Here is a 110,983-nt window from a genome sequence, read left to right as displayed (position 1 = left end):
TTCAATTACAACGGCTTGCGCGGGGCGGTCAAAAGCGGCGCCATTGCGCCGAAGCAACGCGCAACCGGCGCGCCGCCACGGCAGGCCAAGCCCGGGTAATATGCGGCCCCATGCGGAATCAGTATTCATTGGAAAGCCGGAACCGCGCCCTCGTGGCGCGCGTTTCGGAAGCGGCAAAGCTGGCGGCATTTGACCCCGGCAAGCTTTCCCCCGAGGCGAGGGAGAGCTGGGAGCGCATGGGCCATGGCTTCAAGGCCTGGCACGACTTCGACCAGCGTCACCCGATCCTGCGCCGCCTTGCAAAGCTGCCCATCATCGGCATGCTGTACCGCAACGCGCGCCGCCGCCATGTGCAGCGCGCAAACGGCAAACTGGTGTTCTGAACGCGCCCGCCGCTATTTGCGGCGGCGCGCGTAAACCTGATAGGCCAGCCACACCAGCACGCCGAGCGCTACTGCCACGGCCAGCTTGGTTTCCACGCCGTGCAGGCGTCCCAGCAGCGCTTCGATGGTCCGGCCGAACACGAATCCCAGCAGGCTGAAGCAGAGCGCCCAGATCATGGCGGCGATGGCGTTCAGCACCAGGTAGCGCAGGGCCGGCACCGTGGACACGCCCACGGCAACCGGCCCCACCGTACGCAACCCATACAGAAAGCGCAGCGCCAGTATGAATCCGTTGGGATATCGGTCGATGGCCGCCAACGCCTTGCCGAACGCCGGCTTGGCGCGGATGCGCTGCACGTAGCGATGGTCGCGGTAGCGGCGGCCCAGCAGGAACAGCAGTTGATCCGCCATGAACGAGCCGGCAAACGCGCAGAGCATGACGTAGGGCAGATGGAACAATCCCTGGTGCGCCAGGAATCCCGCAAACACCACCACGCTTTCGCCTTCCAGGAAGGTCCCGCCCAGCACGGCCCACAGGCCATAGTCCGCGATGAATTGATGCAGTTCCGCGTTCATGCTGTCCTTTCTTCCACGATGCGCGCGAGCGTCACCAGTGCGTGCGAGATCTCCGGCGTGATGCGTTGTCCGCAACTGATGCGCAGGAAGTGGTTGTAGCGGGCGCCATTGGAGAACATCGCGCCGGGCGCCACGCGTATCCCTTGCCACAGCCCGGCCTCGAAGACGTCCATGCCCGACACGCCCTCGGGCATTTCCACCCAGAGCAGCATCCCGCCTTGCGGCACGCTCAGCCGCGTGCCCCGCGGAAAATGCGCGGCGATGGCCTCGGCGGTCAGGTCGCGCTGCGTCTTCAGTTCTCGACGCAGCCGGGCCAGATGGCGATCGTAGGCGCGCGAGCCCATGTACTCCGCCACGGCGATCTGCGCCAGTGGTTCGTTGGGCCGGCTTTGCGCGAACTTCAGCATGGCGATCCGGGCTTTCCACCGGCCGCCCAGCAGCCAGCCCAGCCGCATGCCGGGGGCCAGCGTCTTGTGCATCGACGAACAATAGATGACGTTGCCCGTGGCGTCCCAGGATTTCGCCGCGGCCAGCGGGGTGTCGTCGTCGGTCAGTGCGCCGTATGTGTCGTCTTCAATGAGCGGCACCTGCTGGCGCTCGCACAGCGCCACCAGCCGCGCCTTGTGCGCGTCGGGCATGACGCAACCGAGCGGATTCTGGAAGTTCGGCACAACGACGACGGCGCGGATATTGCCGTGCGTCTGGAAGGCCAGGTCCAGCGCTTCGATCGACAGCCCGTGCTGGGGGCTGGTGGGAATCTCGAGCGCGCGCATGCCGAGGCTTTCCAGGATCTGCAGCAGACCGAAGTAGGCGGGCGATTCCACGGCGATGGTGTCGCCCGGCCGGGCTACGGCACGCAGCGCCAGATTCAGGGCCTCGATACAGCCATGCGTGACGATGACGTCGTCCGGCGTGGCGTTGATGCCGTTGGCCAGCGCGCGACGGGCCAGCACGCCGCGCAGGTCAGGATGCCCCTGGGGCGGTACCGGGCTGACCAGCACCTCGGGCGACTGCCGCAGCGCGCGCGTCATCGCCTGCTTGAGCGCCTCCATGGGATAAGCCTGGGGCACCGCCGCGGCCAGCGCAAAGTTGGCGCTGACCCGGTGCGCTTCACATTTGGCGATGAAGTCCGAAACCCGGTCGTGGATGCCGACATACTGCGCCGCGCCCAGGGTCTGGCGGATGTCCGGCTCGGCCACGGGCGGAATGCTGTTGCGGCGAGGTTTCAGCACGAAGTAGCCGGAGCGGGGACGGGCCTCGATCAGGCCATCGTCCTCGAGCTGGCGGCAGGCCTGCAGCGCCGTGGATAGGCTGACATGATGGGTGCGCACCAGCGTGCGGACCGAGGGCATGCGCTGGGCGGGGGCCAGCACGCCCGTCTGGATGGCGCGCCGGTAGTGATTGGCCAGGCGTAGGTACAGCGGTTGAGGTTCCATGCGCCGATCTTGCTCCCCGGGGTTGGACGGTGGGTAGGCACAGATGCAGGCAAAGTACACCATAACAGCCACAAAATCGACCCTCTGCATCGGTACAGAAAGCCGATTTTTGTGGCTGTTGCGCAAAGCAGGGCGCGCGTAGCCTGTGATGGTCCTTTTGGAGATCATCATGACCCCGCATTCCGACCCCGCCTCGCCAGGCCTTCGCCTGGAACTACCCGCCGGCGCCAGCCGGAGTTTCGTCCTGCGCGCAGGCGCTGCCGTTGTCTGCGTCGAAGGCAGCGTGCGCGTTGAGGAAGCGGCAAGCGGCCTGGAAGCCGCAGGCGGCCTGCATCGCGTCGTACCGGCCCGGCTCAACGCGGGCGAGGTTCACGGGGTGTCCTACGGCGGCGCGGTGCGCCTCACCGCGCTGGATAGTGCGCAGGTGATCTGCCTGAATTGCACCGGGCGACTTGACACTGTCCTGCGCCACGTCGCCAATGTTTTTCGCGGTTTTCTGTCGAAAAACGGAAACATTCACGTGGGTGCGCTGCACAAGATTTCAAAATGATGTATGATTCACACATCAGACGCGGGGTGGAGCAGTCTGGCAGCTCGTCGGGCTCATAACCCGAAGGTCGTAGGTTCAAATCCTGCCCCCGCAACCAGTTTCAAGCAGTACCCGGTCTCCCGGCGGCGCGTTTCAAGTGCACCCGGCAAGACCGCAGTGAAAAAGGCCGCGACAGTGTCGCGGCTTTTTTTTTCGCCTGGCGATTGCGCTGGGTCACGCGCGGGTCGGGTCCGGAGTTTCCCGGGTGTCCGCGGCCGCACACGGCCGCAACCCTGCGCTACCATGGGCCACGCGCGCTACATTGCCGCACAGAAGGAGTGTCCATGGGAACCGCAAAATACGATCATCCCGGCTACGTTGCTGATACGGGCGCTGAGGGCAAGTACCACGTGGGCATCTGGTGCCCGCACGGGTATCCCGCCCACATCCATATCGGCCGTCCGGCCGACCGCGGCGATCCCTCTGCCTTGCTGAGGCTGCGCATCCCCGACGGCGTGTTCCAGTCGCTGCCGGACGATCCCGAAACCCTATGCCGCCGCGCGCTGGGTCAGGCGCTAGATGCCGGCCTGCTGCGCAGCGTCGCGGTCGACGGCGAGTACCAGGAACTGCGTTTCCAGCTCGATGCCGAGCCCTGGTCCGGCCCCATGCACGCAGCCGAGCGCGCCTGACGCCATCCCCAGAACGCGGCAGTTACCCACAGGGATTGTGGAAAACCCTTGGGATAGCTGCTGCGTATATTGGATTTTTCCAGCAAAAACATAGGCTTGGCGTCTGCGGTCAAGAAATGGCCGCTGCGAGCGATTCGGGACAATGGAACGCGCAGATGCGACGCGCGCTCGTAAGAAGCCCACTGACGCCGTGAGACAATCTGCGTCCCATGGCTGCGCCGTGCTTTCGTCCCTTTTCCTTCCGACTTCTCCCGCATGCTTTCCGCCTTTTCCCGCTCGCGTCCTGTCATGAAGGCGACGGCGCCATGAGCCTGTCCGCCAAACGCGTTGCCGTCATCGGGGGCGGCCCCGCCGGTCTCATGGCAGCGGAAAGGCTGAGCGAAGCCGGGGCGCAGGTGGACGTCTTCGACGCCATGCCCTCGGTGGGACGCAAATTCCTGATGGCGGGACGGGGCGGCCTGAACTTGACGCACAGCGAGCCCGCCGAGCCTTTCCTTGCCCGCTTTGGCGACGGCGCCCCGTTCGTGCAGCCATGGCTGCAGACGATGGACGGCGCCGGTCTGCGCGATTGGGCGCATGCGTTGGGCATCCAGACATTCGTGGGCTCGTCGGGGCGGGTGTTTCCGCAGGAGATGAAGGCGGCGCCGCTGTTGCGGGCCTGGCTTGCCCGGCTGCGCGGACAGGGCGTGCGCTTTCATATGCGACATCGCTGGCTTGGCTGGCGTGGCGACAATCCCGGTATGGACTTGCTGCGCTTTGCGACGCCCGACGGTGAAGCGCGCCATGCACCGGATGCGGTCGTGCTGGCGCTGGGCGGCGGCAGTTGGGCCAAGCTGGGATCCGATGGCGCCTGGGTGCCGGATCTGCAGGCGCACGGCGTGCCGGTTGTGCCATTGCGGCCCGCCAACTGCGGGTTCGACGTGGACTGGTCCGATCATTTTCGCAGCCGCTTTGCCGGCCAGCCGGTCAAGTCTGTGGCCATGTCCTGCGGCGGGCCTGGCCGTCAGGGCGAATTCGTCGTGTCCGAGACAGGCATAGAAGGCAGTCTCGTCTATGCATTGTCCGCAACCCTGCGCGACAGGATCGAGGCCGATGGCAGCGCCGTGGCCATGCTGGATCTTGCACCGGACTGGCCGCACGCAAAGGTGATGGCGGCGGTGACGCATCCGCGCGGCGCCCGCTCGATGTCAAGCCATCTGCAAAGCCGGCTGGGACTGACGGGGGTGAAGGCGGGCTTGCTGCGGGAATGCGCCAGCGCCGAAGACTTCAAGGACCCCCAGCGCCTCGGCCAGCGGGTCAAGGCGTTGCCGTTGACGCTGCGGCGAGCTCGCCCGATCGACGAAGCGATCAGCACGGCGGGCGGGGTGGCGTTCCAGGGACTGACGGCCGGGCTGATGCTCAAAGCCGTGCCCGGCGTTTTCTGTGTGGGGGAAATGCTGGATTGGGAGGCGCCGACGGGCGGCTACCTGCTGACCGCCTGCATGGCCAGCGGCGCATGCGGCGCGGCCGGCGTGATTGATTTTTTGAAGGGACAGGCTTGAAAGGTCTGTCCTGAACCCGCATCCCTGAGTGGGCTGCGAGCCCGGGAAGATCAGGAACCCGTCGGGTGCGGCGCCATGCTCATCGGGGCGCGGGGCGCCAGATCGCTGACGACGTGACCCACCACGGGCGGCTCGCCTTCGGGCTGCGAAATGATGCCGATCACACGGGTGATGGCGCTGGCGGGAATGGTGGTGCCGTGGGCGGGATCCTGCACCAGTTGCCAGATCGTGGCGTTCGCCATGCCCGTGTCGCCCTCGGTCAGGTCGAGGTTGTCCAGGCAGTTGCGTGCAAAGGAAGACCAATCCGAAGCGTTGCACGGCAGACCGTGTGAGGTTGCCAAGCGGGCCAGGGCCAGTGGCGCGTCTGCCTGGCTTGCGGCGTGCTGGGCAGCGGTGCCCAGCGTGACGTCCAGGGACAGCAGGCGGAGAAACTCAACAACGTTGTCCGTGCTCATCTTGTAGTCTCCTTCCTTTGGGGGCTGTACTCTGCGATCGCCAGCCGGGCCGCTTGCCGGGTTGTCATCCCGGACCTTGTCCCAGCATCGACACCAGCGACTGTTTCAGGCGCGGCGAAAAAATCGGCACCGTATGCGCTACGCCGCTGCGGTCGATGCCTTCTTTGAGTTCGACTGACTGCCCCAGAAAAATTTCCGGTGCGGCAGAAATTTCGTTGTACCGCGCCAGCAATTCATTGACCTGGGCCTGCGCGTCCGCCAGCGTGCTGCTATCCGCCAGCTTGCCGGCGGCATGGGTCTGCAAGATGCGATGCAGGTCGTCGATGAACAGCGCCAGGGCGGCCTGTCCGCGGCACTGGGGCTGTTCCCAGCCCCAGCCTTGCGGGCTGGCGCCAGCGGATTGTGATGCTTGTTTCTTCGTCATGTGCGCATCCTAATCCATTGGCGGCAAATACGCGACAGGCGAGAATGCGTCGCAAGTGTCACCGGCGCGTAAGGGTGGTGACGGTTTTTTGTCGGTGTTGTTACACGTGACCGGCTTGTGTCACCGAGGCGGCCTTTGAGGTATGCTGGGTTCGGTTTTTTCCATGCCCAGACAGGAGATGTTTATGAAGAACAAAGTCTTTCTCGTCATGATGCTTTCTATTGCTGCGCTGACGGCGGGGTGCAACACCGTCGCCGGGGCCGGTAAAGATATTCAGCGGGGCGGGGAAAAGATCGAAGGGGCCGCGGAAAAGCGGTAGGGCATCAGGCCCTTTGCCGTCATGACGGCGCAAGGCCACGCAGGAAGTGCCGCACTTGGGCACTTTCGGCGTGGCCTTTTTGCAGCCGCTGGCATAATCGCGAAAGTCCGAATAGCAATGGCGGGAAGAATCATGCGCAAGTCTGTATGGGTGGCTGTCACGTTGGCGGCCACGTTGGCCGGATGCGCCAGCACCGGGGTCTACGAGTCGGAAACCGCAAAGAAGGAAACCTTCAGCGTCGACACCAATTATCAGGCGGCATTCCGCCGAGCCGGCGAATACGTGCGCGCGTGCCATACGCAGGTCAGCCATCCTTATGGCGTCTCTTATGCCTGGCGCCATAGCCTGGGCGAGAAGGGCGCGCCGGACGAAATCCAGCTTTACAAGGTCGGCCAGCCGGCAACCGTGCTCGAACTGATTTCGGCGGAGGCCGATGGTCCCGCCACCTCCAAGGTGACCGTGACGGTGCTGGGCGAAGGGCGCTGGGACGAGGCCGAGATCGCGGCGGCGCGCAAGTCGATACAGAGCGCGACGCCGACGTGCCGTAGCGCCACCGGCGGCTAATACCATGGACGCCCGCGCCCAGCAGCTCCGCGCAAACGGCACGTCGTTCGCGCTGCTGGCCGGCGCGTTTCGTTTTCTGGGGTGGTTGAATGGCGGTGCCGCCCTGATCCTGGTCGGATTCACATTGGGCATCGTGGGGCCGGACATCGCCGCGCCCGATCTGCAGATTCCCCTGTTGTTTTTCCTGGCCGGTCTTGTGCTGGCCGGTCTGGGGGTGGCGTTTGCGTACTTGGCGCAGGTCAGCCTGTTGCGGCAAGGCTACAGCGGCCATCTGACGCGTGGTCATTGGCCCGCGCAATTGCTGGCGCTGATTTGCTTCGTGGCAAGCATGCTGGCCTTCTGCGCGGCGTGCTGGTTCGCGGCCGGACAGGCCGTGACGGCGACACCACAGGCGGCGGCCTACGCTCAGCGGTAAAAGCGCGGGTAAATCCGTATGCGCAAAAATATTGGACTTGTGTAGATGGTCGGAATAATATGCGCACTGCGTATATAAATCCTCTTTTTGGGGCCCGTCATGAGCATCTCCCAGCAAGCCTTCCTGCGCGACGCCATGCGCCGCCTCAACCTCACCCGCGACGTGTTTGCCACGCGCATTGGCGTCAAGCGCCGGGCGCTTGATACCTGGCTTCTGCCTGAAGGTTCGCAGGAATTCCGGGCCATGCCGGAAGTCGTGCAGCGCTTCGTCAGCGAAATCGTGCAAAACGGTGTGCTGCTGGAAAAATATACGCAAAGCGTACAAGATGGGCCTCTGCGCGATCGCATCGCCGTTGAAGGCAAGAACCAGCTTCTGTCGGTAGATCAGTTCACCCGCGACTCCGTCGAAGACCTGTTCCGCGTGGCCGACATGATGCAGCCCATCGCGCGCCGTCAGAAGGTCTCGCGCGTGCTGGAAGGCGCCGTGCTGGGCAACCTGTTCTTCGAGGCCAGCACCCGCACCCGCGTCAGCTTTGGTTCCGCCTTCTGCCGCCTGGGCGGCTCGGTGTGCGACACCACGGGCTTCACGTTCTCGTCGATGGCCAAGGGCGAGTCCATCTACGACACCAGCCGCGTCATGAGCGGCTATGTGGACGCGATGGTCATCCGCCACCCCGATCAAGGCTCGGTGGCGGAATTTGCGCGCGCCACGAACATTCCCGTGGTCAACGGCGGCGACGGCCCGGGCGAACACCCCAGCCAGGCGCTGCTGGACCTGTACACCATCCTGACCGAGTTCTCGCGCCTGGGTAAGTTGCTGGACGGCGCGCACATTGCGATGGTCGGCGACCTGAAATACGGCCGCACCGTGCATTCGCTCATCAAGCTGATGGCGCTGTACAAGAACGTGAAGTTCTCGCTGATCTCGCCCAAGGGCCTGGAGATGCCGACCTACATCGTCGAGCAGGCCAGCCGCAACGGCAACATCATCGAACAGAAGTCTTCGCTGGCCGAAGGCCTGGCCGGCGCCGACGTCATCTACGCGACGCGCGTTCAGAAGGAGCGCTTCGCCAACGAAGAGAACGAAGGCTACACGCCGGACTTCCAGGTCAACCGCGCCATCATCGACGCCTATTGCAGCCCCGAGACCATCGTGATGCACCCGCTGCCGCGCGACAGCCGCCCGGGCGCCAACGACCTCAGCGTGGACCTCAACCACGATCCGCGTCTGGCCATCTTCCGCCAGACCGATAACGGCATTCCCATCCGCATGGCGATCTTCGCCGTGCTGCTGGGGGTGGAAGGGCTGGTGCAGCATTCGCTGCGTGATGTGACGTGGCAGCATCCGTCGCATGTCGGTCCCGACGATTCGGTCTTCCACGGTCTGGATTGACGTCAACGGTTCTTGGCGGCGCCGCAAGCGCGGCCCCGCCGCGGTGAATTCAAGCATAATCCGCGCTGGTTTTTCGGGCGCGCGTCGCTGCCAGGCGCGCACGCCGTTCTTGGGCGGATGAGCTTATGTCTTCGAGCAGTACCGGTGTTCCTCCTGCAGCCACCGCAGAGGCGGCCTCCGCAAAGGCGGTCCCCGCAGAGGCGGCCCCCGCAAACGCGGCCGGCGGCCAGGATTGCTACCTGAGCGCATCCAACGCGCAGGCCTGGGAAGCGGTCTATCAATCGGTCGACGCCGATACGCGCGGCCAGGTTGCGGCGGTGGTGTCGGACCACGCCACGCAGCTCGTCGACGCCTTCTATTCCACCTTGCTCGCCGATGCCGAGGCCGGCCCGCGGCTCTCGCATGAAATCGTGTCGACCCGCCTGCATCGCGGCATGACGCATTGGTTGAAGGGCCTGCTGTGTGTGCGCGACCAGGGCGACATCGTCGTGCTGTTGGCCACGCAGAAAAAGGTCGGCGAGGTCCATGCGCGCGTCCACATTCCGATCCATCTGGTGATGGCAGGCGCCCGCATCCTGAAGAACGAGATTGCGCAGCGTCTGCGCGCAAGCGGTCTGGATGGCATGGCGACATCGGTGGCCACGCAATACGTCTGCAACCTGTTCGATCTGGCGATCGAGCAGATGAGCCGCGCGTTCATGCGCGACATCAACCGCGGCGCGCGCAACGACGAGGCCTATCGCCTCTTCGCGCTGGGGCAGAACATCTCGACCGAACGCGAGCGCCAACGGGCCGCGTTGCTGGAGTGGAGTCAGGCGGTGCTGATCGGCCTGCATTACCGGACGCCAGAGCAGGCGCTGCCGCGTCTGGCAGCCTCGGAGTTCGGTCTGTGGCTGCAGCACAAGGGCGCGGTGCTCTTTGAAAGCGCGCCGGCGCTACGCCAGATCACGGAGGCCGTGGCGCGCCTGGATGACACGGTGCTGCCGCGGATGATGCAAGGCAGCGGCCACGAACAGGAATCGCTGCCCGACCAGGTTCGTGAACTGCAAGAGCTGGTGGCGCGGATCAAGCATCTGCTCAACGGCCTGTTCGACATGGTGGCCGAGATCGAAAGCGGCAGCGATCCGCTCACCAACGTGCTGAACCGGCGCTTCCTGCCGTCCGTCATCGGCCGTGAGATTTCGCTGGCCCAGCGTCAGCGGTCGAGCTTTTCGGTGCTGCTGCTGGACATCGATCACTTCAAGGCCATCAACGATGCGCACGGTCACGCAGGCGGTGACCAGATCCTGCGCCAGTTCGCCGAGGTCGTCCATCAGACCTGTCGTTCCAGCGACTTCGTGTTCCGCTATGGCGGCGAGGAGTTTCTGGTCGTCCTGGTGGACACGGGGCCCGGCGCCGCGCTGGCCGCTGCCGAAAAGCTCAACGCCGAGATCCGCCGGCACCGCTTCATGCTTGCCGAGGCGGGCGCGCTGCAGGTGACGGCCAGCATCGGCGTGGCGACCTTCGATGGCCATCCCGATTACGCGTATCTGATCGATCGCGCCGACAAGGCGTTGTACAAGGCCAAGCAGGCCGGCCGCGACCGCAGCGTCGAGGCATGAAAAAGGGCTGCTCCGTCAGGGGCAGCCCTTGTTGCCGATGCGGGTAAGAAGGCTTAGATCTTCTTTTCGCCGCCCAGCGCCTCGACCAGCTCGGCCATCATCTTGGCCAGTTCGCCGGTCATCAGCATCATGTCGGAATCGAACTTTTCGTCGTCATTCGCGGCGACGCCTTCGTTGCCTTCCTTCAGTACGTCCAGCGGCGCCACGCGCTTGACGTCCAGGCCTTCGGTCAGCACGAACGACACGCGGTCGGCCCAGGTCATGGCCAGGCGCGTGCACTGCTTGCCGGACTGGATGTGGCGGCGCACGTCGTCGGCGTCAATGGAGTGCTTGACGTAGCGAATGGCCGCGCCGCTTTCGCCGGACGAGCGCAGCTCGGTGTCCTGGTCGATGGTGAAGTTGCTGGGCGCTTCGTCCTCGGCCAGCCAGCCGGTCATGGCCGACGCTGGCGATTGGGCGACGTACAGGTTTTCCAAAGGGAAGGGATCGACGCACTTGGCCAGCAGGCCGATGACTTCGTCGGCCTTGGCCGACGCAGCCGCGTCAATGACGAGCCAGTTGTTCTTCGGGTCGATCCACACGCGCGTGTCGCGATAGACGCTGAAGGCGCGCGGCAGAAGCTCGTCGGTGACGCGCTCCTTGATTTCCTTCATCTGCTTGCGGCCAGGCTTGTAGCCTTGCTGCTCTTCGATTTCCTGGGCGCGCGCCTTGGCGACCTGGTTGATCACGGTGCCCGGCAGAAGCTTCTTTTCGGCGCGCAGGCTGAGCAGGATCTGGCCATTGACTTCGTGGGCCAGACCGCCGTTCTCGCGCGGGGGCACCCAGCCCAGGCTTTGCATTTCGAGGTTGTTGCCGGACTGGTACGCATGCTTTGCCAGCGTGTCTTCAAGCTGATCGCCGGTCAGGGTCCAGGGCGAGGAGAGGCGGTAAATCTTGAGATTCTTGAACCACATGAGCGTCGGCCAAAAGGGTTGATTCTATACGACACGGCGGCTTTGCCGAAGGGGCTGAGTACGCCCGCAACAGGCGACACGTTCTGTCACTGACAGCGATCGGCCTATCCGGTAATGTCCCGCGCACCAACGTGAGATTGGAGTAAATACATGAAAATCATTGGCGCGATCCTGATTGTCCTGGGCGTGGTTGCCTTGGCCTACAAGGGCTTCAGCTACAAGTCCGAGGAAACGGTCCTGCAGATCGGATCCGTGAAGGCCACCGCGGAAACCGAGAAGTCGGTTCCCATCCCGACGTGGGCAGGCATTGCCGCGATCGTGGCGGGTGTGGTCGCGATCGGCGTGGGCATGCGTCGTTGATCCGCGCCGGCCGCGAGGCCGGCCGTGTGCCATCGAAAGGCATGAAGAGGGCGGTCGCATTGCGGCCGCCCTTTGTCTTGGCACGAGCGGTCGCACGATCCGCGGCCACAAAAAAAAGCGGCCCGGCTCAATAAAGAGTCGGGCCGGTACGGGAGCACACAATGCCGCGTCATAAAAGGCTCGCGGGGAACGCGGCATCGGTGTCAGAAGAGCAACCCTGCAATCGTCTGACAGGGGGATCAATCGTCAGGCAATCTTGCGCAAGGCCGTAATCTGAGCGCTCAGTCTACTGGCGCCGGTCTGACATGGTCCTGAAAGTGCGAATAAAAAAAAAGCTCCCATAAGGAGCTTTTGAAAGGCCGGGCAGGCGCAGCAGTCCCGCCCGGCGGGGGATGGTCTATCAGGCGTTGATGTCGTTGTCCTTGGATTCGCGCACGAACAGCGTACCGATGACCAGGGTCATGACCGCGATGATGATCGGATACCAGAGGCCGTCGTAGATATTGCCGGTGGCAGCCACCACTGCGAACGCGACGGGAGGCAGGAAGCCGCCGAACCAGCCGTTGCCGATGTGGTAGGGCAGGCTCATCGACGTGTAGCGGATGCGCGTCGGGAACATTTCCACCAGCATGGCGGCGATCGGGCCGTACACCATGGTCACGTACAGCACCAGGATCGTCAGCAGCACCACGACCATCACGTTGTTGGTCTGGGCCGGATCGGCCTTGGCCGGGTAGCCGTGGCTGCGGATGGAGGCGGTCAGCGTCTTGTCGAGTTCAGCAACCTTGGCCTTGAACTCGGCGGGCGCCAGCGAGCGGCCGTCGAACGAGGTGAACTCTTCGTTGCCGATCTTGACGCGGGCCACCGAACCGGCCGGAGCCGCTTCGTTGCGGTAGTTCACCGAGTTGCGGGCCATGAACGACTTGATCACGTCGCAAGAGCTGGTGAATGACGCGGTGCCCACGGGGTTGAACTGGAACGAGCAAGTGCTGGGGTCCGCGATCACGGTGACCGGGGCTGTGGCTTGCGCCTTTTCGAGCGCCGGGTTGGCGAAGTGCGTGAGACCCTGGAAGATCGGGAAGTAGGTCGCCGCAGCGATCAGGCAGCCCGCCATGATGATGGGCTTGCGGCCGATCTTGTCGGACAGCGCGCCGAAGATCACGAAGAACGGCGTGCCCAGCAGCAGCGCGATGGCGATCAGGATGTTCGCGGTGTTGGCGTCGACCTTCAGCGTCTGCGTCAGGAAGAACAGGGCGTAGAACTGACCCGTGTACCAGACCACGGCCTGGCCGGCGGTCAGGCCCAGCAGCGCCAGGAGCACGACCTTCAGGTTCTTCCATTGGCCGAACGATTCGGCGATCGGCGCCTTCGATCCCTTGCCTTCTTCCTTCATGCGCTTGAAGGTGGGGGATTCGTTCAGCTGCAGCCGGATCCAGACCGAGATGCCCAGCAGCACGACCGAGATCAGGAACGGAATGCGCCAGCCCCAGGCCTTGAAGTCGTCTTCGCCCATGAACGTGCGGATGCCCAGGATGACCAGCAGCGACAGGAACAGACCCAGCGTTGCGGTGGTTTGAATCCAGGACGTATAGAAGCCGCGGCGGCCGTGCGGGGCGTGTTCGGCAACATAGGTTGCCGCGCCGCCGTACTCGCCGCCGAGCGCCAGGCCTTGCAAGAGGCGCAGGACGATCAGGATGGCGGGAGCGGCCAGGCCGATGCTCGCGTAGCTGGGCAGGATGCCGACGAGGAACGTGGACAGGCCCATGATCACGATCGTGACCAGGAAGGTGTATTTACGTCCGACCAGGTCGCCCAGCCGGCCGAACACCAGCGCGCCGAACGGCCGCACCGCGAAACCGGCCGCGAAGGCCAGCAGCGCGAAGATGAAGCCTGCGGTCGGGTTCACGCCGGAGAAGAAGTGTTGGGCAATGATGGCTGCGAGAGAGCCGTACAGATAGAAGTCGTACCACTCGAACACCGTGCCGAGTGAAGACGCGAAGATGACCTTGCGCTCCTCCTTGGTCATCGGACGCGGATCCGCGGATGGACCGCGGCCTGCCATGGTAGTTGTGCTCATGATGTCTCCTCGTTTTTTAGGCCGGCGGTTTTCCGCCGTGCTTGACCCTCCGCCGGCGAGACCGACATCGAGCTATCGCCACATTGGGGGCCGAGGCTGACGAGGTTCTGACGTGACCCTTACTCGAATCTTAAAATTGAAACAAACGGTAAACGTCCCGGGGAAGGCTAGGGATAGTCCTTAGCTGTCGGACGTCTCGGGCAGCGCGGTGTAGAGGGGAAAAACGACACGGATTCGCGTGCCGGGCAAGTCGGAGTGTTCGGTGGGATGGTCGCTGATTTCGACGCTCGCCTGATGCTTCTGCGTGATTTCGCGCACGATGGCCAGGCCCAGGCCGCTGCCGTCGGATGACGTGCCCAGCACGCGGTAGAAGCGGTCGAACACGCGCTCGCGTTCGTCGGGCGCAATGCCCGGTCCGGAGTCCTCGACTTCCAGGATGCCTTGGCCGTCCGCTTGCAGCACGCGCACGGTGATATGGCCGCCGCGCGGGGTGTAGCGCAGCGCGTTGTCGACCAGGTTGTTCAGCAGCTCGGCCAGCAGCAGCGGATTGCCATTGATCTCGACAGGCGTGTCCGAGCCTTCGAACCCCAGATCCGTGCTGAGCGACAGCGCCAGCGGCACCCAGTGCATGGTCTGCTCGTAAGCGATGGCGTTGATGTCCGTGCGTGTCAGGCCGATCGCGCTGGGATTTTCAGCCCGGGCCAGCAGCAGCAACTGATTGACGAGCCGGGTCGCGCGCTCAGAACCGGTCACGAGCTGGCGCAGGCTGGATTGCATTTCCTCGGGACTGGCGTCCCGCAGCGCCAATTCAGCCTGTGTGCGCAATCCCGCCAGGGGCGTCTTCAACTGGTGCGCCGCGTCGGCCACGAAACGGCGCTGCGCCTGCACGTTGGCGGACAGGCGGTCCAGCAGGTCGTTCATGGCCGCGACCAGCGGGGCAATCTCGGAAGGCGCGGCGCGTTCGTCGATGGGCGAGAGGTCGTCGGGCCGGCGTGCGCGCAGCCGCTGCTGCAGCGCATTCAACGGCGCCACGCCGCGCGACAGGCCGAACCAGACGAGCAGCACGGCGATGGGCAGCACCACGAACTGCGGAATGATCACGCCCTTGATGATGTCGTTGGCGAGCTGCGTGCGCTTCTCCACGGTTTCGGCCACGATGAACAACGCGGGCTGCGTGCCGGGCAGGTGCAGGTCCACCCAAGTGAAGGCCAGCCGGATGCCAAAGCCGCGCAGCGTGTCGTCTTCGTACTGGACTTCGCCGGGGCGGGGCTGGCCCACGGTGGTCGGCAGCGGCAGCGCGCGGTCGCCGCCCAGGTATTCGCCGCGGCTGCCCAGCGCCAGCCAGAACACGCTGTCGGTCTCGTCGGCGCGCAGCACGTCGCGGGCGGCATCGGTCATCTTCAGCACCGCGCGGCCATCCTGCGCGTGAACCTGGCGCGTCAGCACGTGCAGGTTGTTGGCCAGAGCCCGGTCGTACGGCACGTTGGCGATGTTCTGCGCCACCACGTAGGTGATGGCGACACTCATGGGCCACAAAAGGAACAGCGGCGCCAGCATCCAGTCCAGGATCTCGCCCAGCAGCGACCGTTGCGGCGGCGCGAAACTCGGGCCCTTGGACCCGGCTTGCATGATGTCCAGGGCTTCCTGGTTGAGCGGCTCTGGGGCGGGCTCAGCTTGCGAGGTACGCCGCACCCTGGTCCCGCTCAAGACAGTAGCCCAGGCCGCGCACGGTGACGATCTTCACGCCGCTGGGCTCGAGCTTTTTGCGCAGGCGATGCACATAGACCTCGATGGCGTTGGTGCTGACTTCCTCGCCCCATTCGCACAGGTGGTCCACGAGCTGGGTCTTGCTGACCATGCGGCCGCTACGCGTCAGCAGGATCTCGAGCAGGCTGACCTCACGCGCCGACAGATCCAGCGTCTGGTCGTCGACGATGGCGACGCGGCCGGTCTGGTCAAAGAGCAGCTTGCCATGCTTGAGCATGGTGCCGCCGCCGCCCGCGCCGCGTCGCGTCAACGCCCGCACGCGGGCTTCGAGCTCGGACAGCGCGAATGGCTTGGCCATATAGTCGTCGGCGCCCAGGTCCAGGCCCTTGACGCGCTGTTCGATGCTGTCGGCGGCAGTCAGGATGAGGACGGGCAGGGCGGAATTGCGGGCGCGCAGGCGGCGCAGCACTTCAAGTCCGGCCAGTTGCGGCAGGCCGAGGTCCAGGATGAGCAGGTCGAAAGCCTGGGCGGCCAGCGCGGAATCGGCGGAAAGACCATCGCGCACGGCATCCACGGCATAGCCGTTGTGGCGCAACGAGCGGGACAGGCCGTCGGCCAGGATGCTGTCGTCTTCGGCGATCAGGATACGCATGGGCTGCTGCTAGGAAGAAACACCGCGGCCCGGGGGCGGAAAAAGGGCAAAATACCGGGATCGCTCCGGATTCTGTCACACGCCGCCGGGCTTGCCACTCAGGGTATACGTGCAAAGAACTGGCACACTGGTTATTTATCCAGTACAATCCGATGCCATAATCTGAACCTCATTGCCAGACCCGCAGTTTTCCGACTTCCAGATACGTTACAGACAGGACTCCTCATGGACGACAAAACCACCAAGGCCGCCGCTTCGGAAAAAGCCAAGGCGCTTGCCGCCGCACTTTCGCAGATCGAAAAGCAGTTCGGCAAGGGCTCGATCATGCGCTACGGCGACAACGAGGTCTCGCACGACATCCAGGTGGTTTCCACGGGCTCGCTCGGTCTGGATATCGCGCTGGGCGTCGGCGGCTTGCCGCGCGGCCGCGTCGTTGAAATCTACGGTCCGGAATCGTCGGGCAAGACCACGCTCACGCTGCAGGTCGTCGCCGAAATGCAAAAGCTGGGCGGCACCTGCGCCTTCGTCGACGCCGAACACGCCCTGGATGTCCAGTACGCCTCCAAGCTGGGCGTCAATCTGTCCGACCTGCTGATCTCGCAACCGGACACGGGCGAACAGGCACTGGAAATCACCGACGCGCTGGTGCGCTCGGGCTCGGTCGACCTGATCGTCGTCGACTCGGTGGCCGCGCTGGTTCCGAAGGCTGAAATCGAAGGCGAAATGGGCGATTCGCTGCCCGGCCTGCAGGCCCGCCTGATGAGCCAGGCCCTGCGCAAGCTGACCGCCACCATCAAGAAGACCAACTGCATGGTCATCTTCATCAACCAGATCCGCATGAAGATCGGCGTCATGTTCGGCAACCCCGAAACCACCACCGGCGGCAATGCGCTCAAGTTCTACGCGTCCGTGCGTCTGGACATCCGCCGCATTGGCTCCATCAAGAAGGGCGACGAGGTCGTCGGCAACGAAACCCGCGTCAAGGTCGTCAAGAACAAGGTGGCGCCGCCGTTCAAACAGGCTGAGTTCGACATCATGTACGGCGCCGGCATCTCGCGCGAAGGCGAAATCATCGACCTCGGCGTGGCCGCCAACGTCGTCGACAAGTCGGGCGCCTGGTACAGCTACAACGGCAACCGCATCGGCCAGGGCAAGGACAACGTCCGCGAATACCTGAAAGAACACAAGGACATGGCCATCGAGATCGAAAACCGCGTCCGCGAAAACCAGGGCATTGTCAGTCGCGCCGCTGAATTCGTGCCCACGGCGGAAGACACCGCCGAGTAATCCCGGGCATTCGACAGGGCTCGCCGCGGTTCGGGCTATCCCCTTCGCCGGCCCGTCTGGGCTGGGAAATTGCGGTAGGCGCCACTTGGGCCTGCCGTTTTTTTCTTGGGCCTGCCGTTTTTTTCTTGGGCCTGCCGTTTTGTTTAGCAAGCAGGAAAGCGCATGAGCTGGAAATCGACACCCGCATCCGCCGAGCGCCAACGCGCCAGGTTGGACGACGAATTCGAAACGGTCGCCAAGCCGCAAGGCTTGCGGCGCACGTCCGATGCGCGGGTGGCCCGCGAGGCCGCGGCGCCTGACGATTCGGCCGATGGCGTCGAACCCGCCGGCCTGTGGCAGCGCAGTTCCGAGCAACGTACTTCGGCTCAACGCGGCGCCGCGCGCGGCCGGCGCGCCGACCCTGCCGACAGCCCTGGCGAGGCAACCACGTCTGATGGCAAGCAGGCCCGCAAGGGGCCGTCGCTGAAGATGCGGGCAGTAGGGTATCTATCGCGGCGCGAACACGCGCGCGAAGAACTGGCGCGCAAGCTGGCCGCTTACGCCGAAGACGCAGCCGAAGTCGAATCCGTGCTGGACGCGCTTGAGAAAGAGGGCTGGCTGTCCACCGAGCGCTTCGCCCAAAGCCTGGTCCACCGGCGCGCCTCACGGCAGGGTGCGGCGCGCATCGTGCAGGAACTGCGCCAGCACGGCGTGGACGACAATCAGGTCGCGGAATTGCGCGACCAGCTTCGCGCCACCGAATACGACCGGGCGCTTGAGGTCTGGAAAAAGCGCTTCAGCGCCAAGCCCGAAGATCGCACCGTCTATGCAAAGCAGGCGCGCTTTCTGGCCAGCCGCGGCTTCGCGCACGACGTCATCCGGCGCATCCTGGGCGAGGGCGACGAAGACTGACGCGGGGGGCGGCGGGCGTTGTTCCCGCGGGCGTCGGCCCAGCCGGCGCCGCTGCAGTCGCCGCTGTCCCTTACGTGATCACTTCGCCGACTTGATGCCCGACAGCGTCTTGAAGCAGACGTCGCGGGTAATGGTCAGAAATTCATCGATATAAGAGGCGTCCGTGTCCTCGCTACGCACCGTCGCATACAGCGTGCGCCAGACGCCTTGCGGGCCCAGGCGGCAAAGCCGCAGCCATCCCTGATTCATGTATTCCGTCAGCGCCCAATTGGGCAGGGCTGCCACGCCGCGATTGCTCGCCACCAGTTGCGCAATGATCGGCGTCAGCTCGGCCTTGCGAATGGCGGCCGGCTCCACGTCCGCCGGGTCCAGGAAGGCGGTAAAGACGTCCAGGCGCTGCTTGTCCACCGGATAGGTGATCAGCGTCTGGTCCGCCAGCTGCTCCGGCATGACGAATTTGTTACCGGCGAGCGGGTTGGATTCGGACACGGCCAGCACCAGTTCATATTTGAATAGCGGCAAGTAGTCCACTGCGTCGAGCGGCTGCGGGTCCGACGTGATGACCAGGTCCAGGTCGCCGCGCACCAGGGCGGGCAGGGGGGCGAAGGAGAACGCCGCGGACAGGTCCAGCGCCACATCCGGCCATTGCACGCGGAAGGCGTCCAGCGCCGGCATCAGCCACTGAAAGCAGGAATGGCAGTCGATCGCCAGGTGCAGCCGGCCGGTGCGTCCGGCGGCCAGGCGCTGCAGATCGCGCTCCGTGGCGCGGATGCGCGGCAAGACCTCGTCGGCCAGCGCCAGTACCCGCAAGCCCGCCGTCGTCAGCCGGGCCGGCCGCGTGCGGCGATTCAACAGGGGCGTACCCAGCCGGGTTTCCAGGTCCCGCAATTGGTGCGACAGCGCCGATTGAGTCAGGTGCAGGCGCTCTGCAGCTTCCTGCAGGCTGCCGCCGTCACGGATGGCGGTCAGGGTTTCAAGGTGGCGAATTTCCAGCATCGGGGCGGCTTCATACAAGACGAATCTACGAGGGCATCCCGGCGATGAATCTACCTTTCCGGGACCTAGCCGGCATTCTATGAGATTTCTTCATCTTATGAATGTAGACATTGATTTTGATTCATTTTGATTTGGCGTCAGAATGCTCGTCACTTGAACAAATTTTGTGGGATGGCGAGTTCACATGACTACGATTCATAATTTGGGATTCCCCCGCATTGGCGCTCAACGCGAGCTCAAGCGCGCCGTTGAAGCCTATTGGGCCGGCAAGCAAACCGCCGAAGCATTGGAGGAAACGGGCCGCGAACTGCGCGCCCGCCATTGGCGCCTTCAGGCGGCAGCGGGCGTCAAGCTTGTGCCCGTGGGCGATTTCGCCTGGTACGACCAGATCCTCGAGTGGACGACGCTGCTCGGCGCGGTGCCCGCGCGCTTCGGCCAGAAGGACAATGAGCCGGTCTCGCTGGACACGCTCTTTCGCATGGGCCGCGGACGCGCGCCGTCGGGCAAGCCCGCCGCCGCCTGCGAAATGACGAAGTGGTTCGATACCAACTACCACTACATCGTCCCCGAGCTGGTGCCCGGCCAGACCTTCCGCGTTGCCCGCGACACCCTGTTTGAACAGGTCAAGGAAGCGCAGGCGCAGGGTCTGCAGGTCAAGCCGGTCATTCCCGGCCCGCTGACCTGGCTGTTCCTGGGCAAGGGCGACGCATTCGCCGACGGTCCCGCCGATGCCGGCAAGCTGCAGCTTCTGACGGCGCTGCTGCCGGTCTATCAGGACGTGTTGACGCGCTTTGCCAAGCTGGGCGTCGAGTGGGTGCAGATAGACGAGCCCATCCTGGCGCTCGATCTGCCGCAAGCCTGGCGCGACGCGTTCAAACAGGTTTACGAAACGCTGTCCGCCAACCCGGTCAAGCTGCTCGTCGCGACCTACTTCGCCGGTCTGAAGGACAACCTGCCGACGGCGCAGGCCTTGCCGGTGGCCGGTCTGCACGTGGATCTGGTGCGCGCGCCGGAGCAGCTGGTCGCGGTGGTCGCCGGCCTGAATGACGGGCAGGTGCTGTCCGCGGGCATCATCAATGGCCGCAACATCTGGCGCACCGACCTGGACGCTGCCATCGCCACGCTGGCTCCGGTCGCGCGCCAATTGGGCGACCGCCTGTGGCTGGCGCCGTCGTGCTCGTTGCTGCACGTGCCGGTGGACCTGGAAAACGAAACGGATCTGGACGCCGAACTCAAGAGCTGGCTGTCCTTTGCCGCCCAGAAGCTGGATGAGCTGAGCCTGCTGGGCCGCGCGCTCGACAGCGCCACGGACCCGACCGTGCAGGATGGGCTGGGCACGCAACGCGCTGCACTGGCCGCGAGACGCGCTTCGGTGCGCATTCACAATCCGGTCGTGGCCCAGCGCATGGCTGCCGCCCCGGGCGTGTCGCGCGACCGCGCGCCGTTCGCCGGCCGCATCGCGCGCCAACAGCAGCAGCTGGGGCTGCCCGCCTATCCCACCACGACCATCGGCTCGTTCCCGCAAACCGCCGAAATCCGTGCGCTGCGCCGCGACTGGAAGGCCGGCGCCCTGACGGATTCCGCGTACGAAGCCGCCATCCGCAAGGAGATCGAGGAAGTCATCCGCTTCCAGGAAAAAGTGGGTCTGGACGTACTGGTGCACGGCGAGCCCGAGCGCAACGACATGGTGGAGTATTTCGGCGAGCTGCTGGCCGGCTTCGCCTTCACGAAGAACGGCTGGGTGCAAAGCTATGGATCGCGCTGCGTGAAACCGCCGATCATCTTCGGCGACGTGGCGCGCCCCGCGCCCATGACGGTCGGCTGGTCGTCCTACGCGCAGTCGCTGACCGATAAGCCGGTCAAGGGCATGCTGACGGGCCCGGTCACCATCCTGCAATGGTCGTTCGTGCGCGATGACCAGCCGCGCGAACAGACCTGCCGCCAGCTTGCGCTGGCCCTGCGCGACGAGGTCGTGGACCTGGAAGCGGCCGGCATCAACGTCATCCAGATCGACGAGCCCGCCATCCGCGAGGGCCTGCCGCTGCGCCGCGCCGACTGGCAGGCGTACCTGGACTGGGCCGTGGACTGCTTCCGCCTGTCGACCGCCGGCGTGCGCGACGAGACGCAGATCCACACCCATATGTGCTATTCGGAGTTCAACGACATCATCGAATCCATCGCGGCCATGGACGCCGACGTGATCACGATCGAAACGTCGCGGTCCAACATGGAACTGCTCAAGGCGTTCGAGGATTTCCGTTACCCGAACGACATCGGCCCCGGCGTGTACGACATCCACTCGCCCAACGTGCCCGAGGTGGACTGGATGGTGGACCTGATGAACAAGGCTGCCGCCCGCCTGCCCAAGGAGCGCCTGTGGGTGAACCCCGATTGCGGCCTGAAGACGCGTGCCTGGCCGGAAACCGAGGCGGCACTGATCGGCATGGTCCAGGCGGCCCGCGCGCTGCGCGACGCGGCCTGAAGCCATGGTCCGTCCCCGGCGCGCGGGCGCCGGGGCGCCGCATCCGCCAACCCGGCCGTGCCCCTCCCGCGCGCCGGGTTTTTTGCCGTCCGCCGACAGCGAATCCAGGGCCGATCTGGCGCCAGCCCCGCGGGTGCCGGCCCTGCCGCGCATGCCAGCGGGTGGGATAGCGGGCCATCCCCCGGCCAATTAATACGATTGCGACAGGCCGCCTGCGCTATACTTTGAAGGTTTTGTTGCCGCGCACCATTACGCGCTGGCCGTCTCTGCCCCGCAGGCCCCACGCATGCCCTTGCCACCGCCGGATTGTCCTCGTCAGCCGCTGCATACGCGTTCCATACGTGTGCAGTCGTACGCGCGCGACGACGGCAACTGGGACCTGGAAGCCGAGCTTATCGACGTCAAGGCGTACGATTTTCCCAAGCGCGACGGCGAGATGTTCAAGGCCGGGCAACCCATCCACCATATGCACCTGCGCATCACCATCGACGAGCAATTCTCGATCGTGGCGGCTCAGGCCGTCTATGACGCGGCGCCTTACGGCGAGCATTGCAAGGCCATCGAGCCGGCGTACACTGACTTGATCGGCATGAACCTGCTCAAGGGGTTCCGTCGCCAGGTCAAAGAGCGGTTCGGGCATGTGGAAGGCTGTACGCACATGACCGAACTGTCGCAGGTGCTTCCCACCGCGGCGGTCCAGACCATGGCCAACCGCCGGCGGCAGGAACCCAACCCGAACCGGCGTCCATTCCAACTGGACGGCTGCCATGCGCTCAGCACTGGCGGCCCTGTGGTGGCTGAGCATTATCCCGAGTGGTACACCGGGGGTAGCGCTGAGGCATCGGCCGAGTCGTCCTCCGATTCACCTTCTTTTTCTCATACGTCCTGACAGGTAACACATGAAAATCCACGAGTATCAAGGCAAGGAACTGCTGAAGCAATTTGGCGTCCCCGTGCCGCGCGGGATCCCCGCTCTTTCCGTCGACGAGGCCGTGGCTGCCGCTGAAAAGCTGGGTGGACCGGTTTGGGTCGTCAAGGCACAAATCCACGCGGGTGGCCGCGGCAAGGGCGGCGGCGTCAAGCTGGCCCGCTCGCTGGACGACGTCCGCAAGCTGGCCTCCGAAATCCTGGGCATGCAACTCATCACGCACCAGACCGGCCCCGAAGGCCAGAAGGTCCGCCGCCTGTACATCGAAGACGGCGCCGACATCCAGAAGGAATACTACGTGTCGCTGGTCACCGACCGCGCCACGCAGAATGTCGCTTTCATCGCTTCCAGCGAAGGCGGCATGGACATCGAGGAAGTGGCTCACTCCACGCCCGAAAAGATCATCACCGAATACATCGACCCGCTGACCGGCCTGTCCGCCGAGCAAGCCACCAAGATCGCCAACGCGATCGGCCTGCCCGCCGACTCGACCGCCCAGGCCGTTGACGTGTTCCAGAAGCTCTACAAGTGCTACATGGACACCGACGCCTCCCTGGTCGAAATCAACCCCCTGAACCGCGACAGCAAGGGCAACATCATCGCCCTGGACGCCAAGTTCAACTTCGACTCCAACGCCCTGTTCCGTCACCCGGAAATCGTCGCCTACCGCGACCTGGACGAAGAAGATCCCGCTGAAATCGAAGCCAGCAAGTTCGACCTGGCCTACATCCAGCTCGACGGCAACATCGGCTGCCTGGTGAACGGCGCCGGCCTGGCCATGGCCACGATGGACACCATCAAGCTGTTCGGTGGCGAGCCGGCCAACTTCCTGGACGTCGGCGGCGGCGCCACGGCCGAGAAGGTCACTGAAGCCTTCAAGATCATGCTGGCCAACAAGAGCGTCAAGGCCATCCTGGTCAACATCTTCGGCGGCATCATGCGCTGCGACGTCATCGCCGAAGGCGTGATTGCTGCTTGCAAGGCCGTCAACCTGAACGTGCCGCTGGTCGTCCGCATGAAGGGCACCAACGAAGAGCTCGGCAAGAAGATGCTGGCTGAATCGGGTCTGCCCATCATCAGCGCCGACACGATGGCCGAAGCTGCCACCCGCGTCGTAGCCGCCGTCAAGTAAAGAGAAAATCAAGGATTCACAATGTCGATTCTGATCAACAAGGACACCAAGGTCATCACCCAGGGCATCACGGGCAAGACGGGCCAGTTCCACACCCGCATGTGCCGTGAGTACGCCAATGGCAAGGCCGCCTTTGTGGCCGGCGTGAACCCCAAGAAGGCGGGTGAAGACTTCGAAGGCGTGCCGATCTTCGCATCGGTCAAGGACGCCAAGGCTGACACCGGCGCCACCGTGTCGGTCATCTACGTGCCGCCCGCCGGCGCCGCTGCCGCCATCTGGGAAGCCGTCGAAGCCGAGCTGGAACTGGTCATCTGCATCACCGAAGGCATCCCGGTCCGCGACATGCTCGAAGTCAAGAACCGCATGAAGGCCAAGGGCAGCAAGACGCTGCTGCTGGGCCCGAACTGCCCCGGCCTGATCACCCCGGACGAAATCAAGATCGGCATCATGCCCGGTCACATCCACCGCAAGGGCCGCATCGGCATCGTCAGCCGTTCGGGCACCCTGACGTACGAAGCCGTGGCGCAAGTCACCGAACTGGGCCTGGGCCAATCCAGCGCTGTCGGTATCGGTGGTGACCCCATCAACGGCCTGAAGCACGTCGACGTGCTCAAGCTGTTCAATGACGATCCCGACACCGACGCCGTCATCATGATCGGCGAAATCGGCGGTCCGGACGAAGTCAACGCCGCGCAGTGGGCCAAGGACAATATGAAGAAGCCGGTCGTCGGCTTCATCGCTGGCGTCACCGCCCCTCCCGGAAAGCGCATGGGCCACGCCGGCGCGCTGATCTCCGGCGGCGCCGACACGGCCGACGCCAAGCTGGAAGTCATGGAAGCCTGCGGCATCCGCACCACGCGCAACCCCTCCGAAATGGGCAAGCTGCTCAAGTCGGTGCTGTAAGTCTCAGCATTGCGCAATAAAAAGCCCGCTTCGGCGGGCTTTTTTTCGTCCATCTTTTTGGTGATTTCTTAGGGTAATCCCGCGTCCAGGAAGCGGTCGGGGCAATCATACGGAAAGCTGAACGAAACTATAATGAAAGAAATTTTGCGCGTACCAGCAAGAATGCCGTCGGGCTCGCACCAAGACGGTCAGTACGTTTCTCCGTTCAAATTCATCCATTAATTTGGTTTTCTCCTAGGGGGATCACACCTAGGAAAGAGAGGCATGGAACTCAGTTCAGCGGCATTCTGGATCGCGTTGCTCCAGATCATTTGGGTCAACATTCTGCTATCAGGCGACAACGCCGTGGTTATTGCGCTGGCGGCGCGTTCACTGCCTCCGGCACAACAGAAAAAAGCGATCGTGGTCGGTTCCGCGGCTGCGATCATCATGCGTATCGTGCTGACGCTCGTGGCGGCCAAGTTGCTGCTGCTGCCGTGGCTCAAGCTGATCGGCGCACTGCTTCTGGTCTACATCGGCGTGACGCTGCTGCTGCCGGAAGGCGAAGAAGACGGCGCCGGCAAGACGCAGGGCAATCTTTTCACCGCCATCCGCACCATCATGATCGCCGACCTGGTCATGAGCCTGGACAACGTGGTGGCCGTCGCCGCCGCGGCAATGGGCGATACGACGTTGCTGGTGCTCGGCCTGGCCATCAGTATTCCCCTGGTCATCTTTGGCAGCACGCTGCTCCTGAAGGTCATCGAACGCTTCCCGCTCATCGTCTGGGTCGGTGCGGCGCTGTTGGGCTTCATCGCGGGCGAACTGCTGGTGGGCGATCCGGCTTTGCAAGAGCCCGTTGCGCGTATTGACGCCGCGCTGGGTGTGACGCAGCATAGCTTCGCGCTGATGTCGGGCGCACTCGGTGCAGTGCTGGTGCTGCTGATTGGTAAAGTTTTACTGATGCGCCAGAAAGCTGACTGAAAGCTGAACTACAATAATATGTTTTTCTAAATAAACCTGCCGCGCGAAGGCGCGCGGCAGGGCGGCCGGGCCGGGACCGGCCATTCTTTTCATAAATGCCTTCGGGGGTTCAAAGTGCTTGAGTTTTTTCAGACGCTGAGTTGGGCAGCGGTATTTCAGATCATCCTTATCGACATCCTGCTCGGCGGCGACAACGCTGTCGTGATCGCGCTGGCGTGTCGCAACCTGGCGCCCAAGCAGCGCATGCAAGGCATCTTGTGGGGCACCGCGGGCGCAATCATCCTGCGTGTCGTCCTGATCGCCTTCGCGATGCAGCTCCTGAACATCCCGTTCCTGAAGGTCGTCGGCGGCGTGCTGCTGGTCTGGATCGGCGTCAAGCTCTTGGTTCCCGAAGACGATGCGCATGGCGACATCAAGGGTGGAACATCCATCGTCGCGGCCATCAAGACCATCATCATCGCTGACTTCGTGATGAGCCTGGACAACGTGATCGCCATCGCCGGCGCCGCGCAGAACGCGCACGCCGACCATCAACTGGGTCTGGTCATCTTCGGCCTGGTCGTCAGTGTGCCGATCATCATCTGGGGCAGCACGCTGGTGCTCAAGCTCATCGACCGCTATCCGCTGGTCGTCACCTTCGGCGCGGGCCTGCTGGGCTGGATCGCCGGCGGCATGCTGGTCACCGACGTGTTTATCGTTAATCAATTTGGTGCTCAGCCGACTACGGTTAAAATCGCCGCTGAAATCATTGGCGCCTTGCTCGTTGTTGTCCTTGGACGGTGGCTTGCAAGCCGCAAGAACGCTTCCAAGGAATCAGCACATGAGTCTGCGTAGATCCACCGATCCCCAGCAATCCGAATCGGGCCTGAGCCTTCTTCAGGGTCTGTTCGTGCTGGCCATCCTAGGCGTAGTCGCGACGATCATCGTCTCCAACTTCGTTTGATGGCATCACGTGTCTCTGCCGCAACGCCTGGTCATTGCGACCCGCGCCAGCCGGCTTGCCCTGTGGCAAGCCGAGCATGTGCGCGATCGGCTGCGCACGCTGTACCCAGCGTGCGCAGTTGAACTTCTTACCCTGACAACCCGAGGCGACCAGATCCTCGACCGCACGCTGTCCAAGGTGGGCGGCAAGGGTCTGTTCGTCAAGGAACTCGAAAACGCGCTGCTCGACGGGCGCGCCGATCTCGCCGTCCACTCCCTCAAGGACGTGCCGGTGGATCTGCAAGCCCCGTTCGAGCTTTGCGCCGTCCTCGATCGTGCGGATCCGCGCGATGCCTTCGTGTCCAACCGATATGCCTCGCTGGCGGACCTGCCCGCGGGCGCCGTGGTCGGCACGTCCAGTCTGCGCCGCGAATCCCAGATCCGTGCCCGGTTTCCCGCCCTGGTGGTCAAGCCCCTGCGCGGCAACCTGGATACGCGCCTCGGCAAGCTCGACAAAGGCGACTACGACGCCATCGTGCTGGCGGCGGCGGGTCTGGAACGTCTTGGCATGGGCGAGCGCATTCGCAGCCTGCTCGACCCGGCCGACAGCCTGCCGGCCGCAGGGCAGGGCGCTCTCGGCATTGAAATCCGCGACGATCGCGACGACATGCGTGCGTGGCTCGCGCCGCTGGTCAGCACAGACACCACCGCCTGCGTGCTCGCGGAGCGCGCTGTGTCTCGCAAGCTGGGCGGCTCCTGCCAGGTGCCCCTGGCCGCGTTTGCCCAGATCGCCGGCGACACACTGTCGCTGCGCGCGCTGGTCGCGTCGCCCGACGGCACCCGCATCGTTCACGCCACGCACACCGGTCCGGTGGATCAGGCCGAAGCCATCGGCGAAGCCGCCGCCTCCGAATTGCTGGACGCGGGCGCCGCGGCGATCCTGCGCGAACTCCTGCACAACGAGCCGCACTGATGGATCCGGCGTTTGCAGCCGCCGAAGGGCCGCGCATCGCCATCCTGACGCGGCCCGCGGGGCGCAACGAAGCGCTGGCTGGCCGCCTGCAGGGCGCCGGTTGGCAGCCTTGCATACTGCCCGCGCTTGAAATCCATCCCATCTCCGTCGCATCCGAAGACCTGCCCCGGCCTTCGGCGTTCGACCTCGTCGTGTTCGTCAGCGGCAATGCGGCCCGCCAGTACCTGAACCAGCTTTCCCAGGCTGAAGGCGCCGCCGTTTGGCCCGCGGGCGTGGCCGCGGCCACGGTCGGGCCCGCCAGCGCACAGGCGCTGCGCGAGACGGGCTTCTTTGGCGCGAATACAACAGTTCTGCATCCGGACGAGTCCGCACCCACCCACGATTCCGAGGCGCTGTGGCGAGTGCTCGAGGCTCAGCCTACGCTGCCCGCGCGCGTGCTGGTGGTGCGTGGCACCCAGGGACGCGACTGGCTCGGCGACAAACTCGAGGCCCATGGCGTCCACGTAGTGCGTCACGCCGCCTACCAGCGGCGCGCGGCTGACTGGACCTCTGACCAGCTTGGCGCACTGCGGCGCTGGGCCGAAGCGGGCGTCTCTGCCACCTGGTTGCTCACCAGCGGGGAGGGCGCAGACGCCGTCCAGAATCAGCTTCACGCAGCAGGTCTGACTGACTGGTGGCTGCGCTGCCGCTTTGTGATCACGCACCCCTCGCTGGTGCGCCGCCTGCCACCGTCCTGCCATGGCGCGGCTGGATCGGCGATGGTAAAAATCTGCGTGCCGAACGACGAGTCGATATTCCAGGCTTTTGTTGCTGCTTGATTCGTTGGTTCGGACTGACACCGAATACAATCGCGTCATGACAGATAAGACTCCCGCTACCGATTCGGCCGTTCATCCGGCCGCCCCGGACGCAAGCGCGTCCGCATCGGCCCCGGCCGCCTCCGTCAAGGCCCGTCCGGCCAAGCGCGGCAGTGGCCCCTTGGTCACCGCCCTGATAATCGTCATCCTGCTGGCCGTTGGCCTGGGTTATGCGCTGTGGAAGCAACGCACCCAGTTCGTCTCCGCCGGCCGCGAAGTCGCAACGCGGCTGGACACGCTCGGCGCCGACGTCGCGCAAGCCCGCAAGGACACCCGCGAAGCCCTCGCTCTGGCGCAGGCGCAGTCGGGCCGCGTTGCCGAACTCGAAGACACGCTGCGCGAGACGCAAAGCCAGTACAACGCCCTGCAGCAGGCCTGGCAGAACTTCAACGACAGCGCCAGCGACGAGCTGCTGGCCAACGACGTCGAGCGCCTGCTGACGATCGCCAACCAGCAATTGCGTCTGGCGGGCAATGTCTCCAACGCGATCGTTGCGCTGGAAACCGCCCAATCGCGCCTGGCGCGCGCCGACCGTCCGCGTTTCTCCAGCCTGCAGCAATCCATCAACGGCGACCTGGACCGCCTGCGCGCCGTGTCCACCGTCGACATCCCCGCCCAGTCGGGCCGCATCGAGCGCCTGGTCGCGCTGATCGGCAAGGCGCCGCTGCTGGTGCCCGACACCGTGTCGCCCGGCGTGGCGCCGGTAGGCCAGGCCCAGCCGCCCGCGCCGGCCCCCGTCGTTGATCCGCAGGCAGGGCTCCCCGCCGACGCGCCCTGGTGGCAGCGCTGGCGCGCCGAAGTCGCCTCGTGGCCCGGCCGCGCAGGCTCCGCGCTGGCCCATGAACTTGGCGGACTCATCACCATCCAGCGCGTTGATGAACCTGCCGCGCTGTTGTTGTCGCCCGAGCAAGCCGATCAGGTGCGCGGCACGCTGCGCCAGCGGCTGCTGACGGCGCAATTGGCAATGCTGATGCGCCAGCCGTCCGTCTGGAAGAGCGAGCTCGATAACGTCGGTTCGACGCTTTCCAAATACTTCGATGGCCGTTCGCCCGACACCGTCGCCGCGCAAACCCTCGCGCGCGAATTGGCCCAGACCGACATCGCCGTGCGCATGCCGGACGTGGCGGACAGCCTGAATGCCGTCGCGGCCTTGCGCGCCGCGGGCTTCAAGACCAGCGAGCAGGACTGAGCTCATGCGTACCTGGTTCTGGACCCTGCTGCTCGCCGTCGTCGCCGTCGCCCTGGCGGTGGTTCTGCGCTCGCATTCGGGCAACGTGCTGCTTCTGGTGTGGCCGTGGCGCATCGAGATGTCGCTGACGCTCGCCGTCCTGCTCATCGTCGCGACGTTCATCATCCTGTATGTCGGCCTGCGCCTGCTGGCCTGGCTGCTCGCCATTCCCGATCGCGTCCGGGCCTGGCGCGGCAAGCGCGCCCAGGCGCGCGACCACGAATTGCTGGAACGTGGCTGGATTGGTCTTCTCGAAGGCCGCTATTCCCATGCCGAAAAAGACCTGACGAAGCTTCTGGACCAGACCAAGGTCCGTACGCGCCGCGTCCTGGCCGCGCTGTCGGCCGCCCGTGCCGCGCATGGCCTCGGTGAATTCGACCGGCGCGATCGCTTGCTTGCCAACGCGCAGGAACAGGCCGGCACGGATCCCGGCCTGCTTGAAGCCACGGCCACGGTTTCCGCCGACATGCTGCTGGATCAGGGCCGCGCCGAGCGGGCCTTGACCGTGCTGGGGCCGCTGGCCGACGGTGGCGCGCGCCATCTGCACACCATGCGCCTGCTGCTGCGTGCACATACGGCCTTGAATCACCAAGAGCAGGTCTTCACGCTGGCGCGCGGTCTTCTGCGCCGCAATGCATTGGGCCGCCCTGAAGCCGACGTGCTGATCGACGCGGCCGGCGCCGCTCGGCTGCGGGCTGCGGCAGGCCAGGATGCCTGGCGCCCCATCTGGAAAGACCTCAAGGCCGAAGAGCGCCTGCTGCCTGAAATCGCCCTGGCCGGCGCGGCGGCTTTCGAAGCCGCTGGCGAACCCAACGAAGCCGCCCGTGTGCTGGAGTCGGCCATCGCCGTCAAGTTTAATCCCGCCCTGGTCGCGGCCTACGCCCGCTGCGACGCCGAACACGTGTCGCGCCGCCTGGCCAAGGCCGAAACCTGGCTGCATCAACGTCCTACCGATCCCGACCTGCTGACTGCGCTGGGCATGCTGTGCCTGAACGGCCAGCTTTGGGGGCAGGCCGAACGCTATCTGCTGCGCAGCCTCGCGCGACGCAGCGATGCGCAGACGCATGCATTGCTGGGCAGTCTCTACGATCGCCTGGATCGCCCGGTCGACGCCGTGCGCCACTGGCGCCTGGCGACGGCCGCCAGCATGGCTCTGCCCGTGCTGGCCTCGGATGCAGCGCTTCCCGCCGCGGACACCGGTTCGGATCCCTACCGCGTGGATGCCGAAGGCGGCTATGCCGTCGGCCTGTCGGACACCGACAGCGACACGGACGTCGGCGGCGATTACCCGGCCTTGCCCGCCGGTGCCGCGGCAGCGCCCGTCGCCGCGTCGGCCTCGGACTACGTGCTGGACCCGGACGCGCGCGTCAGTAAGGCACAGCACGATCGCGCCCTTGCACCCGAAGATGCGCCGCTGGCACGCGGCACGTCCGACATCGACGAATACTTCGACAGCGCGCCGATCCCGGCTGCCGCTTTCGACGAGCCGGTGCCCACGTACGCACCGATGCCTGCGCCTGCGGCGCCCGCCGCCAAGCCGGCGCCGCCCGCGGCGCCCGTGCCGACCACCAAGCCGCCGTTCAAGGACGACGGCTCGATTTGAATATCTTTTCAGACAAACAAGGTTGAACCATGAGTCTTGATCGCGTCTCCCCTGGCAAGAAGTTGCCCGAAGACTTCAACGTCATCATCGAAATCCCCATGAACGCCGACCCGGTGAAGTACGAGGTCGACAAGGATTCCGGTGCGATCTTCGTTGACCGCTTCATGCTGACGGCCATGCACTACCCGTGCAACTACGGCTACATCCCCCAGACTCTGTCCGAAGACGGCGACCCCGCCGACGTGCTGGTCCTGACCCCGTTCCCGATCCAGATCGGCGCCGTCGTGCGCTGCCGCGCCATCGGCGTGCTGGAAATGGACGACGAGTCGGGCGGCGACGCCAAGCTGCTGGCCGTCCCGATCGAAAAGCTGTACCCCCCGTACCGCAATATCAAGTCCTACGAAGATCTGCCGACGGAAGACATCTCCCGCATCCAGCACTTCTTCGAGCACTACAAGGACCTGGAAAAGGGCAAGTGGGTCAAGGTCAAGGGCTGGAAGGGCGTGGACGCCGCACACGAGGAAATCGTGCGCAGCGCCGAGCGCTACACCAAGGGCTGATCGGGCTATCGGCCAGCCGGCATCATCGCGCCGGCTGGCGCCTTCCTGCGGCGCGGCCGCGACGGCTGCGGCCAGTCGCAGCCGCGCCGTTGTCTTGTGGGCTTCCGATCCATCCGGCACTCGCTTCGGCCGCAGAAAGGGCTACACTCGCGAGTGCTTTTTCAAACGCCCGGCCGCCCAACAACAACATCGCCCCATCGCGGGGTCACAGGGCAAGCCAAGCGCGCGCGCGTCGGGGTAATATTTTTCCCGGTTTTTCCGGTCACGTATTTGTCATAGGTTGATAGCTCATGGACTACGTTTTGCCTCCCCAGCCGCCCGTCGCGGTTCCCGTTGCCGGCAGCGCCGCGCAGTTCCCCGTGCGCCGCGTGTATTGCGTCGGCCGCAATTACGCCGAACACGCTAAGGAAATGGGTTTCACCGGCCGTGAAGATCCGTTCTTCTTCTGCAAGCCCGCCGACGCGGTGCTGTTCGTGGCCGATGGCGAAACCGGCAAGATGCCGTACCCGCCCAAGACGTCCAACCTGCACTACGAAATGGAGCTGGTCGTGGTGCTGGGCAAGGGCGGCCGCGACATCCCCGTCGATCAGGCCAACGAATGCGTGTGGGGCTATGCGCTGGGTCTGGACATGACCCGCCGTGACCTGCAAGGCGAAATGAAGAAGCAGGGCCGTCCCTGGGAAATCGGCAAGGCGTTCGACCAGTCCGCGCCGCTGGGTCCCATCCACCCGCGCAGCGTGGTCGGCACGCTCGACAAGGGCGCCATCTGGCTGGACGTCAACGGCGAGCGCAAGCAATCCAGCGACATCTCGCAGATGCTGTGGAACATTCCGGAAAGCATTTCTTATCTGTCGGGCCTGTTTGAACTGCAGCCCGGCGACATCATCTTCACCGGTACGCCTGAAGGCGTGGGCGCCGTGCGCCAAGGTGACGTGATCACTGGCGGCGTCGAAGGCCTGGGCGAACTGCGCGTGCAGATCGCCTGAGCATAGGCGCTTTCATCTTTTCATTTTGGAGTTAGAGCATGCGCGGCAAGTTTGTGCTGACTGCCTTTGTCGTATTCGGCTTCGTGCTGGCCGGTTGCAATACCGTTGCCGGCATGGGCAAGGATGTGTCCCGGGCGGGCAATGCCATCACCAACGCCGCCGACAAATAATCGGCGCTCGGCGGTAAAAAAAGCCCCTTGAGCAATCAAGGGGCTTTTTTGTTGCGCGCGCGAAGAAGAACTACAGCACGTCGCCCGCGTAGTCGGCCAGACGCGAACGTTCGCCGCGTTGCAACGTGACGTGGCCGGAGTGCGGCCAGCCCTTGAAGCGGTCGACCACGAACGTCAGGCCGGAGCTGCCTTCGGTCAGGTAGGGGGTGTCGATCTGGGCGACGTTGCCCAGGCAGATCACCTTGGTGCCGGGACCCGCGCGGGTGACCAGCGTCTTCATCTGCTTGGGCGTCAGGTTCTGCGCTTCGTCGATGATGAGGTATTTGTTCAGGAAGGTGCGGCCGCGCATGAAGTTCAGGGACTTCACCTTGATGCGCGAGCGGATGAGGTCCATGGTAGCCGCGCGGCCCCAGTCCCCGTTGCCTTCGCCATCACCCATGTTCAGCACGTCGAGGTTGTCTTCCAGCGCGCCCATCCAGGGCAGCATCTTTTCCTCTTCGGTGCCAGGCAGGAAACCGATGTCTTCACCGACAGGCACCGTGACGCGCGTCATGATGATCTCGGTATAGCGCTTGGTTTCGAGCACCTGCGTGATGCCCGCCGCCAACGCCAGCAGCGTCTTGCCGGTGCCCGCCTGGCCCAACAGCGACACGAAGTCGCATTCCGGGTTCATCAGCAGGTTCATGGCGAAGTTCTGCTCGCGGTTGCGCGCCGTGATGCCCCAGACATTGTTCTTGCCGTGGGTGTAGTCGCGCAGGGTGGCCAGCACCGCCATCTTGCCGCTGACTTCGCGTACCTGCGCATACAGCGGCATCTGGCCTTCAAAGTAGACGAACTGATTGACGACGAACTGCGAACACAGCGGGCCGTGAATGCGGTAGAAGGTGGTGCCGCCCTGTTGCCAGGATTCGACGTCCTTACCGTGCTTGTTCCAGAAGTCTTCAGGCAACTGCATCACGCCCGAATACATCAGGTCCGAGTCTTCAAGGACGTGGTCGTTGAAGTAGTCTTCGGCGGCCATGCCCAGCGCGCGCGCCTTCAGGCGCATGTTGATGTCCTTGGACACCAGCACGACCTCGCGCTGCGGGTACTTTTCCTGCAGGGCGCGCACCACGCCCAGGATCTGGTTGTCGGCCTTGCCCATCGGCAGGTCCGAGGGCAGGGTGCTGTGGATGGCGGTCGTCTGGAACATCAGACGGCCGGTGGCGTCCTTGTTGCCCAGCTTTGCCAGTTCCAGCCCTTCGTCAAGGTGCGTGGCGTCCTGCACCAGCGAGTCCAGCGAACGGCTTACCTGACGCGCATTGCGCGCCACCTCGGACATGCCCTTCTTCTGGTGATCCAGTTCTTCCAGCGTCATCATCGGCAGGAAGATGTCGTGTTCTTCAAAGCGGAACAGCGAGCTGGGGTCGTGCAGCAGCACGTTCGTGTCCAGCACGAACAACTTGCGCGGGGCGTTCTCGGCGCGCGCCTTGCTGCGCTTGGCCGGCGCGGGCGTGGCCTTGGCCTGGTGCGCTGGGGCGCGGGCGGGGGGCGCGGCCGGGGCGGGCGGTGGCGTTTCGTGGGCAGGGGACGGCGTGTGGGCCTTGCGCGCCGGCGCCGCCAGGCCATCAAGTTCTGGCTGGACCAGCAGCTCGTCCTCGTCGTCGGCGAGGGCAGCCTGGGTGTTGGACCGCGCAGCGGCAGTCTTGGTCGTGCGGGCCTGCGCCCGGGCGGATTCGCCCGAGGGGAAGGTCAGGATGGCTGCGGGGCGGGTAGGCAACTTCGGAAGCGGCATATGCGTCACTCTCCTGTTTGGGCCGGCTATAGCGCCTGACGGGTTTCCTGTGCGGCTAACCGATGCTCTTGGCGGCTTGCAGGACTTCCTTCGCGTGGTTCGGGACCTTCACCCCGCGCCACTCCTGCACCAGCACGCCATAGGCGTCGATCAAGAAGGTGCTGCGTTCGATGCCGCGCACCTGCTTTCCATACATGTTCTTCTGCTTGATGACGCCGAACAGGTTGCAGACGGTTTCGTCGGCGTCGGAGATGAGAGGGAAAGGAAGCTCGTACTTGGCCTTGAAATTCTCGTGCGACTTCAGCGAGTCGCGCGAGATGCCGATCACGATCGCACTGGCCGACAGGAAGTCGCCATGCAGATCGCGGAAATCCTGGCTTTCGGTGGTGCAGCCGGGCGTGTTGTCCTTGGGGTAGAAATACAGGATCACGGCCCGCCCCTGGCATTGTTCAAGGCTGATGGGGCCTATCGTGCTTTCGGCGGTGAACAGCGGGGCGGGTTTGCCTATGCTCGGCGTCATTGACTGGTAGCTCCATTGGGCGGGATGAGGGCGACGACCACGCGCCGTCCCTCAGCCATCAGGATGTTGTAGGTGCGCGAGGCGGCGTGGGTGTCCATCGTTTCCACGCCAATGCCCACGGCCAAAAGGGGACGCAATACTTCAGGGCGCAGGAACAGCTGCTTGCCGCCGGTGCCCACCAGCAGGACTTCGGGCGCGTTGGCCGGCCGGCTGGGCGCGGCTTCCGGGGCATCCAGAAAATCCAGGGGGTTGCGGGCGGGCTCGGACAATCCGGCTGCCTGGAGCAAGAGGGAGGAGGTAATGTCGGCCGGCGACTCAACGGGCCAGATGGTCACTTCGCCTTCGGGGCCGAAAGCGACCGAGGAGGAAAAACGTACCTGGTTGACCTCGATATAGCCATCGCCGTAAGCGGTGACAGTGTTAAGAGCGGCCGTCGCAGGATCGGTATGCAGCTTCAATAAAAACTCCGGCTATACGTGCTTGATAATAGCGCATCGGACACGGCGCATGTTGCAACGTATCCACGAGGGAAAAGGGGCTTTTTTTTCCCATTTGCCCCTCAGGCGTCGTTGCGCTAGATTACAGGGTTTTGCTGCGCTGCAATCGTTTGCTGGCGCGGTTCTAAGCCCCCTTTCCCCTTCGCGCGACCGCGCCCTGGTCTTTTTGCCTTTTCGCCCCTAAGGATTCCCATCATGAGGAAGTTCTCTCGCATCGAGCGTTTGCCCCCGTACGTTTTCAACATTACCGGCGAGCTCAAGATGGCGGCGCGTCGGCGTGGCGAAGACATCATCGACATGTCGATGGGCAATCCGGATGGGGCAACGCCCAAGCACATCGTCGACAAGATGGTCGAGGCGACCAGCCGTCCCACCACCCACGGCTACTCGGTGTCCAAGGGCATCCCGCGTCTGCGCAAGGCGATCTGTGACTGGTATCAGCGCCGCTACGCGGTCGAGTTCGATCCGGACTCCGAAGCCATCGTCACTATCGGCTCCAAGGAAGGCCTGGCCCACCTGATGCTGGCCACGCTCGACCGCGGCGACACCGTGCTGGTGCCCAATCCCAGCTACCCGATCCACATCTATGGCGCCGTCATCGCCGGCGCCAACATCCGTTCCGTGCGCATGACGCCGGGCGTGGACTTCTTCGAGGAACTGGAACGCGCCGTGCGCGAATCCATCCCGAAGCCCAAGATGATGGTGCTGGGCTTTCCCAGCAACCCGACCGCGCAGTGCGTCGACCTGTCGTTCTTCGAGCGCGTGGTCGCGCTGGCCAAGGAACACGACATCCTCGTCGTGCATGATCTGGCCTACGCCGACATCACGTTCGACGGCTACGTGGCCCCGTCCATCATGCAGGTGCCCGGCGCGCGCGACGTCGCCGTCGAGTTCTTCACGATGAGCAAGAGCTACAACATGGCGGGCTGGCGCATCGGCTACATGGTCGGCAACCGCGAGCTCGTGAACGCGCTCGCGCGCATCAAGAGCTATCACGACTACGGTACGTTCACGCCGATCCAGGTGGCGTCCATCGCCGCGCTGGACGGTCCGCAGGACTGCGTGAACGAAATCGTGGCGCAGTATCAAAGCCGCCGCGACGTGCTCGTGCGCGGCCTGCATGAAGCAGGTTGGAATGTGGAAATTCCCAAGGCGTCCATGTACATCTGGGCGCAGATCCCCGAACCCTACCGGGCGATGGGCTCTTTGGAATTTGCCAAGCGTGTCCTGTCGGATGCGAAAGTGGCCGTGTCCCCCGGGATCGGCTTCGGCGAGTATGGCGACGAATACGTGCGCTTCGCTCTTATCGAAAACGAGCAGCGTACCCGTCAGGCGGTGCGCGGCATCAAAGATATGTTCCGCAAGGACGGTCTGCTGAAGTGATGAGTGCCCACCCCCGCAGCGCTGCGCGCTTCCCCCTCTAGGGGGCATGCCTGCGGACCGGCGGAGCCGGATCCGGGGCATCGCGATCGGGTGGCAACAGCTTCATGCACAGGATTATGGAGAAGTGAAATGAATTCCCCTCAACGCCCGCCCGCAGAGGGCGGCGCGATGAAACCCATGAAGGTGGGTCTGCTGGGTCTTGGCGTGGTTGGCGGCGGCACGTGGACCGTGCTGTCCCGCAACGCCGAGGAAATCGCGCGCCGCGCCGGCCGCCGCATTGAAGTCGTCCGCGCCGCCGTGCGCGACGTGGAAAAGGCCCGCGCCCGCGTGGGCGATTCCATCGTGGTTGATACGGACGGTCACGCGCTGGTGCGCGATCCTGAGATCGACATCGTCGTCGAGCTCATCGGCGGCGACACGCTGGCCCGCGAGCTGGTGCTGGAAGCCATCGCCAACGGCAAGCATGTGGTCACGGCCAACAAAGCGCTGCTGGCCAAGCATGGCAACGAGATCTTCGCCGCCGCCTCTGAGCGCGGCGTGATGGTGAACTTTGAAGCCGCCGTCGCCGGTGGCATCCCCATCATCAAGGCGATCCGCGAAGGCCTGACCGCCAACCGCATCCAGTGGGTGGCCGGCATCATCAACGGCACCACCAATTTCATCCTGTCCGAAATGCGTTCGCGCGGCCTGCCGTTCGCCGACGTGCTGGCCGAAGCCCAGCGCCTGGGTTACGCCGAAGCCGATCCCACGTTCGACGTGGAAGGCGTGGACGCCGCGCATAAGCTGACGCTGCTGGCCTCGCTGGCATTCGGCGTGCCCGTGCAGTTCGACCGCGCCCACATCGAAGGCATCTCGCAACTGGCAGCCGAAGACATCGAGCACGCCGAGCGTCTGGGTTACCGCATCAAACTGCTTGGCATCACCAAGCGCCGCCCCGACGGCATCGAGCTGCGCGTGCATCCGGCGCTGGTGCCGTCCGAACGTCTGCTGGCCAACGTCGAAGGCGCGATGAACGCGGTGCTGGTCAAGGGCGACGCCGTCGGCCCCACGCTGTATTACGGGCAGGGCGCGGGCGAAGAGCCCACCGCCTCGGCCGTCGTGGCCGACCTGGTCGACGTGACGCGCCTGCACACCGCCGATCCGGGCAACCGCGTGCCGCATCTGGCCTTCCAGCCGGACGCCATGTCGGACACGCCCATCCTGCCGATCGAACAGGTCAGCACGTCCTACTACCTGCGCCTGCGCGTCGACGATCAGCCGGGCGTGTTGGCGGACATCGCCCGCATCCTGGCCGACCGCGGCATTTCCATCGGTTCGATGATCCAGCAACCGTCGCACATCGGCGGCGCGGACATCATCTTCCTCACGCACGAGGCCATGGAAGGCAACGTCAACCAGGCCATCGAGCGCATCGAGTCGCTGCCGTTCGTGCGGTCCAAGGTGACGCGTCTGCGCGTGGAGAACCTGACCTGATGATGCCTGGCTCCCTCGCCAGGGAGTCCGGCCCATCGAGGAGCCATTGATATGAAATACATCTCGACGCGCGGGGGCATGGCCCCGCTCGAATTCTCCGACATCCTGCTCGAAGGCCTGGCGCCCGACGGCGGGCTGGCCGTGCCGCAGACGCTGCCCCAGGTCTCCGCTGAAACGCTGGAATCCTGGCGCGGCCTTTCGTATGCGGACCTGGCATTCGAAGTGCTGTCGCTGTTCGCCACGGACATTCCCGCGGACGACCTGCGCCGTCTGACCCGCGCCGCCTACACCCCGCAGATCTTCAGCAGCGAGGACATCGTGCCGCTGCGTCCGCTCGACGGCGGGCTGTCGTTGCTGGGCTTGTCGGAAGGTCCGACGCTGGCGTTCAAGGACATGGCCATGCAGTTTCTTGGCCAGGTCTTCGAATACGTGCTGGAAAAGCGCGGCACTACGCTGAACATCGTGGGCGCCACCTCCGGCGACACGGGCTCGGCGGCGGAATACGCGCTTCGCGGCAAAAAGGGCGTGGCGGTGTTCATGCTGTCGCCGCACGGCCGCATGAGCGCCTTCCAGCGCGCGCAGATGTACTCGCTGCAAGACGAGAACATCCACAACATCGCCGTGCGCGGCGTGTTCGACCAAGCGCAAGACATCGTCAAGTCGCTGGCCGGCGACCTGGACTTCAAGAACCGGTATCGCCTGGGCGCCGTGAACTCGATCAACTGGGCGCGCATTGCCGCCCAGGTCGTCTACTACTTCCACGGCTGGCTGCGCGCCACCGAACGCGCCGGACAGCAAGTGTCCTTTGCTGTGCCGTCGGGCAACTTCGGCAACATCCTGTCGGGTCACATTGCCCGCCGCATGGGCTTGCCGATCCGCCGCCTCGTGCTGGCCACGAACGAGAACAACGTGCTGGAAGAGTTCTTCCGTACCGGCGTGTATCGTCCGCGTCCCGCCGAGCAGACGTATGCCACCTCCAGCCCATCGATGGATATCTCGCGCGCCTCCAACTTCGAGCGCTTCGTGTTCGATCTGGTGGGCCGCGATACCGATCGCGTGAAGGCGCTGTGGACGGCGCTGCCGCGGGATGGCGCGTTCGATCTGTCCGACATGAAGGATCAGTTCGAGTCGCAGTATGGCTTCGTGTCGGGCGCCAGCTCGCATGTGGACCGTCTGGCGACGATTCGCGCCTTGTACGACGCTACTGGCGTGCTGGTTGACCCGCACACCGCGGATGGCGTCAAGGTCGCGCGCGAATTCGTCGAGCCGGGCATCCCCATGCTCGTGCTGGAAACCGCGCTGCCGGCCAAGTTCTCCGAGACCATCGAGGAAGCGCTTGGCCGTCCCGCGACGCCGCCCGGCAACCTCGCCGATCTTGAATCGCTGCCGCAGCGCGTCGAAGTGATGGACTGCGACGAAGCGTCCGTACGCCGTTTCATCGAGGCGCACGCAAAGGTGTAAGCACGCTTGCCGCTTGTATACGGTTGCAACCCCTCTCAGGCGCGCCCTTAGAGGGGTTTTTCTTTATTGGGGCCAGGTCCGATTACGTTCTTAAGCATTTTGCGCACAACCGGACACGATTTCGGGGGTCGATTCGGCTAGAGTGAAATCACTATTCAACACTCGGAGAACACGACCATGAACCTGAAGACCATGACGTTGGCCCTGGTGATGACCGGCGTTGGAGTACTGGCCGGATGCTCGTCGCCTTCGGTTATCAACCAACGCGACGGATCTTCGACCGTAGCGCCCGACGAGCCCGAATACGACAAGAAGTCGGGCATGTATGAATACGAACAGAACGGCAAGAAGGTTCAGATCAACAAGGACGACGTGAAGTCGATCGAAGAGGTCAAGTAAGCCAGCCTGACTCTTTAGTGTCTGCACCAAGCAAAAGCCCCGGCTGTCATGGCCGGGGCTTTTGTTTTGCTGCGCGACGAACGGACGCGGTTTACTTGCCCGCGTCCTCGGCGTGGTAGCGGCCCACGCGTTCGACTTCGTTCTTGGAACCCAGGATCACGCTCACGCGCTGGTGCAGCTTTTCAGGCTGGATGTCCATGATGCGCTGCGTGCCGTTGATGGCCGCGCCGCCCGCCTGTTCGATCAGGAAGCTCATGGGGTTGGCTTCGTACATCAGGCGCAGCTTGCCGGCCTTGCCGGGTTCGCGCGCGTCCCACGGGTACATGAAGATGCCGCCGCGGGTCAGGATGCGATGCACGTCCGCCACCATCGAGGCGATCCAGCGCATGTTGAAATCCTTGCCCAACGGGCCGGTGGAGCCAGCCAGGCAGTCGTCGATGTAGCGCTTGACCGGCGGGGCCCAGTGCCGCATGTTCGACATGTTGATGGCGAATTCCTTGGTGTCTTCCGGCACGCGGATGTTCTCGTGCGTCAGCACCCACGATCCCATTTCGCGATCCAGCGTGAAGCCCACGACGCCGTTGCCGATGGTCAGCACCAGCATCGTCTGGGGACCGTAGACGGCGTAGCCGGCCACCACCTGCTTGTTGCCCGGCTGCAGGAAGTCGTCTTCGCAGACGGGGGCGCCCGACACATCATGCGGCGCGTGCAGCACCGAAAAGATGGTGCCGATGGAGACGTTCACGTCGATGTTCGACGAGCCATCCAGGGGATCAAACAGCAGCAGGTATTCGCCCTTGGGGTAGCGGTTCGGGATCAGATGGATGGTTTCCATCTCTTCCGAGGCCATGGCCGCCAGGTGGCCGCCCCATTCGTTGGCTTCCAGCAGGATCTCGTTGGACAGCACGTCCAGCTTCTTCTGGACTTCGCCCTGGACGTTTTCGCTTTCCAGGCTGCCAAGCACGCCGCCCAGCGCGCCCTTGCTGACCGCATGGCTGATGGCCTTGCAGGCGCGCGCCACGACTTCGATGAGCAGCCGGACTTCCGGCGCCAGGGCTTGGGCGGAGCGTTGCTGCTCCACCAGGTATTGAGTCAGTGTTTTACGTTTCAAAAGGATCTCCCTATGCGGCGAATTCTAAAGCCTTGGATACGATTTCCTGCACGTTGCGCGACAGGCCGTCGTGCTGGCGCACTTTTTCAAGCGCGGCCTGCATGGGCACGCGCAGCGTGGGGACGAAGCGCGACCAGTTGTCCAGCGCACGCGCCAGGCGCGCGGCGATTTCCGGGTTCAGCGCGTCCAGCGCCAGCACCTGCTCGGCCCAGAAGGCATAGCCCGAGCCGTCCGGATGGTGCATGCCGCGGGCATTGTTGAGGCAGAACTGGAAAATCAGCGCGCGGGCGCGATTGGGGTTGCGCAGCGTGAAGGCCGGGTGCTTCATCAGCTCGCGGGCGGTCTGCACGGTTGTCGAGCGGGCGGCCGCCTGCAACGCGAACCACTTGTCCACCACCAGCGGATTGGCGCTCCATTTCGTATAGAAAGCGGCCAGCGCCTGCTGCGGGAAGTCGCCTTGTCCGAAATTGATCAGGGCAGTCAGCGCGGCCATGCTGTCGGTCATGTTGCCCGCATTGGCGTACTGCTGTTCGGCCAGGCGCTGGGCTTCGGGCTCGCCGGCCGCCATCAGGTGGCTGAGCGACAGATTCTTCAGGGCGCGCATGCCGGCGGGAATCGGGGCAGGGCTGTACTCGCCCGGCGTCTGGTTCTCGTCGAAGGCGCGGCGGAACTCGGCCTGGAGTTGACGGCCCAGTTCGGCGCGCAGGAAGTCGCGTGCCACGGCCAGAGCGGGCGGATCCACCTGCTGCATGCGTTCGGCGAGTGTCTTTTCCGACGGCAGCGCCAAGGCGCGCGCACGGTAGGCGGCATCCAGTGCGGGATCGGTGAGCAACGCGCGCCAGGCGTCGATGAAAGCCGCCTCGGCCTGCAGCGTACGGCCCGCCTGGCGGGCGTCCGCCAGCGCCAGAATCTGGCGGGTGGCCAGTTCCTGGCCGGCTTCCCAGCGCGCAAACGGATTGCCGTCGTGTGCGGACAGCAGCGCCAGTTCCTCGTTGGACCAGTCGTAATCCACGATGACCGGCGCGGAGAAGTCGCGCAGCAGCGAAGGCACGGGCCGTTCGGCGATATCTTCGAACACCCATTGCTGGCTTTGCGTGGTCAGTTCCAGCAGTGCGGTGTCCACGACGGCGCCCTCGTGGCGCAGCGGCAGCGCGTTGCCATCGCGGTCCAGCAGGCCGATCGCAAAGGGAATGTGGAAGGGCGCTTTGACGTAGTCGGGGCCGGCCTTCTTTTCGACGCCGACGGGCGGGCACGACTGGGTAAGTGTCACGGTGCAACGGCGCGCGGCGGCGTCGTGATCGAGCCTGACCGAAACGCGGGGCGTGCCGGCCTGCCGGTACCAGCGGCGAAACACTGACAGGTCGCGGCCGGGATGCTGCTTGACGTAAACCGATTCCATAGCGGCGACGAAATCGTCGCACGTGACGGCCTGGCCGTCGTGGCGGCGGAAGTATTCGTCCATGCCCGCGCGGAAGCCGGTTTCGCCCAGCAGCGTGTGCTGCATGCGGATGACCTCTGCGCCTTTTTCATACACGGTGGCCGTGTAGAAGTTGCCGATCTCCTGGTAGCTTTCCGGACGGATCGGATGCGCCATGGGGCCGGCGTCTTCGGGGAACTGCGCGGCGCGCAGCGCCACGACGTCATCGATGCGCTTGACGGCGCGCGCGCTGGCCGCGGCTGCGGCGTCCATGTCGCGAGCCATCATGTCGGCGCTGAACTCCTGATCCCGGAAAACCGTCAGGCCTTCCTTCAGGCTCAGTTGGAACCAGTCGCGGCAAGTGACGCGGTTGCCGGTCCAGTTGTGGAAGTATTCATGCCCGATGACCGATTCGATACCTTCGTAGTTCGCGTCGGTGGCCGTCTGCGGATCGGCCAGCACGTAAGCCGCGTTGAAGATATTCAGGCCTTTGTTTTCCATGGCTCCCATATTGAAGTCATGGACGGCCACGATCATGAAGCGGTCCAGGTCCAGTTCAAGCCCGAAACGGCTTTCGTCCCAGCGCAGCGAACGCACCAGCGAATCCAGCGCCCATTCGGTCTTGGTTTCGGAGCCGGGGTCGCTGTAGACCTGCAGCAGCACATCGCGGCCACTGACCGTTTTGACCGTGGTTTCGCGATGCGTGAGGTTGCCCGCCACCAGCGCGAACAGATAGCAGGGCTTGGGGAACGGATCTTCCCATTCGACCTCGTTGCGGCCGTCGGGCAGCTGGCGCGAGGCGATCAGGTTGCCGTTGGACAGCAGCACGGGATACTCGGGCTGCGCGCGCAGCGTCACGCGATAACGCGACATGACGTCGGGGCGGTCAGCAAACCACGTAATGCGGCGGAAGCCTTCGGCCTCGCATTGCGTGAAGAAATTGCCGCCCGACACGTACAAACCCATCAGGGTGGAATTGGCGGACGGCTTGCAGCGGCTGACGATTTGAACCGTGGCGTCGGCAGGCAGGCCACGCAGCGTAAGGGTGTGCTCGGACAGCTGGTAGCTGGCGGCGGGCAGCGGCTCGCCATTCACGCCTACCGACACGAGTTCCAACTCTTCTCCGTCCAGGATCAGGGCGGCGTCGGCGCTGGCTTCAGGCCTGCGCTGCACGTGCATCGTGCAGCGCACTTCGGTCGCGTCGGGGGCGAGGTCGAAGGCGAGGGCGACTTCGGGAATTTCGTAGGGGTAGGGCTGGTAATCCTTGCGGTAAACGGTAACGGGCGTGTCGGTGCGCATGGGATTTGCAGTCCAGTATGAACAAGAAGGCTATTGTAGTGGCTGGCCGATGAGCGGACCCTTGGGCTTACGGGCTAGCCTGAAAACTTTTGGCAAGCGCTTATGTCAAAGCTCGTTATGATGGCGCCGTCGTGCGCTGAAGGAGTTGCAAATGTCCAGGTCGTCTTGGTTCAGCAGTCTTGGCCGGTGGGCCGGTATTCTTGCCGTCCTGGGGGCGATGACGTTGACGGGCTGCGCCGCGCCGACCGTCTCGGCCCGCGTGACGTCGTTTCAGCAATGGCCGGCGGCTGTCGAAGGCCAGACCTATCAGTTTGTTCCCGCCGACCCATCTCAAATCAATAATCTGGAATATCAGTCGTTCCAGGACATGGTGCGCGCGGGTATCGGCGCTACGGGTCTGGTCGAAGCCCGCCAAGGCGTAAAGGCCCGCTTCGAGGTGTCGTTCCGTTATGGCACCACACAGACGCAGGTGATGGTGCGCCGTCCGTACGATCCGTATTTCTATGGCGGCTATGGCGGTTTCTATGGGCCAGGACCATGGGGCATGGGCGCGGGTTTCTGGGGCCCGGACTGGGTCGACGTGCCCATGGTGGTCCAGCGCAATTCGCTGTCGCTCTTCATACGGGATACCCAGCAGGGCGGTGCCGAGGTATACCGTTCGACCGCCTTCATATTGAGCGAGCGCGATGATTTGCTTCGCACCATGCCCTATCTGGTGCGCGCCATATTCGACAATTTCCCCGGCAATAACGGCGCTGAACGAGAGATTCAATTCCCCGCGCGTTGAGCCGGGAAGGTTCTTGGCGGTGGTTTCCTAAAATAAAAACGGCGCACCATGATGGTGCGCCGTTTTTATTTCTTACTGAGCAATAGGTTTTATTCCTTGATAAGAAAACTCTCGCGGGTTGCGCCGCCGGCTTCTTCGGCAGCGAGCCAGCGCGGCGCCTTGCCGCGGCCGCTCCAAGTTTCTCCGGTTTGCGGGTGGCGATACTTGGGCGCCACCGCGCGCTTCGCGGCGCCGCTTGCGCGGGCGGGGGCGCCGGCCTTACGGCGGCCACCCGTGGCAGCGCGGGCGGGCTTGCCGGCGCCGTACGCGGCGATGATTTCTTCAGGCGTGATGTCGTACTCGCGCATCGACGTGATGATGGACGTGATCACCGGCTTGCGGCGCTTCGTCTGGAGGACTTCGGCCTTCTTTTGGAGCTTGTTGATTTCCTTTTCGATCTTTGCTTGCAGAGCTGCGTAGGTTTCTCGGGCCATGGTTTATTCCTGATTATGGAACTGCTTTAATCGCCGGCGAAGTTATGTTTATTTGTTGTGCTTCGCATAATACAGAATTTAAGCCGGGGTATCGTCATTCTCAGACTAATTACTTTGTATCAAAAGCGCGGGAAGGCTTATCGCTTGCGGGTCGCCGCAATTTTCACAACATAGGAAGCAATATCTTAAATTTGGGACAAACTGAAACAAGCGGCTGCTTGGCTAACGGGTTTGCATTGGGAACGATTGATTGTCCGACAACCCCGAGAATGGCTTGCTGGCTAACGAAATCGGCAGCCGGCAAGGCGGCGCGGTGGAACTTTCAAGGCGAGTCTCGCGTCAATAACCGAGCGCTCGATGCGGGCTGAATTTGTCGCCAACGCACGCGTTATACATTATGGCTTTGTGACCCCCCCTGCGTTGGTATACCCCTGGAACAACGGTGTTCCGTCCCTCGGATTTCATTTTGTTGTCAGGTCGTACGACAAGATCGAAATCGTCTGATAGGCAATGCGGTCCCGGTGTAATTGCTTAACTTGATACTTAACTTGATGCCCAGTATGCCGCCCCCATCCGTATGGGCAAGATAATGCGAGATCATTTTGTCCCGCATGGCGTGCCGCATTTGCCACCACGGCGCACCGCGACTTTTGGTGTCCGGCGCGACGCCGGGTCCTTGTCGGCGGTACGATACGGTCTTGAGCGCCATGACGCGCATGCGCGGCCCCGGTGCCGTTCCTGAACTGAGCCTATGAAAATCATCGATCCCGCCATTGCTTCCCTGGCCACCGCCAAATCCCTTCTGCTAGACCCATGGGGTCTGACCGAAGCGGACATGGCGCGGGCACTGGGTGAAATCTTCACCCACAAGGTCGATTACGCCGACCTGTATTTCCAGTACACGCGCAGCGAAGGCTGGAGTCTTGAAGAAGGGATTGTGAAGACGGGCAGTTTCTCCATCAGCCAGGGCGTGGGTGTCCGGGCTGTCAGCGGGGAAAAGACCGCATTCGCCTATTCGGATTCCCTGTCGCCCGACGCGCTGCTGTCGTCGGCGCACGCCGTGCGCGGCATCGCGCGCCGCGGCGCCGGCAAGGTCAAGGTCGCCGCTCACGTCGAGGCCGAGATGGGCCGTAGCCTGTATGCGGACATCGACCCCGTCGCCAGCCTCAGCGCGCCCGAAAAGGTCGCACTGCTCGAGCGCATCGAGCGCATGGCGCGGGCGCGCGATCCCCACGTGATCCAGGTCATGGCCGGACTGGGCGCGGAATATGACGTGGTGCTGGTCGCGGGCAGCGACGGCCGCCTGGCCGCAGACGTGCGTCCCCTGGTGCGCCTGTCGCTCACCGTGATTGCCGAACGCAACGGCCGTCGCGAAATGGGTCACGCCGGCGGCGGTGGCCGGTTGGGCCTGGCCTACTTCACCGACGAGATGCTGCAGGGCTATGTCGAGCGCGCGGTGCACGAAGCCATGGTCAACCTCGAGGCGCGTCCCGCACCGGCCGGCGAAATGACGGTTGTCCTGGGCTCGGGCTGGCCTGGCATCCTGCTGCACGAAGCCGTCGGCCATGGCCTGGAAGGCGACTTCAACCGCAAGGGCTCCAGCGTGTTCTCCGGACGCATCGGCGAGCGCGTGGCGTCCAAGGGCGTCACCGTGATCGACGACGGCACGATTCCCGACCGCCGCGGTTCGCTCAACATTGACGACGAAGGCAATGCCACGCAACGCAACGTCCTGATCGAAGACGGCATTCTGCGAGGCTACATGCAGGACACGCTGAATGCGCGCCTGATGAAGACCGCCGCCACCGGCAACGGCCGCCGCGAGTCCTTCGCGCACCTGCCCATGCCGCGCATGACCAACACGTACATGCTGGCCGGCGACAAGCCCGCCGACGAAATCGTGGCTTCGGTCAAGCGGGGCCTGTATGCCGTCAACTTTGGCGGCGGCCAGGTCGACATCACCAACGGCAAGTTTGTGTTCTCGGCCTCCGAGGCCTACATGATCGAAGACGGCAAGGTTACGTATCCGGTCAAGGGCGCCACGCTCATCGGCAATGGCCCCGACGCCATGAACCGCGTCACCATGATCGGCAACGACCTGCAGCTGGACTCTGGCGTGGGCACCTGCGGCAAGGACGGCCAGAGCGTGCCCGTCGGTGTCGGCATGCCGACGGTCCGCATGGAAGGCCTGACGGTCGGCGGCACGGCCTGATGGCATAAATGGGGGCGGCATCCGGCAAAAATCCGGCGTGACGCCCTCAAAAAACTGTGCTAGAGTCGGTCCCCATGAAATTCGCGTCCCCCGCCTTTTATTTTTATTTTTTTGGTTTTCTGAAGCCGCTGGCGGAGGAAGGGACGCGCTCAATCTGAAGTTTGGACAGAATCCCCCCAAAAAAGCCGCCAGCAAATCTGGCGGCTTTTTTTATGCCGCCGTGGCGGGCAACCCAGGAGCAGTACCGTGTCGCACAACACCGATGACCTTCGTATTCGAGAAATCAAGGAACTGAATCCGCCCTCGCACGTGATGCGCGAGTTCGCGTGCACCAAGGAGGCGTCCGAGACCGTCTTCGCCGCGCGGCAAGGCATGCACCGCATCCTGCACGGCATGGACGATCGCATGATCGTCGTGATCGGTCCGTGTTCCATTCACGACACGCGCGCCGCCATCGAATACGCCAAGCGTCTGAAGCCCGTGCGCGACCGCCTGAGCGCGGACCTGGAAATCGTGATGCGCGTGTACTTCGAGAAGCCGCGCACGACCGTGGGCTGGAAAGGCCTGATCAACGATCCCGACCTGGACGGCAGCTTCGACATCAACAAGGGCGTGCGCGTCGCCCGCGAACTGCTGCTGGACATCAACAGCATGGGCTTGCCGGCGGGATGCGAGTTCCTGGACATGATTACGCCGCAGTACATCGCGGATCTGGTCTCCTGGGGGGCGATCGGGGCGCGCACGACGGAGAGCCAGGTGCACCGCGAGCTGGCGTCGGGCCTGTCGTGTCCGGTGGGATTCAAGAATGGCACGGACGGCAACGTGAAGATCGCCGTCGATGCGATCAAGGCGGCCTCGCAGCCGCACCATTTCCTGTCGGTGACCAAGGGCGGCCATTCGGCCATCGTGTCCACGGCGGGCAACGAGGACTGCCACGTCATCCTGCGCGGCGGCAAGACGCCGAATTACGACGCGGCCAGCGTGGACGCCGCTTGCCAGGACGTGTCCAAGGCCGGTCTCGCGCAGCGCATCATGGTCGACGCCAGCCACGCCAACAGCAGCAAGAAGCCGGAGAACCAGCCGCTCGTCGTCGAAGATGTGGCGCGCCAGATGGAAGCCGGCGATGCGCGCCTGGTCGGCGTCATGGTCGAAAGCCATCTGCTGGGCGGCCGCCAGGACATGGTGCCGGGGCAGCCGCTGGTGTACGGCCAGAGCATTACCGACGGCTGCATCGACTGGGATGCGTCAGTGGCCGTGCTGGAGCGCCTGGCGCAAGCCGTGCGCGAACGCCGCCGCGTGGCGCTGACGTCTGGCAAGTAAATCCGGCAAGTAAATCCGGCAAGTGATTCCGGCAAGCGATTCCGGAGAATGAGGGGGATTCACGCCGCGCACCGTCAGCCTGGGACGGTGTGCGGCGCAGCACGCGAGGCGGCGTAGAATATTCGGATTATCGAACCCGGGAAACCACGAGATCATGAACGCTCCCTTGCACGCCGAATCGTTGCGCCGCGCGGTACCGGCCGCCTGTCTGGATGCCTTGCGTGCGCACTTTGGCGACCGCCTGTCGGAATCGGCCGCCGTGCGCGAACACCATGGCCGCGACGAATCGCCTTACCCGGCCATGCTGCCCGACGCCGTGGTCTTCGCGCACTCGACGGAAGATGTCGCATTCGTCGCCAAGGTGTGCAACGAGCACCGCGTTCCCTTGATCCCGTACGGCGCCGGCTCGTCGCTCGAAGGCCACATTCTTGCGATCCAGGGCGGCATCAGCCTGGACCTGTCGCAGATGAACAAGGTCCTCGCTATCAACGCCGAAGACCTCACCGCCACGGTGCAGGCCGGCGTGCTGCGCAAGCAGCTCAATGAAGAGATCCGCAGCACCGGTCTGTTCTTTCCGATTGACCCGGGCGCCGACGCCAGCCTGGGCGGCATGGCCGCCACCCGCGCGTCGGGCACCAACGCCGTGCGCTACGGCACGATGCGCGAAAACGTCATGTCGCTGACCGTCGTCACCGCGGACGGCCGCATCATCCGCACCGCGGGCCGCGCCCGCAAGTCGTCGGCCGGCTACGACCTGACGCGCATTTTCGTGGGCAGCGAGGGCACGCTCGGCATCATCACCGAAGTGACCGTGCGCTTGTATCCACAGCCCGAAGCCGTGTCCGCCGCCGTCTGCAATTTCCCGACGCTGGACGCCGCCGTGCAGAGCGTGATCGAGATCATCCAGATGGGCGTGCCGATCGCGCGCGTCGAGTTCATGGACGCCGCCAGCGTGCGTGCCGTCAACCTGCACAGCAAGCTGACCCTGCGCGAAACGCCGCTGCTGGTATTTGAGTTTCACGGCAGCCCCGCCGGCGTTCAGGAGCAGGCCGAAACCGTGCAGGCCATCACGGCCGAACACGGCGGCATGGACTTCGAATGGGCCGAGCGTCCCGAAGACCGCAGCCGCCTCTGGACCGCGCGCCACAACGCGTATTTTGCGGGCCTGCAGTTGCGTCCCGGCTGCCGCGCCAGCACCACCGACGTCTGCGTGCCGATTTCGCGTTTGGCCGACTGCGTGCGCGACACCGTCGAGGAACTGGACCGCGCAAGCTTCCCGTACACGATCGTCGGCCACGTGGGCGACGGCAACTTCCATGTGCTGATGCTGCTGGACGCTGACAACGCGCAGGAATGGCAGGAATCGGAAGCCATCAATCACAACCTCGTGCGCCGCGCCATCGCTGCCGATGGCACCTGCACGGGCGAGCACGGCGTCGGCCTGCACAAGATGCAGTTCATGGCAGAAGAGCACGGCGAAGACGCGCTGGATCTGATGCGCAGTCTGAAGCACGCGTTTGACCCGAACAACATCCTGAATCCAGGCAAGATCGTGTCCTGGTAATCAACAGGGGGAGGCTGCAAACGCCTCCCTCGATCCGTCAGCGCCTGCTGCTTTTACGCGACAGGCAGCTCCACGGTTTACGGCCGGTTACGTATGAACTGGCCGCAAATGCCGGTAAATGCGTCGGGTGCGGGTAAATCCCGGCCTGATTAACATGGGCACACGCGCTATTGTTGCGCTCATGAATTCACTGGTCGAAACCGGCCTGGCACAAGTGCAGGCGCCTTATTCGCAGCAGCAGCTCATCGAGGCGTTGTCGGCCGCGTTGCCCGCGCACTGTGTGCTTTATCGCGAAGAGGACACCCGTCCTTACGAATGCGATGGCCTATCCCTTTACCGCTCGATTCCCGCGGTCGTTGCCTTGCCTGAAACGGAAGCGCAGGTGCAGGCCATCATGCGCATCTGCAAGCGCCTGAACGCGCCTATTGTTGCGCGCGGCGCCGGAACGGGATTGTCGGGCGGCGCCATGCCGCACAGCCAGGGCGTGTTGCTGGGGCTGTCCAAATTCAATCGGATCAAGCATATCGACCTGGCCAGCACGACCGCCATCGTCGAGCCGGGCGTGCGCAATCTTGCTATCTCCGAAGCCGTGTCGCCGTATGGGCTGTACTACGCGCCGGACCCATCGAGCCAGATCGCGTGCTCCATTGGCGGCAACGTCGCGGAAAACTCTGGCGGCGTACATTGCCTGAAATACGGCCTGACCGTGCACAACGTGCTGCGCGTGCGCGTGGTCACGATTGACGGCGACGTGGTCGAACTGGGATCGCACGCGCCGGACGCGCCCGGACTGGACCTGTTGTCCGTGTTCGTCGGGTCCGAGGGCATGCTGGGCGTCGTCACCGAAGTGACCGTCAAGCTCATCCCGAAGCCGGCCTGCCAACAGGTCGTCATGGCCAGTTTTTCCAGCGTCGAGGCGGCAGGCAATGCGGTCACGCAGGTGATCGCGGCAGGCATGATTCCGGCGGGTCTTGAAATGATGGACCGGCGTGCCACGCATATGGTGGAGCCGTTTGTCCGCGCGGGCTACGACATGGACGCGCAGGCCATCCTGCTATGCGAATCGGACGGCACACCCGAAGAGGTGGCGCACGAGATCGCGCGCATGGAGGCCGTGTTCCGGCAAGCCGGCGCCACGCGTTGCCAGGTGTCGGCATCCGAGGCGGAACGCTTGAAATTCTGGGCGGGGCGCAAGAACGCGTTTCCCGCTGCCGGGCGCGTGTCGCCCGATTACTACTGCATGGACGGCACGATACCGCGCCGTCATCTGGCGCGCGTACTGGGCGCCATTGAACAGATGGAAGACGAATTCGGCCTGCGATGCGCCAACGTCTTTCATGCCGGCGACGGCAATCTGCATCCGCTGATCCTGTTCGATTCGAATAAGCCGGACGAGGTGGAGCGCGCCGAGAAATTCGGTGCGGCCATTCTTGAGCTGTGCGTGCAAGTGGGAGGAACCGTGACCGGAGAGCACGGTGTGGGAATGGAGAAGATAAATCAAATGTGCGTGCAATTCTCTCGCGAAGAACTCGACGCGTTCCTGGCAGTCAAGCGGGCCTTTGATCCGCCGTGCCTGCTGAATCCTGAAAAGGTCATCCCCACGCTGGCACGCTGCGCCGAATACGGCAAGATGCACGTCCATGCGGGAGAACTGCGCTTCCCCGATCTCGCCCGTTTCTAGGACGTATCCCTTATGGATTTTGTCCTGTCGGAATTGTGCGACCAGGTCATGACGGCCCGTGCCGGCCACAAACCCCTGTTCGTGATGGGCGGCGGCAGCAAGCGGTTCTACGGTAACTACCGTCCCGTGCGGCCGCAGGATGGCCATTGCCTGCTGGATATGACGCCGTACCGCGGCATCGTCAGCTACCACCCATCCGAACTCGTCGTCACGGTGCGCGCCGGCACGCCCCTGGAAGAACTTGAGGCCGCGCTTGCCGAACACGGCCAGATGCTGGCCTTCGAGCCGCCGCACTTCGCGCCCACCGCCACCGTGGGCGGCTGCGTCGCAGCCGGCCTGTCGGGCCCGCGCCGCATGAGCGCGGGGGCGCTCAAGGATTTCGTGCTCGGTGCGCAACTGCTGGATTCGGAAGGACGCATCCTTTCCTTCGGCGGCGAGGTCATGAAGAACGTGGCGGGCTATGACGTGTCGCGCCTCCTGGCCGGCTCGCACGGCATCTTCGGCGCCATCCTGGAGGTGTCGCTGAAGGTTGTGCCCAAGCCGATGGAAGAGATGACGCTGGCGTTGCCCGAGACGCAGGCGCAGGCACTGGCCAACTTTGCCTTCTGGCGCGGCAAGCCGCTGCCGATCTCGGCATCGAGCTGGTCAAGCGATGCCGACGGCGCGGACGGCATGACGATGGTGCGCCTGTCGGGCGCGCCGCCCGCGCTGGCCAGCGCGCGAGCGCTGATCGGCGGCGATGTGCTGGCGCCCGATGCGGCCGACGCATGGTGGCGGTCGTTGCGCGAGCAGACGCACCCTTTCTTTGCGCCAGACCGGCCATTGTGGCGGCTGGCCCTGCCGCCAACCACCGCCGATCTGGAACTGGGGCCGACGCTGGTGGAGTGGGGCGGTGGCCAGCGTTGGCTGAGCGGTCCGCGCGATGCCGCTGAACTACGCGAGACGGCGGCCCGCCACGGCGGCCACGCGACGCTGTTCCGGCCCGCCGACACCCCGCCGCCCGCCGATGGCGTGTTCCATCCGCTTGCGCCGGGTGTCGGCGCAATCACCCGCAGGCTGAAGCAGGAACTCGATCCCGCAGGCCTCTTCAACCCCGGCCGCCTGGTCCTGGAGCTGTAGGACATCATGCAAACCAATCTGGCATCCTGGGCGAGCGGCACCGATCTGGGCAACGAGGCGGACGCGATTCTGCGCCGCTGCGTGCATTGCGGTTTTTGCACGGCCACCTGTCCCACGTATCAGGTCCTGGGCGACGAACTGGACAGCCCGCGCGGACGCATCTATCTCATCAAGCAGGTGCTGGAGGGCAAGGAGCCCACGCAATCCACGCAGCAGCATCTGGACCGCTGCCTGACCTGCCGCAATTGCGAGACCACCTGCCCGTCCGGCGTCGAGTACGGCCACCTCGTCGACATCGGCCGCAAGATCGTGGACGAGCGCGTGGAGCGGTCGTGGGGCGACAAGACCAAGCGCACGTTGCTGCGCAAGGCAATGCTGTCGCCGATGTTCGCGCCGGCCATGCGTCTGGGTCAGAGCCTGCGCGGCATCCTGCCCCAGGCCCTGCGGCGCAAGGTGCCGGAACGCCGCGACGCCGGACCGCTACCGCAGGTGGCGCGACACGATCGCCAGGTCCTGATGCTGGCGGGCTGCGTGCAGCCGGCCATGATGCCCACCATCGACGCCGCCACCATCCGCGTGCTGGATGCGGTCGGCATCGGCGCGCGGATCGCGCCGGGCGCCGGTTGCTGCGGCGCGGTCAGTTTCCACCTGGACGCGCAGGACGAAGCCGTGGCGCAGATGCGCGCCAACGTCGACGCGTGGTGGCCGCTGGTGCAGGACGGCAAGGTCGAGGCCATCGTCATGAATGCGTCGGGCTGCGGCGCCATGGTCAAGGAATACGCGCACCATCTGCGCCACGACCCGGCGTATGCGCAGAAAGCCGCCGACATCGTGGCGCTGGTGAAGGACGTGGCGGAGATCGTCGCGCCGCACGCCGATATGCTGCGGTCGCGCCTGCCGGCCGGCACGCGGGCATCGTTTCACCCGCCGTGCACGTTGCAGCACTGGCAAGGGCTGCGGCCGTTGTCAGAGCAATTGCTGGTCGATCTGGGATTTGAGCTGCAGCCGTTCGCGGACAAGCATCTGTGCTGCGGATCGGCGGGCGCGTATTCGGTATTGAATCCGGACATCGCGCTGGAGCTGCGTGACCGCAAGCTGGGCGCCATCGCGGTGGGCAGTCCCGATGTGATCCTGTCGGCCAACATCGGGTGCATCGGCCATCTGCAAAGCGGCACCGATACGCCGGTGCGCCATTGGGTCGAAGTGGTCGACGAGCAGTTGCGCCGCGCTGCGCAGGGCTAGCCGCCCGCGCAGCGCCTGGCGTTGCGGTTACTCCACGGCCTTGACCATGTCTTCGAGCACCTTCTTGGCGTCGCCGAAGACCATCATCGTGCGGTCCATGTAGAACAGTTCGTTGTCCAGCCCGGCATAGCCCGAGGCCATGGAGCGCTTGTTCACGATGACCGTGCGCGCCTTGTAGGCCTCGAGGATGGGCATGCCGGCGATGGGTGACTTGGGATCGTTCTTGGCGGCCGGGTTGACCACGTCGTTCGCGCCCAGCACCAGCACAACATCGGTCTGGCCGAACTCGCTGTTGATGTCTTCCATCTCGAAGACCTGGTCGTAAGGCACTTCGGCCTCGGCCAGCAGTACGTTCATGTGGCCGGGCATGCGGCCGGCCACCGGATGGATCGCGTACTTCACGGTCACGCCCCGCGCGGTCAGCTTTTCGGCCAGTTCCTTCAGCGCATGCTGGGCCCGCGCGACAGCCAGGCCGTAGCCCGGCACGATGGTGACGCTTTCGGCGTTGGTCATCAGGAACGCCGCGTCGTCCGGGCTGCCCGAATTGACGCTGCGCTGCTGCGCAGCGCCTGCCGCCGCGCCGCCGCCCGCTTGCCCGCCAAAGCCGCCCAGGATCACGTTGAAGAACGACCGGTTCATCGCCTTGCACATGATGTAGGACAGGATGGCGCCCGACGAGCCCACCAGCGAGCCGGCGATGATCAGCATGGGGTTGTTCAGCGAGAAGCCGATGCCCGCCGCCGCCCAGCCGGAATAGCTGTTCAGCATCGACACCACCACCGGCATGTCCGCGCCGCCGATCGGGATGATGATCAGCACGCCCAGCACGAAGGCGATGAGCGTCATGATGATGAACGGCGTCCATTCCTGCGTGAGCATGAACCAGAGGCCGCAACCCAGCATCGCCAGCGCCAGCGCCAGATTCAGCATGTGCTGGCCGGGGAACACCACGGGCGCGCCCTGGAACAGCCGGAACTTGTATTTGCCGGACAGCTTGCCGAAGGCGATGACCGAACCCGAGAACGTGATGGCGCCCACGAACGTGCCGATGAAGAGCTCGAAGCGGTTGCCGGTCGGGATGGCCATGCCGGGCGGCGCAATGCCGAAGGCGTGCGGCTCGGCCACGACGGCCACGGCGATCGCGACCGCCGCCAGGCCGATCATGCTGTGCATGAAGGCGACCAGCTCCGGCATCTTGGTCATCTCGACGCGCTTGGCCATCAGCGTACCGATGGAGCCGCCGACCAGCAGCCCCAGCACGACCCAGCCCAGCCCGATCGTGGCCGTGCCGCTGCGCGCCAGCCCGATGATGAGCGCCGCGGTGGTCACCACGGCGATCGCCATGCCGGCCATGCCGAAGGCGTTGCCCAGGCGCGAGGTGGTGGGATGCGACAGGCCCTTGAGCGCCTGGATGAAGCAGACCGAGGCAATCAGGTAGAGCAGGGTGACGAGGTTCAGCGAGATCATTTCGCTTCCTCCTTGCCCGGCTTGCGGTCCTTCTTCTTGAACATTTCAAGCATGCGCCGCGTCACGAGAAAACCGCCAAAAACGTTGACGGCGGCCAGCGCCACCGCGAAGACGCCCATGCCGCGCGCCAGTCCGCCTTCGGTCAGCGCGGCGGCCAGCATCGCGCCGACGATGATGATCGCGGAAATGGCATTGGTGACCGCCATGAGCGGCGTGTGCAGCGCGGGCGTGACGTTCCAGACCACGTGGTAGCCCACATAGATGGCCAGCACGAAGATGATCAGATTCATCAGGGTGGGGTTGATCGCTTCCATGGTCACGTCCTCCGCGTCACATTGCCGCCTTCGCACACCAGGCAGGCTGCCACGATTTCATCGTCGCGCTGGATCGCCAGCGCGCCGTCCGCATTGATGATGAGCTTCAGGAAATCCAGGATGTTGCGCGCGTAGAGCGCCGAGGCGTCGGTCGCGACCAGGCCGGGCAGGTTGGTCAGTCCGATGATCGTCACGCCGTGCTTTTCGACGATTTGCCCTTTTTCCGACAGCGGGCAGTTGCCGCCACGTTCGACGGCAAGATCCACCAGCACCGAGCCGGGCTTCATGGCCGCGACCGTGTCCGCCGAAACCAGCGTGGGGGCGGGCCGTCCCGGGATCAGCGCGGTGGTGATAACGATGTCCGCCTGCTTGCAGCGTTCGGACACCAGCGCGGCCTGGCGCGCCATCCAGGCGGGCGGCATGGGCCGCGCGTAGCCGCCCGTGCCTTGCGCGATCTCGCGCTCTTCGTCGGTTTCGAACGGCACGTCGATGAACTTGGCGCCCAGCGATTCGACCTGTTCACGGGCGGCGGGCCGCACGTCGGAGGCTTCGACCACTGCGCCCAGCCGCTTGGCGGTGGCGATGGCCTGCAGGCCGGCCACGCCGGTGCCCAGGACGACGGCGCGCGCGGCTTTCAGGGTGCCGGCGGCGGTCATCATCATGGGGATCAGCCGGCCGTAGTGATGGGCCGCAAGCAGCACGGCCTTGTAGCCGGCCAGGTTGGCCTGCGACGACAGCACGTCCAGGCTTTGCGCGCGGGTGATGCGCGGCGCGGCTTCCAGCGCGAAGCCGGTCAGGCCCGCGGCGGCCATTTGCGCCAGACCTTCGGCGTCGAAGGGATCGAGCATGCCCACGACCACGGCGCCCGGCTTCATGCGGGGCAATTCTTCGGGGGCGGGCGCGCGAACCTTCATGACCAGTTCGGCGCCCAGGGCTTCCTGGGCTGAACCGAGCGTGGCGCCCGCGGCGACATAGGCATCATCGAGATAGCGGGCGGCGGCGCCGGCTCCACTTTCCACAACGACGGTGTGCTTGCCGCCCACGTACTTCTTGACGGTCTCCGGTGTTGCTGCGACACGGGTTTCCCCGTCTCGGGTTTCCTTAGGTATCCCGATGTGCATCGACGCCTCTCCTCAGAAGGTTCGCCGTAGTTATACACGGAATGTGCGCTCTTACGCCTCCCCCGTTTTGGCCGCTTGCGCGGGGCCAAAAAAAAACCCCATGGCGAACCATGGGGCGTGGGGCTTGCAACCCGGCGTCTGGACGGGCGGCGTTTCTTATGCCGTCTGCGCGCGGGTCCAGGTGATCAGCGCGGCGGTAAGGTCGCGCAGATCGGCCTTCAGCCGGCCGTAGTTGTCGGTCGGACGAAGCGACACTTCGTCCATGTAGAGCTTGCGGTTGATCTCGATCTGCAGGCTGTGGCGGCCTTCTTGCGGGCGGCCGAACGCGCGCACCAGTTCCACGCCCTTGTAGGGATCGTTCACGGTGACGTTGTAGCCGCGCTCGCGCAGCCAGGCGGCGATGAATTCGCGGAAGGCTGGATCGCTGGTGCTGCCGTCGCGGTCGCCCAGCACAAAGTCGGGATGGACCAGGCCCGGGCGATCGGTGGCGAAGGCGCCGGCCACGCTGGGCATCGAGTGGCAGTTGATGTGCCAGACCTTGCCGAACTTGCGGTGGGCGTTGTCCAGCACCTGACCAAGCGCGGCGTGATAGGGCTTCCAGCAGGCATCGATGCGGTGGCGCACTTCGTCCACCGTGAGCTTGCGGTTGTACAGCGGGGTGCCGTCATCGAGCATGCGCCAGATCAGACCCTTGCCCAGCTTGACCTTGGGCGAGGGGTTGATTGCGTCGGGCCATGCCGCGTCCAGCAGCAATTCGTCGATCTCGTCGGCGGCGCGGTTGGCGTCGATATAGGCGCGCGGGAACGCCGCGGCGATCATCGGTACGCCCATCTCGATGGCGTCGCCCCACAGATCGTCAACCCAGGTGTCCTCGGCCGTGCGCAAGGCGCCAAAGTCCACCGCGGCGGCGAAATCGGGGGGGTAGGTCGTGCCGCTGTGCGGGGAATCCAGCACGAGAGGGACCGAGATTTCCGAATCGGGATAGTGCTGCGGGAGGTCGAAGCGGTAGGACAGGGGCTGGGTAAGTCGCATAAGGGGGTACTGCGTTCGTGAATCGGAGGTCCTCGCGCGCCACGGGCACGCGAGGACCGAAGACCGGTTAGTCGATCTTCACGTTGGCTTCTTTGGCGATGCGCTTGTTCTTGGCGATTTCAGCCGAGATCTGCGCGCCGAATTCGGCCGGGGTGTTGGCAGCGGGCGAGGCGCCGAGGGCGGCAAGGCGGCTCTTGACGTCTTCTTCGGCGCTGACCTTCTGGACGGCGGCGTTCAGCTTGGCCAGCACGGGGGCGGGCAGCTTGGCCGGGGCGACCAGGCCGAACCACGAGGCATCGTTCACGGCCGGCAGGCCGGCTTCGGCGAACGTGGGCACGTTGGGCAGCGAGGCGACGCGCTGCGGCGAGGCGACGGCCATGGCGATCAGGCGGCCGGACTGGACGTGCGGCAGCGTGGAGGGCAGGTTGTCATACATGACGTCGACCTGGCCGGCCAGCGCGTCGTTCAGCGCGGGGCCCACGCCACGGTACGGCACGTGCATCAGGTCGGTGCCCGAGGCCATCTTGAACAGTTCGCCCATCATGTGCGAGACCGAACCGTTGCCGGCCGACGCGTACGTCAGCTTGCCGGGCTGGCTCTTGGCCAGCGTGATGAATTCGGCGATGGTCTTGGCCTGGACCTTCGGGTTGATGGTCATGATGTTCGGCACGGCAGCCAGGTTCGAGACGGGCGTGAAGTCCTTCTCGCCATCGAACGGCAGGTTCGGGTAGATGGCCGGGTTGATGCCGTGCGTGCTGACGGTGGCGATGCCCAGGACGTAGCCGTCCGGCGCGCTGCTGGCGACGAAGGCGCTGCCGATCGAGCCGCCGGCGCCGCCGCGGTTTTCCACGACGACGGTCTGGCCCAGTTCCTTGCCGAGCTTGTCGGCGAACAGGCGGCCGACGATGTCGGTGGTGCCGCCGGGCGGGAAGGGAACGATCAGGCGGATGGGCTTGCTGGGATACGCATCTTCAGCGTGCGCGATACCCGAGGTCAGTGGCGTGGCCAGGGTCGCGGCGGCGACACACAGGCCCAGGACTACATTACGGCGTTGCATGAATTCCCCTACTAATGAATGAACAGCGGATGCGCAAAGGCAGACGCAAACCCGACGATTCTTTCCTGGCGGGCAGGTTTGCGCAAACGAAAGATTCTCCGTAAGCTATGACTTTTTTTCATACCTCTTTTCGGCAGGCCCTCGTCGGCGTTACTTTTCTGTAGCATCCGTCGCCCGCGCCTTTGCCGTCATCATGCCCGCAGGGCAAGGGAGCCCCACATTCGGTGGGGGCTGTAGATGAGGCGTTTCTGTCCCTCTTTAACGGATCTCCAGGCGTTCGAAGTTGCCGCCCGGCACAGCAGTTTCACGCGCGCCGCGCAGGAATTGTGCGTGACACAGGGGGCCGTGAGTAAACAGGTGAAACATCTGGAAGAGTTCGTCGGCGTCGAACTATTCCTACGAATCAGGCAAGGCCTGGTTCTGACCGAAGCAGGCCGCAGCTATCTGGCCAAGATCCAGGCCGGTCTCGGCCAGATCGAAGCGGCCACCGTCGAGCTGATCGCGCACCAGGGGCGCGGCGGCACGCTCAACCTGACCTGTATGCCGACGTTCGGCGCGCGGTGGCTGATTCCGCGGCTGACCGCCTTCATGCGCCTGCGGCCAGACATCCACGTGGAGTTCCTGCCGCACCGCCAGGGCTACGACTTCTCCACACCCGAATTGGACGCCGCCGTGCGCTTCGGCGAGGGGCTGTGGCCCGGCAGCGGCGCGGACTACATCGTGGGCCGCGAGATCTTGCCGGTCTGTAGTCCCCGCCTGATCGCGGGCGGGTGCCAGTCGCCCGAAGACCTGCTGGCATATCCGCTGCTGCACCATACGTCGGCCCTGGAAGGCTGGCGCGACTGGTTCGAGCAGGCTGGCTGCGATACGCGGCGCAGCCTGGAAGGCGCCCGGTTCGATCAGTACGCGCTGCTGTCGCAGGCCGCCGCGGCGGGCTTCGGCGTGGCGCTGATCCCGCGCTGCCTGATCGAGGACGAGCTGCGCGACGGCAAGCTGGCCATCGCGATGCAGTTGCCGATCCGCGCGCGGATGGGCTATTACCTGTGCTACCCCGAGCAGAAGGCCAATCTGCCCACCCTGCAGGCTTTCCGCGCCTGGCTGATGGAAGTGTCGCGCGCCGCCGAACCGCAGCCGCGGGAAGACGCCTTGTCCGATCTAAAATAGCCGCATCATGAGTCAAACATCCACCAAGAAAGGCCGCGTTGTCGTCGGCATGTCCGGCGGGGTCGATTCTTCGGTCACCGCCTGGCTGCTCAAACAGCAAGGCTACGAGGTCGTCGGCCTGTTCATGAAGAACTGGGAAGACGACGACGATTCCGAATACTGCTCCACCCGCCAGGATCTCCTGGACGCCGCCAGCGTCGCGGACCTGGTCGGCGTCGAGTTCGAATACGTCAACTTCGCCGCCGAATACAAGGACCGCGTGTTCGCGGATTTCCTGCGCGAATACTCCGCGGGCCGTACGCCCAACCCCGACGTCCTGTGCAATGCCGAGATCAAGTTCAAGGCGTTCCTCGACCACGCCATGGCGCTGGGCGCAGAACACATCGCGACCGGCCATTACGCCCGCGTGCGCGAAGCGCCCGCTGAGGGCGGCGGCTCGCAGTTCCAGTTGCTGAAGGCGCTGGACGCATCCAAGGACCAGAGCTACTTCCTGCATCGCCTGAACCAGGCGCAGTTGTCGCGCACGCTGTTTCCGCTGGGCGAGATCCACAAGACCGAAGTGCGGCGCATCGCGCACGAGATCGGCCTGCACAACGCCGCCAAGAAGGATTCCACCGGGATCTGCTTCATCGGCGAGCGGCCGTTCCGGGAATTTCTGAACCGTTACCTGCCCACCGAGCCCGGTTCCATCCTGACGCCCGAAGGGCAGAAGGTCGGCCGCCACGAAGGGCTTTCGTTCTACACGCTGGGCCAGCGCAAGGGGCTGGGCGTGGGCGGCGTCAAGGGCCGCCAGCGGGACGATGGCACGGCCGAGGCTTGGTACGTGGCGCGCAAGGATCTGGAACGCAACGTGCTGTACGTCGTGCAGGGGCATGACCATCCTTGGCTGCTGTCCGGCGATCTGAAGGCGCAGGACGCGAGCTGGGTGGCCGGCCACCCGCCGGCAGCGGGCGCCTACGGCGCCAAGACCCGCTATCGGCAAGCCGACGCGGCCTGCCGCCTGGGCGATGCGGCGCCCGAGACGTTTTCGCTGGATTTCACCGAGCCGCAATGGGCGGTGACGCCGGGGCAGTCGGCCGTGCTATACGATGGCGAGGTTTGCCTGGGTGGCGGGATCATTATTTAAGCAGTCCCCGCTGCACGTAACCAAGGCCCCCCGGAGCCATGCCCGCGGGGCCTTGTTCATGACAATAAAACTGAGGAGACGGTTGTGGATGTGACGATGGTGATCTGCCTGCTGGTGTTGGGCGGAGTGGTCGGCTTTGCCGCGGGCCTGCTGGGCATTGGCGGCGGCATGCTGCTGGTTCCCTTTTTGACGATGCTGTTCACCTGGCAGGGCATGCCGGCCGACCTGGTGGTGCACGCCGCGATCGCCACGTCCATGACGTCGATCCTCTTTACCTCCATTTCCAGCGTGCGCGCTCACCAGCAGCGGGGCACCATCAAGTGGCGCATCGTCGCGGCGATGGCGCCGGGCATCATCATCGGCGGGCTGCTGTCGGGCGGCGCAGTGTTTGCCGCGCTGAGCACGCTGTGGCTGTCGCTGTTCTTCGCGTTGTTCGTGGGCTACTCCGGCTGGAGCATGCTGCGCAACAAGAAGCCCAAGCCCACGCGTCAGATGCCGGGCGTGGTCGGCACCAGTGCGGCGGGGGCGGGCATCGGCTTCCTGTCGGGCCTGGTCGGCGCCGGGGGCGGCTTTCTGTCGGTGCCGTTCATGGTCTGGTGCAACGTGGCCCTGCACAATGCGGTGTCGACCTCGGCGGCGCTGGGTTTTCCCATCGCGCTGGCCAACAGCGTCGGTTATATCGTTTCGGGCCTGAACGAAGCCCAGACGTATCCGGGGATGCTCGGCTTCATTTACTGGCCGGCACTGCTGGCGCTGGTCTGCACCAGCGTGCTGACGGCGCCGCTGGGTGCGCGCATGGCCCATCGCCTGCCGGTACAGACGCTCAAGCGCGTGTTCGCCGCGCTGCTGTTCGCACTCGCGGCTTACATGCTGTTCAAGGCGTGGCAGACCTGGACGGTTTGATCGATATACGGAAAACCGGCCGCAGAAAGCGGCCGGACGAAAAAACGCCCGGTCGAGCCGGGCGTTTTTGCGGGCATTTCTGGCCGGCCGTCAGGCCGTCTTGGGCACCGTGTCGATGAACGACTGGCGCTGGGACAGCTTGTCGTACAGGCGGGCCAGATTGGGCTGGCCGGTGCGCCAGTCCAGGGTGGGAAAGCGCAGGTCCAGGTAGCCCAGGGCACAGCCGACCGCGATATCCGCCAGGCTGTAGTTGATGCCCATGCAATGGGCGTTGTCGCCCAGGCTTTTGTTCATGGCGTCCAGGCTGGCGTGGATCTTGCCGTATTGGCGTTCGATCCATTCGGGGCTGCGCTGGGCCTCGGGGCGCTGGTTTTCCTTGACGATGGTCACGCAGGCGTCCAGGACGCCATCGGCGATGGCTTCCCAGCATTTGACGGCTGCGCGATCGCGCCCTTGCTGAGGAATCAGCCGGGCCACGGGAGACAAGGTGTCCACGTATTCGACGATGACGCGCGAATCGAACAGGGCGCCGCCGTCTTCCATCACCAGGCAGGGGACCTTGCCCAGCGGGTTGTACGTTTGGATCTGCGTGTCGGCGGACCAGACGTTTTCGAGTTCAAGCCGGTAGTCCAGCTTTTTCTCGGCCATGACGATACGCACTTTGCGCACGTAGGGACTGGTAAGCGAGCCGATCAGTTTCATGGAGTCACAAGCGGAGTCGGAAAGCGGCCGAAGTATAGCAGGCTGTATGACGGCCGGAATTGTCCGCAGGGCGGAATCTTCGTCAGTTTGCCACAATGTCAGGCGGCCCCGGATGATAAAATCGCCGGGTTTTCCCATCCGTCGCTTTTTCCCTACCCAGACCATGCAAATCGCCGATCAGCTGAGCCAACTTAATGCCCTTTCGCCACTGGATGGCCGCTACGCTTCCCGGGGCGACGCGCTGCGCGGTCTGCTGTCCGAAGCCGGCTTCATGGCGCACCGCGTCGAAGTCGAGGTCGCCTGGCTGATCGCCTTGTCGGACGCCGGCCTGCCCGAGCTGCCGGCCTTCTCCGAGGCCGCCCGCGCGCGCCTGGCCCAGTTGGTCGCCAACTTCTCCGAGGCGGACGCCGGCCGCATCAAGGATATCGAGCGCGTCACCAACCACGACGTGAAGGCCGTCGAGTACTGGCTGAAAGAAAAGGTCGCCGATGACGCCGAACTGGCCCGCGCCGCAGAATTCATCCACTTCGCCTGCACGTCCGAAGACATCAACAACACCTCGCACGCGCTGATGCTGTCGCGCGCCCGCGACCAGGTCGTGGTGCCGCGCCTGCGCGAAGTCGCCGCCAAGCTGAACGACCTGGCCGTCGCCAACGCCGATCAGCCGCTGCTGTCGCGCACCCACGGCCAGCCCGCCAGCCCGACTACGCTGGGCAAGGAATTCGCCAACGTGGCCGCGCGCCTGAACCGCGCCATCGCCGCCGTCGTGGCCGTCGAGCCCCTGGCCAAGCTGAACGGCGCAACGGGCAACTACAACGCCCACCTGTCCGCCTATCCCGAAATCAACTGGCCCGAGTTCAGCAAGCGTGTGCTGACCGGTCTGGGCCTGACCCAGAACCGCCACACCATCCAGATCGAACCGCATGACTGGATGTCCGCGCTTTTCGACGCGATTACCCGCGCCAACATCATCATCCTGGACCTGGATCGCGACATCTGGGGCTACGTGGCGCTGGGCTACTTCAAGCAGCGCCTGAAGGAAGGCGAGGTCGGTTCGTCGACCATGCCGCACAAGGTCAACCCGATCGACTTCGAAAACTCCGAAGGCAACCTGGGTCTGGCCAACGCCGTGCTGCGCCATCTGGCCGACAAGCTGCCGATCTCCCGCTGGCAGCGCGACCTGACCGATTCCACCGTCCTGCGCAACCTCGGCGTGGGCCTGGGCTACTGCCTGGTCGCTTGGGACGCCTGCATGCGCGGCCTGGGCAAGCTCGAAGTCAACACGGCTGCCATCGACGCCGATATCGACGCCTGCTGGGAAGTGCTGGCCGAGCCGGTGCAGACCGTCATGCGCCGCTATGGCCTGCCGCAGCCGTACGAGCAGCTCAAGGCCTTGACGCGCGGCAAGGGCATCACCGAAGAGGCTCTGCGAGAATTCATCCAGGGCCTGGCGCTGCCTGAAGAGCCCAAGGCCCGCCTCCTGGCGATGACCCCGCGCTCGTACATTGGTCTGGCTGCCGAGCTGGCCCGGGCGGTATAGTCGCCGTGCCGCGCGCGTCACGCGCGCGGCTTTCACGTTGTACCTACGGGAGAAATCAATGAAGAAGTTGTCCACGCTCGCTGCGCTGGCCTGTATGACGGTGGGTCCGCTGCTGGCAACGTCCGCCTCCGCGCAATTCGCCAAGCCCGAAGATGCCGTCAAGTACCGCCAGTCGGCGCTTGCACTGATCGGCTCGCACTTCGGCCGCATGGCGCCGGTGGTCAAGGGCCAGGCGCCCTATGACGCCGCGCAGATCAAGGCCAACGTCGATGTGCTGAAGACGCTGTCGGCGTTGCCGTGGGCGGGTTTCGGCCCGGGTACGGAAGGCGGTGACGCCCGTCCCGAAATCTGGAGCGACGCGGCTGGCTTCAAGCAGAAGCAGCAGGCGTTCCAGGACAACATCGTGAAACTGTCGGCAGCCGCCGATGCCGGCGATCTGGACAAGCTGCGCGCGGCCTTCGGCGACGTCGGCGCAAGCTGCAAGGCCTGCCACGATTCGTACCGCAAGAAGAAATAAGGCATCGGGCCGTTGTCAGATCCGGCCCGTCGTCCTGGAAAGCAAAAAGCCCCGTCAAGGGGCTTTTTTCATGGGCTGTTCGCTTGGGCAGAGTCAGGAGAACGACATGTCGGACACGACCTCGAGCGATCGTATCCACAGCACCAGTCCGGTCGCGCAGGCGCCCAGCAACAGCGCGCGCAGCCAGATGGCCAGGCCGTCCTGAGCGGGCGGCGTGCCGGCGGGGACGTCCTTGGCATCGACGTTGCCGGTGATGATGGCGCGCACCAGACGCTTGCGGCGCACTACCACGTACCAGGTGACGGCCAGCAGGTGCAGGGCGACCAGGCCGATGATGACCCATTCATTGAGCTTGTGCCAGGACGTCATGGCGCTGGCGGTGGCTTCGGATACGTGCCCGAACAGCGGGCCCTGCGTCATGATGTCGTCGGTGGTGAACAGGCCGCTGACCGCCTGAAAGCCCACGACCAGCAGCAATGCCATGACCGACAGGGCGCCCAGCGGATTGTGGCCGGCGGGCGCGGCGGCGCCCTTCAGGTAGCGGGCCACCGCGCCGGGGCCGCGAACGAAATGCGCGAACCTGGCATAGCGCGGTCCGGCAAAGCCCCACAGCACGCGGAAGATGATGAGGCCCAGCGCCGTACAGCCGAAGCGCACGTGCCAGTCCATGTACAGGCCGCCCAGCTTCACGCTGACGAACGCGCCGACGATGCAGACGACAAGCCCCCAGTGAAAGAGGCGGGTGGGAAGGTCCCAGATGCGGACCGCAAGACGATTGTTCTGCATGGTGAGATCAGCGGGCTGAAGTTGCAGGGAATTTATCACGCACAAAGCAAACCGCCGCGGGGTAAGAGCGGCGGTGTTGAGTCTGCTTAGCGGGCGTTGCGGCGCACCGGTTCGATGCGATGCACGTGCTCGTGGCGGAACCGGATGCGCTGGGCGGGCGTCTTTTGCGCGGGCGCGCCGCACGGCACGACTTCGGTGGTGTAGGTGGTGGTGCCGTTGATCGGCGCGTTGAAGATGACCGTGGCGCGGATCTCGGGGCCGTTGGCCGGCTTCAGGTAGACGATGTCGCCGATGTGGATGGGCATGTCGTCAAGCTGCGTATGGGCCGGGCGGCGGATCAGTTCGGTGGTGGTGAAACGAGTATTCATGTTGTGTTCTCTTTAGGTTCTAGTTATTGGAAAAGCTGCGTCTTGTCATGGTGCGCGCAAGCCGGGTAAATGCAGGGCACTGGCCGGACCTTCGCGAAGCGCCTTGTCCGCCGGATGTATTGGACAGGCGTTACATGACACTAACGCATTGCTGCTGCCGTTCTTTTGCGCATTCTCATGTTTTTTGCGCGCCGGGCCGGCGTGGTGATGCCTTCGTCCAGTCCTGGCGGGCATCGGTCGGGCTGCAGGGCGCAGGCGGGCCATACACAGGCATGGTTGCCGGCGCGGTAGCGTGCGCCGATGCAGCCCTGGGTGCGCACAGAGTGGGTTGGCTCTGGCGCTCGCGGGGGTTGGACCGCGGCATGCGTCGCTGCTTCCGGAAAAGCAACGTGTTGTTTGGGTGTATCTGCTTCAGGCCGATCCGGACTGGCGGATGGGCGAAGGCGTGTGGTTTCCGATGGTGCTCTGGGTTTGCGTATTTTGCGTTGTACTTCGCAAGGACGCAGAGCTTACGGGTAGTGGATCTGATTGTGGCAGCGGCTTTTTGCGGCCAGCCTGGGGTGAGCCTTGGTGTGAGCAGTTCGTGGCGGACATGGCGTACCGGGGTACGACTGCGCAGATCCAACCGACGATAATATCGGATAACACGCGATTATGCAAGCATTTTCGGCCGGATAGGCATCCGGCCGAGCAAATACGCGTTAGTGCGCCGCGGGACGGGCCTGGCGTTGGGCCTCGATGATCAGGCCTTCCAGGCGCGGCGACATGCGCAGCGCCACTTGGGCGCTGGTCGTGCCGTCGGGCTGCGGCAAGGTTTCCAGCGCCAGTTCGATGCGCTCGTCGTCAAAGGCCTCAGGCGCCGCCTGAATCTCTACATAGCGTTCCAGCAGCGCGTCCACGGCTTTCTGGGCGTCCGCCAGCGCTTCTTCCGACAGCTTGCCGTGGCCGAGGTACTGGTTGACCACCCGCGCCAGGTCGTTCATGAAAAGGAGCAAGGCGTTCGCGCCGCGGCAATCCGGGAGCGTGAAACCCCAGGGCAGGGGAGAAGCGTTTTGAGTCATCGGGTCAGCCAGTGTGTGTTGCGGGCGGCCGGGCGCCGCCGAATCCGTGATTTTAGAGGACGCCGCCGCCGGGGGCATGTGCGCGGCTCTCCCTGTGTCAACTCGCTTCGATGGCAACAAATTTCGCCCCATTCGGATCCAAGCTCGGGGCTACCGGATAATCTTCCCGTAATCTGCAGAATCGGAGTGCAAAAGGATGCGCATGGGTTGGGTTCGCGCGTGGGTGGCGGGCATGGCGGCGGTTTCGATGCTGTTGCTGGCGGCCTGCGTCAACAAGGAGCCGCAGGAGCGCGCCGCGTTCATACAGGTTCTGCAAGTCCGCATGAACAACGTGACGCTCGTGCCGATCGGTCTGTTGAGCAAGCAGGAAAAGGACGCGATCGGGGATTACGACGACGCCTACGAAGTAATGACGGATTTCCAGGACGCCATGGCCAAGGCGGCCGCGCCGCTGCGCGAAGTGCTGTCCGTGGAGACGATCCGGTCGGTAAGCGAGATCGTGGAGCGCAAGGCCAGCCTGCAGGCGGCGCGCAAGACGCTGGCAGACAGCGCCGCGCAGGTCCAGGCGGCGCGAAGCAAGGCCGACAAGGCGTGCGCGGCCTTGACATTGCCCGCCGATCTGGCGCCCGTGTATGACGGTGTCTACGACGAGGCGGTGACAGCGCCGGCTGCCGACATGATGGAGGCCGCGGCCAGGATGGACTCGGTCGCCCGCGACGCGCTGGGCATTGCGGACTTCGTGGCTGCCAATGGCGCGGACGTCACCTTCGAGGATGGACAGACGAAGGTGGCGAAACCGACGTTGCAACAGGAACTGAACCTGCGTCTGCAAGCGCTGAATGCGCAGTCCGACGGTCTTGAAGCCGCCCGCGCCACGCTGCTGCAGGCAGCGAGCGCCGGCTCGAAGGCGCCATAGCCGTGGATCAGCCTCGTCCCGATGCAAGTGGCGCCAGGCGGCGCTTTGTACAATGCGGCTCTCGCGGCGCATGCCGTGCCTTGGACACACCATGAGCGAATCTTCAGGCGTGCATTACAGAACCTTCGTGCTTTTGCTGGTGGTGGTCACCATCGCGTTCGGCTGGCTGTTGTGGCCTTTCTATGGGGCCGTATTCTGGGGCACCATTCTGGCCATTCTTTTCGCGCCCTTGCAGCGCCGCCTGGTGGTGCGCATTGGCGGCCGGCGCAATCTCGCCGCGCTCATCACGCTGCTGCTGGTGCTGCTGCTGGTGATTCTTCCGTTGGTCGTGATCAGCGGGTCGCTGGTGAGCGAAGGCGCGAGCCTCTATCAAAGCATCAAGTCAGGCCAGATCAACTTTGGCGCGTACTTCCAGCAGGCAATGGACGCCTTGCCGCCGTCCGTGCATGCGCTGCTGGCGCGCTTCGACCTGGCCGACATTCCCAGCCTGCAGGACAAGCTGAGCGCCGGCGCGATGCAGGCAAGCCAGTTCCTGGCGACCCAAGCCCTGAACATCGGACAGGACACGTTCCAGTTCGTGGTCAGCTTCGGCATCATGCTGTATCTGCTCTTCTTCCTGCTGCGTGACGGGCCCCAGCTTTCGGCCCGGCTGCGGCGCGCGGTGCCGCTGAGCGACATGCACAAGCAGCACCTGTTCCGCAAATTCACGACCGTCGTGCGCGCCACCGTAAAGGGCAACGTCGCGGTGGCTGCGGCGCAGGGCGCGCTGGGCGGCATCATCTTCTCAATCCTGTCGATCCAGGGCGCGTTGCTGTGGGGCGTGATCATGGCGTTCCTGTCGCTGCTTCCGGCGATTGGCGCGGGACTGATCTGGGCGCCGGTGGCCGTGTACTTCCTGCTGACGGGCTCCGTGGTCAAGGGCGCCGTGCTCATCGCGTTCGGCGTGCTGGTCATCGGCATGGTCGACAACATCCTGCGCCCCATTCTCGTGGGCAAGGATACGAAGATGCCCGACTACGTGATCCTGATCTCCACGCTTGGCGGGATGGCGCTGTTCGGCCTGAACGGCTTTGTCATCGGTCCGCTGATCGCGGCGCTGTTCATGGCAAGCTGGGATCTGTTCTCGCCCGCGGCAAGTGATCCGACGGTCGTCCCCGCAGCGAGCGCGCCGTTGCCGGGCAACCCCGTCGCCGGCACGCCGGCGGCAGCGGGCGGCGCCACTGCCGGTACGCAGGCCGCGCTGGCCCGGGATCGCCAGTCCCGCGACGATTGACCGAGCCGGGCGCCCATGTGCGCCCGGCCGGGTGTATGGTGTAGCAGCGCCGGCCATTGCGGCCGGCCTTTCGTGTCAACTTCGCCAAACAGGAGCGCGTTGGATATGGAATGGAAACTGCATCGGTCGGGCTGGATCGAAGAACGCAACTTTGACATCGAATTTGCCGAAACGCCTGAGGGGTACCACACCCGCGTACGCGTCTTCGGCTTTCCCATCCTGGAAGACACCAAGCACGTGTTCCCCAACGAGGCGCTGGCCGAAAAAGGCGCGCTGACGCTGCTCAAGAGCCAATTTACCGGCACGCCGGATCTGGAAGAGACGTAGGCCGCAAAAGGCGGCAGCGGGCGCGTTCTGCAATAATCTCTGAGTTTCCATCCAGGCCCGGCGGGGGGTGCCGGGAGGGCGTACGGGGAGGCGCATGAGCCCACGGGTGTTGTTTAGGTCGAACGTCCGCGCAATGCGGAACCTGAGTGGCGAGGCGCGCCATGTCTGACGGCGAAACGCGTGCGGGCGTGCGCCGCCGCCAGGCGCGCCGCTACTCCATGCGCACGGGCCTGCTGGCCCTTGTCTTTGCCTGTATCACCCCCGCGCTCATCGTGGCGACGGTCGCGGTCTACGAAAGCTACGTCATCCAGAAGGAACGCATCTTTCGCGACACCATCTTTCTGGCGCGCAATCTCACGGCAATCCTCGATCGCGAGCTCACGGGCGTCGAAGCCGGCTTGCAGATGCTGGCGTCATCGCCGGACCTGGTCGAAGGAGACCTTGCCGGTTTTCATCGCCGTGCGCGCGAGTCCGTGCGGTTCCAGATCGTCGACAGCTACGTCCTGACCGACAAGGAAGGGCGCCAGATCATCAACACGCAAGTGCCCTACGGCACGGCGTTGCCGTCCACCGGCGCGCCGGATGAGCTGCTTCGCGTCTTCCAATCGCGCATGCCGGTGCTGACGGGGTTGTTCACCGGCGGTCTGACCAAGGATCCCACCATCGCGCTCGGCGTGCCGGTCGTGCGAGGCGGGGAGGTGGTCTACAGCCTGAATGTGGGGCTGTCGCCCGAACGCATCGGCAATGTGTTGGGCCGCCGCGCCTTGCCCGAGGGCTGGGTGGCTGCCGTGCTGGACGACGCCGGAACCATCGTCGCCCGCACCCGCGACACGTCGAAATTCGTTGGCCAGAAGGCGGTGCCCGCGCTGGCCCGCGCCGTGCAGCAGGAAGGCGAGGGGTCTCTCGAAACGATCACCAAGGAAGGCACGCCGGTCTACACCGCGTTCAGCCGGTCGGCACTGTCGGGCTGGACGGTTGCCGCCGGCGCGCCGATGCAATTGCTGACCACGGACCTTTATCGTTCCATTGCGTGGATCGGTATGGGCACGTTGTTCGCGTTCGGCCTGGGGCTGTGGCTGGCGATCAGGCTGGCGAGCCGGCTGACGTCGGCCGTGCAGGGGCTCGTCGCGCCGGCGTTGGCGCTGGGCGAGGGCCGTACCGTGGAACTGCCAGCCACACGCATCAAGGAAGCCCAGGAGGTGGGCGCCGCCATGCTGCAGGCGTCGCGCATGCTGGCGCGCGCGCAGCATCTGGCGCACTACGATCCGCTGACTGGTCTGTGCAACCGGGTGCTGTTCGGCGAACTCGTGCTGCGTGAGCTGGCGGTCGCGCAGCGCAGCGGCGAGGCGTTCTCGATCCTGGCCATCGACCTGGACGGCTTCAAGGCTGTCAACGATATGCATGGCCATGCCGCGGGCGATACGGTGCTGAAAGAGGCCGCCGACCGCATGGCAAGCGCCATCCGGGTTTCCGACGTGGCGGCACGGCTGGGCGGTGACGAGTTTGCCGTGTTGTTGCTGGGCGCCAACCAGGAGAACGCGCGGCTGGTTGCCGAGGCGCTGGTCGAGAGCCTGTCGCTGCCGTATCCCAACGTGCGCGTCGCGGTGTCGGCGAGCATCGGCATCGCCGTGTATCCGCAATCGGGCACGACCATGCTGCAGTTGCTCGAGCGCGCGGACGTGGCGTTGTATCGGGCCAAGGGTCTGGGCAAGCGGCGGGTGGCGCTGGATCAGTAAGCCCGCCGCGGGTCTGGGCGTGTCAGGTGTCGTGGCGCGGCGCCAGCGCGGTCAGGACCTCGCCGGATCCCAGACGATACCGCTTGTCGTCCAGCGCGATGACGGCGTCACCTTCGGACGTTCTGAATATGTAGCGCCCGCCGGTTCGCGGCAGGATGCCGGCGCCCGCATCCTCCGCCCGCAAGAACACTTCAATGCGGTAAAGCCGCCCTGAATCCGTGCTTGCCAGTACGTCGCTCATCCTGCGTGTCGAAATAGCCATGCCGCGATTTCTCCGTTCGGTTTCGCTAAACTTGCCGCCTTGGCGCCGGGCCAGCCCAGTTCTCGACCAGGCACGGCGCGCAATCGGAATCGGTAATGCAATTGAATCCTGGCCGGAATGCGGCCACTTCCCTCGGCTTGCTGGCGATCCTGCTATGGGGCACGGTCGTCGGACTGATTCGTGGCGTCAGTGAAAACTTTGGCCCGATCGGCGGCGCCGCGCTCATCTATACGGTGGGTTCGATCTTCCTTGTGTTGTTGCTGGGCTTCCCGAAGCTGCGCACGTTTCCCCGGTCCTATCTCATCGTGGGCAGCATGCTGTTCGTCGCTTACGAGATCTGCCTGTCGCTGTCGCTGGGATTCGCGGCCGATCGGGGGCAAGCCATCGAGTTGGGCATCGTCAACTATCTGTGGCCGTGTCTGACGGTCGTGTTTGCCATGCTCATCAATGGCCAGCGGGCAAGCATCTGGGTAGCGCCGGGCATCTTGTTGTCGGTGTGCGGCATCGTGTGGGTCGTTGGCGGAGCCGGCGGGCTGTCGTATGAACGCACCGTGGCCAATGTGTCGAGCAATCCTCTCAGTTATGGGTTGGCGTTCAGTGGCGCCATCATCTGGGCCGTGTATTGCAACGTGACCAAACGCTTTGCCGACGGCAAGAACGGCGTCGCGCTGTTTTTCGTGCTGACCGCTGCTGTCCTGTGGATCAAATATGCGATCAGCGCGGAACCCGCGCTTGCGTTCACGGCGCCCGCCACGATCGAGCTATGCGTGGCCGGCGGCGCAATGGCCAGCGGCTACGCATTCTGGAACGTGGGGATACTGCGAGGCAACCTGACCTTGCTGGCCACCGCGTCGTACTTCACGCCGGTCTTCTCCACCTTCTTTGCCGCGCTCTGGTTGGCGACGCCGCTCACCCTGTCGTTCTGGCAGGGCGTGGCGATGGTCACCGCCGGTTCATTGTTGTGTTGGGCGGCAACCCGCGGCAGACCGGCCCGCAACGGATAGTCCGGGCCTGGTCTACGGTGGAGGAGACTACTCGACGAGCATCGTCAGGGCCACGGCGAACCCCAACGGGACCAGCATCAGCGATGCAAAGGTGGAACTGACAATCGCCGCCGATATCTTCAGCCAGGGCTCGGGCCCCGCGCTTCGTATCGTTTGAATCACCAACGCGACGATACCCATAACCATCAAACAGCTCATGAAAACTGCCAAGTAAGTCATGTTGTCTCCGTCCTCGCCTGATTTAGGGGATTCGGCGCCGCTTTGCGGTCTTATGTTTGAGACGATTGTGCGCCTGTATTGCAGGACTGCACCCTAGGGTTTTCCTTGCAGGCAGGGCGCTTTGTGGCGGATTAGCCGCGCAGTCTGCAGCATGAAAATCGTGTGCAAGCGCAGCATTTTTCACGCGCCGCGTCCGTCCGTGGCGGGCCCCCGCGATTGCGCTACGATGGCGTCATCGAAACACGGAAGAGGCCGCCAGATGCCGCAAGAACTGCGTCCCGGCACGCGCGCCACCTTGCAGGTCCGGCAGCTTGCGCCAGGTGAATTCGCATGGATCATCACGCTGCTTGATCCTGAATCTGGAAATGTGCGCAGCACCAATTACTCGGACAAGCGATACACCAGCCAGGATGAGGCCTCTGCCGCCGGCAAGGCCGCGGTCGTTGCTTTTCTTGCGGGCGAGACGCCCGATCGCGGGGCTGTGCCCGCCCGCAATCGGCGCAAGGACTGACGGCGCTTACGTTTTCGCTGATGGTATTGAAACCCTGATGGGGGCCGGGCACGTCACTTGCTGATGCTCATCCGAGGCGCATCTTGCGCTGCTTGAAGGAGAGGCAATCATGTCCCAGATCCCGCATCGAGAACCCGGACAGCCGGACGATCTCACGCCGGACGATCCGGCGCTTCCGGGTACCGCCCCTGTGGACGATCCGCGTCCGGACCCGGGTCGTCCCACCGACAATCCCGACGTCATCGACCCCACGCCGCCCGCGCCGGACCCCCGTGCTCCGGGCACCATCGACCTGGCCTGATTGCGGCCGGCGTCACTTCGCCCATATCCATTTATCGAAGCAAGGAGGTTTCCATGCGCTCCATCCTGTTGTGGCTGCTTGGCGTGCCCATTCCCATCATCATTCTGCTGGCGCTGTTCTGGCACTGAAGGCCGGTTCGTCATTTCCGCTTTGGCACCCGCGTCCGCGCGGTTGCGTAAGACTCTGGACAAGGATCGATCATGCAAAATACGTCTTCATTGAGCCAACCCTATGCCGATGGCGTGCCTCCACGTGAGTCCGCTATTTCGGCCGTGTCGTGGGCGGCGGTCTTCGCCGGCGCGGTGATTGCCGCCGCGCTTTCGCTCGCATTGTTTGCCGGTGGCACCGGCCTGGGTTTCCTGTCCGTATCGCCGTGGGGCGACGAGGGCGTGTCGGCCCCGACCATCGGTATTGGCATCATTGTCTGGATGCTGCTCACTCAGATCCTCTCGTACGGCATTGGCGGCTATGTCGCTGGACGCCTGCGCACCAAGTGGGTCGACGTGCACTCGGATGAGGTCTACTTCCGCGACACCGCGCATGGCTTTCTGGTCTGGGCGCTGAGCGCCGTGGTCAGCGCCGCGCTGTTGGGGTCGGCCCTGGCGTCCATGGCATCGGGTGTGGCCAAGGCCGGCGCATCGGTGGCAGCCACTGCCGGCACCGCGGCAACTGCGGCCGCCACGGCCGGCGCGGCGGGTGCAGGCAGCAACGGTGGCATGGAACGCGCCACCGACTATCTCACCGACACCCTGATGCGCTCGGATCGCCCCGAGGCCAACACTGACCCGGAAGCGGCACGTGCCGAAGTGGGCCGCATCGTTGCCATGAGCATCACCCGTGGCGAGATGACGCCCGCTGATCGCGATTACGTGGTGAAGGTCGTGGCCGCGCAGGCCGGCGTTGAGCCAGCCGTGGCGCAACGCCGCGTCGACGAGGCGATCCAGAACGCCAAGAAGACCGCAGAAGAAGCCAAGGTAAAGGCCAAGGAAGCCGCCGACGCGGCGCGCAAGGCCGCTGCGGCATTCGCGTTGTGGGGCTTTGCGTCGATGCTGATCGGCGCGTTCGTGGCAAGCCTGGCGGCGACGTGGGGCGGCCGCCGGCGCGATACGGTGTATCGGACTTGATGGGCTAAGGCCTGTATTGTCCGAATGAAAATGGCCCGCACGGTGTGCGGGCCATTTTCTTGTTTCACGATTGATTCGGGCTCGTCGAGCATGAGTGAACCCCGCGTCCTTCGCTCCATCCCCGCCAACGAAAAAGGCCCGCACAATGTGCGGGCCTTTTGAATTCTTTGGTGGCGCATCCCTGATTCGAACAGGGGACCTGCGGATTATGATTCCGTCGCTCTAACCGGCTGAGCTAATGCGCCATCCTTTTTGCTGAACAGTTTGCGTTGCAAGTGCTGCTCAACGAAGAACGAAATTCTAGCACGAAGTTTTTTGGCAGTGCAAGCGAACCGGCGCCATTTTTTTCAGGCCCGGCCTAGCCGGTGTTCCAAACGGCTCGCCAGCGGGGCAAATCGCCTCATTCATCCCGAGCCAGCCGGATCCCCGAGAACTGCCACCGCGCCTCAGGCGGAAAGAAATTCCGGTAGCTCGGCCGGATGTGATCGCGAGGCGTGGCGCAGGAGCCGCCTCGCAGCACGTACTGGTTGCACATGAATTTGCCGTTGTACTCGCCGACCGCGCCTGCGCTGGGCTTGAAGCCGGGGTAGGCGTCGTAGCCGCTCGACGTCCATTCCCACGCGTCGCCGAACAGTTGCACCGGACCGCGCTGGCCGTTGCGTTCGGGGGCGGGGCGTGTGTCGAGGTGGCCGTTTTCAAGCAGGTTGGCTCGGGCCGAGTAGGTGTCTTCGGACATCTGCCGGGCGGCGTGTTCCCATTCGGCTTCTCGCGGCAGGCGTGCGCCCGCCCATCGCGCATAGGCGTCGGCTTCGAAATAGCTGACGTGCGTGACCGGCGCCTCCAGTTCCAGCGCCTGCATGCCGCGCAATGTGAAGACGCGCCAGCCATCGTCGTCGCTTTCCCAATACATCGGGGCGCGCCAGCCTTGCGCGCACACCATGTCCCAACCCATGGACAGCCACAGTTCGGGCCGGTCGTAGCCGCCGTCGTTGATGAAGTCCAGGAATTCCCGCTGGGTCACGAGACGATCAGAAAGAGAGAAGGGCGTCAGCAGGACGTCGTGGGCGGGGCCTTCGTTGTCGAACGCAAAGCCGCGTCCGTCGTGGCCGATGCGCGTGATGCCGCCCTCGTAGCGGGTCCAGCCGACGTCCGTGGCTGGCGGCTGTGCGGGTTGGCCGGGCGCCACGTAGGCGGGTTTGAGCGGATTGGCCGACAGCATGTGCTTGAGATCGGTGAGGATCAATTCCTGGTGCTGCTGCTCGTGGTTCAGGCCAAGTTCGAGCAGGGCGTCGAAGTCGGCATCGTTGCCGCCCAGCCGCGAAATCAGCGCGTGCATAGCTTCGTCGACGTATTGGCGGTACCGCAGCACCTCAGCGAGCGGCGGGCGCGACAGGAGGCCGCGCTGCGGCCGCGGATGTTTTGCGCCGACAGCGTTGTAGTAGGAATTGAACAGCATCCGGTATTGCGGATGGAAGGGCGGCGTCGATGTGTCGAAGCGCGCCAGCAGGAACGTCTCGAAGAACCAGGTGGTGTGGGCCAGATGCCATTTGACGGGGCTGCAGTCCGGCATGGATTGCACCTGGCAGTCTTCTGGGCTCAGCGGCGCGGCCAGCGCGGCGGTGGTCGAGCGCACGGCGTCGTAGCGGTCGTGCTGTCCAGCCTGTCCGCTCGCGTAGGGCGCGATGGCGGGATGGGTCAGCAGGCATGCGGGGTCCATGGCGATCCTCCGGGGGGCGTCGTGGGTGGTCCCGCGTCAGGCGCGGGCGCTGAAAACAGAAAACCAGTCTCGGGCATCCGACCAGTGTTCGACATTGCCAAAGCCTGCGCGATGGAGCAGGTCGCTGAAGGCCTGAGGCGTGAACTTGTACGAGTTCTCCGTATGGATGCGCTCGCCGCGCTTGAAGTCGCGATAGCCGCCGGGCCAGGTCACGCGCAATGCGCGCTGCGCTTCCAGGTGCATCTCGACCCGCGAGCGTTCGCTGTTGAAGATGGCCACATGGCGCCAGTCGTCGACATTGAAATCGCTGCCCAGCACCGCGTTCACGTGGCGCAGTAGATTCAGGTTGAACGCGGCCGTCAGATGCAACGCGTCGTCGTACGCGGGTTCAAGCACGCTTCTGGGCTTGACGCGGTCAACGCCGATCAGCAGCCCGCCGCCGGGACACGCTTCGCGAATCCTCCGCAGCATGGCGTACGCGCTGTCGGGACCCAGGTTGCCGATGCTGGAGCCGGGATAAAAGAAGAGACGCTGCTGCGTCGGGATGTCGGCCGGCAACGCAAGTTCATGCGAGAAATCCTGCCCCACGGCCGTGATCCGCATGTCGGGATAGGACAGCTTCAGACGGCGTACAGCCGCCTGCAGATAGTCGGCTGAAATGTCGACCGGCACATAGTGGCTGGGACGAAGGCTGGAAAACAGCCGCTCGGCCTTGACGCAGTCGCCGGCGCCCAGATCGATCATCGCCTGCACCGGACCGACGTGGCGGGCGATATCCGCGCCATGGCGTCGGAAGATTTCGTCCTCGCAGCGCGTTGGGTAGTACTCGGGCAGCTGCGTGATGGCCGTAAAAAGCGACGAGCCGAGGGCGTCGTACAGAAACTTGGGGTCGATGTGGGCGGGGCTGTCCAACAACCCGTCGTGCAATTCGATCTGCTCGGCGCTTTGATGCTGCGGTTCTTGCGCGACGAATTCAGGAGAAACGGCGGCAAGGAGTGCGGAAGGGGAAACCATGCGTTCAGTTCCTTTTTGGGGCGGTTGAAGCGCATTGCGAAGACCTATTGTGGCGGCCGAGGGGGTTCGGGTGTCAAGCGCCAATCCTCTGAATGCAATGGACTTTTACGAAATCGAAAACGCGTTTGGCCGGAAGCGACAAGGTGTTTGCCTCACCTTGGGCGCGGGCCAGACAGCCCCATCAGCAAGTTTCGCGCCGCTGAAATATCGGTTTACGGCTGGTTGCGAAAGCTCGGGCAGTAATGGCCGTTGCTATGGACAATGGGGCTTCGGCCATGCGGAACGATGTGTCCCGCAGTCCTGGCGATGCTGCGTTGCATCAGGCAATGGCGGTGTCGCGGGTACGGTCCAAAAAAAACAAGGAGCTACCATGAATCGAAAGCACCAGCGCGCTGAAATGGCTTTGCATCGTGAACGCGTGAATGACAGCTTCCACGAGCTACTCGCCGGAACGGAAGACCTCTTGCGTTCGACTGCGTCGTATACGGGCTCCGAAATCGAATCGGCGCGTGCGCGCCTGAAGCGCCAGCTTGCCGATGCGCGTGAATCCGCGGGCGGCTGGGAAGTCGTCGCGCGCGAACGGGCCCGCCGGGCCACCGCTTACGCGGACGAGTACGTGCATGAGAATGCGTGGAAGTCGGTCGGCGTGGCGGCGCTGGTGGGCGCCGTGCTCGGCTGCATTTTCGTGGCAGGCAACCGACGCTAGAGGCGCATCATGAGCCCATTACCGGCCGAGAGCCGGGGTGGGCCGCACAATACCTTGCACAAACTGACGGTCGACGCGCGCCGATGGGCGCGCGCCGTGCTGTTTGCGTGCGTGGCGTCCGTGCTCGCCGCCTGCGCCAGCGTCCCCGACGCGCAGGAACGACACGCGCGCGCCTCGCAGGCGGGCCTGTCCGCGGATGCCGCGCAGGACAGTTACCGTCGCGGGCAAGGCATTGCTGCGGACCCTCAAACACCGAAAGACGACTTCCTTGCCAGGCACCTGGCAGTGGAGCAGGCGGTCAGCGGCGCGCCGCTGGTCAAAGGCAACCGAGTGCGCCTTCTGGCTGATGGTCCCAGCACGTACAAGGCGATGCTGCAGTCCATTGGTCAGGCTCGCCGCTACGTCCACATGGAAACCTACATCTTCGAGGACGACGCCGAAGGCCAGCGCTTCGCGGAGGCGTTGATCGCGGCGCGCAACCGGGGCGCCGAGGTCTCGTTGATGGTGGACGCGGTCGGGACGATCAAGACGCCCGATGCGTTGTTCCAGCGGATGCGCGATGCGGGCGTGCAGGTGGCCGTCTTCAATCCCGTCAATCCGGTCAACGCCCGGGCTGGCTGGTCGCCGAACCAGCGCAATCACCGGAAGGTGCTGGTCGTTGACGGCAAGGTGGGCTACCTGGGCGGCATCAACGTCAGCAGCGTGTACGAGTCGTCGTCGTTCTCCGGCGGGGGCGGCTCGGGCTCGGGCGGCGGCTCGGGGGGCGGCTCCGGCAATAAGGCGGGCGACCCGCCGGAAGATGCCGATTCCGCGCCCTGGCGCGACACGCATCTGCGCATCGAAGGCCCGGCGGTCGCCGAACTGGAGCAGGTGTTGCAGGCGGGCTGGGCGTCGCAGGCGAAGGAGCCCATCAAGGGCGGCGATTCGCAGGTCGCGCCGCCCGTCGGCAACACCACGGTCCGCATCCTGGCCAACCAGCCCGATCGCAGCGACGGCTATACGGTCTATCTGACGCTGATGTCCGCGTTCGAAAGTGCGCAGAAATCCATCCACATCACGATGGCGTACTTCGTGCCGGACCCCGCGTTCATCGAGGTGTTGCAGTCGGCGGCGCGGCGGGGCGTGGACGTGGTGCTGGTGCTGCCGGGATTCAGCGATTCGTCGCTGGTGTTCCACGCGGGGCGGTCGCACTACACCGATCTGCTGCGCGCCGGCGTGAAGATCTACGAACGGCGTGACGCGCTGCTGCACGCGAAGACGGCGGTGGTCGACGGCGTCTGGTCGACCGTCGGTTCCAGCAACATGGATTGGCGCAGCTTTGCGCTGAACTATGAGATCAACGCGGTGGTGCTGGGCCCCGAGTTCGCGGCCGAGATGGAAGCGCTGTTCCAGCGCGATGTGGCCGATGCCGTGCAGATCACGCCCGAGGCCTGGAGGGAGCGCGGACTGGACGACCGCTTCATGGAGTCGTTCTCGCGCATGTTCGAGCGCTGGCTGTAGCGAACGAGGCAGGCGAGCTTGGCGCGATGTGCTGCGACAGGCCCGCCCGCCGCGCCGCTCAGGAATTGACGGCTGCGGCGGCCTGGGCGGCGTGCTCGCGCGCGAGCGCGGTGGTGATGTCGTGCGTGGGCTGGAACGACTGCGCCTGCGCCATCGCCCAGCCTGCGCGAAAGACCTGATGGCGGAATTCACCGCGCAGCAGTTCGCCGGGCGCCAGTTCCGGAAACAGCGCGGACAGAAGGCGGATCTCGCTGGGCGAGATGCGGCGCGCGATATGGTGCGGACGCAGTTGGCTGGGGTGGGTCAGGCCTGCCGCGGCCAGCAGTTCGGCAAGCGCGTGCAGCGTGTTCTTGTGGAAGTTCGCCACGCGCTGCGCCTTGTCCGGCACGACCAACGCGCGTTGCCGCAACGGATCCTGCGTGGTGACGCCGGTGGGGCACTTGCCGGTGTGGCAGGCCTGGGCCTGGATGCAGCCGATGGCGAACATGAAGCCGCGCGCGGCGTTGCACCAGTCCGCGCCCATCGCCATCACGCGCGCCATGTCGAAGGCGGTGATGATCTTGCCCGATGCGCCGAGTTTGATGCGGTCGCGCAGGTTCACGCCGATCAGCGTGTTGTGCACCAGGCGCAGCGCCTCGCGCAGCGGCGTGCCGACGTGATCCACGAATTCGACGGGCGCCGCGCCCGTGCCGCCTTCCGCGCCGTCCACCACGATGAAATCGGGCGTGATGCCGGTTTCCAGCATGGCCTTGACGATGGCGAACCATTCCCACGGATGCCCCACGCAGAACTTGAAGCCGACCGGTTTGCCGCCCGAAAGCTCGCGCAGGCGCGCTACGAACTTCATGAGGCCGATGGGGCTGTCGAACGCGGAATGGCTGGCCGGCGAGTTGCAGTCCTGCCAGGGCGCCACGCCGCGCGCTTCGGCGATCTCGATCGTCACCTTGCCCGCCGGCAGGATGCCGCCGTGGCCGGGCTTGGCGCCTTGCGACAGCTTGATCTCGATCATCTTGACCTGCGGCGTACAGGCGTTGCGCACGAAGGCTTCTTCCGAGAACGCGCCGTGCTCGTCGCGGCATCCGAAGTAGCCCGAACCGATGTTCCACACCAGGCTGCCGCCGGGCTGGCGATGGTAGCGGCTGATGCCGCCTTCGCCTGTGTCGTGCGCGAAGTCGCCTTGCCGCGCACCTTCGTTCAGGGCCAGCACCGCGTTGGCCGACAGCGCGCCAAAGCTCATGGCCGATACGTTGAACACCGACATGGAATAGGGCTGCGTGCAATCAGGCCCGCCGACGGTCACGCGAAAGTCGGTGTCGTTGATGTGCGAGGGCGACATGGAATGGTTGATCCATTCGTAGCGGTCGCCGTAGACGTCTTCCTGGGTGCCGAAGGGGCGCTTGTCGATCTCGCGCTTGGCGCGCTGATACACAATGGAGCGTTGCGCGCGCGAGAATGGCGAGGCCTGCGTGTCGTCTTCCAGGAAATACTGGCGGATCTCGGGGCGGATGAATTCGAACAGAAAGCGCAGGTTGCCCAGCACCGGATAGTTGCGGCGAATGGCGTGGCGCGGCTGGATCAGGTCGTACACGCCCAATGCGCCCAGCAGCGCCAGCGGCACTGCTGCGGCAAGCCACCACAAGGATGCGGTGGCGGCCAGGACCGCGGTGATCACCGCGCTGGCCAATGTCAGGAAAAAGGCCGTGAAGCGGCCGGCTATCCAGTTCATGTGCATCTCCGTATTTCGGAATGGAGCCACCATACACCAGCGCAGCCGTCTGGCGGATGAATGGCGCGCCCCACATGCGCGCGGTGCCGCGGGTCTCGCGCAGCCTTGCGGCGCGCCGAAATCCGCATGGCTGCTGGCGTTACGGCGAGCCAAAAAAAATGGCCTCCTGCATCAGGAGGCCGTTGTTGGAACACAGTTTCTCAGCAACTGGACGCCGAGGGCGTCTTCTCGACGGCCAGGCCGAACAGCGGACGCAGGCGCACGCCCAGCGCGCTGCCGGCGAAGGCGGCAGGCAGCCACAGCCAGGCATGCAGGCTGCCCGACAGGATGCCGCTGAAGTAGGCGCCGATGTTGCAGCCGAAGGCCAGGCGCGCACCGTAGCCGAGCAGCAGGCCGCCGATTACCGCACCGGCGAGCGAACGCGCCGGCACCTTCCAGACGGGCGCGAACTTGCCCGCCGCGCTGGCGGCGGCCAGTGCGCCCAGCATGAGGCCGATGTCCATGACGGTCGTGACGTCCTGGCGCAGCGGCGCGGCCAGGGACGGCTGCTTGGCCCAATAGGCCCAGGTGGCGACGTCGCCGCCCACCGCATCCAGCGCCTTGGCGCCCCACAACGCGAATGCCGACGTGATGCCCCACGGGCGACCGGCCAGCGCCAGAGTCGCGAAGTTCAGCACGACCAGCGCCACGCCGCCCCAGATGAGCGGCCACGGGCCCTGCAGCAACGAGGCCGGGCGAGCGGTGCGCGACGCAAAGGAAATGACGTGGCCGTGGCGGCGCTTTTCCAGCACGGTGGCGATCCATGCGATCAGGGCAAAGACGGCCAGGTTGGCGAGGATGGCCGGCGCCAGGCCCCAGGTCTTGATGAGCGAGGTGGGCGCCAGCGCGGGCAGGCTGGACCACCAGCCGAAGTTGGCTGTGGCGATGACCGAACCGACGATGAAGAACAGCAGCGTGACCACCATGCGGGTGTTGCCACCGCCTACCGCGAAGAGGGTGCCCGACGCGCAGCCGCCGCCCAATTGCATGCCGATGCCGAACAGGAACGCGCCCAGCACGACCGACACGCCCGGGGGCGACACGAAGCCGTTGACCGGCTGGCCGAAGAGCGTGCCGGCGGCCAGGAAGGGGAAAAACAGCAGCACGCCCGCGGCCAGCATCAGCATCTGCGCGCGCAGGCCTGCGCCGCGGCGGTCCGACACGAACACCCGCCAAGCTTGCGTGAAGCCAAACGAGGCGTGGTACAGCGTGACGCCGAGCAGCGCGCCGATCACCCACAGCGCGCCTTGGCGCCAGCTGACGGTCTGGTTGAGATACAGCGCGCCGGCCAGCACCAGCAGCAGCGCGATCCACAGCGGCTTGCGGTTGATCTGGATGGGCGGCAGGGCCGGGGACAGGGGCAGGGAGGAAGCGTTGGCGCTCATGGGCAATCCCGAGGATCAAGACGTAAATGCAAACGGGTGCGTAGTCGCACCCGTGGGAATAGCCGTCAGTCTAGTCCTGTCGTTAAATTTCTCAAACGAAGGAATTGTGCTTTAACGATAACTTCAAGTTATATAAGGTGCTCGCGCGTTCACGAGACGGGATGCGCGCTGATCCACGCCACAAGAAGGCTGACCGTCAGCACCGACGCCACGGTGCTGACGAGAATGGCGCGCGACGTAACGCGGGCATCGCGCCCATACATCTTGGCCAGCATGAAGGGGCCGGTGCCGATAGGCAGCGCGCTCATCAGAACCGCAGTCCAGGCCCACAGCGGCGGCATCGAGAACACGTAGAATGCCAGCACCGCCGTCGCGGCCGGCTGCAGCAGCAGCTTGCCCAGCACCAGGCGCAACACGCCGGGACCGGAACTGGCGGTTTCGGTCTGCGCGAGAAAAAGGCCGATGGTTACCAGCGCACACGGACTGGCCGATGCGCCCAGCAAGGCCACATAGCGGTCGACGCCTTCGGGCAACGCCACGCCGGTGGCGGCCCAGCCAAGACCCACAACTGGGGCAGCGAGCAGCGGGTTGCGTACCAGCGCGCGACCCACCTTGAGCAGCGTCGCGGGTAGATTGGGTGTCTGCTGGCGGTCGAACTCGATCAGCGCGATGGCAAAGCCGAAGAGCACACTGGCGGTCAGCAAGGTGGTGAACGTGGCGGGTGCCAGGCTGTCAGCGCCCAGCAGCGCAAGGCATAGCGGAATGCCCATGTAGCCGGCGTTGGCGTAGGACGCCGCCAAGCCTTCGATGCTGCGGTCGGTCAGCGACTGCGGTCCGCGCTTGCGCGGCAGAAAGGACACCAGGAACGTGATGGCGACGCCGCCCGCGAACGCGCCAACGAATCCCCAGTGCGCCATGTGCGCCAGATCCACCTGCGTCATGGCGCGAAACAGCAGCGCGGGCAAGGACAGGTACACCACGTAGCGGTTCAGCGCGTCGGTCGCGTTGGTGCCCAGGATGCGCCAGCGGGCGGCCAGCCACCCGGTCAATATCAACGCAAAGACCGGTAGGGCGGCGGTGACGACGGCGTTCATGGGCGAGGGCGCGAAGGCGGAAAGGCGCTCATTCTACTTGCCGCCGTCGCCGGTCTTACCCGTTTTGCGCGTGACCAGCAGGATGCCCAGGGCGGCCAGCGCCATGCCGGGCCAGGCCAGCGGCGGGATGGGTTCGCGCAGGATCAGCAGCGCGATGATCGCCGTGCAGGGCGGCACCAGGAAAAACAGCGCGGACACGCGCGATGCTTCGCCGTGGCGGATCATGGCCAGCAGCAAGGTAATGGCGACGAGCGAATTGCCGACCACCAGATACGCCAGCGAACCCAGCAACGGGCCCGTCCAGTCGATGTGCATCGGTTCCAGCCAAAATGCCAGCGGCGCGGACACGGCAAGTCCGACGCCGTACTGGACAAAGTTGGACGCTACCGGATGGATCTGGGTGCCGAAGCGCTTTTCGTAGAGCGTGCCGCCGGTCAGGCAAAGCAAGGCCCCGATCGCGAAAGTCAGTCCCAATGGCGCCAGCACATCGATCGAGGCCTTGGCCACGATCACCAGCGCGGCGCCCGTCACGCCCAGCGCCAATCCGGCCCAGCGCCGCGCGTCGACGCGTTCATGCGCGAGGGCCGGCGCCAGCAGTCCGATCAAAATGGGTTGAAGCGAAGTGATGAGAGCGACCCCGCCCGCCGACATGCCCTGCTTGAGCGACAGGTAGGTGAAGCAGAAGTAGCCGGCCTGCAACAGCAAACCGACCATGGCCAGATGGCCCCATGCACTGGCGCGGGTGGGGAGCGGCGGGCGAAGGGCGAGCAGCAGGGGGGTCAGGATCAGCAGCACGCAGGCGTAGCGCAGCGCCAGAAACGTGAGCGGATCGGCGTACGCCAGGCCCACCTTCAATACGACGAAGCCGCTGGACCACAGCACGAGAAAGAGCGCGGGTGCGGCTTTCAACCAGGCAGGGGGAGCGGCAGGCGTCATGGCGGACCAGGGGCGGCAAGGGCAAGCCGCGATCGTACCCCTTTTCGCGCGTTCTTCATCCCTGCCAAAATGCGGCGTAGGATTCAGTTATTCATTTGCTGCAACGTAGGGGGAAGGACATGTCGGCCAATAGACAAACAACGGTGCGTATCGCGCTGGGGACCTGGGATCGCTTGCGCGACGATGCGTATTCCGTGCGCCATGCGGTGTTCGTGGTCGAGCAGAACGTACCGCCGGAAATCGAGATGGACGACGACGATGCCGTGTCCGTGCATGCCGTGGCTTACGGGCCCGATGGCACGCCGATGGGCACGGGGCGTCTGCTGCCCGACGGTCACATCGGCCGGATGGCGGTTCACAAGCGCGCGCGCGGCATGGGGGTGGGCGGACAGTTGCTTGATGCGCTGATCGGCCAGGGCCACGGCGATGGCCATCGCATGCTGGTGCTGCATGCGCAGACGCATGCTGCAGGCTTTTACGAGGCGCATGGCTTCAAGGCCGAAGGCGAGGAATTTGTCGAGGCGGGCATTCCGCACGTGGTGATGACGCGCACGTTGAAGTAGGGCGTTGTCCGGTCATGCGCCGCAGCCGATGGGCTGCGGTGCAGCCCGCGAACAGCGACAGGCCGCGCCTGCGAAACAACGAACCGCGCCGAAGAACCGTGCATGCGAAACAAAAACGCGCGCACAAAGCAAAAACCCCGAACGCTTTCGCATTCGGGGTTTTTCTTTTGGCGCATCACGACAGGTACCTCGTGATGTAGTAATTGGTGCCCAGGAGAGGACTCGAACCTCCACACCTTGCGGCACACGGACCTGAACCGTGCGCGTCTACCAATTCCGCCACCTGGGCGCTGTTGCTTCACATGTTGCGTCGCTTTCGCTTCGTTTCGTGTTCAGCAGCAGAGGAACGAGATTATGCACACTTTTTTTGATGTGTGCAAGTCGCGCTGCTTTTTTTTCACTTTTTTTGGGCGGGCCGCGAACAGGCCGCTTTCGATATAGTGTCGCCCATGTCTCGAGCCCTCTGTACGCGCTGCCTGCGCCCACTGTCGCATTGCCTTTGCGCGTTGATTCCATCGTTGTCTTGCCGTACTCGCGTGGTGGTGCTGCAGCATCCCAGCGAAGCGCGCCACGCGTTGAACACGGCGCGTCTTGCGGTGCTGGGTCTGGCGGGGGCGCGCCGTGTGGTGGGCGAGTACTTTTCGGAGTCCGACTGGGCAGTGCCGGGTCATGCGCCGCGCCTGCTGTTTCCCGGAGAGGGCGCCGAGGTGCTGACGCCGGGTTATGGCCAGGACCTGGGCATGCCCGTCCGGCTGATCGTGCCGGACGGCACATGGGGGCATGCGCGCAAGCTGCTGCACATCAATCCGGCGCTTGCCGCGCTGCCTCGCGTGATGCTGCCGCCGGGGTTGACGACACGCTATCGGGTGCGCCACGCCGACGTGGCAGGCGCGCTGTCCACCATCGAGGCCGTGACACACGCGCTGAACGCCATCGAGGCGCCGCGCAACTTCGATGCGCTGCTTGCGCCATTCGAGGCGTTGATCGATGGGCAGATCGACGGCATGGGCGCCGATCTGTATGCGCGCCATCATTTGAATCGCAAGGTGCCCTGGCGATAACCGAGGCGAGGGCAGTGCGGCGCTGATAACTGGCGCGCGCAGCTCCCGGCAAGTGATCACGGAAAGAAAACACAAAAGCAAAAGCCCCGGAAACCGTTCGATTTCCGGGGCCTTGTAGCCTTATTTCACCAAGCCAGTTGAAAACTGCCTTGATTAGAATTCCGTGGTGCCCAGGAGAGGACTCGAACCTCCACACCTTGCGGCACACGGACCTGAACCGTGCGCGTCTACCAATTCCGCCACCTGGGCACTGAAAGATACTGTCAGAACTATGTGCTACGCTGCGTTCCAGTCACTTGGGTTGGTTTTAAGCGTTGACCTAATCAGCCAGCTTTGAACTAATCCATGCGTCTGAATGCAGTTGGTTTTACAATCGGTTTTTTCAAACCCGGTTTTTTAAACCGTTCTGACCATTTCTGCTTCAGTGTTCAGCCTTGGGCGAACCACAGAAGCTGCGCATTATATACGGAAAATTTAGCTTTGGCAAAACGATCGAATAACGAATCCAATAAGAACAGATCAACACCCTTGCCCGAAGCGCCGCCGGACTTCGACCCTGATGTTCCGTCCCGTGAAGCCATCCTGACAGCGCTGCGCGCCGCGGGTTCGCCGTTGTCTCCGGCAGAGCTGGCTGAGCGTATGGGCGTCGAGCGCGAGGCGACGTTGGTGGGGTTTGAACGCCGCCTGGGCGCCATGGAGCGCGACGGGCAGTTGCTGCCCAACCGCAAGGGGGTGCTGCTGCTGGCGACCAAGCTCGACTTCGTGGCGGGCAAGGTGCTGGGTCATCGCGACGGCTTCGGTTTCCTGCTGCGCGACGACGGCGGTCCGGATCTGTTCCTGTCCCCTCGCGAAATGCTCAAGGTGCTGCATGGCGACCGCGTGCTGGTCAAGCCGGGCGGCGAATACCGGGGCAAGCCGGAAGGCACCATCGTCGAAGTCATCGAGCGCCGCACCAATAAGCTGGTGGGGCGCTTTCTGCACGAACATGGCCTGTCCATCGTCGTGCCCGAAGATCAGCGCATCAAGCACGACATCCTGATTCCGCCCAGCGACACCAATGGCGCCCAGCACGGGCAGGTGGTCGCGGTGGAAATCATGGCGCAGCCCACGCGCCATACGCAGCCGCTGGGCCGCGTGGCCGAGGTGCTGGGCGAGATCGACGATCCCGGCATGGAAATCGAAATTGCCGTGCGCAAGTTCGATGTGCCGGTCGACTTCACGGATGGCGCCTTGAAGCAGGCGGCGCGTCTGCCGGATACGGTCCGCAAGTCCGACCTGAAAGACCGGGTCGATCTGCGCGACGTGCCGCTCATCACCATCGACGGCGAGGACGCCCGCGATTTCGACGACGCGGTGTATTGCGAGCCGGTGGAGCTGGGCACGGGCCAGCGCAAGCGTCCGGGGTGGCGCCTGTTGGTGGCCATTGCCGACGTCAGCCATTACGTGCGTCCGGGCGATGCGCTGGACGACGATGCGATCGAACGCGGCACCAGCGTGTATTTCCCGCGCCGGGTCATTCCGATGCTGCCCGAGTCGCTGTCCAACGGCCTGTGTTCGCTGAATCCGGACGTCGACCGCCTGGTGCTGGTGTGCGACATGGTCATTCCGGCCAGCGGCGCCAAGGCCGGCACAGTCACGGCGTACCAGTTCTACAACGCGGTCATGCACTCGCACGCCCGCACCACGTACACGAACATCTGGGCGGCCCTGCAGCAGCCGGGCGGTCCGGCCGCGCATGCGATGCGCAGCGTGATGCCGCAGGTCCAGCATCTGTACGAGCTTTTCCAACTGCTGTCGCAAGGCCGCAAGAAGCGCGGCGCCATTGACTTCGATACTGTCGAAACCAAGATCGTCTGCAACGAGCTGGGCCGCATCGAACAGATCGTGCCGTCCGTGCGCAACGACGCGCACAAGCTCATCGAAGAGTGCATGCTGGCCGCCAACACCTGCGCGGCGGACTTCATGACGCGCAGCAAGCATCCCGGCCTGTACCGCATCCACGAAGGCCCCACGCCGGAACGCCTGCAGTCGCTGCGCGAATTCCTGCGCACGATGGGGCTGTCGCTGGGCGGGGGCGACACGCCCACCGCCAAGGACTACGGCGATTTCCTGGATTCCGTGCGCGGGCGCCCCGACTACCAGCTGCTGCAGACCATGTGCCTGCGCTCGATGCAGCAGGCGGTGTACAGCCCCGACAACATGGGTCACTTCGGCCTGTCCTATCCGGGCTACAGCCACTTCACCTCGCCGATCCGCCGGTATCCCGACCTGCTCACGCACCGCGTGATCAAGGCGCTGCTGGCGGGGCAGCGGTATGTGCCCAGCCTGGACGACCACGCCGTCGTCATCGGTCGCACGCAGCGCGAACACGAACACGCTATCTGGGAAAAGATGGGTCTGGTGCTGTCGGCCAGCGAGCGCCGCGCCGACGAGGCCTCGCGCGATGTCGAGGCCTGGCTCAAGTGCTGGTTCGTCAAGGAACGCGTGGGCGAAGACTTCAGCGGCACGGTCACCGGCGTGGCAAGCTTCGGCATCTTCGTCACCCTGGACACGCTGCACGTCGAGGGCCTGGTGCACGTCTCGGAGCTGGGCGGCGAATACTTCCAGTTCAACGACGCCCTGCACGAACTGCGCGGCGAGCGTACCGGCATGCGTTACCGCCTGACCGACAAGGTGCAGGTGCAGGTGTCGCGCGTCGATCTTGAGGCGCGCCGCATCGAGTTCCGGCTGGTGCAGGGCACGAGTTTCGACGCGCTGCGCAAGGCGGCGGCGCGCGGCCCCGATGAGCCCATGCGCCGGGTCAAGAAGGCGGCGTCCCCCAAGCCCGCGGGCCTGAAGGGGCAGACTGCCAAGGAACGGCGCGCCGCGGCCAAAAAGGCCAGCAAGCCGCCCAAGGCCACTCAGCGGGCCGCGCCCGCCAAGAAGGCCACCCGCAAGCGCCACTGAGCGGCGGCGCGGATCCTTATGGCCATGCCGTCGTTTGGCGGTGTGGCTGTAAGGGGTAACATTGCGGTTATTGCCGGTCCTGTCCGGTGGCCCGCCCCCTCTGGGGCGGGTATTCGTTTATCTAAAGGTATTGTTTTATGGCGTCGACCCAAGTCCTGGCCGGGTTTCACGCGGTTGTCGCGCGGCTGCGCCACGCGCCCGAGTCGATCAAGGAAATCTACGTCGAGGCCTCTCGCCGCGACAAGCGCATGCAGACATTCATCGAGCAGGCCGAGCGGGCTGGCTGCCGTCTGCACCCGGTTCCCATGGAGCGTCTGGACGGCCTGTCGCGCGGCACCCGTCACCAGGGCGTCGTGGCGCTGGCCGACGAGCGCCAGTTGGCGGTGGATGTCGACGAAGTGCTCGACGTGATCGAAGGCCCGCCGCTGCTGCTGATTCTTGATGGCGTGACCGACCCCCACAACCTGGGCGCGTGCCTGCGTACCGCCGACGCGGCGGGCGTGCACGCGGTGATCGCGCCGCGTGATCGCGCCGTTGGACTGAATGCCACCGTGCAGCGCGTTGCGTGCGGCGCGGCGGATACGGTTCCGTATTTGATGGTGACGAACCTGGCGCGCACCATGCGCAGCCTGAAGGATCGCGGCGTGTGGCTCGTCGGCACGGACGATCAGGCCACTGACAGCATGCACAAGATCGACGCGCGCCAGCCGATGGCCTGGGTCATGGGCGCCGAAGGCGAGGGCATGCGCCGCCTCACGCGTGAAACCTGCGACCAGCTCGTCAACATCCCGATGCTGGGTTCGGTGGAAAGCCTGAACGTCAGCGTCGCCAGCGCCGTCTGCCTGTACGAGGCCGTGCGCCAGCGCCAATCGTGATCCGTCTAATCCTGTAGATACCCTTCTTTCTTGCGTCTGCCCATCATGCACCAGAACGGCTTTACCACCACGATCCTCCATTCCGACCGCAATCAATCCGTCGAGCACGGAGCGGTGCACAAGCCGATGCATCCGTCGTCCGAGTTCGCGTACGACGACGCGCGCGAGCTGGCTGCCGTGTTCCAGGGCAAGGCGGGCTTCACGTATGCGCGCCAGGGCACGCCGACCACGACCGCGCTGGAAGCCAAGATCAGCCAGATGGAAGGCGGCAAGGGCACGGTCAGTTTCTCGACCGGCATGGCTGCGTTGGCCGCCATTTTCACCACGCTGCTGCGCCGGGGCGACCACCTGGTGTCCAGCCAGTTCGTGTTCGGCAACACCAACAGCCTGTTCGGCACGCTGCAGGAACTGGGCGTGGAGATCACCTTTGTCGACGCGACGGATTCGTCGCAGGTGCGCGCCGCCATCCAGCCCAATACGCGCATGGTCTTTACCGAGACCATCGCCAACCCGGGCACGCAGGTGGCCGACCTGGCCGTGATCGGCGAGATCTGCCGCGAAAAGGGGCTGGTCTATGTGGTGGACAACACGCTGACCTCGCCGTGGATGTTCCGGCCTGCTTCCGTGGGCGCATCGCTGGTGATGAACTCGCTGTCCAAGTACATCGGCGGTCATGGCAACGCGCTGGGTGGCGCCGTGACCGACACGGGCCTGTATGACTGGGCCGGCAACGAGAATATCTACGAGGCCTATCGCAAGGGGGCGTCGACCGGTTGGGGTCTCACGCAGATCAAGAAAAAGGGCCTGCGCGACATGGGCGGCACGCTGGCCGCCGAGCCGGCGCACCGCATTGCGGTGGGCGCCGAGACGCTGGCGCTGCGCATGGCCAAGCACTGCGCGAATGCGCTGGCGCTGGCGCGCTTTCTGGAAGAGCACCCGGGCGTGGCGAAGGTGCATTACCCGGGCCTGGCAAGCCATCCGCAACACGCGCGCGCCGCGGCGCTCTTCGGCTCGCGGTTCGGCGGCCTGCTGGGCGTCGAGCTGGCAGATGGCGTCGATTGCTTCGACTTCCTGAATCGGCTGCGTGTCGTGCTGATGGCGACGCACCTGGGTGACACGCGCAGTCTGGCGCTGCCGGCCGCCCACACCATCTATTACGAGATGGGCGCGGAGCGCCGTCAGCAGATGGGCATTGCGGACAGCCTGATTCGCGTGTCGGTGGGCATCGAAGACGAAGCCGATTTGCTGTTTGATTTCGATCAGGCGCTCAATGGTTGCCTGAAGGGATAATGCGGCAGGCGCGGCTCCCGCCAGGGCCGCGCTAGCAACGCAATCGGGTAGGAACCCATGCTTATACAGATCGCAGAAGTCTTCACGCCGCAAGAGGCGGCCGACATCCGCCAGCGGCTGGATGCCGCGGACTGGGTAGACGGCAAGGTCACCGCCGGCCATCAATCGGGGCAGGTCAAGCACAACCGGCAATTGCCCGAACAGCATCCCCTGGCGCAAGAGCTCGGCACGCTGATCCTGCAGCGCCTGTCGGGCAACAATCTCTTCATGTCGGCTGCGTTGCCGCGCAAGATCTTCCCGCCGCTGTTTAATCGCTACGAAGGCGGCGAGGCCTTCGGCTATCACGTCGACAACGCCGTGCGCGGCGTCGCGGGTTCACCGGAGCGCGTGCGCACCGACCTGTCCGCGACGCTGTTCTTCTCGGATCCCGACAGCTACGACGGCGGCGAGCTCGTCATCGACGACACCTATGGTCCGCGCGCCGTGAAGCTGCCGGCAGGGCATATGGTGCTGTATCCGGGCACCAGCCTGCACAAGGTCAACCCCGTGACGCGCGGCGCGCGCGTCAGTTCTTTCTTCTGGATGCAGAGCCTGGTGCGCGAAGATAGCCAGCGCGCATTGCTGCTGGACATGGACGTGGCTATCCAGCGCTTGAACCAGGATGTGGCGGGGCATGCATCGATCGTGCAGCTCACCGGCATTTATCACAATCTGCTGCGTCGCTGGGCCGACGTTTGATGAAGCTTAAAGTGTTTATTTGGGGTGTCGTGCAAACCCCGAAATTCGCGTTTTTGTTTATTGCGAAAACGGCTAAAAGCTAGTATTGACGCGGGTTGCGGTCAGGTTTTCTCTTGACAGCCGCTCTACGCCAAGGCCTAATACACCTCTGCGTCGCTGACGGTTTGCAGGCAAAAAGCCAGCAAATCCTAAGCGGCGCAGCAGTTTAAAAGTTGTGCTTTGCAGCGCAAGAAAAAAGTTTATCCACTGTCTGTTCGTCGTTTGCCTGGTCTCGCGTCCATTTGTGGCATCCATCCTGACGGCCATGAACTCCGCCCCCCGGCAGACTCCACACCTTGTGAGGGGTACACCTGCATGAACAAAACCGAACTCATCGATCACATCGCCAGCAAGGCCGATATCTCCAAGGCTGCTGCCGGCCGTTCGCTCGACGCCCTGATCGGTGCCGTGAAGACCACGCTGAAGAAGGGCGGTACGGTCACGCTGGTCGGTTTCGGCACGTTTGCCGTGTCGGCTCGCGCCGCGCGCACTGGCCGTAACCCGCGCACCGGCGAAACCATCAAGATCAAGAAGGCCAAGGTGCCGAAGTTCCGTCCGGGCAAGGCCCTGAAGGACGCCGTCAACTGATTGACGGCAGCGGATCGCACGGCGCACAGCGCTGCGATTTGCCCACAAGTACGCGGTCCGGTATACTCCGGCCCGCGTATTGCTTTTGAGTACCCCAAATTGGTAATTCCCGCGTGTTAATCGCGCCGGGCAATTGCACTGAAATGGGTGCTTAGCTCAGTTGGTAGAGCGGCGCCTTTACACGGCGTAGGTCACAGGTTCGACCCCTGTAGCACCCACCAGAAGCACACGATTTCGGTTCGGCTGGCACACCGTGCCATGTTCCGGATCCGCAACTAACCCGCACACGGCGACGTGGCGGGTTTTTTGTTTTTCCGCGGGCGTTTTCAGTGCCGCTACGCGCGAGCGTGCGCCTTTTTTCGTAAGCGTTTATTGATTCCGCTTTGATCTCCATCAGCGGTGTTACGCTGTTCCATTCGAAATACAACGTGCGAATCATTCGCATTTAAGATACTATGTCGGGCTTGTACCGGTCAGCCGGCGTCGCCGTTTCGTGCGCGTCATTTTTCTGGCTGGCCGGAAAAGTCAATGCACCCTGGCTGATTCATGCCTAGTCTTCAACCCGGTTGGAATTCTTCTTCGCGGTCTTCTTTTGGTATACGCGCAGGCGCTGGCCTGGCGGTCGTCGCGCTTCATGCAGCGGTGATCGGCGCCATCTTCATGGCGCCGGAAAGTCGTCCTGAACTGGAGGAACCCGAGGCAATCATGGTGAGCGTGGTGGATGCCCCCATCCCCCAGATCGCCAAAGCCGAACCCACTCCCGAAGTGCCGCAGCCGGTGACCGAGACGCCGCCCGAGCCTGAACCCGAGATCGAGCCCGAACCCGAGCCCGAACCTGAGTTGAAGCCCGAGCCGGAGCCGGAACCCGAGCCCGAACCGGTGGTGGAAAAGCCGCCGATGCCGGCGCCCAAGCCGCCTCCGCCCAAACCCAAGCCCAAACCCAAGCCCAAGCCCAAGCAGGAAGTCAAACCCGAGCCCAAGCCTGAAACGCCGCCGCAGCCGACGCCGCCCAGTGGTGCGCCGGAAGGCACGCAGGCGCCGCAGGGCCCGACGCAGGGACCACCTCCCGATCAGCCCGTGCTGGTCTCGAGCATCGAGTTCCAGGGCGCGCGTCCGATGCCCAACTATCCGATGGCATCGCGCCGCATGCGGGAAGAGGGCCGGGTCGTGGTGCTGGTGGAAATCAATACCCAGGGCTTGGTCGAGCGGGCAACCATCGATGCTTCGTCGGGCTTTCCGCGCCTGGACGAATCGGCGCTGGCAGCCGCCCGTAAAGGCCGCTTCAAGCCGTATACCCGTAATGGCGTGGCTTATCCCGCCAAAGCAAAAATTCCGTTCGATTTCGTAATGAGGAACTGAGATGTCCAACGCACTGCATAGCGCCACTCTTGTGGCGCAGGCGACCACCAGCCCGGCAGCGCCGGCTGCAGGCGCCGCGCCCGCGGCCGCCGCGGCCGCACCCGCAGCCCAGCAAGCCGCCACGACGGGGGGCGACGTAGTCCAGCAGGCTGCTGGCGCCGTTCAGCAATCGGCCGACGCGCTGCACAGCGCAGCGGCGGCACTACCGGCCGCGCCCGCGCCCGCACCGGTCCCTGACATGGGCTTCCTGCACTTCGTCGCCCAGAGCGACTTCGTGGGCAAGAGCCTGTTCGTCATCCTGATCCTCATGTCGCTCGTGACCTGGTATCTCATCCTGGTCAAGGCAGGCAGCAACGTCAGCATGCGCAAGCGTTCGGCAGACTTCCTGAACAAGTTCTGGAACGCCAGCTCGCTGGAGCAGGTCGAGCACGAAATCAATACGCACGGCGCGCGCGATCCGTTCTCGCATCTGGCCAGCCACGCGATGCACGCGCAGGCGCACCACAACAAGTTCGGCGCCACCAAGCTGGAGGAGTCGGGCAGCAATTCGGATTTCGTCACGCGCACCATGCGTAAGGTCATCGACGAAGAAACGGCCAAGCTGGAAAACGGCCTGACCGTGCTGGCCTCGGTGGGTTCGACGGCGCCGTTCGTCGGCCTGTTCGGCACGGTGTGGGGCGTGTATCACGCGCTGGTCGGCATCGGCCTGTCCGATGGCGTGACCATCAACCGCATTGCGGGTCCGGTCGGCGAGGCCCTCATCATGACGGGTCTGGGCCTGGCGGTGGCCATTCCGGCCGTGCTGGCGTACAACACCTTCGTGCGCAACAACCGCGTGTACTTGTCGCGCCTGGATGCGTTTGCACATGACCTGTTTGCGTTCCTGACCACCGGCCAGCAAGTTGCGCTGTCCGACGGCAAGGTGCGCGCGCTGCGTCGCCAGAACGGCCACGCGGCTCAACGCGGGAGCGAATAATGGCCTTTGGCAGCTTTGAGGGTAAAGGATCCGGAAGCCATGCGGTGTCCGAGATCAACATGGTGCCCCTGATCGACGTCATGCTGGTGCTGCTGGTGATCTTCATCATCACGGCGCCGCTGCTGGCGCACTCGATCAAGATCAACATGCCCCAGGTGGCTGCCGAGCAGATCGAGGAAGAACCCAAGACCGTGGACCTGGCGATCGACGCCGCGGGCGCACTGTTCTGGGACGAGAAGCCGGTCAATATCGACGACCTGCCCAATCGCTTCAAGTCGATCGCCGGCACCAAGCCGCAACCCGAGATCCGCATCCGCGCCGATCAAAACACCCGTTACGAAACGCTGGCCAAGGTCATGGCCTCGGCGCGCCGCTCGGGCATGACGCGTATCGGTTTCGTCACGACGCCGCCCTCGGGTGGCGCTACGGCGGCGGGTGCTCCCGCTTCGGGCGCACCTGCCGCGGCTCCGGCCCCGGCACCGTCCGGCCGGTGAACGAATCCAGGAAGGGGGCGCATTTCGCGCCCCTTTTTTTTTGGATCGCGCTAGAATCGCGGCATGCGAGTTCTGGTAATCGAAGACGACACCACCCTGGGCCATGCGCTCCAGGAATTCCTGGCCGACCAGGGTTATGCGGTCGACTGGCTGACCGAGGGCGACCGGGTTCTGGGCGCGCTGGCGGGCCAGCCGTATGACCTCATGCTGCTCGACCTCAATCTTCCCGGCATGAGCGGCCTGGACGTGCTGCGGCAACTGCGGCAGGACGGCAATCAGGTTCCCGTGCTCATCCTCACCGCTCGCGATGGCATCGAAGACCGCGTTGCCGGTCTGGACGCCGGGGCGGATGACTACGTCACCAAACCCTTCGAACTGCCCGAGTTGGCCGCGCGTGTGCGCGCCTTCGGCCGCCGCCGTGCCGGCCAGGCCCAGCCGCTCATCGAAGTCGGCCCACTGGTGTTCGACACCGTCGGCCGCGAAGTCCGCGCCAATGGCCAGCGCCTGTCGCTGTCGGTGCGTGAACTTTCCGTCCTCGAAATGCTGATGGCCCGCGTGGGCCGCGTCGTGACCAAGCGCCAGATCGTCAATTCCCTGTCCGCCTGGGACGCGGATTTCAGCGAGAACGCCGTCGAAGTCTACGTGTACCGCTTGCGCAAGCGCCTGGAAGGCACGGGCGCCAGCATCCAGACGGTACGTGGCTTTGGCTACATGCTGGATGTGGAAACGGCCTGACGGGCCGGCCGCGGCCGGCGATCGCCGTCCGCGCGTTTTCATCCGCCTCATCGAGGGCTTCGCGCCATGACGCAGGAACGCATCCCCCAACCGTCTCCGGCTGCGCGCCCCCCCATGCTTCCCTCCCGATCGCTTGCCCGGCATCTCGTCATCCGGTTGATGCCGCCCATCCTGCTGCTCGTCCTGCTGGATCTGGCGGCAACCTGGGTCATCACCCACAAGATCGACATGTCGCTGTGGATGCTGGAAGACTTCTTCTGGCTGATGGTCGTGGGCCAGGTGGCGTTGATCGCGCTGTTTGCATGGGTGGTGATGCAGGGTGTGCGGTCCGGCCTGCGGTCGGTGAACCATCTGTCTGAAGAAATCCGGCAGCGCTCCATCGACGACATGCAGCCGCTGGAGGTTGCAGGTGTGCCGGTGGAGATCGAACCGCTGGTCACGCACACCAATGATCTGCTGCTGCGGCTGGATGCTTCGCTGGCCGCGCAGCGGCGCTTCATTGGCCACGCCGCGCATCAATTGCGCACGCCGCTGTCGGGCCTGCGGCTGGAATCTGAACTCATGCTGGCGCGCCCCTTGCCGGACGACGTGCGGGCCCGTGCAGAGCGCATCAAGGCAGTGAGCGATCGCATGATTCGGCTGGGCCAGCAGCTGCTGGTGCTGGCCCGCGCCGATCCCAATGCGCGCCCACAGGACAGCTTTGTGCGCATCGACCTGTGCGAGTGGGTGCGGGTGCATGGCGCCGAATGGTTTCCGCGGGTGCGCGAGGCGCACTACGAGCTGGATCTGGCCGCGCCCGAAACGCCCATCTGGATCGACGCGGACCCCTTGCTGCTCGCGGAGCTGCTGGGCAACCTGATCGATAACGCGCTGCGCTATGGCAACCCGACGGGGCGCATCACGCTGATCGTGGGCGCCAATCCGCCCTCGCTGACCGTCGAAGACGACGGGCCCGGCATTCCGCCCGAAGAGCGCGACCGCGTGTTCGAGGCGTTCTACCGGTCGCCCACCGCGACGGCCGGCGGTTCGGGCCTGGGACTGGCCATCGTGCGAGAAATCGCGCACGCGCACGGCGCGTGGTGGAAGCTCACCAGCCGGCCCGATTTTTCCGGGACGCGGCTGTCCGTCGTATTCCCCGGCCCTCGCAAGGGGGCTCAACTCACTCGCCAAGAACCCGCATCATGAGCCAAGGCACGGTCAGCGCTGCTTCTTTGCCCCCAGGTCACCCGGGCGGCGCCCACGCCCCATCGTCGCGTGCGGCGCTGGTCCTGGGCGCGCTGGGCGTGGTCTACGGCGACATTGGCACCAGCCCGCTTTACACGCTGCGCGCCTGCCTGACCGGCCTGAGCGTGCATACCGACCTGGAGCCGGCCCATCTGCTGGGCGTGCTGTCCATCCTGTTCTGGATGCTGATGGTGGTGGTGTCCCTGAAATACGTGATGCTGGTGCTGCGCGCGGACAACCGCGGCGAGGGCGGCACGCTGGCGCTGCTGGAACTGGCGGTGCGCGCGCGCGAGGGCAAGCTGCGCTGGGTGCTGATCGTGCTGGGCATCTTCGGTGCGGCGCTGTTCTACGGCGACAGCATGATCACGCCGGCGATTTCGGTGTTGTCGGCGCTGGAAGGCATCGGCATCGTGTCGCATACGCTGGACCACTGGGTCGTGCCGATCGCGCTGGTCGTGCTGATCGCATTGTTTGCGATCCAGTCGCATGGCACGGCCGCCATGGGCAAGCTGTTCGGTCCGGTGATGTTCCTGTGGTTCGCCACGCTGGCGGCCCTGGGCGGCTGGCAGATCTGGCAGACGCCCGAGGTGCTGGCCGCGTTGAACCCGATGTGGGGGCTGCGCTTCATCGTCGAAGCGCCGTGGGTCAGCTTCGTGCTGCTGGGCGCGGTGGTGCTGGCGCTGACCGGCGCCGAGGCCCTGTATGCCGACATGGGACACTTTGGCCGCCCGGCGATCCGCCGGGCCTGGTTCAGCATGGTGCTGCCGGCGCTGACGCTGTGCTACTTCGGCCAAGGGGCGCTGCTGCTGCGCGATCCCACCGCGATCCGCAATCCGTTTTTCCTGATGGCGCCGGAATGGGGGCTTGCCCCGCTGGTCGCGCTGGCCACCATCGCCACCATCGTGGCGTCGCAGGCCGTGATTTCGGGCGCCTATTCGGTGACGCGCCAGGCAGTGCAGCTGGGCTTCTGGCCCCGCATGCAGATCCTGCACACGTCCGCGATCGAGAAGGGCCAGATCTATCTGCCGCAGGTCAACGCGCTGCTGCTGTGCGCGGTGCTGATCCTGGTGCTGTGGTTCCGCAATTCCGACAACCTGGCCGCGGCCTACGGCTTTGCGGTGACGGGCACGATGTTCACGACGTCGGTGCTGGCGTTTGCGGTGCTGCCGCGCGGCAGCACGGGCATGAAGCGCATGATGTGGTTCCTGGTGCTGGGCCTGTTGCTGCTGCTGGACGTGCTGCTGTTTTCGGCCAACGTCTTCAAGATCCACGAAGGCGGCTGGCTGCCGCTGGTGGTGGCGATCGTGGTGTTCACGCTGATGATGACGTGGCGGCGCGGCCGTCGTCTCTTGTCCGACATGCAGCAGCGCCACCGCCAGCCGCTCAAGGAATTCATGGAGCAGCTCGAGCAGTATCCGCCGTCGCGCGTGCCGGGTACCGCCATCTTCATGACGATGAATTCGGGTAACGTGCCGCCGGCGCTGCTGCACAACCTGAAGCACAACAAGGTGCTGCACGACCACGTGCTGTTCCTGTCGATCCAGTCGGCCGACGTGCCGTATATCGCGCCGGAAGAGCGCTTCGAGGTGAACAAGCTCAGCGCATCGAGCTGGGCTGCGACGGTCACCTACGGCTTCAAGGAAGATCCGGACGTGCCGGAGGCGCTGCGCCTGATTGCCGAAGCGTATCCGGAGCTGGATCTGGAACCGATGCGGACGTCGTTCTTCCTGTCGCGCCAGACGGTCGTGGCGGCCAGGAAGCCTGCCTTGTCACGCTGGCGGCGCGCGGTGTTTTCGTTCATGGCGCGCAATTCGACCCGCAGCACGAAGTTCTTCAAGATTCCGGCGAACCGGGTTGTGGAGATGGGCATGCAGGTCGAGCTGTAGCCGCCACGCTGACCGCGTCGCGGCCTCGCCGCGCCGGGCCACGACTGCCTGGCGAAAAAAAACCCTCGGTGTGAAAACCGAGGGTTTTTGTTTGGCCTTGAAGAATTACTTCTTCGAGGTCGTGTCCTTCAGTTGGGGCAGCGACGTGCCGCTGGAGGCGAGCAGGCCGGTCTTGACGTACGTGAACAGCTTTTCGCGCGTGTCGACGATGTCGAGGTTGCGCATGGTGAGCTGGCCGATGCGGTCCGCCGGCGTGAAGGGGGCGTTTTCCACCTTCTCCATGGACAGACGCTCGGGCGCGTACGTGAGGTTGGGCGACACGGTGTTCAGCAGCGAGTAGTCATTGCCGCGGCGCAGTTCGATGGTGACTTCGCCAGTGACGGCGCGGGCCACCCAGCGCTGGGCGGTTTCGCGCAGCATGATGGCTTGCGGGTCGAACCAGCGGCCCTGGTACAGCAGGCGGCCCAGCTTGCGGCCGTTTTCGCGGTACTGCTCGATCGTGTCTTCGTTGTGGATGCCGGTGACCAGGCGCTCGTAGGCGATGAAGAGCAGGGCCAGGCCCGGGGCTTCGTAGATGCCGCGGCTCTTGGCTTCGATGATGCGGTTTTCGATCTGGTCGCTCATGCCCAGGCCGTGACGGCCGCCGATGCGGTTGGCTTCGAGCAGCAGTTCGACGGGGTCAGCGTATTCGACGCCGTTTAGCGCGACGGGCTGGCCTTCTTCGAAGCGCACCGTGACTTCCTCGGCCTTGACGGCGACGTCGTCGCGCCAGAACGCCACGCCCATGATGGGCTTGACGATGCGGATGCCGGAATTCAGGTGTTCCAGGTCCTTGGCTTCGTGCGTGGCGCCGAGCAGGTTGGAGTCGGTGGAGTAGGCCTTCTCAGCCGACATCTTGTAGTCGAAACCGGCTTGGCGCATGTATTCGGACATTTCCGAACGGCCGCCGAGTTCGTCGATGAAGCGCTGGTCGAGCCAGGGCTTGTAGATCTTGAGTTCCGGGTTGGTGAGCAGGCCGTAGCGGTAGAAACGCTCGATGTCGTTGCCCTTGAACGTGCTGCCGTCGCCCCAGATGTTGACGTTGTCTTCCTTCATGGCGGCGACCAGCATCGTGCCGGTGACGGCGCGGCCAATGGGCGTCGTGTTGAAGTACGTGATGCCGGCGGTCGAGATGTGGAACGCGCCCGACTGCAGGGCGGCGATGCCTTCGGCCACGAGCTGCGCGCGGCAGTCGATCAGGCGGGCGTTTTCGGCGCCGTACGCCAGGGCCTTGCGGGGAATCTCGTCGTAGTCGGATTCGTCGGGCTGGCCCAGGTTGGCGGTGTAGGCGTAGGGGATGGCGCCGTTGTTGCGCATCCAGAGGAGCGCAGCGCTGGTGTCCAGGCCGCCGGAAAAGGCGATGCCGACTTTCTGGCCGGTGGGCAGGTTCGGGAGGATAGTGGTCATTGTTTGAGGTGAGACGCCAACAGGACTTTGACAGCAACGAGCCGCCAAACAAGAAAATAGCCCGCCATTTTAACTCTTTTGAGGGGGGCTGGCCGCCGGGGTTGCGGCGCGGGGGGCGCCTGGTGCGAACAGCTCGGCAAGCCGCAGGCCGCGGATCAGCTCGCCCGTGGCCGCGGCCAGCCGGGTGGCTGGGCGATGGCGGGCGCTGGCCAGCACCAGGTTGTTGGTGATCGTCGGGGAGCCAATGGCGCACAGGGACAGTTCATGTTCGGCGGCCGGACCGCGCGCCGCCGAGCGCGGCAGGATGGCGTAGGCGTCGCCCTGCGCCGCCAGTTCCACGATGGTCTGCACGGCGTCGACCTCGGCCGCGACCTTGAGCCGCACACCCTGCGCACGGCAGACGCTTTCAACGAGGGTGCGGATGGCGTTGGGCAGGCTGGGCAGCACCAGCGGATAGTCGCCCAGCCGCGCGACCGGCACGCGGGCGGGCAGGGGCGGCTGATGGCCCGCGGCCGCGGCCAGGACGAGGTCTTCGCGAAAGAGTGACTCGTAGACCAGTTGCGGGGAAGGGGCGGGATCGTACAGCAAGGCCAGGTCCACGCGGCCGGCGAGTAGCCATTCGCGCACCTGGGCGCTCAGGCCTTCGGCCACCGCGATGGAGGCATCGGGGAAATTCTGGCGGAACGCCTGCACCAGCGGCGGCGTGAGCACGCGCGCGATGCGGGGCGGCAGGCCGATCATGACCTTGCCGGTGGGCGTTTCGCGCAGCGTCTGCAGATCCTCCTTCGCGCGCTCGGCCAACGCGAGCAGGGCGCGGGCGTGCTCGAGAAAGCGCAGTCCCGCTTCCGTGGGCTCGGCGCCGCGCCCGTTGCGGTAGAGCAGATGCTGGCCCAGCTCCAGTTCCAGCAGCCGCACCTGACGGCTGAGTGTGGGCTGCGCGACGTCCAGCATTTCAGCGGCGCGCGAGAAGCTGCGGCGCTCGGCCACACGCACGAAGTACTCGATCTGCTTGAGATCCATCGGGATATTAGGTTTTTCGATATCAGAAATATACGGTATAGCATTGTTCGCCCTCCGGCATTCCGCGACCATGGCGCTTTCCATGCAGGATGTCCCCGTGCCCGATTGCCGTCCGCCGCTTGCCTCGCCCTCCCGTCCCCGCCATGCGCTGCCGCCGGGCGCGTGCGACGCGCATTGCCACGTCTTCGGACCCGGCGATGTGTTTCCGTATGCCGAAGGCCGGTCGTACACGCCGCCGGACGCGTCGTTCGCCAGCATGGCGGCGCTGCATGCCCATCTGGGCATCGAGCGCGCCGTGGTGGTGCAGGCCAACTGCCATGGGTCGGACCATCGCGCTTTGCTGGACGCGCTGGCGCGCAGCAACGGCCGATATCGCGGCGTGGCGCTGCTGGGCGCGGACGCCACTGCTGCCAGCGTCAAGGCGCTGCACGAAGGCGGCGTGCGGGCTGCGCGGTTCAACTTCGTGCCGCATCTGGGCGGCGCGCCCGAGCCGGCGGTGTTCGACCACGTGGTCAAGCTGATCGCGCCGTTGGGATGGCACCTGTGCCTGCACGTGGACGGCGCGATGCTGCCCGAACTGCTGCCGCGACTGCTCACGCTGCCGGTGCCGTTCGTCGTGGACCACATGGGCAGGCTGAAGGCGGCCGATGGGCTTGATTCACCGGCGATGCGCGCGTTGCTCAGCCTGGCGGACGTCGGCCAGGCGTGGGTCAAGGTGTCCGGCATCGACCGGATCGCCGCCGGCCGCCGCCCCTTTGCGGAAGGCATTCCCTTCGTGCGCGCGTTGGTTGAGGCCTTGCAGGACCGCACCTTGTGGGGCACGGACTGGCCGCATCCGAATGTGGCCGGCGATATGCCGGACGACGGTGAACTGGTCGACACGTTTTTCGAAGCGTGCCCGGACGCCGGACTGCGCCAGCGCGTGCTGGTGGACAACCCGGCGCGGCTTTACGGATTTCAGTAGCACAGAGAAAGCGGAACGAGGGCCAGGAAGCCCCCGCCGCAAGCACATCCCCATCAACGAGGAGACACCATGTTCAAGAAAATCATCTCGGCCGCCGTGCTGAGCCTGGCCGCCGCTGGCGCGGCCCACGCCGACGGTCCCGTGCGCCTGATCATCGCGTTCCCGCCGGGCGGCCCCGTGGATCTGGTGGGCCGCGTGCTGGCCGAGCAGCTGGGCAAGGAGCTCAAGCAGAACGTCATCGTCGAAAACAAGGCGGGCGCCAACGGCAACATCGCGGCCGCCTACGTGGCCAAGGCGCCGGCCGACGGCTCGGTGCTGTTCCTGACCAGCGTGGGCGCGGTGGCAATCAGCCCGGCGCTGTACAAGGACCTGCCGTATGACCCCGCGCGCGATTTCGCGCCGGTCTCGCGCGTGGTGAACAACGCCACGGTGTTCGTGGTGAATCCGTCCAACCCGGCGACGGACGCCGCCGACTTCGTGAAGAAGTCGCAGGCCGCGTCGCAGTCGGTCGCCATCGGCTCGTCGGGCATCGGCAGCATTCCGCATCTGACGCTGGAAATGTTTGGCGATTCCAGCAAGGCCAAGGTGCTGCACGTGCCTTATAAGGGCGCGGCGCCCGTCATCAACGACGTGATGGGCAATCAGGTGTCCGGTTTCTTCGGCGACGTGCCCGGCCTGATCGGCCATATCCAGGGCGGCAAGCTCAAGCCGTTGGGCCTGGCCGCGCCGACACGCCATCCGCTGCTGCCCGACGTGAAGACGATGGCCGAGCTGGGCATCCCCGGCGTCGAATCGAACAACTGGTACGGCCTGGTCGCACCCGCGGCCACGCCCGCCGCCACCGTCGACAAGCTGAACCAGGCTGTGCGCGCCGCGCTGGCCAACGAGGCCGTCCGCGCCCGCCTGGAGAAGTTCGGCGCCGAGGCCGCGCCCAGCACGCCGCAGGAACTGGGCGCGCTGATCGCCGCCGACCGCGAGAAATGGACCGCGCTGATCCAGCGCAAGAACATCCGTCCGGAGTAAGCATGAGCGCCCGCCGAATCGAACCCGTGGTGCCGGGCACCCGCCCGGAGCTGGCCGTGCTGGAGGCGCGCATCGCCGCCGCGCGCGGCCGCATTTCGCCGCTGTACCAGGTGCTGCTGAACAGCCCGGCGGTGGTCGAGGGCTGGGAAGCCATGCTGACCGCGATCCGGCAGAAGACATCGCTGGCGCCGCGGTTGCGCGAGCTGATCATCCTGCGCGTGGCGACGTTGAACAATGCGCCCTACGAGTTCGAGGCGCACGTGCCGCACGCGCTGGCGGGCGGCATGCCGCAGACCGTCATCGACCTGCTGCGCGGCAACCCCGCGCCGGATCAGGTGCAGGGACTGGAACCGGGAGAGGCCGAGGTGCTGGCGCTGACCGACGCCATGACCCGTGACATCGAGGTGCCGGACGCGGTGTTCGCGCCGCTGCGAGAGCGCTACGATGATGCGCAACTGGTGGAACTGACCGCAACGGTCGGGGCGTACAACATGGTGTCGCGCTTCCTGGTCGCCTTGCGCGTCGGACATTGAAGGAGAGGGCTGTGCAGGAAACGATGTTGCTGGTGTCGCTGGGCGAACGGTTTGACGAGGCGCGCGCCCGTGATCTGGCCGGGCGCCTTGCGGACGGGCTGGCGGATGTGAAGATCAGCGCCTTTGCCGCGCTGGAAGCGGAGGAGACCTACGTAACCGTGCGCGGGGCCCGTGCATTGCCAGAGATCCAAGCCCGTCTTGACGAACTGGCGCCCGGCGCGCACGCGCGGGTGTTGCACCAGACGCTGGATCTGCCCGGCGCGTCGGCGGGGCAGGAGGCGCCGTGGCATTACATCGTCGAAACCGACGTGTTGCCCGAGGCCGAGGCCGACCTGAACGCCTGGTACGACCAGGAGCATCTGCCAGGGCTGGCGTCGGTGCCCGGCACGGTGCGCGCGCAGCGTTGGGAATGCCGCGACGAATCGCCGCGCTACCTGGCCTGCTACGACCTGCATACGCAGGAGACCTTTGGCAGCCCGCCGTGGCTGGCGGTGCGCGCGACTGACTGGAGCAGCCGCGTGCGGCCGTCGTTCCGCAACACGCGGCGCACGATGTTCAGGAAGATCCTGTAGCACCAAGCGGTCTAGAAAGCAGAAGGGCCCGGGCGTCGCAGGATGCCCGGGCCCTTCTCATGTATGCAGGACAGGTTTAGTCGACCTGACCCAGCAGCAGGAATTCCATCAGCGCCTTCTGCACGTGCAGGCGGTTTTCGGCTTCGTCCCAGACCACGCTCTGCGGCCCGTCGATGACTTCGCCGGTGACTTCCTCGCCGCGGTGGGCGGGCAGGCAGTGCATGAAGACGGCCTGCGGGTCGGCCGCCGCCATCATCTCGGCGTCCACGCACCAGTCGGCGAACGCGGCGCGGCGCTCTTCGTTTTCGGCCTCGTAGCCCATGCTGGTCCACACGTCGGTGGTGACCAGGTGCGCGCCCTTGCAGGCTTCCATGGGGTCCTTGAACTGGCGCAGCACCTTGTCGGACGGCGTGCCGATGCGCGAGGCTTCGAGTTCGTAGCCGGCCGGCGTGGACACATGCAGCGTGAAGCCCAGCATTTCGGCCGCGTGCAGCCACGTGTAGGCCATGTTGTTGGCATCGCCCACCCAGGCGACCGTCTTGCCGGCGATGGGGCCGCGGTGCTCGATGTAGGTGAAGATGTCCGCCAGGATCTGGCAGGGGTGGAATTCGTTGGTCAGGCCGTTGATCACGGGCACGCGCGAATGCGACGCGAAGCGCTCGATGCGGGTCTGCTCGAACGTGCGGATCATGACGATGTCGACCATGCGCGAGATCACGCGCGCGGTGTCCTCGATGGGCTCGGATCGGCCGAGCTGCGAGTCGTTGGACGTCAGGTTGATGACCGAGCCGCCCATCTGGTACATGCCGGCCTCGAACGACACGCGGGTGCGTGTGCTGGCCTTTTCGAACACCATTGCCAGCGTGCGGTCGTGCAGCGGCATGTGGGGCTCATAGCGTTTGAACTTTTCCTTGATCAGGCGCGCGCGGTCCAGCACGTAGGCGATCTCGGCGGACGAGAAGTCCTTGAACTGCAGAAAGTGCCGCAGCGGGCCGTTTTGAGTCGTGGGAGGAGTCATGTTGATGTCGCAGGTCATTGGGCCCCGCCAGGCTCGTGGCCCGGCAGGGACGTTGATTATGGTTTTTCGGCCAGGAACTGTTGGATGAGCGGCACCAGCAGGGCGACGATCTGGTCGGCCTCCTGGCGCGTCAGGATCAGCGGCGGCAGCATGCGGATGACGCGGTCGCGCGTGACGTTGATGAGCAGGCCTGCTTCCATGGCGCGCAGCGCAAGGACGCCGCAGGGGCGGGCCAGCTCGATGCCCAGCATGAGGCCGCGGCCGCGGATGTCGGTCACGCCGGGCGTGCCGGCCAGCGCGCTGGCCAGGCGGTCTTTCAGGTATTCGCCCACGTCATGGGCGTTTTCTAGCAGGTTTTCGGATTCCAGCGCATCGAGCACTGCAAGGCCTGCCGCGCACACGAGCGGCCCGCCCCCGAACGTGGTGCCATGGCTGCCCGGCGTAAACACACCTGCGGCCGGCCCCGCGGCCAGCATCGCGCCGATGGGCACACCGCCCGCCAGGCCCTTGGCCAGCGTCATGACGTCGGGGCGGATGTCGGCCCATTGGTGCGCGAACCACTTGCCGGTGCGGCCGATGCCGGACTGCACTTCGTCGATCATCAGCAGCCAGCCGCGCTCGGTGCAGAGTTGGCGCAGCGCCTGCAGGTAGGCGATGTCGGACGGGCGGATGCCGCCTTCGCCCTGCAGGACTTCCAGCAGCACGGCGGTGGTGCGCGGCTCGGCGTCGCCGGCGGCACGCACCGCGTCCAGGTTGTTGTACGGAACCTGGATGAAGCCGCTGGGCAGGGGCTCGAAGCCTTTGCGCGCCTTGTCGCTGCCGGTAGCCGCCAGCGTGGCCAGCGTGCGGCCATGCCAGGACGAATCCATGGTGATGATGTGAGCGTGCTTGTTGCCGCGCTGGTAGGCGTAGTAGCGGGCGAGCTTGATGGCCGCTTCGTTGGCCTCGGAGCCGCTGTTGTTGAACGCGACTTCCTGCATGCCGGACAGCGCCGTCAGCCGGGCGGCAAGCTCGGTTTGCTGCGGGATGTCGTAGATGTTGGAGGTATGGATGACGCGGGCCGCCTGTTCGGCGATGGCGGCGACCAGCTTCGGATGGCCGTGGCCCAGGCAGGAGACGCCGATGCCGGCCAGGGCATCCAGGTACTTGCGGCCGCCTGCGTCCCACAGCCAGACACCCTGGCCGTGCGTGAACGATACCGGCAGCCGGGCATAGATATTGGCCAGAGGCGAGCTCATCGCGGATCCTCCTGGGGGAATGGCATCGACAGCGTGCCCGCTTGCTAGGGCGAATCAGGGGCGAATCGCGGTTCGAAAGAGGGCAAAGGATCAATCATATACAATTCGCGGCGCGGCACGCATGTTTGATCACGCCGAAGATCCGGCTTTCGTGAAAGGCGTCCCGCAGTGAAGAACACATGGCAACTCGCGTCAGACAATTCTTAATTCATGGCGTTACCGAAAGCGGTAGCCGCTTCCGCCCCAGCGATTGGGCGGAACGGCTCGCCGGCGTAATGGCACAGTTCCGGCCCGCCGGCTGTGCTGGTAACCACCTCACTTATTCGCCTTATGTGCTGCCCGTCGTGATCGATGGCGTGCGCGGGATCGTTGTCGACCTGCGCCTGCGCGACCTGGAGCCGCTGGCCTACAAGTTTGTGGTGGATTTCGCCCGCGACAACAACCTCAAGACGGAAGAACGCGAAATCTAGGCCCCCAGAACGAAAAAGCGCCCCAACCGGGCGCTTTTCTCATTCTGCGACCCTGCACGCCGCCGAGGCGTGCCGGGCGTTACCCGCCGCACGGACAGATTGCCCGCGCGGCGGCTACGCACATCACTTCGCGTACACCAGGTCGCGCAGTCCCAGCGACAGCCCGGGCCAGTAGGTAATGACCATCAGGCACAGGATCACCACACCGACGAAGGGCACCAGCGGCTTGACGATACGCTCAAGCGGCAGCTTGGCCACCGCGCACGCGGCAAACAGGTTGACGCCAAACGGCGGCGTGATCATGCCCAGCGCCAGGTTGACCACCATGATGATGCCGAAGTGCACCGGGTCGACACCGAACTGCAGCGCCACCGGCAGCAGCAAGGGAGCCAGCACGACGATCGACGCCGAGGTCTCGATGAACATGCCGATCACGAACAGCGCGGCGTTCACGCCCATCAGGAAGCCGAACTTGGTGTCGAAGATCTGGGCGAGCCACGTGCCCAGCGCGTCCGGAATACCGGCGCGGTTGAGCAGGAAGCTGAACAGGCCGGCGTTGGCGATCACGAACATGATGACCGCGGTCGACACGACCGACTTGTGCAGCGTGTTCGACAACTGACGGAACGTGAGGCGGCGGTAGATGAACTTGCCCACGAAGACGGCGTACATCACGGCCACGACAGAGGCCTCGGTCGGCGTGAAGATACCGCCATAGATGCCGCCCAGGATGATGACGGGCATCAGCAGCGCCAGCCAGGCGCGCTTGAACGCGGGCCACAGCGGCAGCCGGCCTTCGCCGTCGCGCTTGCCCAGGTTGTTGCGCTTGGCGTAGAGCCAGACGTAGAACATCAGCGCGATGCCGATCAGGATGCCCGGCACGACGCCGGCGATGAAGAGTTCGCCGGTGGACGTGTCGGTGGACACGGCAAACAGGATCATCGGGATGGACGGCGGGATGATGACCCCGAGTTCCGCCGCGCTGGCCTGTAATGACGCGGCAAAGGGGGCCGGATAGCCGTGCCGGATCATGGCGGGAATCAGGATGGCGCCCACCGCGAAGGTCGTGGCAACGCTGGAGCCCGCGACCGCCGCGAAGATCATGCAGGTCAGCACGCAGGTGCAGGCCAGGCCGCCCTGGATGCCGCCGACCACGCTCTTGGCGAATTCCACCATGCGTTCGGAGATGCCGCCGGCTTCCATCAGGTTGCCGGCCAGGATGAAGAAGGGGATGGCCACGAGCGGGTACTTGTCCAGCGCGGCAAACAACTGCTGCGCGACAACCAGCCAGGGCAGGCCCGCGGCGCCGACTCCCGCCAGGCTGGCCAGGCCGATCGACACAGCGACCGGCACGGACAGCCCGAAGAAAATCAGCATCGAGACAATCATTAATTGGGACATGGCGATTTTTGCTGCTCAGGTTCGATAGGGGGCGGCTCAGCCTTGCGCGTCGTTGCGCACGGGCACGTCGTCTTCTTCGCCGGCGCACCAGCGGGCCAGCACGGCGATGGCCGCCAGCGTGGCGCCCACGGGAATCGCCAGGTAGATCCAGGAAATCGAGATGTCCAGGCTCGGCACGTTCTGGAAACGCACGCGATAGGTCATGTTGCCGCCGATCCAGGCCAGAAAGCCGAGAAAGCCCGCGCAGATCAGGCCGATGATGGCCTCGAGCACGCGGCGGCGCGTGCCGCCCAGCAGGTTGCGCAGCAGCTCGACGCTGATCATGGCGCCGTGGCGGAATGCCAGCGCCACGCCCAGCAGCACGGTCCAGATCAGAAGCGCGCGGGTGAGGACCTCGCTCCAGTCGGCGGGCGAGTGCAGCACGAACCGGGCGATGACCTGGTAGAACGCGGCGGCCGCGGCGGCCACCAGCAAAAGTTGGGCGAGGGCCGAGACCAGCTTGAACAGGCCGCGGTCGAAGGCGCAGAGCAAACGCATGGTGAATTCCGTTGGCGATGGACGCGGAAAAGTGGGGCGGGCGCGCGGCGCAGGCCGGTCCCGCCGCCAGGCAAACGGCCCCGCGATGGGGGCCGTGCCGGCTTACTTGGTGTCGCGGATCGAGTCGATCAGCTTCTTGTCGAACTTCTTGTAGTACTCGGGGTAGGCGGGTTCCACAGCGGCGGCAAACGCGGCGCGGTCCACTTCGGACACCTGCATGCCTTCCTTCTTGAGCTGCTCGACGCCCGTCTTTTCGATGTTGTCGACGTAGGCGCGCATGGCCTGGGCCGATTCCTTGCCGGCCTTGTCGAAGTTGGCCTTGTCGGCGGCCGACAGGCCTTCATAGACGTTGGC

Annotated in this window: 109 protein-coding genes and 5 tRNA genes (1 of these 114 only partly in view); 72 read left to right on the top strand and 42 right to left on the bottom strand. The window is 64.9% G+C overall.

The window, feature by feature from the left end; translation table 11 throughout:
- Window positions 1–152: 152 nt before the first annotated feature.
- On the top strand, window positions 153–383 hold the full coding sequence (locus B3098_RS05990) for a hypothetical protein (RefSeq protein ID WP_224776755.1): 231 nt from the start codon (window positions 153–155) through the stop codon (window positions 381–383).
- A gap of 12 nt (window positions 384–395) precedes the next feature.
- Here B3098_RS05990 and B3098_RS05985 read toward each other — a convergent pair whose 3' ends face one another.
- Together B3098_RS05985 and B3098_RS05980 are read right to left on the bottom strand one after the other, a co-directional pair.
- Window positions 396–959 (bottom strand): DedA family protein, encoded by a 564-nt coding sequence (locus B3098_RS05985; RefSeq protein ID WP_279973054.1) that lies wholly within the window; start codon window positions 957–959, stop codon window positions 396–398.
- Window positions 956–2,395: a PLP-dependent aminotransferase family protein gene (locus B3098_RS05980; protein ID WP_286892942.1), complete on the bottom strand. Its 1,440-nt coding sequence runs from the start codon at window positions 2,393–2,395 to the stop codon at window positions 956–958. The genes B3098_RS05985 and B3098_RS05980 overlap by 4 nt, the downstream gene beginning before the upstream one ends.
- A 169-nt stretch (window positions 2,396–2,564) precedes the next feature.
- Between B3098_RS05980 and B3098_RS05975 the strand changes: the two genes are divergently transcribed.
- The 4 genes from B3098_RS05975 to B3098_RS05960 all read left to right on the top strand — a co-directional run bounded on the left by B3098_RS05975 (window position 2,565) and on the right by B3098_RS05960 (window position 5,154).
- Window positions 2,565–2,945 (top strand): hypothetical protein, encoded by a 381-nt coding sequence (locus B3098_RS05975; RefSeq protein ID WP_279973053.1) that lies wholly within the window; start codon window positions 2,565–2,567, stop codon window positions 2,943–2,945.
- Between the two features lie 20 nt (window positions 2,946–2,965).
- Window positions 2,966–3,042 (top strand) — tRNA-Met (locus B3098_RS05970).
- 226 nt (window positions 3,043–3,268) lie between these two features.
- Window positions 3,269–3,613 (top strand): hypothetical protein, encoded by a 345-nt coding sequence (locus B3098_RS05965; protein ID WP_175124648.1) that lies wholly within the window; start codon window positions 3,269–3,271, stop codon window positions 3,611–3,613.
- Between the two features lie 305 nt (window positions 3,614–3,918).
- Window positions 3,919–5,154: a TIGR03862 family flavoprotein gene (locus tag B3098_RS05960; protein WP_286892937.1), complete on the top strand. Its 1,236-nt coding sequence runs from the start codon at window positions 3,919–3,921 to the stop codon at window positions 5,152–5,154.
- Between the two features lie 50 nt (window positions 5,155–5,204).
- Here the strand turns inward: B3098_RS05960 and B3098_RS05955 are convergent, their stop codons facing one another.
- Entirely contained in the window at window positions 5,205–5,609 is a 405-nt protein-coding gene (locus B3098_RS05955) for a hypothetical protein (protein ID WP_175124646.1), read from the bottom strand.
- 64 nt (window positions 5,610–5,673) lie between these two features.
- The gene (locus tag B3098_RS05950; RefSeq protein ID WP_175124645.1) at window positions 5,674–6,033 is read right to left on the bottom strand and encodes a hypothetical protein; all 360 of its coding nucleotides are present in this window, start codon (window positions 6,031–6,033) and stop codon (window positions 5,674–5,676) included.
- Window positions 6,034–6,217: 184 nt separating this feature from the next.
- Between B3098_RS05950 and B3098_RS05945 the strand changes: the two genes are divergently transcribed.
- The 5 genes from B3098_RS05945 (at window position 6,218) to B3098_RS05925 (ending at window position 10,324) form a co-directional block, all read left to right on the top strand.
- Window positions 6,218–6,352, top strand: a complete 135-nt coding sequence (locus B3098_RS05945; protein WP_105241420.1) for an entericidin A/B family lipoprotein — start codon at window positions 6,218–6,220, stop codon at window positions 6,350–6,352.
- Between the two features lie 132 nt (window positions 6,353–6,484).
- Window positions 6,485–6,916, top strand: a complete 432-nt coding sequence (locus tag B3098_RS05940; RefSeq protein WP_175124644.1) for a BPTD_2524 family lipoprotein — start codon at window positions 6,485–6,487, stop codon at window positions 6,914–6,916.
- Between the two features lie 4 nt (window positions 6,917–6,920).
- Window positions 6,921–7,331: a hypothetical protein gene (locus tag B3098_RS05935; RefSeq protein ID WP_175124643.1), complete on the top strand. Its 411-nt coding sequence runs from the start codon at window positions 6,921–6,923 to the stop codon at window positions 7,329–7,331.
- 99 nt (window positions 7,332–7,430) lie between these two features.
- Complete coding sequence (locus B3098_RS05930; protein ID WP_056322519.1) at window positions 7,431–8,723, top strand: aspartate carbamoyltransferase; 1,293 nt, start codon at window positions 7,431–7,433, stop codon at window positions 8,721–8,723.
- Between the two features lie 125 nt (window positions 8,724–8,848).
- Window positions 8,849–10,324 carry a diguanylate cyclase gene (locus B3098_RS05925; RefSeq protein ID WP_279973047.1) on the top strand — a complete coding sequence of 492 codons (1,476 nt, stop codon included), beginning with the start codon at window positions 8,849–8,851 and terminating at the stop codon, window positions 10,322–10,324.
- Window positions 10,325–10,377: 53 nt separating this feature from the next.
- Here the strand turns inward: B3098_RS05925 and B3098_RS05920 are convergent, their stop codons facing one another.
- Entirely contained in the window at window positions 10,378–11,277 is a 900-nt protein-coding gene (locus tag B3098_RS05920) for a recombination-associated protein RdgC (protein WP_056567374.1), read from the bottom strand.
- A gap of 150 nt (window positions 11,278–11,427) precedes the next feature.
- Between B3098_RS05920 and B3098_RS05915 the strand changes: the two genes are divergently transcribed.
- On the top strand, window positions 11,428–11,637 hold the full coding sequence (locus tag B3098_RS05915) for a hypothetical protein (protein WP_056322527.1): 210 nt from the start codon (window positions 11,428–11,430) through the stop codon (window positions 11,635–11,637).
- A gap of 400 nt (window positions 11,638–12,037) precedes the next feature.
- On the opposite strand, the gene B3098_RS05910 is transcribed toward B3098_RS05915, so the two are convergent.
- The 3 genes from B3098_RS05910 to B3098_RS05900 all read right to left on the bottom strand — a co-directional run bounded on the left by B3098_RS05910 (window position 12,038) and on the right by B3098_RS05900 (window position 16,073).
- A complete protein-coding gene (locus B3098_RS05910) occupies window positions 12,038–13,699 on the bottom strand; it encodes an MFS transporter (protein WP_376784597.1) in 1,662 nt (553 codons plus the stop codon).
- A 195-nt stretch (window positions 13,700–13,894) separates the two neighbouring features.
- Window positions 13,895–15,271 carry a sensor histidine kinase gene (locus B3098_RS05905; protein ID WP_279973235.1) on the bottom strand — a complete coding sequence of 459 codons (1,377 nt, stop codon included), beginning with the start codon at window positions 15,269–15,271 and terminating at the stop codon, window positions 13,895–13,897.
- 112 nt (window positions 15,272–15,383) lie between these two features.
- On the bottom strand, window positions 15,384–16,073 hold the full coding sequence (locus tag B3098_RS05900; RefSeq protein WP_175124640.1) for a response regulator transcription factor: 690 nt from the start codon (window positions 16,071–16,073) through the stop codon (window positions 15,384–15,386).
- 225 nt (window positions 16,074–16,298) lie between these two features.
- Between B3098_RS05900 and recA the strand changes: the two genes are divergently transcribed.
- Window positions 16,299–17,360, top strand: coding sequence for a recombinase RecA (gene recA, locus B3098_RS05895; RefSeq protein ID WP_175124639.1), 1,062 nt, complete (start codon window positions 16,299–16,301; stop codon window positions 17,358–17,360).
- A gap of 162 nt (window positions 17,361–17,522) precedes the next feature.
- Complete coding sequence (recX, locus tag B3098_RS05890) at window positions 17,523–18,251, top strand: recombination regulator RecX (protein ID WP_286892910.1); 729 nt, start codon at window positions 17,523–17,525, stop codon at window positions 18,249–18,251.
- 78 nt (window positions 18,252–18,329) lie between these two features.
- On the opposite strand, the gene B3098_RS05885 is transcribed toward recX, so the two are convergent.
- Window positions 18,330–19,247 carry a LysR family transcriptional regulator gene (locus B3098_RS05885; RefSeq protein WP_175138779.1) on the bottom strand — a complete coding sequence of 306 codons (918 nt, stop codon included), beginning with the start codon at window positions 19,245–19,247 and terminating at the stop codon, window positions 18,330–18,332.
- 184 nt (window positions 19,248–19,431) lie between these two features.
- Between B3098_RS05885 and metE the strand changes: the two genes are divergently transcribed.
- From metE to B3098_RS05815, 14 genes are all read left to right on the top strand, one after another.
- Complete coding sequence (gene metE / locus B3098_RS05880; protein WP_286892908.1) at window positions 19,432–21,729, top strand: 5-methyltetrahydropteroyltriglutamate--homocysteine S-methyltransferase; 2,298 nt, start codon at window positions 19,432–19,434, stop codon at window positions 21,727–21,729.
- A 286-nt stretch (window positions 21,730–22,015) separates the two neighbouring features.
- Window positions 22,016–22,618, top strand: a complete 603-nt coding sequence (locus B3098_RS05875) for a DUF2889 domain-containing protein (protein ID WP_175124635.1) — start codon at window positions 22,016–22,018, stop codon at window positions 22,616–22,618.
- A 10-nt stretch (window positions 22,619–22,628) separates the two neighbouring features.
- Window positions 22,629–23,789 carry an ADP-forming succinate--CoA ligase subunit beta gene (gene sucC / locus B3098_RS05870; RefSeq protein WP_056567354.1) on the top strand — a complete coding sequence of 387 codons (1,161 nt, stop codon included), beginning with the start codon at window positions 22,629–22,631 and terminating at the stop codon, window positions 23,787–23,789.
- Between the two features lie 21 nt (window positions 23,790–23,810).
- Window positions 23,811–24,692, top strand: a complete 882-nt coding sequence (gene sucD, locus B3098_RS05865) for a succinate--CoA ligase subunit alpha (protein ID WP_056567350.1) — start codon at window positions 23,811–23,813, stop codon at window positions 24,690–24,692.
- A gap of 264 nt (window positions 24,693–24,956) precedes the next feature.
- The gene (locus B3098_RS05860) at window positions 24,957–25,655 is read left to right on the top strand and encodes a TerC family protein (RefSeq protein ID WP_105238013.1); all 699 of its coding nucleotides are present in this window, start codon (window positions 24,957–24,959) and stop codon (window positions 25,653–25,655) included.
- Window positions 25,656–25,769: 114 nt separating this feature from the next.
- A complete protein-coding gene (locus tag B3098_RS05855; RefSeq protein ID WP_191576570.1) occupies window positions 25,770–26,489 on the top strand; it encodes a TerC family protein in 720 nt (239 codons plus the stop codon).
- Window positions 26,476–26,598, top strand: a complete 123-nt coding sequence (locus B3098_RS05850; RefSeq protein WP_255357201.1) for a hypothetical protein — start codon at window positions 26,476–26,478, stop codon at window positions 26,596–26,598. Before B3098_RS05855 ends, B3098_RS05850 begins: the two co-directional genes overlap by 14 nt.
- 9 nt (window positions 26,599–26,607) lie before the next feature.
- On the top strand, window positions 26,608–27,549 hold the full coding sequence (hemC, locus tag B3098_RS05845) for a hydroxymethylbilane synthase (RefSeq protein WP_286892900.1): 942 nt from the start codon (window positions 26,608–26,610) through the stop codon (window positions 27,547–27,549).
- The gene (locus B3098_RS05840) at window positions 27,549–28,367 is read left to right on the top strand and encodes a uroporphyrinogen-III synthase (RefSeq protein ID WP_286892897.1); all 819 of its coding nucleotides are present in this window, start codon (window positions 27,549–27,551) and stop codon (window positions 28,365–28,367) included. Before hemC ends, B3098_RS05840 begins: the two co-directional genes overlap by 1 nt.
- Window positions 28,368–28,404: 37 nt before the next feature.
- Window positions 28,405–29,595 carry a uroporphyrinogen-III C-methyltransferase gene (locus tag B3098_RS05835; RefSeq protein ID WP_175138775.1) on the top strand — a complete coding sequence of 397 codons (1,191 nt, stop codon included), beginning with the start codon at window positions 28,405–28,407 and terminating at the stop codon, window positions 29,593–29,595.
- Between the two features lie 4 nt (window positions 29,596–29,599).
- The gene (locus tag B3098_RS05830; RefSeq protein ID WP_175124631.1) at window positions 29,600–31,237 is read left to right on the top strand and encodes a heme biosynthesis HemY N-terminal domain-containing protein; all 1,638 of its coding nucleotides are present in this window, start codon (window positions 29,600–29,602) and stop codon (window positions 31,235–31,237) included.
- Window positions 31,238–31,266: 29 nt separating this feature from the next.
- Complete coding sequence (gene ppa / locus B3098_RS05825; protein WP_175124630.1) at window positions 31,267–31,797, top strand: inorganic diphosphatase; 531 nt, start codon at window positions 31,267–31,269, stop codon at window positions 31,795–31,797.
- A 290-nt stretch (window positions 31,798–32,087) separates the two neighbouring features.
- Complete coding sequence (locus B3098_RS05820; protein WP_279973027.1) at window positions 32,088–32,783, top strand: fumarylacetoacetate hydrolase family protein; 696 nt, start codon at window positions 32,088–32,090, stop codon at window positions 32,781–32,783.
- 38 nt (window positions 32,784–32,821) lie between these two features.
- Entirely contained in the window at window positions 32,822–32,953 is a 132-nt protein-coding gene (locus B3098_RS05815) for an entericidin A/B family lipoprotein (RefSeq protein WP_056567326.1), read from the top strand.
- A gap of 70 nt (window positions 32,954–33,023) precedes the next feature.
- On the opposite strand, the gene B3098_RS05810 is transcribed toward B3098_RS05815, so the two are convergent.
- The 3 genes from B3098_RS05810 to B3098_RS05800 are packed head-to-tail and all read right to left on the bottom strand — an operon-like array spanning window position 33,024 to window position 35,705.
- Window positions 33,024–34,727 (bottom strand): PhoH family protein, encoded by a 1,704-nt coding sequence (locus tag B3098_RS05810; RefSeq protein WP_286892888.1) that lies wholly within the window; start codon window positions 34,725–34,727, stop codon window positions 33,024–33,026.
- A gap of 55 nt (window positions 34,728–34,782) precedes the next feature.
- Window positions 34,783–35,247, bottom strand: coding sequence for a peroxiredoxin (locus tag B3098_RS05805; protein ID WP_056567320.1), 465 nt, complete (start codon window positions 35,245–35,247; stop codon window positions 34,783–34,785).
- Entirely contained in the window at window positions 35,244–35,705 is a 462-nt protein-coding gene (locus tag B3098_RS05800; RefSeq protein WP_218345095.1) for an Mth938-like domain-containing protein, read from the bottom strand. Before B3098_RS05800 ends, B3098_RS05805 begins: the two co-directional genes overlap by 4 nt.
- A 234-nt stretch (window positions 35,706–35,939) precedes the next feature.
- On the opposite strand from B3098_RS05800, the gene alaC reads away from it, so the two are divergent.
- The 4 genes from alaC (at window position 35,940) to B3098_RS05780 (ending at window position 40,460) form a co-directional block, all read left to right on the top strand.
- Window positions 35,940–37,127, top strand: a complete 1,188-nt coding sequence (gene alaC / locus B3098_RS05795) for an alanine transaminase (protein WP_056567313.1) — start codon at window positions 35,940–35,942, stop codon at window positions 37,125–37,127.
- 168 nt (window positions 37,128–37,295) lie between these two features.
- Window positions 37,296–38,600 (top strand): homoserine dehydrogenase, encoded by a 1,305-nt coding sequence (locus B3098_RS05790; RefSeq protein WP_175138809.1) that lies wholly within the window; start codon window positions 37,296–37,298, stop codon window positions 38,598–38,600.
- 51 nt (window positions 38,601–38,651) lie between these two features.
- Window positions 38,652–40,061: a threonine synthase gene (gene thrC, locus B3098_RS05785; RefSeq protein ID WP_218345094.1), complete on the top strand. Its 1,410-nt coding sequence runs from the start codon at window positions 38,652–38,654 to the stop codon at window positions 40,059–40,061.
- 177 nt (window positions 40,062–40,238) lie between these two features.
- Window positions 40,239–40,460: a YgdI/YgdR family lipoprotein gene (locus B3098_RS05780; protein WP_056567306.1), complete on the top strand. Its 222-nt coding sequence runs from the start codon at window positions 40,239–40,241 to the stop codon at window positions 40,458–40,460.
- 91 nt (window positions 40,461–40,551) lie between these two features.
- On the opposite strand, the gene B3098_RS05775 is transcribed toward B3098_RS05780, so the two are convergent.
- A complete protein-coding gene (locus B3098_RS05775) occupies window positions 40,552–41,571 on the bottom strand; it encodes a class 1 fructose-bisphosphatase (protein WP_175124626.1) in 1,020 nt (339 codons plus the stop codon).
- 10 nt (window positions 41,572–41,581) lie between these two features.
- Entirely contained in the window at window positions 41,582–44,287 is a 2,706-nt protein-coding gene (gene pepN, locus B3098_RS05770) for an aminopeptidase N (protein WP_286892876.1), read from the bottom strand.
- 151 nt (window positions 44,288–44,438) lie between these two features.
- Between pepN and B3098_RS05765 the strand changes: the two genes are divergently transcribed.
- Window positions 44,439–45,074, top strand: a complete 636-nt coding sequence (locus B3098_RS05765; protein WP_175124624.1) for a DUF4136 domain-containing protein — start codon at window positions 44,439–44,441, stop codon at window positions 45,072–45,074.
- A gap of 89 nt (window positions 45,075–45,163) precedes the next feature.
- Here B3098_RS05765 and B3098_RS05760 read toward each other — a convergent pair whose 3' ends face one another.
- Window positions 45,164–45,547: an H-NS histone family protein gene (locus B3098_RS05760; RefSeq protein WP_286892875.1), complete on the bottom strand. Its 384-nt coding sequence runs from the start codon at window positions 45,545–45,547 to the stop codon at window positions 45,164–45,166.
- A gap of 751 nt (window positions 45,548–46,298) precedes the next feature.
- Between B3098_RS05760 and tldD the strand changes: the two genes are divergently transcribed.
- The 6 genes from tldD (at window position 46,299) to glcF (ending at window position 54,685) form a co-directional block, all read left to right on the top strand.
- Window positions 46,299–47,759, top strand: a complete 1,461-nt coding sequence (gene tldD / locus B3098_RS05755) for a metalloprotease TldD (protein WP_175124623.1) — start codon at window positions 46,299–46,301, stop codon at window positions 47,757–47,759.
- Window positions 47,760–48,005: 246 nt separating this feature from the next.
- Window positions 48,006–49,079: a 3-deoxy-7-phosphoheptulonate synthase AroG gene (gene aroG / locus B3098_RS05750; RefSeq protein ID WP_175124622.1), complete on the top strand. Its 1,074-nt coding sequence runs from the start codon at window positions 48,006–48,008 to the stop codon at window positions 49,077–49,079.
- Window positions 49,080–49,233: 154 nt separating this feature from the next.
- Window positions 49,234–50,643, top strand: coding sequence for an FAD-binding oxidoreductase (locus B3098_RS05745; RefSeq protein WP_175124621.1), 1,410 nt, complete (start codon window positions 49,234–49,236; stop codon window positions 50,641–50,643).
- A 181-nt stretch (window positions 50,644–50,824) separates the two neighbouring features.
- Window positions 50,825–52,324 (top strand): FAD-linked oxidase C-terminal domain-containing protein, encoded by a 1,500-nt coding sequence (locus tag B3098_RS05740; protein ID WP_175138771.1) that lies wholly within the window; start codon window positions 50,825–50,827, stop codon window positions 52,322–52,324.
- A 12-nt stretch (window positions 52,325–52,336) separates the two neighbouring features.
- Window positions 52,337–53,443 carry a glycolate oxidase subunit GlcE gene (gene glcE, locus B3098_RS05735; RefSeq protein WP_279973014.1) on the top strand — a complete coding sequence of 369 codons (1,107 nt, stop codon included), beginning with the start codon at window positions 52,337–52,339 and terminating at the stop codon, window positions 53,441–53,443.
- Between the two features lie 6 nt (window positions 53,444–53,449).
- A complete protein-coding gene (glcF, locus tag B3098_RS05730) occupies window positions 53,450–54,685 on the top strand; it encodes a glycolate oxidase subunit GlcF (RefSeq protein ID WP_175138769.1) in 1,236 nt (411 codons plus the stop codon).
- 27 nt (window positions 54,686–54,712) lie between these two features.
- Here the strand turns inward: glcF and B3098_RS05725 are convergent, their stop codons facing one another.
- The 5 genes from B3098_RS05725 to B3098_RS05705 all read right to left on the bottom strand — a co-directional run bounded on the left by B3098_RS05725 (window position 54,713) and on the right by B3098_RS05705 (window position 59,676).
- Window positions 54,713–56,152: an NAD(P)(+) transhydrogenase (Re/Si-specific) subunit beta gene (locus tag B3098_RS05725; RefSeq protein WP_286892867.1), complete on the bottom strand. Its 1,440-nt coding sequence runs from the start codon at window positions 56,150–56,152 to the stop codon at window positions 54,713–54,715.
- Window positions 56,149–56,466 (bottom strand): NAD(P) transhydrogenase subunit alpha, encoded by a 318-nt coding sequence (locus B3098_RS05720; RefSeq protein ID WP_006224972.1) that lies wholly within the window; start codon window positions 56,464–56,466, stop codon window positions 56,149–56,151. Before B3098_RS05720 ends, B3098_RS05725 begins: the two co-directional genes overlap by 4 nt.
- 2 nt (window positions 56,467–56,468) lie before the next feature.
- Window positions 56,469–57,587 (bottom strand): Re/Si-specific NAD(P)(+) transhydrogenase subunit alpha, encoded by a 1,119-nt coding sequence (locus B3098_RS05715; protein ID WP_279973011.1) that lies wholly within the window; start codon window positions 57,585–57,587, stop codon window positions 56,469–56,471.
- Between the two features lie 156 nt (window positions 57,588–57,743).
- Window positions 57,744–58,619, bottom strand: coding sequence for an N-formylglutamate amidohydrolase (locus B3098_RS05710; RefSeq protein WP_175138766.1), 876 nt, complete (start codon window positions 58,617–58,619; stop codon window positions 57,744–57,746).
- 67 nt (window positions 58,620–58,686) lie between these two features.
- Window positions 58,687–59,676 carry a Bug family tripartite tricarboxylate transporter substrate binding protein gene (locus B3098_RS05705; protein WP_175124614.1) on the bottom strand — a complete coding sequence of 330 codons (990 nt, stop codon included), beginning with the start codon at window positions 59,674–59,676 and terminating at the stop codon, window positions 58,687–58,689.
- Between the two features lie 237 nt (window positions 59,677–59,913).
- Between B3098_RS05705 and gcvA the strand changes: the two genes are divergently transcribed.
- The 3 genes from gcvA to B3098_RS05690 all read left to right on the top strand — a co-directional run bounded on the left by gcvA (window position 59,914) and on the right by B3098_RS05690 (window position 62,869).
- Entirely contained in the window at window positions 59,914–60,840 is a 927-nt protein-coding gene (gcvA, locus tag B3098_RS05700; RefSeq protein WP_175124613.1) for a transcriptional regulator GcvA, read from the top strand.
- 7 nt (window positions 60,841–60,847) lie between these two features.
- Window positions 60,848–61,966 carry a tRNA 2-thiouridine(34) synthase MnmA gene (gene mnmA, locus B3098_RS05695; RefSeq protein ID WP_286892849.1) on the top strand — a complete coding sequence of 373 codons (1,119 nt, stop codon included), beginning with the start codon at window positions 60,848–60,850 and terminating at the stop codon, window positions 61,964–61,966.
- 84 nt (window positions 61,967–62,050) lie between these two features.
- Window positions 62,051–62,869: a sulfite exporter TauE/SafE family protein gene (locus B3098_RS05690; RefSeq protein WP_175124611.1), complete on the top strand. Its 819-nt coding sequence runs from the start codon at window positions 62,051–62,053 to the stop codon at window positions 62,867–62,869.
- Window positions 62,870–62,959: 90 nt separating this feature from the next.
- Here the strand turns inward: B3098_RS05690 and B3098_RS05685 are convergent, their stop codons facing one another.
- On the bottom strand, window positions 62,960–63,571 hold the full coding sequence (locus B3098_RS05685; protein WP_279973007.1) for a glutathione S-transferase: 612 nt from the start codon (window positions 63,569–63,571) through the stop codon (window positions 62,960–62,962).
- Window positions 63,572–63,734: 163 nt separating this feature from the next.
- On the opposite strand from B3098_RS05685, the gene purB reads away from it, so the two are divergent.
- Entirely contained in the window at window positions 63,735–65,111 is a 1,377-nt protein-coding gene (gene purB / locus B3098_RS05680) for an adenylosuccinate lyase (RefSeq protein WP_175124609.1), read from the top strand.
- 58 nt (window positions 65,112–65,169) lie between these two features.
- A complete protein-coding gene (locus B3098_RS05675; protein WP_175124608.1) occupies window positions 65,170–65,628 on the top strand; it encodes a c-type cytochrome in 459 nt (152 codons plus the stop codon).
- Window positions 65,629–65,721: 93 nt separating this feature from the next.
- Here B3098_RS05675 and B3098_RS05670 read toward each other — a convergent pair whose 3' ends face one another.
- The 3 genes from B3098_RS05670 to B3098_RS05660 all read right to left on the bottom strand — a co-directional run bounded on the left by B3098_RS05670 (window position 65,722) and on the right by B3098_RS05660 (window position 67,843).
- The gene (locus B3098_RS05670) at window positions 65,722–66,414 is read right to left on the bottom strand and encodes a cytochrome b/b6 domain-containing protein (protein WP_279973004.1); all 693 of its coding nucleotides are present in this window, start codon (window positions 66,412–66,414) and stop codon (window positions 65,722–65,724) included.
- A gap of 86 nt (window positions 66,415–66,500) precedes the next feature.
- Entirely contained in the window at window positions 66,501–66,782 is a 282-nt protein-coding gene (locus B3098_RS05665) for a hypothetical protein (RefSeq protein WP_175124606.1), read from the bottom strand.
- 701 nt (window positions 66,783–67,483) lie between these two features.
- The gene (locus tag B3098_RS05660) at window positions 67,484–67,843 is read right to left on the bottom strand and encodes a hypothetical protein (RefSeq protein ID WP_175138763.1); all 360 of its coding nucleotides are present in this window, start codon (window positions 67,841–67,843) and stop codon (window positions 67,484–67,486) included.
- A 202-nt stretch (window positions 67,844–68,045) separates the two neighbouring features.
- Here B3098_RS05660 and B3098_RS05655 point away from each other — a divergent pair, with 202 nt between their 5' ends.
- From B3098_RS05655 to B3098_RS05640, 4 genes are all read left to right on the top strand, one after another.
- Window positions 68,046–68,759, top strand: coding sequence for a DUF3053 family protein (locus B3098_RS05655; RefSeq protein ID WP_286892843.1), 714 nt, complete (start codon window positions 68,046–68,048; stop codon window positions 68,757–68,759).
- Window positions 68,760–68,850: 91 nt separating this feature from the next.
- Entirely contained in the window at window positions 68,851–70,032 is a 1,182-nt protein-coding gene (locus B3098_RS05650) for an AI-2E family transporter (protein WP_246282972.1), read from the top strand.
- 105 nt (window positions 70,033–70,137) lie between these two features.
- A complete protein-coding gene (locus B3098_RS05645; protein WP_191576547.1) occupies window positions 70,138–70,359 on the top strand; it encodes a hypothetical protein in 222 nt (73 codons plus the stop codon).
- A gap of 161 nt (window positions 70,360–70,520) precedes the next feature.
- Window positions 70,521–72,095: a sensor domain-containing diguanylate cyclase gene (locus B3098_RS05640; RefSeq protein WP_279972997.1), complete on the top strand. Its 1,575-nt coding sequence runs from the start codon at window positions 70,521–70,523 to the stop codon at window positions 72,093–72,095.
- Window positions 72,096–72,117: 22 nt separating this feature from the next.
- Here the strand turns inward: B3098_RS05640 and B3098_RS05635 are convergent, their stop codons facing one another.
- On the bottom strand, window positions 72,118–72,336 hold the full coding sequence (locus B3098_RS05635) for a 6-phosphofructokinase (protein WP_286892838.1): 219 nt from the start codon (window positions 72,334–72,336) through the stop codon (window positions 72,118–72,120).
- A 116-nt stretch (window positions 72,337–72,452) separates the two neighbouring features.
- On the opposite strand from B3098_RS05635, the gene yddG reads away from it, so the two are divergent.
- Window positions 72,453–73,361 carry an aromatic amino acid DMT transporter YddG gene (gene yddG / locus B3098_RS05630; RefSeq protein WP_175138761.1) on the top strand — a complete coding sequence of 303 codons (909 nt, stop codon included), beginning with the start codon at window positions 72,453–72,455 and terminating at the stop codon, window positions 73,359–73,361.
- A 27-nt stretch (window positions 73,362–73,388) separates the two neighbouring features.
- Here the strand turns inward: yddG and B3098_RS05625 are convergent, their stop codons facing one another.
- On the bottom strand, window positions 73,389–73,580 hold the full coding sequence (locus tag B3098_RS05625) for a hypothetical protein (RefSeq protein WP_175124599.1): 192 nt from the start codon (window positions 73,578–73,580) through the stop codon (window positions 73,389–73,391).
- 259 nt (window positions 73,581–73,839) lie between these two features.
- Between B3098_RS05625 and B3098_RS05620 the strand changes: the two genes are divergently transcribed.
- From B3098_RS05620 to B3098_RS05610, 3 genes are all read left to right on the top strand, one after another.
- A complete protein-coding gene (locus B3098_RS05620) occupies window positions 73,840–74,091 on the top strand; it encodes a hypothetical protein (protein WP_279972996.1) in 252 nt (83 codons plus the stop codon).
- A 109-nt stretch (window positions 74,092–74,200) separates the two neighbouring features.
- Window positions 74,201–74,392 carry a hypothetical protein gene (locus B3098_RS05615; protein ID WP_286892835.1) on the top strand — a complete coding sequence of 64 codons (192 nt, stop codon included), beginning with the start codon at window positions 74,201–74,203 and terminating at the stop codon, window positions 74,390–74,392.
- Window positions 74,393–74,592: 200 nt separating this feature from the next.
- On the top strand, window positions 74,593–75,516 hold the full coding sequence (locus tag B3098_RS05610) for a hypothetical protein (RefSeq protein ID WP_286892833.1): 924 nt from the start codon (window positions 74,593–74,595) through the stop codon (window positions 75,514–75,516).
- 168 nt (window positions 75,517–75,684) lie between these two features.
- Here the strand turns inward: B3098_RS05610 and B3098_RS05605 are convergent.
- The 3 genes from B3098_RS05605 to egtD form a co-directional block, all read right to left on the bottom strand.
- Window positions 75,685–75,761: transfer RNA gene (locus B3098_RS05605), tRNA-Met, on the bottom strand.
- A 155-nt stretch (window positions 75,762–75,916) separates the two neighbouring features.
- A complete protein-coding gene (gene egtB / locus B3098_RS05600) occupies window positions 75,917–77,233 on the bottom strand; it encodes an ergothioneine biosynthesis protein EgtB (protein WP_286892831.1) in 1,317 nt (438 codons plus the stop codon).
- Window positions 77,234–77,269: 36 nt separating this feature from the next.
- Window positions 77,270–78,247: an L-histidine N(alpha)-methyltransferase gene (gene egtD / locus B3098_RS05595; protein WP_279972993.1), complete on the bottom strand. Its 978-nt coding sequence runs from the start codon at window positions 78,245–78,247 to the stop codon at window positions 77,270–77,272.
- A gap of 370 nt (window positions 78,248–78,617) precedes the next feature.
- Between egtD and B3098_RS05590 the strand changes: the two genes are divergently transcribed.
- Both B3098_RS05590 and B3098_RS05585 read left to right on the top strand, forming a co-directional pair.
- Window positions 78,618–78,953 (top strand): DUF883 family protein, encoded by a 336-nt coding sequence (locus B3098_RS05590; RefSeq protein ID WP_175124592.1) that lies wholly within the window; start codon window positions 78,618–78,620, stop codon window positions 78,951–78,953.
- A gap of 9 nt (window positions 78,954–78,962) precedes the next feature.
- Window positions 78,963–80,453 carry a phospholipase D-like domain-containing protein gene (locus B3098_RS05585; RefSeq protein WP_286892825.1) on the top strand — a complete coding sequence of 497 codons (1,491 nt, stop codon included), beginning with the start codon at window positions 78,963–78,965 and terminating at the stop codon, window positions 80,451–80,453.
- 58 nt (window positions 80,454–80,511) lie between these two features.
- On the opposite strand, the gene B3098_RS05580 is transcribed toward B3098_RS05585, so the two are convergent.
- From B3098_RS05580 to B3098_RS05565, 4 genes are all read right to left on the bottom strand, one after another.
- Window positions 80,512–82,179: an FMN-binding glutamate synthase family protein gene (locus B3098_RS05580; protein WP_279972992.1), complete on the bottom strand. Its 1,668-nt coding sequence runs from the start codon at window positions 82,177–82,179 to the stop codon at window positions 80,512–80,514.
- 200 nt (window positions 82,180–82,379) lie between these two features.
- Complete coding sequence (locus B3098_RS05575; RefSeq protein ID WP_175124589.1) at window positions 82,380–83,603, bottom strand: YeeE/YedE family protein; 1,224 nt, start codon at window positions 83,601–83,603, stop codon at window positions 82,380–82,382.
- A gap of 149 nt (window positions 83,604–83,752) precedes the next feature.
- On the bottom strand, window positions 83,753–84,697 hold the full coding sequence (locus B3098_RS05570; protein WP_279972990.1) for an AEC family transporter: 945 nt from the start codon (window positions 84,695–84,697) through the stop codon (window positions 83,753–83,755).
- A 33-nt stretch (window positions 84,698–84,730) separates the two neighbouring features.
- The gene (locus B3098_RS05565) at window positions 84,731–85,633 is read right to left on the bottom strand and encodes a DMT family transporter (RefSeq protein WP_279972989.1); all 903 of its coding nucleotides are present in this window, start codon (window positions 85,631–85,633) and stop codon (window positions 84,731–84,733) included.
- A gap of 119 nt (window positions 85,634–85,752) precedes the next feature.
- Between B3098_RS05565 and B3098_RS05560 the strand changes: the two genes are divergently transcribed.
- Entirely contained in the window at window positions 85,753–86,196 is a 444-nt protein-coding gene (locus B3098_RS05560) for a GNAT family N-acetyltransferase (protein WP_175124586.1), read from the top strand.
- A 204-nt stretch (window positions 86,197–86,400) separates the two neighbouring features.
- On the opposite strand, the gene B3098_RS05555 is transcribed toward B3098_RS05560, so the two are convergent.
- Window positions 86,401–86,485: transfer RNA gene (locus tag B3098_RS05555), tRNA-Leu, on the bottom strand.
- Window positions 86,486–86,645: 160 nt separating this feature from the next.
- Between B3098_RS05555 and B3098_RS05550 the strand changes: the two genes are divergently transcribed.
- Window positions 86,646–87,257 carry a tRNA-uridine aminocarboxypropyltransferase gene (locus B3098_RS05550; RefSeq protein WP_286892815.1) on the top strand — a complete coding sequence of 204 codons (612 nt, stop codon included), beginning with the start codon at window positions 86,646–86,648 and terminating at the stop codon, window positions 87,255–87,257.
- Window positions 87,258–87,421: 164 nt separating this feature from the next.
- On the opposite strand, the gene B3098_RS05545 is transcribed toward B3098_RS05550, so the two are convergent.
- Window positions 87,422–87,506: transfer RNA gene (locus tag B3098_RS05545), tRNA-Leu, on the bottom strand.
- A 231-nt stretch (window positions 87,507–87,737) separates the two neighbouring features.
- Here B3098_RS05545 and rnr point away from each other — a divergent pair.
- The 12 genes from rnr (at window position 87,738) to B3098_RS05485 (ending at window position 100,407) form a co-directional block, all read left to right on the top strand.
- Complete coding sequence (gene rnr / locus B3098_RS05540; protein WP_175124584.1) at window positions 87,738–90,203, top strand: ribonuclease R; 2,466 nt, start codon at window positions 87,738–87,740, stop codon at window positions 90,201–90,203.
- A 137-nt stretch (window positions 90,204–90,340) separates the two neighbouring features.
- Window positions 90,341–91,078, top strand: coding sequence for a 23S rRNA (guanosine(2251)-2'-O)-methyltransferase RlmB (rlmB, locus tag B3098_RS05535; RefSeq protein WP_279972984.1), 738 nt, complete (start codon window positions 90,341–90,343; stop codon window positions 91,076–91,078).
- A 45-nt stretch (window positions 91,079–91,123) separates the two neighbouring features.
- Window positions 91,124–92,368, top strand: coding sequence for a cystathionine gamma-synthase family protein (locus B3098_RS05530; protein ID WP_175124727.1), 1,245 nt, complete (start codon window positions 91,124–91,126; stop codon window positions 92,366–92,368).
- A 57-nt stretch (window positions 92,369–92,425) separates the two neighbouring features.
- Window positions 92,426–93,106 (top strand): Fe2+-dependent dioxygenase, encoded by a 681-nt coding sequence (locus tag B3098_RS05525; RefSeq protein ID WP_286892811.1) that lies wholly within the window; start codon window positions 92,426–92,428, stop codon window positions 93,104–93,106.
- Between the two features lie 354 nt (window positions 93,107–93,460).
- Complete coding sequence (locus tag B3098_RS05520; RefSeq protein WP_003812968.1) at window positions 93,461–93,733, top strand: HU family DNA-binding protein; 273 nt, start codon at window positions 93,461–93,463, stop codon at window positions 93,731–93,733.
- 145 nt (window positions 93,734–93,878) lie between these two features.
- Window positions 93,879–93,954, top strand: a tRNA-Val gene (locus B3098_RS05515).
- Between the two features lie 325 nt (window positions 93,955–94,279).
- A complete protein-coding gene (locus tag B3098_RS05510) occupies window positions 94,280–95,092 on the top strand; it encodes an energy transducer TonB (protein ID WP_175124581.1) in 813 nt (270 codons plus the stop codon).
- A gap of 1 nt (window position 95,093) precedes the next feature.
- Entirely contained in the window at window positions 95,094–96,068 is a 975-nt protein-coding gene (locus tag B3098_RS05505) for a MotA/TolQ/ExbB proton channel family protein (protein ID WP_175138753.1), read from the top strand.
- Complete coding sequence (locus tag B3098_RS05500) at window positions 96,068–96,562, top strand: ExbD/TolR family protein (RefSeq protein ID WP_286892299.1); 495 nt, start codon at window positions 96,068–96,070, stop codon at window positions 96,560–96,562. Before B3098_RS05505 ends, B3098_RS05500 begins: the two co-directional genes overlap by 1 nt.
- 63 nt (window positions 96,563–96,625) lie before the next feature.
- Window positions 96,626–97,297, top strand: coding sequence for a response regulator transcription factor (locus B3098_RS05495; RefSeq protein ID WP_006218435.1), 672 nt, complete (start codon window positions 96,626–96,628; stop codon window positions 97,295–97,297).
- Window positions 97,298–97,411: 114 nt separating this feature from the next.
- Window positions 97,412–98,482 (top strand): sensor histidine kinase, encoded by a 1,071-nt coding sequence (locus B3098_RS05490; RefSeq protein ID WP_063952906.1) that lies wholly within the window; start codon window positions 97,412–97,414, stop codon window positions 98,480–98,482.
- Window positions 98,479–100,407 carry a potassium transporter Kup gene (locus B3098_RS05485; RefSeq protein ID WP_286892274.1) on the top strand — a complete coding sequence of 643 codons (1,929 nt, stop codon included), beginning with the start codon at window positions 98,479–98,481 and terminating at the stop codon, window positions 100,405–100,407. The genes B3098_RS05490 and B3098_RS05485 overlap by 4 nt, the downstream gene beginning before the upstream one ends.
- A gap of 105 nt (window positions 100,408–100,512) precedes the next feature.
- On the opposite strand, the gene argG is transcribed toward B3098_RS05485, so the two are convergent.
- Window positions 100,513–101,853: an argininosuccinate synthase gene (gene argG, locus B3098_RS05480; protein WP_175125769.1), complete on the bottom strand. Its 1,341-nt coding sequence runs from the start codon at window positions 101,851–101,853 to the stop codon at window positions 100,513–100,515.
- 69 nt (window positions 101,854–101,922) lie between these two features.
- Window positions 101,923–102,873 (bottom strand): LysR family transcriptional regulator, encoded by a 951-nt coding sequence (locus B3098_RS05475; RefSeq protein WP_175125768.1) that lies wholly within the window; start codon window positions 102,871–102,873, stop codon window positions 101,923–101,925.
- A 97-nt stretch (window positions 102,874–102,970) separates the two neighbouring features.
- Here B3098_RS05475 and B3098_RS05470 point away from each other — a divergent pair, with 97 nt between their 5' ends.
- From B3098_RS05470 to B3098_RS05455, 4 genes are all read left to right on the top strand, one after another.
- On the top strand, window positions 102,971–103,837 hold the full coding sequence (locus tag B3098_RS05470) for an amidohydrolase family protein (protein ID WP_286894700.1): 867 nt from the start codon (window positions 102,971–102,973) through the stop codon (window positions 103,835–103,837).
- Between the two features lie 69 nt (window positions 103,838–103,906).
- Entirely contained in the window at window positions 103,907–104,860 is a 954-nt protein-coding gene (locus tag B3098_RS05465) for a Bug family tripartite tricarboxylate transporter substrate binding protein (protein WP_279975663.1), read from the top strand.
- A gap of 2 nt (window positions 104,861–104,862) precedes the next feature.
- A complete protein-coding gene (locus tag B3098_RS05460) occupies window positions 104,863–105,393 on the top strand; it encodes a carboxymuconolactone decarboxylase family protein (RefSeq protein WP_286892270.1) in 531 nt (176 codons plus the stop codon).
- 11 nt (window positions 105,394–105,404) lie between these two features.
- Entirely contained in the window at window positions 105,405–105,965 is a 561-nt protein-coding gene (locus tag B3098_RS05455; protein WP_286892268.1) for a DUF4286 family protein, read from the top strand.
- A gap of 76 nt (window positions 105,966–106,041) precedes the next feature.
- On the opposite strand, the gene argF is transcribed toward B3098_RS05455, so the two are convergent.
- A complete protein-coding gene (argF, locus tag B3098_RS05450) occupies window positions 106,042–106,983 on the bottom strand; it encodes an ornithine carbamoyltransferase (RefSeq protein WP_175138749.1) in 942 nt (313 codons plus the stop codon).
- A gap of 56 nt (window positions 106,984–107,039) precedes the next feature.
- Window positions 107,040–108,221 carry an aspartate aminotransferase family protein gene (locus tag B3098_RS05445; RefSeq protein ID WP_286892265.1) on the bottom strand — a complete coding sequence of 394 codons (1,182 nt, stop codon included), beginning with the start codon at window positions 108,219–108,221 and terminating at the stop codon, window positions 107,040–107,042.
- A gap of 179 nt (window positions 108,222–108,400) precedes the next feature.
- On the opposite strand from B3098_RS05445, the gene B3098_RS05440 reads away from it, so the two are divergent.
- Entirely contained in the window at window positions 108,401–108,691 is a 291-nt protein-coding gene (locus B3098_RS05440) for a DUF3579 domain-containing protein (protein WP_286892263.1), read from the top strand.
- A 123-nt stretch (window positions 108,692–108,814) separates the two neighbouring features.
- Here the strand turns inward: B3098_RS05440 and B3098_RS05435 are convergent, their stop codons facing one another.
- The 3 genes from B3098_RS05435 to B3098_RS05425 form a co-directional block, all read right to left on the bottom strand.
- The gene (locus B3098_RS05435; RefSeq protein WP_286892261.1) at window positions 108,815–110,092 is read right to left on the bottom strand and encodes a TRAP transporter large permease; all 1,278 of its coding nucleotides are present in this window, start codon (window positions 110,090–110,092) and stop codon (window positions 108,815–108,817) included.
- A gap of 36 nt (window positions 110,093–110,128) precedes the next feature.
- Complete coding sequence (locus B3098_RS05430) at window positions 110,129–110,629, bottom strand: TRAP transporter small permease (protein WP_056567167.1); 501 nt, start codon at window positions 110,627–110,629, stop codon at window positions 110,129–110,131.
- Window positions 110,630–110,731: 102 nt separating this feature from the next.
- Window positions 110,732–110,983 carry the 3' portion of a TRAP transporter substrate-binding protein gene (locus tag B3098_RS05425; protein ID WP_105238069.1) on the bottom strand. The gene runs 723 nt beyond the window's last position, so the window shows 252 of its 975 coding nt (coding positions 724–975); its start codon lies beyond the right edge, outside the window — the gene reads right to left on this strand; it ends in the stop codon at window positions 110,732–110,734.

This window comes from Achromobacter sp. UBA2119 (genome assembly GCF_002331005.1).
GTDB classification, from domain to species: domain Bacteria; phylum Pseudomonadota; class Gammaproteobacteria; order Burkholderiales; family Burkholderiaceae_B; genus Achromobacter; species Achromobacter animicus.
The sequence above is the reverse complement of the archived record's forward strand: the minus strand, read 5'-3'. Positions and strand labels throughout refer to the sequence as shown.

Coding starts and splice junctions, on each gene's coding strand:
- B3098_RS05985 (WP_279973054.1), bottom strand. CDS start 959: ATGAACGCGGAACTGCATCAATTCATCGCGGACTATGGCCTGTGGGCC.
- B3098_RS05980 (WP_286892942.1), bottom strand. CDS start 2,395: ATGGAACCTCAACCGCTGTACCTACGCCTGGCCAATCACTACCGGCGC.
- B3098_RS05975 (WP_279973053.1), top strand. CDS start 2,565: ATGACCCCGCATTCCGACCCCGCCTCGCCAGGCCTTCGCCTGGAACTA.
- B3098_RS05965 (WP_175124648.1), top strand. CDS start 3,269: ATGGGAACCGCAAAATACGATCATCCCGGCTACGTTGCTGATACGGGC.
- B3098_RS05960 (WP_286892937.1), top strand. CDS start 3,919: ATGAGCCTGTCCGCCAAACGCGTTGCCGTCATCGGGGGCGGCCCCGCC.
- B3098_RS05955 (WP_175124646.1), bottom strand. CDS start 5,609: ATGAGCACGGACAACGTTGTTGAGTTTCTCCGCCTGCTGTCCCTGGAC.
- B3098_RS05950 (WP_175124645.1), bottom strand. CDS start 6,033: ATGACGAAGAAACAAGCATCACAATCCGCTGGCGCCAGCCCGCAAGGC.
- B3098_RS05945 (WP_105241420.1), top strand. CDS start 6,218: ATGAAGAACAAAGTCTTTCTCGTCATGATGCTTTCTATTGCTGCGCTG.
- B3098_RS05940 (WP_175124644.1), top strand. CDS start 6,485: ATGCGCAAGTCTGTATGGGTGGCTGTCACGTTGGCGGCCACGTTGGCC.
- B3098_RS05935 (WP_175124643.1), top strand. CDS start 6,921: ATGGACGCCCGCGCCCAGCAGCTCCGCGCAAACGGCACGTCGTTCGCG.
- B3098_RS05930 (WP_056322519.1), top strand. CDS start 7,431: ATGAGCATCTCCCAGCAAGCCTTCCTGCGCGACGCCATGCGCCGCCTC.
- B3098_RS05925 (WP_279973047.1), top strand. CDS start 8,849: ATGTCTTCGAGCAGTACCGGTGTTCCTCCTGCAGCCACCGCAGAGGCG.
- B3098_RS05920 (WP_056567374.1), bottom strand. CDS start 11,277: ATGTGGTTCAAGAATCTCAAGATTTACCGCCTCTCCTCGCCCTGGACC.
- B3098_RS05915 (WP_056322527.1), top strand. CDS start 11,428: ATGAAAATCATTGGCGCGATCCTGATTGTCCTGGGCGTGGTTGCCTTG.
- B3098_RS05910 (WP_376784597.1), bottom strand. CDS start 13,699: ATGGCAGGCCGCGGTCCATCCGCGGATCCGCGTCCGATGACCAAGGAG.
- B3098_RS05905 (WP_279973235.1), bottom strand. CDS start 15,271: ATGCTGGCGCCGCTGTTCCTTTTGTGGCCCATGAGTGTCGCCATCACC.
- B3098_RS05900 (WP_175124640.1), bottom strand. CDS start 16,073: ATGCGTATCCTGATCGCCGAAGACGACAGCATCCTGGCCGACGGCCTG.
- recA (WP_175124639.1), top strand. CDS start 16,299: ATGGACGACAAAACCACCAAGGCCGCCGCTTCGGAAAAAGCCAAGGCG.
- recX (WP_286892910.1), top strand. CDS start 17,523: ATGAGCTGGAAATCGACACCCGCATCCGCCGAGCGCCAACGCGCCAGG.
- B3098_RS05885 (WP_175138779.1), bottom strand. CDS start 19,247: ATGCTGGAAATTCGCCACCTTGAAACCCTGACCGCCATCCGTGACGGC.
- metE (WP_286892908.1), top strand. CDS start 19,432: ATGACTACGATTCATAATTTGGGATTCCCCCGCATTGGCGCTCAACGC.
- B3098_RS05875 (WP_175124635.1), top strand. CDS start 22,016: ATGCCCTTGCCACCGCCGGATTGTCCTCGTCAGCCGCTGCATACGCGT.
- sucC (WP_056567354.1), top strand. CDS start 22,629: ATGAAAATCCACGAGTATCAAGGCAAGGAACTGCTGAAGCAATTTGGC.
- sucD (WP_056567350.1), top strand. CDS start 23,811: ATGTCGATTCTGATCAACAAGGACACCAAGGTCATCACCCAGGGCATC.
- B3098_RS05860 (WP_105238013.1), top strand. CDS start 24,957: ATGGAACTCAGTTCAGCGGCATTCTGGATCGCGTTGCTCCAGATCATT.
- B3098_RS05850 (WP_255357201.1), top strand. CDS start 26,476: ATGAGTCTGCGTAGATCCACCGATCCCCAGCAATCCGAATCGGGCCTG.
- B3098_RS05840 (WP_286892897.1), top strand. CDS start 27,549: ATGGATCCGGCGTTTGCAGCCGCCGAAGGGCCGCGCATCGCCATCCTG.
- B3098_RS05835 (WP_175138775.1), top strand. CDS start 28,405: ATGACAGATAAGACTCCCGCTACCGATTCGGCCGTTCATCCGGCCGCC.
- B3098_RS05830 (WP_175124631.1), top strand. CDS start 29,600: ATGCGTACCTGGTTCTGGACCCTGCTGCTCGCCGTCGTCGCCGTCGCC.
- ppa (WP_175124630.1), top strand. CDS start 31,267: ATGAGTCTTGATCGCGTCTCCCCTGGCAAGAAGTTGCCCGAAGACTTC.
- B3098_RS05820 (WP_279973027.1), top strand. CDS start 32,088: ATGGACTACGTTTTGCCTCCCCAGCCGCCCGTCGCGGTTCCCGTTGCC.
- B3098_RS05815 (WP_056567326.1), top strand. CDS start 32,822: ATGCGCGGCAAGTTTGTGCTGACTGCCTTTGTCGTATTCGGCTTCGTG.
- B3098_RS05810 (WP_286892888.1), bottom strand. CDS start 34,727: ATGCCGCTTCCGAAGTTGCCTACCCGCCCCGCAGCCATCCTGACCTTC.
- B3098_RS05805 (WP_056567320.1), bottom strand. CDS start 35,247: ATGACGCCGAGCATAGGCAAACCCGCCCCGCTGTTCACCGCCGAAAGC.
- alaC (WP_056567313.1), top strand. CDS start 35,940: ATGAGGAAGTTCTCTCGCATCGAGCGTTTGCCCCCGTACGTTTTCAAC.
- B3098_RS05790 (WP_175138809.1), top strand. CDS start 37,296: ATGAAACCCATGAAGGTGGGTCTGCTGGGTCTTGGCGTGGTTGGCGGC.
- thrC (WP_218345094.1), top strand. CDS start 38,652: ATGAAATACATCTCGACGCGCGGGGGCATGGCCCCGCTCGAATTCTCC.
- B3098_RS05780 (WP_056567306.1), top strand. CDS start 40,239: ATGAACCTGAAGACCATGACGTTGGCCCTGGTGATGACCGGCGTTGGA.
- pepN (WP_286892876.1), bottom strand. CDS start 44,287: ATGCGCACCGACACGCCCGTTACCGTTTACCGCAAGGATTACCAGCCC.
- B3098_RS05765 (WP_175124624.1), top strand. CDS start 44,439: ATGTCCAGGTCGTCTTGGTTCAGCAGTCTTGGCCGGTGGGCCGGTATT.
- B3098_RS05760 (WP_286892875.1), bottom strand. CDS start 45,547: ATGGCCCGAGAAACCTACGCAGCTCTGCAAGCAAAGATCGAAAAGGAA.
- tldD (WP_175124623.1), top strand. CDS start 46,299: ATGAAAATCATCGATCCCGCCATTGCTTCCCTGGCCACCGCCAAATCC.
- B3098_RS05745 (WP_175124621.1), top strand. CDS start 49,234: ATGAACGCTCCCTTGCACGCCGAATCGTTGCGCCGCGCGGTACCGGCC.
- B3098_RS05740 (WP_175138771.1), top strand. CDS start 50,825: ATGAATTCACTGGTCGAAACCGGCCTGGCACAAGTGCAGGCGCCTTAT.
- glcE (WP_279973014.1), top strand. CDS start 52,337: ATGGATTTTGTCCTGTCGGAATTGTGCGACCAGGTCATGACGGCCCGT.
- glcF (WP_175138769.1), top strand. CDS start 53,450: ATGCAAACCAATCTGGCATCCTGGGCGAGCGGCACCGATCTGGGCAAC.
- B3098_RS05725 (WP_286892867.1), bottom strand. CDS start 56,152: ATGATCTCGCTGAACCTCGTCACCCTGCTCTACCTGATTGCCTCGGTC.
- B3098_RS05720 (WP_006224972.1), bottom strand. CDS start 56,466: ATGGAAGCGATCAACCCCACCCTGATGAATCTGATCATCTTCGTGCTG.
- B3098_RS05715 (WP_279973011.1), bottom strand. CDS start 57,587: ATGCACATCGGGATACCTAAGGAAACCCGAGACGGGGAAACCCGTGTC.
- B3098_RS05710 (WP_175138766.1), bottom strand. CDS start 58,619: ATGCGACTTACCCAGCCCCTGTCCTACCGCTTCGACCTCCCGCAGCAC.
- B3098_RS05705 (WP_175124614.1), bottom strand. CDS start 59,676: ATGCAACGCCGTAATGTAGTCCTGGGCCTGTGTGTCGCCGCCGCGACC.
- gcvA (WP_175124613.1), top strand. CDS start 59,914: ATGAGGCGTTTCTGTCCCTCTTTAACGGATCTCCAGGCGTTCGAAGTT.
- mnmA (WP_286892849.1), top strand. CDS start 60,848: ATGAGTCAAACATCCACCAAGAAAGGCCGCGTTGTCGTCGGCATGTCC.
- B3098_RS05685 (WP_279973007.1), bottom strand. CDS start 63,571: ATGAAACTGATCGGCTCGCTTACCAGTCCCTACGTGCGCAAAGTGCGT.
- purB (WP_175124609.1), top strand. CDS start 63,735: ATGCAAATCGCCGATCAGCTGAGCCAACTTAATGCCCTTTCGCCACTG.
- B3098_RS05675 (WP_175124608.1), top strand. CDS start 65,170: ATGAAGAAGTTGTCCACGCTCGCTGCGCTGGCCTGTATGACGGTGGGT.
- B3098_RS05670 (WP_279973004.1), bottom strand. CDS start 66,414: ATGCAGAACAATCGTCTTGCGGTCCGCATCTGGGACCTTCCCACCCGC.
- B3098_RS05665 (WP_175124606.1), bottom strand. CDS start 66,782: ATGAATACTCGTTTCACCACCACCGAACTGATCCGCCGCCCGGCCCAT.
- B3098_RS05660 (WP_175138763.1), bottom strand. CDS start 67,843: ATGACTCAAAACGCTTCTCCCCTGCCCTGGGGTTTCACGCTCCCGGAT.
- B3098_RS05655 (WP_286892843.1), top strand. CDS start 68,046: ATGGGTTGGGTTCGCGCGTGGGTGGCGGGCATGGCGGCGGTTTCGATG.
- B3098_RS05650 (WP_246282972.1), top strand. CDS start 68,851: ATGAGCGAATCTTCAGGCGTGCATTACAGAACCTTCGTGCTTTTGCTG.
- B3098_RS05645 (WP_191576547.1), top strand. CDS start 70,138: ATGGAATGGAAACTGCATCGGTCGGGCTGGATCGAAGAACGCAACTTT.
- B3098_RS05640 (WP_279972997.1), top strand. CDS start 70,521: ATGTCTGACGGCGAAACGCGTGCGGGCGTGCGCCGCCGCCAGGCGCGC.
- B3098_RS05635 (WP_286892838.1), bottom strand. CDS start 72,336: ATGAGCGACGTACTGGCAAGCACGGATTCAGGGCGGCTTTACCGCATT.
- yddG (WP_175138761.1), top strand. CDS start 72,453: ATGCAATTGAATCCTGGCCGGAATGCGGCCACTTCCCTCGGCTTGCTG.
- B3098_RS05625 (WP_175124599.1), bottom strand. CDS start 73,580: ATGACTTACTTGGCAGTTTTCATGAGCTGTTTGATGGTTATGGGTATC.
- B3098_RS05620 (WP_279972996.1), top strand. CDS start 73,840: ATGCCGCAAGAACTGCGTCCCGGCACGCGCGCCACCTTGCAGGTCCGG.
- B3098_RS05615 (WP_286892835.1), top strand. CDS start 74,201: ATGTCCCAGATCCCGCATCGAGAACCCGGACAGCCGGACGATCTCACG.
- B3098_RS05610 (WP_286892833.1), top strand. CDS start 74,593: ATGCAAAATACGTCTTCATTGAGCCAACCCTATGCCGATGGCGTGCCT.
- egtB (WP_286892831.1), bottom strand. CDS start 77,233: ATGGACCCCGCATGCCTGCTGACCCATCCCGCCATCGCGCCCTACGCG.
- egtD (WP_279972993.1), bottom strand. CDS start 78,247: ATGGTTTCCCCTTCCGCACTCCTTGCCGCCGTTTCTCCTGAATTCGTC.
- B3098_RS05590 (WP_175124592.1), top strand. CDS start 78,618: ATGAATCGAAAGCACCAGCGCGCTGAAATGGCTTTGCATCGTGAACGC.
- B3098_RS05585 (WP_286892825.1), top strand. CDS start 78,963: ATGAGCCCATTACCGGCCGAGAGCCGGGGTGGGCCGCACAATACCTTG.
- B3098_RS05580 (WP_279972992.1), bottom strand. CDS start 82,179: ATGAACTGGATAGCCGGCCGCTTCACGGCCTTTTTCCTGACATTGGCC.
- B3098_RS05575 (WP_175124589.1), bottom strand. CDS start 83,603: ATGAGCGCCAACGCTTCCTCCCTGCCCCTGTCCCCGGCCCTGCCGCCC.
- B3098_RS05570 (WP_279972990.1), bottom strand. CDS start 84,697: ATGAACGCCGTCGTCACCGCCGCCCTACCGGTCTTTGCGTTGATATTG.
- B3098_RS05565 (WP_279972989.1), bottom strand. CDS start 85,633: ATGACGCCTGCCGCTCCCCCTGCCTGGTTGAAAGCCGCACCCGCGCTC.
- B3098_RS05560 (WP_175124586.1), top strand. CDS start 85,753: ATGTCGGCCAATAGACAAACAACGGTGCGTATCGCGCTGGGGACCTGG.
- B3098_RS05550 (WP_286892815.1), top strand. CDS start 86,646: ATGTCTCGAGCCCTCTGTACGCGCTGCCTGCGCCCACTGTCGCATTGC.
- rlmB (WP_279972984.1), top strand. CDS start 90,341: ATGGCGTCGACCCAAGTCCTGGCCGGGTTTCACGCGGTTGTCGCGCGG.
- B3098_RS05530 (WP_175124727.1), top strand. CDS start 91,124: ATGCACCAGAACGGCTTTACCACCACGATCCTCCATTCCGACCGCAAT.
- B3098_RS05525 (WP_286892811.1), top strand. CDS start 92,426: ATGCTTATACAGATCGCAGAAGTCTTCACGCCGCAAGAGGCGGCCGAC.
- B3098_RS05520 (WP_003812968.1), top strand. CDS start 93,461: ATGAACAAAACCGAACTCATCGATCACATCGCCAGCAAGGCCGATATC.
- B3098_RS05510 (WP_175124581.1), top strand. CDS start 94,280: ATGCCTAGTCTTCAACCCGGTTGGAATTCTTCTTCGCGGTCTTCTTTT.
- B3098_RS05505 (WP_175138753.1), top strand. CDS start 95,094: ATGTCCAACGCACTGCATAGCGCCACTCTTGTGGCGCAGGCGACCACC.
- B3098_RS05500 (WP_286892299.1), top strand. CDS start 96,068: ATGGCCTTTGGCAGCTTTGAGGGTAAAGGATCCGGAAGCCATGCGGTG.
- B3098_RS05495 (WP_006218435.1), top strand. CDS start 96,626: ATGCGAGTTCTGGTAATCGAAGACGACACCACCCTGGGCCATGCGCTC.
- B3098_RS05490 (WP_063952906.1), top strand. CDS start 97,412: ATGCTTCCCTCCCGATCGCTTGCCCGGCATCTCGTCATCCGGTTGATG.
- B3098_RS05485 (WP_286892274.1), top strand. CDS start 98,479: ATGAGCCAAGGCACGGTCAGCGCTGCTTCTTTGCCCCCAGGTCACCCG.
- argG (WP_175125769.1), bottom strand. CDS start 101,853: ATGACCACTATCCTCCCGAACCTGCCCACCGGCCAGAAAGTCGGCATC.
- B3098_RS05475 (WP_175125768.1), bottom strand. CDS start 102,873: ATGGATCTCAAGCAGATCGAGTACTTCGTGCGTGTGGCCGAGCGCCGC.
- B3098_RS05465 (WP_279975663.1), top strand. CDS start 103,907: ATGTTCAAGAAAATCATCTCGGCCGCCGTGCTGAGCCTGGCCGCCGCT.
- B3098_RS05460 (WP_286892270.1), top strand. CDS start 104,863: ATGAGCGCCCGCCGAATCGAACCCGTGGTGCCGGGCACCCGCCCGGAG.
- argF (WP_175138749.1), bottom strand. CDS start 106,983: ATGACTCCTCCCACGACTCAAAACGGCCCGCTGCGGCACTTTCTGCAG.
- B3098_RS05445 (WP_286892265.1), bottom strand. CDS start 108,221: ATGAGCTCGCCTCTGGCCAATATCTATGCCCGGCTGCCGGTATCGTTC.
- B3098_RS05440 (WP_286892263.1), top strand. CDS start 108,401: ATGGCAACTCGCGTCAGACAATTCTTAATTCATGGCGTTACCGAAAGC.
- B3098_RS05435 (WP_286892261.1), bottom strand. CDS start 110,092: ATGTCCCAATTAATGATTGTCTCGATGCTGATTTTCTTCGGGCTGTCC.
- B3098_RS05430 (WP_056567167.1), bottom strand. CDS start 110,629: ATGCGTTTGCTCTGCGCCTTCGACCGCGGCCTGTTCAAGCTGGTCTCG.